This window comes from Pseudomonas sp. ICMP22404 (assembly GCF_006227205.1).
In the GTDB taxonomy this organism is placed as follows: Bacteria; Pseudomonadota; Gammaproteobacteria; order Pseudomonadales; family Pseudomonadaceae; genus Aquipseudomonas.
In genome coordinates this window covers 112,819-228,161 of the sequence record NZ_VCNG01000002.1, presented here as the reverse complement: position 1 = coordinate 228,161, position 115,343 = coordinate 112,819, and the positions used below count along the sequence as shown (strand labels likewise).

The window sequence follows — 115,343 nt, the reverse complement described above, 5'->3', positions numbered from 1 at the left end:
GTTCCCGCCGATCCCGTTCAGCGACGACACCCCCAACTACGACCTCAATCAACCGGCCCCGAGCCCGCCTACCTCGGTGAACTGGCTGGGCACCGACGACCAGTCCCGGGACGTGCTGGCCCGGGTGATCTTCGGTGCCCGGGTGTCGATCCTGTTCGCCCTGGCGCTGACGACCATCAGCGCGCTGATCGGTATCGCCGCCGGCGCGTTGCAGGGTTATTACGGCGGCTGGGTGGACCTGTTGGGGCAACGCCTGCTGGAAGTCTGGTCGGGGCTGCCGGTGCTCTATCTGCTGATCATCCTCTCCGGTTTCGTCGAACCGAATTTCTGGTGGCTGCTGGGGATCATGGCGTTGTTCTCCTGGCTGGCCCTGGTGGACGTGGTCCGCGCCGAGTTCCTGCGCGGGCGCAACCTCGAATACGTCAAGGCCGCCAGGGCCCTGGGCCTGACCGACCGCAAGGTGATCGTGCGGCACATCCTGCCCAACGCGATGAACGCGACCCTGAGTTATCTGCCATTCATCCTCACCGGGGCGATCTCCACCCTCACCGCCCTGGACTTCCTCGGCTTCGGCATGCCGGCCGGCAGCGCGTCCCTGGGCGAGCTGATTGCCCAAGGCAAACAGAACCTGCAAGCACCCTGGCTGGGGCTGACGGCATTCTTCACCCTGGCCCTGATTCTTTCCCTGTTGGTGTTCATTGGCGAGGCATTGCGTGATGCATTCGATCCCAGGTCCTGATCCGGACGTGCGTGACAACCTGATCGAAATCCGCGACTTGAGCGTGGCCTTCAACGACCACGCCGTCGTGCGCAACCTGTGCCTGGACATCCGTCCCGGCGAGTGCCTGGCCCTGGTGGGCGAATCGGGCTCCGGCAAATCGGTGACGGCCCATTCGATCCTGCAACTGCTGCCACCAACCGAGAGCCGTACCACCGGCAGCATTCGCTATCGCGGCCAGGAACTGGTCGGCGCCCAGGCCAAGACCCTGCGAGAGCTGCGCGGCAATCGCATCGCGATGATCTTCCAGGAACCGATGACCTCCCTGAACCCGCTGCACAGCGTCGAAAAGCAGATCGGTGAAACCCTGATGCTGCACAAGGGCCTGGGCGGCCAAGCGGCACGTCAGCGCATCCTGGAGCTGCTGGCCCTGGTCGGCATCCAGAAGCCCGTCGAACGGCTCAAGGCCTACCCGCATCAGCTCTCCGGCGGCCAGCGTCAACGGGTGATGATTGCCATGGCCCTGGCCTGCGAACCAGAACTGTTGATCGCCGACGAACCGACCACCGCGCTGGACGTCACCGTACAACGCAAGATCCTGTTGTTGCTCAAATCCCTCCAGCAACGGCTGGGCATGTCCCTGTTGCTGATCAGCCACGACCTGAACCTGGTGCGCAGCATCGCCCAGCGGGTGTGCGTGATGAAGGCCGGGGAAATCGTCGAGCAGGCGCCCTGCGAAACCCTGTTCAGCGCGCCGAAGCACCCCTACAGCTGTGAACTGCTGCACGCCGAACCGGAGGGTGAAGCCCTGCCCCGGGACGAGCGCGAAGACGTGCTGCAGGTCCAGGACCTGCGGGTCAGTTTCGCCCTGGGCGGTGGGTTGTTCCGGCGCAAGGAATACCTGCGCGCCGTCGACGGCATCAGCCTGAACATCCAGCGCGGCAAGACCCTGGGCATCGTCGGCGAATCCGGCTCCGGCAAGTCCACACTCGGCCAGGCGATCCTGCGGCTGATCGAATCCGAAGGCAGCATTCGCTTCCAGGGTGAAGCCCTCGACGCGCTGTCACAGAAAGCATTGCGGCCGTGGCGCAAGCAGATGCAGGTGGTGTTCCAGGACCCGTTCGGCAGCCTCAGCCCACGGATGTCGGTGCAGCAGATCATCAGTGAAGGCCTTGAGGTCCACAGTCCGTCCAGCGCCCAGGAGTGTGAAGCCCGGGTGATCCAGGCCCTCAAGGAAGTCGGTCTCGACCCGCAGAGTCGCCATCGCTACCCCCACGAATTTTCCGGCGGCCAACGCCAGCGCATCGCCATTGCCCGGGCCCTGGTGCTGAAACCGGCCCTGATCCTGCTGGACGAGCCCACGTCGGCGCTGGATCGCACTGTGCAGAAACAAGTGGTCGCCCTGCTCCGCCAGCTCCAGGAAAAGCACGGCCTGACCTACCTGTTCATCAGCCATGACCTGGCGGTGGTGCGCGCCCTGGCCCACGACATGATCGTGATCAAGGACGGTAAAGTGGTTGAACAAGGGGCGAGCCATGAGCTGTTCGAGTCGCCACGCCACCCCTATACCCGAGAGCTGCTGGCGGCGGCTCATCCCGCATAACTCGCGGGCCAGTCTTCTCCAGCGATTCAGGCGCCCCGTCGCTGGTCCAGGGTGTTGGCGAAATTGCCCATTACCGTCACAACCTGTTGCGCGCCCCGGTGGATATCCTGGATCACCGCGCCTGCTTCATTCACCAGTGTGACCCCCTGTTCAGCTTTGAGGGTGCTCGACTGCATGCTGGTGACCGCTTGCCTGGCGAGTTCGCGGTTCTTGCCGACCACCTCGGTGATGGCGACGGTGGCCTGGCTCGTACGTCGGGCCAAGTTGCGCACCTCATCGGCCACGACCGCGAAGCCGCGCCCCTGCTCTCCAGCGCGAGCAGCTTCGATGGCAGCATTAAGGGCCAGCAGGTTGGTCTGTTCAGCGATGCCCCGGATGGCATCGACGATACTGCCGATTTCCTCGGACTGTGCGCTCAGGGCCTCTATGCCCGTCGCCACAGCCTGGAGTTCATCAGCGATGCTTTGCACGACGGTCACGGTCTTTTGCACGACGGCGGTGCCAAGCCGGGTATGCTCATCGGTCTGCTGGGACGTCTCGAAGGCCAACTGCGCCGCCTTCGATTCGCTCTGGCGTTGTTCGATCTCAGCGGTGCAATCGGTGGCGAACTTGACCACCCCATATACATGGCCCTGGGCATCATAGAGCGGGTTGTAGGTGGCCTGCAGCCAGACGGTCGCGCCGCGCTTGTCGACCCGCTGGAACAATCCTGCCCTGTACTCGCCCCGGTTCAGTCCGGCCCAGAAGCCGCGATAGGCTTCGCTCTGCGCTTCGCCGGGCGTGCAGAAGATACGGTGATGCTGGCCGCGCACTTCTTCCAGGCCATAGCCCATCACCCTCAGGAAGTTCGCGTTGGCATTTACCACGTGCCCTTTCAGGTCAAATTCGATGACCGCCATCGAACGGTCAATCGCCTGCGTGAAGCTGGACTCGGCCTGGGAACGAAGCACCTCATCGGTCACATCGCGAACAACGCAAAGGATGCGCTGTACGCCCGCGCCCGCCTGGCGCACCGGAACATGGTCCGCTTCCACCCAGGCCCCTTGTCCGTCGCGGGCCAGCAGCAAAAACCGGTCGCTGGCACTTTCACCCTGCAGCAAGCGCCGCCACAACGTCGCGTACTGTGGACTGTGGGCGTACGCCGGGGCGCAAAATGTCTGGTGATGCTTGCCCAGAATCTCGTCGAGCGAGTATCCAACCATTCGTAGGAACAGGGGACTGGCGCTCAGCACTTCACCTGTCGCCGCGAGCTCAAGCACGGCCATGGAGGCATGCAAGGCATCGCGCTGCGCCTCAAGATAAGCCTCCCTGGCCTGGACTTCATGCAAGGCCTGCTGATGCTTGCGTGTACGAATGAACATGGGCCCCACTCCGGAACGTTGGATGCGTGGATCGAGCCGCCTGAAGACTCAGGGGGCCTTTCGCTGGAGAGATGCCATTAAGCCATGATCTCAAAAATAATTGTACAGCTTTTTATTTATGTACAAGTTTTATATGACCAGCGGCGTACCACCGGCCGCCCGTTTTTTTCATTTCCAGCCAATGCGCCACCGCTTGTCATCTCGCAACTCGCGCCAGTCCAGCAGTTCCGTGCGCCCGCTGAGCACCGCTTGCAACTCGACTTGCAGAGGTACGCCGACCTCGTCGCAGAGCAGCTTGATGACCAGGAAATGCTTCTCTCGATTGACCGGTGCACAGGCAGTCCATTTCGAAAGCGTGAGTTTGCGAGGATTGAATGGGTTCATGGGGGGCATCCAAAAATGTACAAAATAAAAGCAACTGTATAATTTTCGTCTCATTGAAACCACGACTTCAGGACGCTCGACCGAGGCGCAACACGTCAGCCGCGTCTTGATCAGTGGATCTACGGCATAATGCCGCTGGCAACAGACTCATCAGAGGCCGCCACACCCTCACCTCTTTCTGGGAATGCCCGATGCGCCCCACCGAAAACCTCAAGGACTACCAGCGCGTACGCACCCTGGCGATTCGCTCCTTGTTCGAGATCATCGAACAGTCCAGCGAAGGCACGGTGATTGTCGACCGTGACGCCAACATCGTCTGGATGAACGAGCGCTACGCCCGGCGCTTCGGTCTGAACTCGGCGCAGGAGGCCATCGGTCGTGCCTGCGAGAGCGTGATCCCCGGCAGCTTGCTCCGGGAAGTGGTGCGGACCGGGCGACCGATCCTGCTGGACATGCAGGAGATGCCCAAGGAGCCGCTGGTGGTCATGCGCCTGCCGATCCATGACAGCGCCGGCGCGGTTATCGGCGCCATCGGTTTTGCCTTGTTCGGTGAACTGCATAGTCTGTCGCCGATGCTCAAGCGCTACCAGAGCATGCAGGAAGAACTGGCCTCGACCCGTTCGCTGCTGCGGGCGCGGCAAACCAAGTACAACTTCGCCCATTTCATCGGCACCAGCAGCGCCGGCCTGGAGGTCAAGCGCCGCGCCCGGCGTAGCGCCAGCACCGATTCCCCGGTGTTGCTGCTCGGCGAAACCGGCACCGGCAAGGAACTGCTGGCCCAAGCGATCCACAGCGCCTCGCCACGGGCGCACAAAGCATTCGTCAGCATCAACAGCGCGGCGATTCCGGAATCGCTGCTGGAAGCCGAGTTCTTCGGCACGGCCCCCGGAGCGTTCACCGGGGCTGACCGCAAGGGCCGCGCCGGCAAGCTGCAGATCGCCCAGGGCGGCACGTTGTTCCTCGATGAGATCGGTGACATGCCCTTGCCACTGCAAAGCAAACTGCTGCGCGTGCTGCAGGAAAAGGAATATGAACCGGTGGGCTCCAACGAGGTGCTGCAAAGCGATGTCCGCGTGATCGCTGCCACGTCAACGGACCTGGAAGCGGCGATCAAGCGCGGCGAGTTCCGCGCCGACCTGTATTACCGCCTCAATGTACTGCCGATCCAGGTCCCACCCCTGCGCGAGCGCCTGGATGACCTGCCGGCCCTGAGCGAAGCAATCCTCGAAGACCTGCGCAGCCAGCACGAACTGAACCCCGACGCCCTCGACCTGCTGGGGCAGCACGCCTGGCCGGGCAACATCCGCGAGTTGCGCAACGTGCTGGAGCGGGCCGCGTTGCTCAGCGATAACCTGCAACTCACCGCCGTCGACATCCGCGCGGCCATCGGCACGTTCACGCCAGTGACCCGCCCGGCCAGCCCAAGCCTGGAACTGCTGCCCCAGGAAACCTTCAGCCAGGCCCGGGCGCGATTCGACCGGCAATTGATCGAAACCACCCTCGCGCAATGCGGCGGCAAGGTGATCGAGGCGGCTGAGCGGCTCGGGCTGGGGCGCTCGACGCTGTACAAGAAGATGGTGGCGTTGGGGATTGCCGAGTCTCAATAAAGAGAAATTAATTCTCTTTTTGTAGACATACATCTTGGAGCGCTTTGCGCTCATCGCGAGCAGGCTCGCTCCCACAGGATGATTGCATTCCCCTGTGGGAGCGAGCCTGCTCGCGATGAGGCCATCCGAATCAAAAAATCTCCAAAAAGAGACAGCACTCCCCCTATCTCCTCAAGCCAAACAACAAACCTTATATATTTCAACAAGTTACCAACCTGGCACAAAACTCGCTAAAGCTCCTCCCACCGCTTCACCACAAAAATAACAATCCAGGAGACACACCATGAGTGTGATCATTGCCTTGGCAGCCCTCGCGCTGCTGATGGTTGCCGCCTACCGTGGCTACAGCGTCATCCTCTTTGCCCCCATCGCCGCCCTCGGCGCCGTCCTGCTCACCGACCCCTCCGCCGTCGCCCCTGCCTTCACCGGGGTGTTCATGGAGAAAATGGTCGGGTTCATCAAACTGTATTTCCCGGTGTTCCTGCTCGGCGCGGTGTTCGGCAAGCTGATCGAGTTGTCGGGCTTCTCCCGCTCCATCGTGGCCGCGGCGATTCGCCTGCTGGGCACGCGCCAGGCGATGCTGGTGATCGTGCTGGTCTGCGCCCTGCTGACCTATGGCGGCGTGTCGCTGTTCGTCGTGGTGTTCGCGGTGTACCCGTTCGCCGCCGAGATGTTCCGCCAGAGCAATATTCCCAAGCGCCTGATCCCGGCCACCATCGCTCTCGGCGCGTTCTCTTTCACCATGGACGCCCTGCCCGGCACGCCGCAGATCCAGAACATCATCCCCAGCACCTTCTTCAACACCACCGCCTGGGCCGCGCCGTGGCTGGGTGTGATCGGCACGCTGTTCGTGTTCAGCATCGGCATGCTGTTCCTGCAACGCCAACGCAACAAGGCCCAGCGCGTGGGCGAAGGCTACGGCACCGAACTGCGCAACGAGCCGGAAACGGCCGAAGACATCAAGCTGCCCAACCCGTGGATCGCCGTTTCGCCACTGCTGGCGGTCGGCATCATGAACCTGCTGTTCACCCAGTGGATCCCCCAGTGGTACGGCAAGACCCACAGCCTGGCGCTGCCGGGCATGGCGGCACCGGTGACGAGCGACGTCGCCAAGCTCACCGCGATCTGGGCGGTGCAGGCCGCGCTGCTGGTGGGCATCATCATGGTCCTGCTGTTCGGCTTCCGGGCCATTCGCAGCAAGCTGGCCGAAGGCAGTAAAAGTGCGGTGGGCGGTGCGCTGCTCGCGGCGATGAATACCGCCTCGGAATACGGCTTCGGCGCGGTCATCGCCTCGCTGCCGGGCTTCCTGGTGTTGGCCGACTGGCTCAAGAGCATCCCCAATCCACTGGTCAACGAAGCCGTGACCGTGACGCTGCTGGCGGGCATCACCGGTTCCGCGTCGGGCGGCATGAGCATCGCCCTGGCGGCGATGTCCGAAACCTTCATCAACGCCGCCCACGCCGCCAATATTCCCCTGGAAGTGCTGCACCGGGTAGCGGCCATGGCCAGCGGCGGCATGGACACCCTGCCTCACAACGGCGCGGTGATCACCCTGCTGGCGGTCACCGGGCTCACCCACCGTGAAGCCTACAAAGACATTTTCTGCATTACGCTGATCAAGACCCTCGCGGTTTTCGTGGTGATCGGTGTGTTTTACGCCACTGGCATTGTATGAGGTTCTTATGACGACAACTCTTTCCGGCAAAACCGCCCTGGTCACCGGTTCTACCAGCGGCATCGGCCTGGGCATTGCCCTGAGCCTGGCCAAGGCCGGCGCCGACTTGATCCTCAACGGCTTTGGCGATGCATCGGCGGTGATCGCCGAAGTGCAGCAGTTCGGTGGCAAGGTGGGCCATCACCCGGCCGATGTCAGTGATCCGGCCCAGATCGCCGATATGCTCGCTTACGCCGAGCGCGAGTTCGGCGGCGTCGACATTCTGGTGAACAACGCCGGCATCCAGCATGTGGCCGCTGTCGAGGATTTCCCGGTGGAGCGCTGGGACTCGATCATCGCCATCAACCTGTCCTCGGTGTTCCATGCCACCCGCCTGAGCCTGCCAGGCATGCGCAGCAAGGGCTGGGGGCGGATCGTCAATATCGCCTCGGTACACGGCCAGGTCGGCTCGGTGGGCAAGGCCGCCTATGTCGCGGCCAAGCACGGGGTGATCGGCCTGACCAAAGTGGTCGGCCTGGAAACCGCCACCAGCAACGTCACCTGCAACGCCATCTGCCCCGGCTGGGTGCTGACCCCGCTGGTGCAGAAGCAGATCGACGACCGCATCGCCAGCGGCGTCGACCCGCAACAGGCCCAGCATGACCTGCTGGCCGAGAAACAGCCGTCCCTGGATTTCGTCACCCCGCCGCAACTGGGGGAACTGGTGCTGTTCCTCTGCAGCGAAGCCGGTAGCCAGGTGCGTGGCGCGGCATGGAATATCGATGGTGGGTGGTTGGCCCAGTAACCTGTGTGAACCCTATGGGAGCAAGGCTTGCCCGCGATGAGGTCGATGCGGTTCACCTTGGAATCGAGATACCTTCATCGCGGGCAAGCCTTGCTCCCACAGGAAGTTGATCCCGGAAGCTCCGGCTCGCTCTATAGTTTGCGTGTACATAAAGAATAAGAGATACGCCATGTCCGACACCCTCTGGCAACCCAGCCCTGAACGCATCGCGCGGTCGCGCATGAACGCCTTTCGCCGGTTCGTCAACGAACGGCATAACCTGCAACTCAGTGGCTATCCCGCCCTTCACGCCTGGAGCATCGACCAGCGCGAAGCCTTCTGGCAGGCCATCGTCGACTTCTTCGAGATTCGCTTTCACCAGGCGCCCAGCGAGGTACTGGTGGAAGGTGCGCAAATGCCCAGCGCTCGCTGGTTCCCCGGGGCGACCCTGAACTTTGCCGAGCATTTGTTGCGCCGTCGCGATACAGCGACGGCAGTGGTGGCCATCGACGAAAATGGCGGCCAGGAACACCTGACCTGGGCCGAACTCGCCGCCCACGTCGCCGGCCTGCAGAAAAGCCTGCAAGCGGCCGGTGTGACCCAAGGCGACCGCGTCGCCGCGTGCATGCCCAACACCTGGCAGACCCTGGTGGGCATGCTTGCCACCACCAGCCTGGGAGCGATCTGGTCCTGTTCGTCGCCGGATTTCGGCACCCAGGGAGTGATCGACCGCTTCGGCCAGATCGAACCCAAGGTGCTCATCACCTGCGCCGGTTACCGCTACGCCGGCAAGGTCATCGACCAACGGCCCAAGGTCAACGAGATCCTCGAACGACTGCCGTCGCTGCAGCAACTCATCGTGCTGCCCTATGCCCAGCCGGATGCCTGCGCCGAAGACTTCACGACCCCGGCCAGCGTCGCACTGTGGGACGGGTTCTACCAAGCCGGTGGCGAGCCGCAATTCGTCGCCGTGCCGTTCGATCATCCGCTGTACATCCTGTACTCCAGCGGCACCACCGGCGTACCGAAGTGCATCGTCCATGGCACCGGTGGCGTACTGCTGCAACACGTCAAGGAACATGGTCTGCACGTCGACCTCGGCCCCGAGGATCGGCTGTTCTACTACACCACTTGCGGCTGGATGATGTGGAACTGGCTGGTGTCCGCCCTCGCCGTCGGCAGCGCGGTGGTGCTCTACGACGGTTCACCGTTCCACCCCGGCCCCGAGCGCTTGCTGGACCTGATCGACCAACAGCGCATCAGCGTGTTCGGCACCAGCCCCAAGTTCCTGGCCGCCCTGGAGAGCCAGGGTTTGAAGCCTCGGCAGACCCACGACCTGGGCAGCCTCAGGACCTTGCTGTCCACCGGCTCGGCGCTGGCGCCCCACAGCTACGACTACGTCTACCGCGACTTCAAGCCCGACGTCTGCCTCGCCTCGATGTCCGGTGGCACCGACATCGTGTCCTGCTTCGTCAACGGCAACCCGCTGTCGGCAGTGCGGCGCGGCGAAATGCAGGGCAAGAGCCTGGGCATGGCGGTAGAGGTCTGGAACGAGGCCGGGCAGGCCGTCATCGGCGAGAAAGGTGAACTGGTGTGCACTCGGCATTTCCCGGCGATGCCCATTGGCCTGTGGAACGACCCCCAGCAGGAAAAACTGCGCGCCTCCTACTTCAGCCAGTTTCCCGGCGTATGGGCCCAAGGCGATTACGCCGAGGAGCTGCCCCATGGCGGTTTCCTGATCCATGGCCGCTCTGACGCGGTGCTCAACCCCGGTGGCGTGCGCATCGGCACGGCGGAAATCTATCGGCAGGTGGAAAAGGTCGAACAGGTGCTGGACAGTGTCGCCATCGGCCAGCAATGGCAGGGTGATGTGCGGGTGGTGCTGTTCGTGCGCCTGCAAGAGGGCGTAGTCCTCGATGACACCCTGGAGCAGCGGATTCGCCAGGTCATCCGGGCCAACACCACGCCGCGTCATGTACCGGCGAAGATCCTGGCGGTCAGCGACATTCCGCGGACCATCAGTGGCAAGGTGGTGGAGCTGGCGGTACGCAATGTGGTGCACGGCGAAGCGGTGAAAAATACCGACGCCCTGGCCAACCCGGAGGCGCTGGAGCAGTTTCGGGATCGGCCGGAGCTGGCCACCTAGGCACTACACAAAACCGCTTTCTGTGGCGAGGGGATTTAGCGAAACGTCGCACCGCCCCGCTGGGCTGCGTAGCAGCCCTAAATCCAGACACCTCGGTACATCAGATAGATTGTGTTGATTGCATTGGGGCTGCTCCGCAGCCCGGCGGGGATAAATCCCCTCGCCACAGGGCCGAGCGCCCGACTGGATCAATCCATCAACCCCCACTCCCCCGCCGCCGGATCGGCCGCAGACGCGGCGCCCGATTCGGCATGCAGTTTCAACCGCAAGCGCAGGTTGTTCGCCGAATCGGCGTTCTTCAGCGCTTCTTCCTCATCGAGCACCCCTTCGACCACGAGGCTGAACAGGGCCTGGTCAAAGGTCTGCATGCCCAGTTCTTCCGACTTTTCCATGATGCCCTTGAGTTCGCCCAGCTCGTTGCGCCGGATCAGGTCGGCCACTGTGGGCGAGCCGAGCATGACCTCCACCGCGGCCCGGCGCTGGCCGGTACGGGTGCGCACCAGGCGCTGGGAAACGAATGCCAGGAGGTTGTTGCCCAGGTCGCTCAACAACTGCGGCCGGCGTTCTTCCGGGAAGAAGTTGATCACCCGGTCCAAGGCCTGATTGGCGTTGTGGGCATGCAAGGTGGAAATCACCAGATGCCCGGTATCGGCAAAGGCCAGGGCGTGTTCCATGGTTTCACGGTCGCGAATCTCGCCGATCAGCACCACATCCGGTGCCTGGCGCAAGGTGTTCTTGAGGGCGGCATGGAAACTGCGGGTGTCGACACCGACCTCGCGCTGGTTGATGATCGACTTCTTGTGCCGGTGGATATACTCCACCGGGTCCTCGATGGTGATGATGTGGCCGCTGCTGTTGCGATTGCGATAATCGATCAACGCCGCCAGGGAGGTGGACTTGCCTGACCCCGTCGCGCCGACGAACAGCATCAATCCCTGCTTATGCATGATGGTGTCCAGCAGCACCTTGGGCAGCTTCAGGTCCTCGAAGCGCGGAATGTCCAGCTTGACGTTACGAATCACCATGGACACGTCGTTGCGCTGCTTGAAGATATTGACCCGGAATCGCCCGACACCGGACAGGGAAATGGCCAGGTTCATTTCCAATTCCCGATCGAACTCAAGGCGCTGTTCGGCGTCCATCAGAGACTCGGCGAGCCCGGCGATATCACCGACCTTGAACGCCTGGTTGCCCAGGGGCTTGAGCACACCCTCGAATTTTGCACAGGGCGGTGCCCCGGTGGACAGGTAAAGATCGGAGCCTTCCTGGCTGGCCAGGATGCGTAACAAGGGATCGATTTCCATGGACTGAAACTTCCGCGAGACTTCAATGAAACAAGCTGACCCGAACACGTACCTCTGCAGACCAACCCGCGCTTACCTCCTTCAGAGGATAGTCGACGTGACACGACACCCAGGGATTCCGTGATGAACGCAACACCCGCCAGCAGCGGCACACAGCGCCTGATCGAGCGACTGGACTGGAGCTCCAGCCAGCTGGGCCCTGCCGAAACCTGGCCCCAGAGCCTGCGCACCGCCGTGGACATCGTGCTGCACTCGCCGATGCCGATGGCCTTGCTGTGGGGGCCGCAACTGATCCATTTCTACAACGATGCCTTCTCCCGACTGGCCGGCGACAAGCATCCCCAGGCGTTTGGCCAGCCGACCCACCTGGCGTGGCCTGAACTCAAAAGCACGAATGCAGCGATTTATCACAACGTGTTTCAAGGCCGCACCCACACCAGCCGCGACCAGCAGTGGCGCCTGCCTTTCGCCGGCCGCCTCTGCGATCTCTGGCTGGATTTGACCTACAGCCCCGTGCGTGACGAAAGTGGCGCCGTGGCCGGCATCCTGGTCACGGCCATCGAGACCAGCGAGCGGCGGCGCCTGGCCCTGGAGTTCGAACGTCGTTCCGAGGCCAGCCTCAAGGCCCAGCATGAAAGCGAGGAGCGCCTGCAACTGGCCCTGGCGGCCGCCGATACGCTGGGCACCTGGGACTGGGACATCAGCGAAGACCGCTTCATCGCCGATGCACATTTCGCCCTGTTGCACGGTGTCGATCCGAAGCTGTCCCGGCAGTTGCCCATCAGCGCCTACCTCGAAGGGGTGCACCCCGAGGACCGGGCGATGGTCGCTCGCAGCATCAAGCATTGCATCACCCACGGCACCGAATATGCCGAGGAGTACCGCCTGCTGCAGCCCGACGGCGAACTGCGCTGGGTGTTCGTGCGCGGTCGCTGCTACAAGGATCGCCACGGTCGGCCCAAGCGCTTTCTCGGCGCGGCCCTGGACCTGACCGAGCGCAAGCGCACCGAACAGGCCCTGCGCCAGAGCCAGACCGAGCTGCAATTGATCATCAACGCCATGCCGATCCTCATCAGCTACGTGGACCGAGAAGAACGTTTCCGTCTGAACAACAGCGCCTATCTGGACTGGTTCGGCCTGACCCCGCAGGAACTCTATGGCAAGACCATTCGCGAAGTGATCGGCGAGGAAGGCTATGCAGCTCGCGCCGAACAGATTGCCGCGGCCCTGGCTGGCAAACCGTGCAGCTTCGCCGTCCAGTCGGACCACCGCGATGGCCGGCCGCGGCATGCGCTGACCAACTACCTGCCCCGCCATGGCGCGGACGGCGCCGTGAACGGTTTTTATATCTTTGTGATCGACGAAACCGAGCGCAAGAAAACCGAGGAAGCCCTGCGCAACCTCAACGAAACCTTGGAAGAACGGGTGATCGCCCGAACCCAGCAACTGGCCGAAGCCAACCACCGCTTGCAAAACGAGATGTTCGAACGCGAGCGCGCCGAGGAAGCGCTGCGCCATGCTCAGAAGATGGAAGCCGTGGGCCAGCTCACCGGAGGCATCGCCCATGACTTCAACAACATGCTCACCGGCATTCTCGGCAGCCTGGACCTGATGCAGCGCTACATCGCCAACGGCCGCGTCGACGAGATCGGACGCTTTACCGAAGCGGCGGTGTCATCGGCCAATCGCGCCGCGGCCCTGACTCATCGACTGTTGGCCTTTTCCCGGCGCCAGTCCCTGGACCGCAAACCGTTGGACGCCAACAGCCTGGTCCTGTCCCTGGAAGACCTGCTGAGTCGCACCACCGGTGATCACATCGCGCTGCGGCTGCAACTGGCCGACGAGCTGTGGCCCGTCAGCACCGATGCCAGCCAGCTGGAAAACGCCCTGCTCAACCTGGTGATCAACGCGCGGGACGCCATGCCCGACGGCGGCGAACTGACCGTCGAGACCGCCAATATCTACCTCGACGGCAGCGATATCAGCACCCTGGAACCGGTCAAGGCCGGGGATTACGTGATGATTGCCGTCAGCGACAATGGCAGCGGCATGACCCCGTCCGTGCTGGCAAAGGCCTTCGACCCGTTCTTCACCACCAAGCCCATCGGCCAGGGCACCGGCCTGGGCTTGTCGATGATCTACGGGTTTGCCCAACAGTCGGGTGGACTGCTGCACCTGGACAGCGTACCGGGCCAGGGCACACGGGTGCAGTTGTACCTGCCGCGGCTGCGGGTGGCCCCCGTCGAACAACCGACACAGGCCGCGACCGTAGAGGCTCCGGCCGCGATCGAAGGAGAAACCGTCTTGCTGGTGGAAGACGAGCCGGCGGTGCGGATGCTGGTGCTCGATCTGTTGCAGACGCTGGGGTACACCGCCCTTGAAGCCGAAGACGCCAAGACCGCCCTCCCGCTGCTGGAGTCAGACCAGCGCATCGACCTGCTGGTCACCGACGTCGGCCTGCCCGGCATGAATGGCCGGCAACTGGCGGAAATCGCCCGCCAGCATCGGCCCGATCTGAAGGTGCTGTTCATGACCGGTTATGCGCAGAAAGCCGCCGAACGCCAGGGCTTCCTGGAACAGGGCATGGACATGGTCGCCAAGCCTTTCACCCTCGACCTGCTGGCGAGCAAGATTCGGACGATGATCAACCATGTGTCCTGAGTTGAGGCATAATCGCCCCCTTTTGTTCAGGTCACCGCTGCGATGAAAGCCCAAGCTCGCCATATCCTGGTGAAAACCGCCGAAGAAGCCGAACAGCTCAAGCAACGCATTGCCAAGGGCGAAGCGTTCGATGTGCTGGCAAAGAAATACTCCACCTGCCCCTCCGGCAAACGCGGCGGCGACCTGGGTGAAGTGCGGCCGGGGCAGATGGTCGGCGTGATCGATGCGGTGATCTTCAAGAAGCCCCTGCGGGTGGTGCATGGGCCGATCAAGAGCAAATTCGGGTATCACCTGGTGCAGGTGTTTTATCGGGATTGATGTCGAGCCCAACGCAGATCACATGTGGGAGCGAGCCTGCTCGCGAAGCGGTGGATCAGTTCATATTGATGGCGACTGACACACTGCCATCGCGAGCAGGCTCGCTCCCACATAAGAGCTTGTTTCGGGTTCATGACCGGGGAATCAACGCCCCCGGCACCTGGATCACCCGACTCGCCAACAGATGCCCGGCCTCGGCGGCCTCCACCGGATTCCCGCCCATCAAACGGCGCGCCAGGTACGCGGCGCTGAACGAATCCCCCGCCGCCGTGGTGTCCACCACCCGTTCAACCCGCTGGCCCGGCACTTCATACGACTGGCCATCGCACCGGATCAGACAAGCCTCGGCACCGCGCTTGAGCACCACTTCCGGGGTGCCAAGCTGTTCGTAGGCGGCGAACACCGCTTCGCTGTCGGCATGACCGAACAACGCCTGCTCGTCGTCCACGGTCAGCAGGGCCAGTTCCACATAAGGCAATACACTGCGATAGGCTGCGCGGGCGGCATCGACCGAGGCCCAGAGTCTTGGCCGATAGTTATTGTCGAACACCACCTGGGCGCCTCGTCGACGCGCCTCGATCAGGGTTTCGATAAGCTTGCCGCGCCCCTGCTCACCCAGCACCGCCAGGGTGATGCCACTGAAATACAGCACATCGTAATCCGGCAACGCCGCCAGGATCGGCGCGGCGGCCGGCGTGGTGAAGCAATCACGCACCGCCGCTTCGTTGCGCCAGTACAAGAACCGGCGCTCACCGGCCGCATCGGTCTGGATGCAATACAATCCGGGCAAGCGGCCGGGCAAGCGCTGGACCCGTTCCAGACCGATGTTCTCCTCGGCCCAGCTCTGGCACATGGCATCACTGAAACTGTCATCGCCCAGGGCCGTGACGTAATCCACCGCCGCCCTGTCGCCCAAGGCGCGAGACAGGTAGACCGCCGTATTCAGGGTGTCGCCGCCGAAGCTCTGCTGCAGGCTACCGTCGGCGCGTTGTTGCAGTTCGATCATGCACTCGCCGATCAGGGCGATGCGGGGTTTCGGGTTGCTCATGGATAATCCTGATGATTCGGTGGTGTCTGGCAGACCGCCATCGCGGGCAAGCCTTGCTCCCACAGGTCTTGCTCCCACAAGCCTGTTGGAGCAAGACCTGTGGGAGCTGGACCTGTTGGAGCTGGACCTGTGGGAGCAAGACCTGTTGGAGCAGGACCTGTGGGAGCAAGGCTTGCCCGCGATAGGCGCAACTCGGTTTCAAGCCTAGAAACAAGTCTCCATGCTTTCGACCACCCGCAACTGCTCATCCACCAGGCATCCCACCCGCCACTTGTCGAAGGTCAGGCACGGATGGGAAGTGCCGAACGCAATGATGTCGCCGATCCGCAATTCAACCCCCGGCGCCACCGTCATGAACGCATGCTGGTCCATCACCGCCGTCACTTTACAGCCACTCACATCGTCGCCGGCTATCACGTCAGATCCGGGCTTGTAGCGCTTGAGCGGCACCGGCAGCCCTGCGTCGTAGGCCACGTCGCGCTTGCCCAGGGCGATGACCGCGAAGCCCGGCTCCGGCAGTGATTGCACATGAGCCCAGACCTCCAGTGCCGGCTGCAGACCTTCGTGCAGGTCGCTGCGCCGTTCCAGTACGCAGCACTGGGCCTCCTTGTAAATGCCATGGTCGTGGGCCACGTAACTGCCGGGACGCAGCACGCTGAGGAAACGCCCGTGGGCGTTGCGGGCCTCGAAGGATTCGGCGATCAAGTCATACCAGGCCGACCCCGAGGCCGTGATGATCGGTTTATCGAGGGCAAACGCGCCGCTGTCCTGCAACTGCACCGCCAACCCCACCAGGGATGCCGCGAATGCACGGATGCCGCTGACGGCGTGGTCACCATGGATCACCCCTTCGTAGCCTTCGATGCCGGTCAGGGCCAGCGCCGGTTGCGCCCGGATCGCCTCCGCCAGGGCCAACACTTCGGCCTCGCTCCGGCAACCGCAACGGCCACCGACTACGCCGTACTCGATCATCACATTCAGCCGCGCACCCCGGGATGCGAAGTACTCGCCCAGGTCGGCAACGTTGTCCGGATGATCGACCATGCAGTGGAAGTCGAACGTCGGGTCGGCCAGCAGATCGGCGATCAGCGCCATGTTCGGCGTGCCCACCAACTGGTTGGCCATCAGCACCCGCCGCACACCGTGGGCGTACGCGGCACGGGTTTGCACGGCAGTGGCCAGAGTCAGGCCCCAGGCGCCCGCATCGAGCTGCCGGCGGAACAGCGCCGGGGTCATGCTGGTCTTGCCATGGGGCGCCAGCTCGGCACCGCTGTTGCTGACGAACTGTTGCATCCAGCGAATGTTGTGTTCCAACGCGTCGCGATGCAGCACCAGCGCCGGCAGGCTGACGTCGCGCAACAGGTAGGCACCGACGGTGGCGGCGCCCTTCTCTACGGCTGCGTCCTGAATGGCAGAAGACATGGTCGAACTCCTCTCGCGGTCGTGGGTGACCGCTATTGTCTATTCATTGATGCGCCGGGCCAGGTTGTTGGCGCTGTCGATCAGCACCCGGCGGTAGTCGGCGTAATTGTTCTTGGCGTCGGCCCGGGGGGCGACGATGCACAGGGTCGCAATGGCCACGCCATCGGGGTCTTTGACCGGTGCGGCGAAGCAGTGGGTGAAGGTGTCGGCGACGCTGTCGAAGGAGAAGAATCCGTCGAGGCCGGCCTGGCGGATCTCCTTGAGAAACTGCTCCACCGGCAGACGCTCGCCGTCCGGCAGGATGAAGTCGTCGGGGTCGATCAGGTCGACGATCTGCTGGTCGCTCAGATGCGCCAGCAGCAGGCGGCCGGAGGCGGTCCAGGGAATGGGCGCGTTTTCACCGATGTCCGATGAAATGCGGAAATGCCGCTCGCCCTCCTTCATCAGCGCCACCGTGTACTTGCGTCCGTTGAGCAGGCACATCTGCGCGGTTTCCCGGGTCTGGCTGACGATCTCCTGCAAGGCATGATCGGCCTCGCGGCTCAAATCGAAATGCCGCAAGTGCGCCTGCCCGAGAAAATACAACTGGCGGCCCAGGTAGACGTGGCCATCCTTGCCCACCGGCTCGAGGATGCGCCGCTCCAGCAGCGACGCCACCAGCTCGTAGACCGTGGACTTGGGGCTGCCGATGCCGCTGGCTATGTCGTTCGGGCGTAGCGGCTGGCCGATCTCCTTGAGGAAATCGAGGATATCGAACGCCCGATCCAATCCCCGGGCCCGGCGTTTGATGGTGTCTTCGGTCATGTCTTGGGTTCCCATTCAGTTGGCCGCGAGTGTAACCAGACAGCGGTGGCGTCTGGTAGATCGCTATCGCGGGCAAGCCTTGCTCCCACAGGCACAGCTTGATCTTGTGGGAGCAAGGTTTGCCCGCGATGGCCTCACTTTTTCTTGTAGGCCACGCAATCGATCTCGACCTTGCAATCCACCATCATGCTCGCCTGCACACAGGCCCGAGCCGGCGCATGTTCGGGGCTGAAGTATTCGCCGAACACCTTGTTGAAACTCCAGAAGTCCCGTGGGTCATCCAGCCACACACCACAGCGCACCACATCCTTGAGTTCGTAACCGGCCTCTTCGAGGATGGCGATCACGTTCTTCATGGTCTGATGAGTCTGCTCGACGATCCCACCGGCGATGATCTCGCCGTTTACCGCAGGCACCTGTCCGGACACGTGCAGCCAGCCATCGGCCTCGACGGCGCGGGCAAAGGGTCGTGGCTGACCGCCACCCGCGGTGCTGCCGGTACCGTAGCGCTTGATGCTCATGGGTGGATCTCCTTGTTCAATGGATTAAAAACGAGTGTTCTTGAGAAATTCCGCCAGACGCGGTGACTGCGGCCGCTCGAACAGTTCCTTCGGCGGGCCTTGCTCTTCGATTCGGCCCTGGTTCATGAAGACGATCTTGTCGGAGACCTCGAAGGCAAAACGCATTTCGTGGGTCACCAGCAGCATGGTCATGCCGTCCTCTGCCAGGCCCTTGATCACGTTCAGTACTTCGCCCACCAGCTCCGGGTCGAGGGCCGAGGTGACTTCGTCGAACAGCATCAGACTGGGGTTCATGGCGATCGCCCGGGCAATCGCCACCCGCTGCTGCTGACCACCGGATAACTGACCGGGAAAGTGGTTGCGGCGTTCCAGCAGGCCGACCCGCTCCAGCCACTTCTCGGCCAGGGCCACCGCTTCGTCCTTGGGCAGTTTTTTCACCTTGAGCAGGCCCAGGGTGACGTTCTGCAACGCGCTCAGATGGGGAAACAGGTTGAATTGCTGAAACGCCATGCCGGTCATCGCGCGGTGCCGGGCGATGACTTTTTCGGGATGGCGCACACGCTTGCCGTCGACTTCGTCATAGCCGATGGACTCACCGTCGAGCATGATCCGCCCGCCCTGGAATTCTTCCAGCATGTTCACGCAGCGCAGCAGTGTGGTCTTGCCCGAACCGCTGGAGCCGATCAGCGTGACGACGTTGCCGCGCTGCATGCTCAGGTCGACGCCCTTGAGCACTTCCAGCGGGCCGTATTGTTTGCGCAGGCCGCGAATGTCGAGCAGCGGCTGGGCGTTGGAGGGGGTCGAAACGTCAGTCATGGCAAGGCCACCCGCTTTTCAATGTGCCGCCCGAGTAATTCGATGGCGTAATTGATGATGAAAAAGAGAAACCCGGCGAACAGGTAGAACTCCAGGGTCATGAAGGTCCGGGCGATGATCTGCTGGGTGCTGAGCAGCAGCTCGGCGACGCCGATCACCGACAGCAGGGTCGAGGCCTTGACGATCTCGGTGGAGGAATTGACCCAGGTCGGCAGGATCTGTCGCAATGCCTGGGGCAGCAGCACATAACCCAGGGCCTGGGAGAACGTCAGGCCGATGGCCTGGCTGGCTTCCATCTGCCCACGGGGCAACGCTTGCAAGGCACCGCGCACGATCTCGGCCACGTGGGAACCACAGAACAGCGTCAGGCCCAGGACACCGGCCTGGAACGCGCCTATCTGCCAGCCCAGCGCCGGGGCCATGTAGAAGCAGGCCAGCACCAGCACGAATACCGGCGTGCCGCGAATCAGGTCGACATAGAAGCGAAACGGCGCGCGCATCCAGGTGCGGCCGTAGGTCAGCACCAGCCCGGCAACCAGGCCAATCAAGGTGCCTAGCAAAATCGCCAGCACCGAACATTGCACGCTGGTCAGGAACCCGGCCCACAGCGTATCCCGGGCAACCCATAGCTCATGCAACCAACTGGGGGATTCGTACATGGGACGCTCCTAACGGCGGATCGCCAGGCGCTGCTCGAAATACCGCAGCAGCATGGCAATGAGATAACAGGCCGCGACATACAGGGCCGTGGTCACCAGCCAGGTTTCGATCACCCGGTAGCTCTCCACGTTGATCTTGCGGGCGTAATAGGTCAGCTCCGGCACGGCAATTGCCGCCGCCAGGGAGGTGTCCTTGAACAGCGAAATGAAGTTGTTCGACAAGGCCGGCAACACGTTACGCAGCATCACCGGCACGGTGACATAGGCTTTTACTTGCCACTCGCCCAGGCCAATCGCCAGGCCCGCTTCCCGCTGGCCCTTGTGGATGCTCATCAACCCACCGCGGAACACTTCGGTCAGGTAGGCCCCGGCGTACAACGACAGGGTAATGACGAACGACGGCAGTTTGTCCAGGCGAATGCCAAGGCTCGGCAAGGCGAAGTAGATCAACAGGATCAGCACCAGGATCGGCGTATTGCGGATCACCGTGACATACACCGACGCCAGCACGCGCAGGACACGGTGCTTGCTGAGCAGCGCGAATGCCATGGCCAGGCCGATCACGCAACCGATGGCGATCGACACCAGCGCCAGGGCAAGCCCCAGGCCAAGCCCCGCCAGCAAGGTGTCGAAATCGCGCCAGACGGCGGCAAAGTTCAACTGATAGTTCATGGTCGGCAGTACCTTCGACGGGGCGCCCACACAGGGCGCCCCGGGCTCACGGGGTCATTTGAACTCAACGGGGAAACCGATGGCCGGCGACGGCAGGTCGACGCCAAACCACTGCTTGAACGACGCGGCATAGGTGGGGAATTCGACGCCGGTCATGGCTTCATGCAAGGTGGTGTTGACGAAGTTCAGCCAATCCTGGTCGCCGCGCTTGACCGCGCAGGCATAGGTTTGCGGACTCCAGGCATACGCCGGGCTGCGATAGCGGCCAGGGTTCTGCACCATCAGGTACTTGACCGAGGACTGATCGGTGGCTGCCGCGTCGGCACGACCGGAGTTCACCGCCTGGTACATCAGGTCGACGCTGTCGTACTGGTCGACCTTGGCCTTGGGCAGCGCCTGGTGCACCAACTCTTCGGCGTAGACGTTCTGCAACACCGCGACGGTGACGCCGTCTCCAGCGGCCTTGAGGTCGTCGATTTCCTTGTACTTGCTGTTGGCCGGCAGCAACAGGCCCACGCCTTCGCGGTAGTACGGCAAGGTAAAGGCCACTTGCTGGGCACGGCTGGCGGTCACGGTGATGAACTGGCAGCTCATGTCCACCTTGTCGGTCAGCAGGTTGGGAATCCGCGCATCGGAAGACTGCACCACGAACTCGACTTTCGTCGGATCGTTGAACAGCCCCTTGGCGACCATCCGTGCGATGTCGATATCAAACCCTTGCAACTTGCCATCCGCTCCCTGGAAGTGCCACGGCGCGTTGGTGCTGCCCGTGCCCACGATCAATTTCCCCCGTTGCAGCACGCTGTCCAGCTTGCTGTCGGCCGCCTGAGCGACACCCATGGCAGCCGTCGTGGCCGCGAAGAGAAAAACACACGCTTTAAACAAGGAAGGTCGGCGATGCATGGCAAGCACTCCAGGATGGGTTTATTCCGCTATACCGGAACATAGTATGTAACAACGGAATAGACAGCAGAAAGTGTGCCACAGGCTTGAGACCCATGGGCGAGGAAAATGGAAAGTGAATGGAATCAGGGAGATGGAGAAATCGGCCGCGCGTGGACGACTTGGGACGTGAACCCGAGACTGCTACCGTTGGCTACGACGCACGGGTAGCAAGGCCCCAAACCGGTGCCGCATGCCCTCTGTGGGAGCGAGCCTGCTCGCGATAGCGGTGGGTCAGCTTGAGTTGATGGTGGATGTCATGCCGCCTTCGCGAGCAGGCTCGCTCCCACAGGGGGTTATTTGCGCTTCTAGCTTTTGCTGCCTCCAGGCGTGAGGCAATACACCCCACCTCGGGGGCCAACGCAGTAATTGCCGCTACCGCATTGGCAGCCATCGGCCTGTTTGAGCAACGATTGCGGCCGGGCCTCGTTGCGAAGTCCCAGCACAGCGGAGCAGGATTTTTTCGACGCGCTGATTGAGCCGTCGTTGCACAGGAACGTATCACCGTCACATCCAGCGATCCCGCCCTTGCGTCCGGAACACGGTGTATTGGCAGCAACAGTGGACCCACAGAAAATCAACAACAGAGCGGCGACACTGGCGCGAAGCAGACCGGGCATTCCGTAGCAAGGGTTCATGGCAGCTTCCAGGCTGATAGATGGCCCTATGCTAGCACCTCATACTTCCTGCACCTAGCGCCCGCAAAACCTCACCCTCGACAACATCCGCAGATCCCCGTCGCGGTAATAGTCATCGCTCCAGCTGTCATCCACCGCCAGCGGCTTGACCTGTTTGAGCGCGAGCTTCCTGGCGAAATAACGAAAGCGGTAATGCTCGTAGAAACGCAGCAGCTCCAACCCGTAGCGGTCGGCCAGGTCGGTGTCACCCTGGATGATCAGGTAGTTCTCATCGTTATCGCCGCTGGCGGCGTCACTGAGGTTATGGCTGCCACTGATGATGGTCGGCGTATCGCTGGTAAAGTCGGTAACGATGGCTTTGGTGTGCACCAGCAGGTTGCCTTTCTGGCCTTTCATGTTTTCCTTGAGCCAGCCTTCCAGCCCGGTATTGAGCAGCGCGGTGGCGGCGAATTCGGCGGTGCGGTCGGCATGGAACCCGGTGATGCGGCTGGTGGTGTTTTGCAGGCCGTAGCGCAGGACGTCGTCGTTGGGCTGGCCGAGCAAAGCGTCGAGGATCCGGTCGGGCAGGACGAAGGCGGTGACGAACAACAGGTCCTTGCGAGCGGCCTTGATGATGTCGACGAAGCGGTCCAGGTCGCCCTCTCCGGTCCGTGGCGAGAAGCCGACGAACAGCGGTTCGTCCGGGTTCATGGGGTTGTTGCGGTTCAGCCATTGGCGAGTGGCATCGACGTCCTGTGGCGCGGCCCAAATCTGCTCGAACACCTGGCGGTAGCTGTCACTTACCCGTAGGTCGTCCAGCACGTGAACGACGTTGGCCTGACGGTAGACGCCGTTGGCGGTGAAGTTGGTGCTGCCACATAGCACAGCCTCGGGATGCAATGAACCGTCGCCATCAACCTTGCTCAGTACGATGAACTTGTCGTGGAAAATATTCTTGGTCACCCGCCCACGCTTGTTGGCCACCGGTAATTTTTCCAGGCTGGCCTCGTTGCGCAGCGTGGTGTCGTCGCCCGGCTCGGCATGGTACAGCACCCGTACCTGCGCGCCGCGGGTGAAAGCGGCATTCACCGCATCGACGATCACCGGCAGTTCGTACTCGTAGATGGCGACATCCAGGGCCCAGGTGGCATCCAATGCCCGGTCGATGAAGCCGGTCAGGCGTCCCAGCAGGCCGTTCTCCAGCCAGCGCCGCGGCGCATCGGGCCAATCGTCGATGGACAGGTTCCGGTTGGCACTGATCAACGCATCCAGCTCGGGAAACTTGCGCTGGAACGCCTGGCTGGCGGCCACGGCACGATTGAAGATCACTCGCTGGTTGGCCGGTTGGCCGTTATCGCTGGTGACCGTGACCTCCAGGGACTCTCCCAATTGCGGCGCATCGGGACTGCCGTAGGCCAGATGCACCCGGTAGCGGATGGTCACACCGGGATTGACGGCGTAATCGGCCCAGCGAAATTTCTGCAGAGGCGCCTTGTCGCTGGGGGTGGCGTGGAACTGGGGGAAGGTGTGAGCCTTGTCGGGGAACGTCAGGCTGTTGAACAGGACCAGCCAGGGTTTGTCGCCCTGCTGCTTCTCGATGGCAAACCCCAGCAGGCCCTTGCGCCGCGGTTCGGCCAGGTCCATGGCGAGCAGCACGCCATTGGTGCCGGCATAGGCCTTGACCCGGAAGTCGTCCTGGGGGTTGGTGACGAGTATGCGCATGGTTCACTCCTGTGAAGTTGCCTCAGCATAGATCAGGGATTCGACTGGGGTAGATTGGGGACCGAGGTGATGCTATCGCGAGCAGGCTCGCTCCCACAGGGAGTTGTGGCGTAGATCAATCATGGATTCACAGCACATCCATGTGGGAGCGAGCCTGCTCGCGATGGGGCCCATCCAACCAACGGATATCAGTCAGATACCCCATCATCAATATGCCGATACTCCGCCCCCAACTGCTCCGCCAACTGCCGGGCCCGACCCAGGCGGATCGGGCCTCGCTCGATGTCGACCAACAGGCAGGGGCAGTCGAGCGACGGCAGCGGCAAGCCCTCCTTCACTCGCCCATCCGTCATCAGCAACACCCTCTGCTGCTCCGCCGGGTAGCGTTTGCGCCGGGCGACCAACCAATGACCGGCCTCCTGCAGCGCCGCCAGCAACGGCGTACCGCCACCGGCGCCCAGCCCGTCGAGCCAGTCGCGCAACCCGACCGAGGCCTTGAGTCCCTGCACTTGCCAGTTCGGGACACTGCCGCTGGCCGTCAGCAGCGCCAACCGGGCACGTTGCCGGTAGGCGTCGTCGAACAGCTGCGCCAGCAGGCCCTTGCCATCGCTCAAGGCCCGATGACGACGGGTCGAGGCCGACGCATCGACGATCACCAGCCAGAGCTCATGGGGCGAGCGATGACGTGCCTGCCAACGCAGGTCCTCACGCAAACGCGGACGACCGTTCAACAAGGTGCCCGGCCAATTCACCACGCCGCTGGCCGCCGCCTTGCTACGGCCTTGACGCCCCTGCTGCAACAGCCCGGCACGGGGTCTGGCATTCGCCCCCGCGGCCGAACGGGGGCGAATGCCTAGGGCTTTTTTGGCCAGCTCGGCACGTCACGCCGGGCGCCGGTCGGTAGCGCCTGGGCCGGCAGATCGCCCCACTGGCCCTGGCCTTCGCTCGGCTCGGCGGCTCGGTCGCCAGCCGAGGGCGCCTGGGACGGTGAAGGTGCCGGGGCTGAGTGCCCACGCCGACGGTGGCGCAAGGCAAACTCGGCGACCGCATCGATGTCTTCGGCGGCGATAACCGGCGCCCCGCGCCAGGCCGCATGGGCCCGTGCGGCCCGCAACCAGACCAGGTCCGCGCGCAAGCCATCGACGCCGGCGGCAAAGCAGCGCTCGGTGATCTGCGCCAAGGCCTGATCGTCCAGGGGAATCTGTGACAAGCACTCGCGAGCGTTCTGGCAACGCTCGCGCAGTTGGCCCTGGGCCGATGCCCATTGCGCGCAAAACGCCACGGGATCACTGTCGAAATCCAGCCGTCGCCGAATGATCTGTCCACGCTCGGCCGGTGCGGTGTGACCGTCGAGGGCCACGTTCAGGCCAAACCGGTCGAGCAGTTGCGGGCGCAACTCGCCTTCTTCCGGGTTCATGGTGCCGATCAGCACGAACCGCGCCGAATGCCGATGGGAGATGCCGTCGCGCTCGATCAGGTTGGTACCACTGGCGGCGACGTCCAGCAGCAAGTCCACCAGGTGATCGGGCAACAGGTTCACTTCATCGACGTACAACACGCCTCCGTCGGCCTTGGCCAGCACACCGAGAGAGAACTGCGCACGCCCTTGCCCCAGGGCGGCGTCCAGATCGAGGGTGCCCACCAGGCGCTCCTCGGTGGTGCCCAGGGGCAAGGTGACGAACTGCCCGCTGGCCAGCAGGTCCGCCAGGCCCCTGGCCAGGGTCGACTTGGCCATGCCCCGGGGGCCTTCGATCAACACGCCGCCGATTTTCGGATCGATGGCGGCCAGGCACAGCGCCAGTTTCAGGTCATCGGCGCCGACCACGGCGGAGAGCGGGAAATGGGGGGTGTCGGTCATCGTGAGTTCTCGGGAGTGGTCGGTAAGTTCAGTGTGAACACAGCTCTGTGCCAAGAGGATTTATCCCCGCACTGTGGGAGCAAAGCTTGCTCGCGAAAAGACGCCTCGATTTCTGAAGGACCGCACCGCCTGTATCGCGGGCAAGCCTTGCTCCTACAGACGACCTCGCCACAGGTTCTGCGCATGGCCAGCTGATTAGGCAATCAACCATCTTCTTCAATATCGAGCAACAGATTCTCCAGCGCCTCGCGATACGCCCCCGGCGCCTGCCACATTCCCCGCTGCTGCGCCTCAAGCATGCGCTCGGTCATGTCCCGCAAGGCATCGGGGTTGTGTTGGCGGACGAAGTCCCGGGTGTCCGGGTCGAGCAGGTAGGCATCGGCCAGCAAGGCGTACTGGTGATCGTCGATCAGTTGCGTCGTGGCGTCGAAAGCGAACAGGTTGTCCACCGTCGCCGCCAGTTCGAACGCGCCCTTGTAACCGTGACGCTTGACCCCGTCGATCCACTTCGGATTGGCCGCCCGGGAACGGATGACCCGGTTGAGCTCTTCCTTGAGGGTGCGGATCCGGGGCAAGTCCGGTTGGCTGTGATCGCCGTGGTAGCTGGCCGCGGTGGTTCCACCGAGGGTTTCCACCGCCGCCAGCATGCCGCCCTGGAACTGGTAGTAATCGTTGGAATCGAGCAGGTCATGCTCGCGGTTGTCCTGGTTCTGCAACACCGCCTGCACCTGGCTCAAGCGCCGGGAAAACTGATCCCGCGCAGCGGTGCCTTCATCTGCGCCACCGTAGGCGTAGCCGCCCCAGTTCAGGTACACCTCGGCCAAGTCCTCGCGGCGCTGCCACAGACGACCGTCGATGGCGCCCTGCACCCCCGCGCCATAAGCACCGGGCTTGGCGCCGAAGATCCGCCAGCCAGCCTGCCGGGCAGCCGCGTCCGGCTCGAGGCCCGACGCCAACAAGGCCTCCCGCTCGCTCCGCACCTTGGCCGCCAAGGGGTTCATGTCTTCCGGCTCATCGAGGGCGGCAACGGCCTGCACCGCCGCATCGAACAGCCGGATCAGGTTGGCAAAGGCGTCCCGGAAGAACCCCGATACCCGCAGCGTCACATCGACCCGGGGCCGATCCAGCAGGCTCAGCGGCAGGATCTCGAAATCATCCACCCGTTGGCTGCCCGTAGCCCACACCGGGCGTACACCCATCAGCGCCATGGCCTGGGCGATGTCATCGCCGCCGGTGCGCATGGTGGCGGTGCCCCACACCGACAGGCCGAGCTGGCGCAGGTGATCGCCGTGATCCTGCAAGTGCCGCTCCAGAATCAGATTCGCCGACTGGAAACCGATGCGCCACGCCGTGGTGGTGGGCAGGTTGCGTACGTCCACCGAGAAGAAGTTGCGTCCGGTGGGCAACACGTCCAGGCGCCCACGACTCGGCGCACCGCTGGGGCCCGCCGGCACGAAACGTCCGCTCAAGGCATCGAGCAGGCCGCGCATTTCCGCCGGGCCACAGGCATCCAGGCGCGGGGCCACGACGGACCGCAGGCTCTCGATGATGCTGCTCACGTCCTGCCAACCCGGCGCTTCCAATTGCTCGACCCTGCCTTCCAAGGCCTGCTCGATCAAGCTTGCCGCAAACAGCTCCAGGCGCTCGCGGGTATCGCCGGCGGTGCGCCAGGGCTCATCGCTGACCTGCCGCAACGCCTCGGGACAGTCGCCAGCCCACGGGTCGGCCAAGGCGCAATCCAACGGATCGAAGCCCAGCCCGAACGCCTTCGACAGTGCCCGCAACAGGCTCGACTGCGCGCCTTTGCCATCGCCCCGGGGAATGCGCAGCAACGCCAGCAAGGTGTCGATACGCAACCGTCCGCTGGGCGACTCGCCAAAAATATGCAGGCCATCACGGATCTGTGACTCCTTCAGATCGCACAGGTAGGTGTCCAGGCGCGGCAGCCAGATCGCCGCGTCCGCGTCGGCGTCCAATTGCAGCTCGCGATCGATATGGGTTTCGCGCACCAGGTTCAGGATGTCCCGCTGCAGTTCCCGGGCACGGCGCGGGTCGAGCAATTGCGCTTCGTAATACTCGTCGGCCAGCAACTCCAGGTTACGCAGCGGCCCGTAGGTTTCGGCGCGGGTCAGCGGCGGCATCAGGTGATCGATGATCACCGCCTGGGTACGCCGCTTGGCCTGGGCCCCCTCGCCTGGGTCGTTGACGATGAACGGATAGATATTCGGCAGCGGTCCCAGCAGCGCGTCCGGCCAGCAGCTTTCCGACAACCCGACGCCTTTGCCCGGCAGCCATTCGAGGTTGCCGTGCTTGCCGACGTGGATCACGCCATGGGCACCATAGGTATGGCGCAACCAGAAATAGAACGCCAGGTAGCCATGGGGCGGCACCAGGTCCGGGTCGTGGTAGACCGCACTCGGATCGACCTGATACCCCCGGGCCGGTTGGATGCCGACAAACGTCAGGCCCAGGCGCAGGCCGGCGATCATCAGGCGACCGGCGCGGAACATCGGGTCCGTCTCGGGCGCGCCCCAGCGCTCCAGCACCGCCTGGCGATTGGCCTCGGGCAGCGTGTCGAACATGGCCTGGTAAGCCTCCAGCGCCAGGCTCTGATGACACGGCCGCAGGTCGAGACTGTCCAGGTCGTTGCTGACTCCGCCCAGCAACTGCTGGATCAGCGCAGTGCCACTGGCAGGCAGTTCGGCGGGCAGCGGATAGCCCTCGTCCTGCATGGCCCGCAGGATGTTCAACGCCGCCGCCGGGGTATCCAGGCCGACGCCGTTGCCGATGCGTCCGTCCCGGGTCGGGTAGTTGGCGAGGATCAACGCCACGCGCTTCTGCCCATTGGGCAGGCGCGCCAGTTCGGTCCAGCGCCGGGCCAGTTGCGCAACGAAATCCATGCGCTCGGGCACGGCCCGGTAGCAGACCACATCGCTCTGACTGCGCTCGCTGCGCCAGGCCATGTCCTTGAAGCTGATGGGGCGGCTGATGATCCGCCCGTCCAGTTCCGGCAAGGCAATGTGCATCGCCAGGTCCCGCGGGCCGAGGCCCTGCTCGCTGGCCCGCCAACCGGGTTCATTGTCCTGGGCGCAGATCGCCTGGATCACCGGAATGTTGCGACGAAACGGCCGCAAGTACGGCGTCTCCGGACTCGACTGGGCGAACCCGGTGGTGTTGAGGATCACTCCGGCCGCCACCTCGTCCAGCCAGTCTTCGACCTGCGCCAGGCAACCAGGCTCCTTGAGGCTCGCCACCGCTATCGGTAACGGATTGAGCCCGGCCACTTGCAACCGCTGGCAGAACACATCGATGAACGCCGTGTTCGCCGCTTGCAGATGGGAACGATAGAACAGCACCGCCGCCACGGGTTGATCGGCCTGCCAGTCAGCTTGCCAGTCGTCGAGGCTGGCACCGGTTTTCTGCGGATGGTAGATGGCCGTGCGCGGCAGGGTCTGCGGTTCAGCCCAAGCGTAATCGCGCCCGAACCATTGACTACCGAGGTTGTGAAACAGGTCCAGGGCATTGCCCAACCCACCCTGGCGCAAAAACTGCCAGAGCCGGTCGCGGTCGGCAGCGGGCACGTTGCTCAAGTCGCTGAGTTCCGGGTCCGGACGGTCGTCCCCCGGCACCAGGATCAACGTCATCCCGCGTCCAGCCAGTTCCATCAAGCGCTCGATGCCGTAGCGCCAGTAGCCGATACCGCCGTGCAGCGACAACAGGATGACCTTGGCGTGACGCAGCACGTCCTCGACGTAAAGGTCCACCGAGGCGTGGTTCTGCACCTGCATCGGGTTGGCGAGGCGAAACTGCGGGTAGTCGTCCGGCAACTGGCGCGCCGCTTCGGCCAGCAGCGCCAGGCTGGAGTCGCCGCTGCACAGGATCACCAGCTCGGCGGGGGTTTGCCCCAGGTCGGCGATGTTGTCATCCGAGACGAAGCCGCCGGGCTGGGTCCTGAGCAGGTGCATGGCTTAGACGCTGAGGGCGGCGCGCAACTGCGCTTCAAGCAGCCCGGCATCCAGCGCCTGGCCGATCAACACCAAACGCGTCACCCGGGCTTCGTCGGCCCCCCATTGGCGGTCGAAATGCTTGTCGAAACGCGTGCCGACGCCTTGGATCAGCAAGCGCATCGGCTTGTTCGGGATCGCCGCGAACCCCTTGACCCGCAGCACGCCGTGCTGGACCACCAACTGGGTCAGCGCGTCCAGCAGCAAGCTTTCGTCAGCCTGGGGCAGTTCGATGGAAATGGAGTCGAAGGCGTCATGATCGTGATCATCCTCGTCGCCGTCATGATGGTGATCGTGATGACTATGGCGGCTATCGATGTGCTCTTCGGAACCGGCACCCAGGCCGATCAGCACTTCCAGCGGCAGGCGACCGTTGCTGGCTTCGATGACCTTGACTGCCGGTGGCAGTTCTTCGGCCACTTCAAGACGGACTTTCGCCAGGTCTTCCGGGCTGATCAGGTCGGCCTTGTTGAGGATCACCAGGTCGGCGCTCGCCAACTGATCGGCGAACAGTTCATGCAGCGGCGACTCGTGGTCCAGGTTCGGATCGAGCTTGCGCTGGGCATCGACCTGATCGGGGAAGGCGGCGAAGGTGCCAGCGGCCACGGCCGGGCTGTCGACCACGGTGATCACCGCATCGACGGTGCAGGCACTGCGGATTTCCGGCCACTGGAAGGCCTGGACCAACGGCTTGGGCAAGGCCAGGCCGGACGTTTCGATGAGGATATGGTCGAGGTCGCCGCGCCGGGCCACCAGCTCGCGCATCACCGGGAAGAACTCCTCCTGCACGGTGCAGCACAAGCAACCGTTGGCCAGTTCATAGACTCGGCCGCTGGCTTCTTCTTCGGTGCAACCGATGGAGCACTGCTTGAGGATCTCACCGTCGATGCCCAGCTCGCCGAACTCGTTGACGATGACCGCGATACGCCGGCCCTGGGCGTTGTCGAGCATGTGTCGCAGCAGCGTGGTCTTACCCGAGCCGAGGAAACCGGTAACGATAGTGACGGGAAGTTTGGCCAGTGTTTTCATCGGATGCCCTTTGGCAAGGTGGCGGGCAAACGGGACGACAACCGCAGGCACAGGCGTGCGCGGAAGATTTCGTCACCGGATCACCCCGCCCGGTTGTAGTGAGAATCTGTCTCGAGGCAGGTCTCCTGGCTGACGGCGGGCCGATCCCGGCTTTTCATAGAAAGCCCTGGCAATTCCTGCGCCTTCCCGTGCTGCATGCACAGTGGCCTGGCAGGAACGTCACCGTTCACAGTTGCGGGGGCAGCCGCGGCTTGGACCGCGTTCCCGTCTTAGCTTCGGCGCAAACCGAAGAACCTCGAAGGCGCAAGGCTACGCAGGGTGTGCGGGCGGGTCAATGTCTGCAAGCAGGCTCAAGGACAACTCATACCGTGGGAGCAAGGCTTGCCCGCGACAAACGATGACGCGGTTTGCTCCATAGCACCGCGTCGTCTGGATCGCGAGCAAGCCTTGCTCCCACGGTAGGGTGTTCCCACATCAGATCCAGTTGCTGACAATTGACGCCCCACCCCGCCCCATGCTCTCCTGTGCATGGTCTGTGTGGCTACACAGACCATTTGTTACGGGTGCCCTTCACAGGGTGAAACGGGAAACCGGTGAATCGTGTGCTTTACTTCAAGGCCACGTCAGTCCGGTGCTGCCCCCGCAACGGTAAGCGAGCGAAGCGTCAGATCCACTGTGCCCCATGGCATGGGAAGGTGACGCTTGCAGGCAAGGCCAAGGCCCTGCCCCTCGTGAGCCCGGAGACCGGCCCGCAATTCAAATATCAACAAACCCGCGGTGGGCGGGCGCTGTTCGAATCCTGACGGGCTTTGGCCCGAGGTTTCATTGCGCTCGATGTACCCACTGGCCAAGACAAGAACAGAGGGAAGCGCCATGTCGACCATCAGCACCACCGCCCGCACCGCCAGCAGCACCACGACCCTGAGCCAGCGCCTGAGCGCGGCAATCCTCGCCTCGATCCTGGGGGCTGGCCTGGTCTATTTCGCCGGTTTCTCCCACATCGAGGCGGTGCACAACGCGGCCCACGACACCCGCCACAGCGCCGCCTTCCCGTGCCATTGAGACCTGCCGACATGATCAAGCGTATCGCGCAAACCGCTGGGTTCAGTGGTTTGCTGGCCGCCCTGCTGCTGACCCTCCTGCAAAGCCTATGGGTTTCGCCGCTGATCCTGCAGGCCGAGACCTATGAAAAAGCCCCTGCGGCCGAAGCCCCTGTCGAGGCCCATCAGCATGCCGACGGCGCCGCTCACAACCATGATGCCGGAGCCTGGGAACCCGAAGATGGCTGGCAGCGCGTGCTGTCCACCACCGGTGGCAACCTGGTGGTCGCCGTGGGTTTCGCCCTGATGCTGGCGGGCCTGTACACCTTGCGTACACCTACCCGCACCTCCCAAGGCCTGCTCTGGGGCCTGGCCGGTTATGCCACCTTCGTCCTCGCGCCAACCCTTGGCCTGCCGCCGGAACTGCCCGGCACTGCCGCGGCCGACCTGGCTCAACGGCAAATGTGGTGGATCGGCACCGCGGCGTCCACGGCCGTGGGCATCGCCCTGATCGCGTTCGGCAGGCATTGGCTGCTCAAACTGCTGGGCGTGGCGACTTTGCTGGTGCCCCATGTCATCGGCGCACCGCAGCCGGAGGTCCACTCGATGCTGGCGCCCGAAGCCCTTGAAAGCCAATTCAAGATCGCCTCGCAATTGACCAACGTCGCGTTCTGGCTGGCCCTCGGCCTGATCAGCGCCTGGCTGTTCCGCCGTGACGGTCAAGCTCACCACGAGGCATGAATAGCGGGCAGGTGCTGGTGGTCGGCCTGGGCTGCCAGCGCGGTTGCCCGGCCAGCGTGTTGCGCGCATTACTGGATGAGGCATTGCTGACCCACGGCATCGCGCTTGAAGCGGTGGGGGCCCTAGCCAGTATCGATCTCAAGCGTGACGAACCAGGCCTGCTGGCATTGGCGGGGCAACTGGCCCTGCCGCTGACCTTCTTCAATGCTGGCCAGTTATCGGGCTATCGGGAACGCCTCAGCCACCGCTCGCAGATCGCTTTCGAGCGCACGGGTTGCTACGGCGTTGCCGAAAGCGCGGCACTGGCCCTTGCCGAACAACTGGGGCAGACCGCTGCCACCTTGCGTATTCCTCGCCAAAAGTGCGCCCAGGCCACACTGGCATTGGCGGTCGCGTCGTAAAACCCGATAATCGCCCTCCATGGATCATGAGCGATCTTCATTCAGGCATCGCTCTCCCTTCTTTTTTCAGGAACCGGTCATGACCGTCTACTTCATTGGCGCCGGCCCCGGCGATCCGGAATTGATCACCGTCAAGGGCCAGCGACTCGTGCGCAGCTGCGCGGTGATCATTTATGCCGGCTCCCTGGTGCCCGCCGCCGTGCTCGAGGGCCATTGCGCCGAACAGGTGATCAACAGCGCCGAACTGCATCTGGAACAGATCATCGCGCTGATGGAGGCAGCCCATCGCAACGGCCAGGACGTCGCCAGGGTGCATTCCGGCGACCCGAGCCTGTACGGCGCCATCGGCGAGCAGATTCGTTGCCTGCGGGAACTGGACATCCCCTTTGAAATCATTCCAGGCGTGACCGCGACCTCAGCCTGCGCCGCCCTGCTGGGCGCCGAACTGACCTTGCCGGACATCGCCCAGAGCGTGATCCTCACCCGCTACGCGGACAAGACCGCGATGCCCGCCGGAGAAGAGTTGGGTAGCCTGGCGCAACATGGAACGACCATGGCGATCCACCTGGGGGTCAATCATCTGGAAAAAATCGTCGGTGAGCTGCTGCCCCACTACGGCGCGGATTGCCCGATTGCCGTGATTCACCGGGCGACCTGGCCGGATCAGGATTGGGTGATGGGGACGCTGGCCGACATTGCCGCAAAAGTGCAGGCCAAGGGCTTTCGCCGCACGGCGCTGATTCTGGTGGGACGGGTGCTGGGCAACGACGTGTTCAGCGAATCATCGCTCTACCGCGCCGGGCATGCACATCTCTACAGACCCTGACCGCTCAATATCCATTGTCTGTGGGAGCGAGCCTGCTCGCGATAGCGGTGGATCAGACAGAAATGATGTTGAATGTACCGCCGCAATCGCGAGCAGGGCTCGCTCCCACAGAGTTCTGGGTGATCGCAAATTCAGCGTTCAGCCCAATCCTTGTGGGAGCGAGCCCTGCTCGCGATTGCGGTAGTCCAGGCTGCAACGATCAGTAGTAAGCGTTTTCTTTCTGCGTATGGTCGGTCACGTCGCGCACGCCCTTGAGTTCCGGGATACGCTCGAGCAGCGTGCGCTCGATACCTTCCTTCAGGGTCACGTCAGCCTGACCACAGCCCTGGCAGCCGCCGCCGAACTGGAGCACGGCGATGCCGTCTTCCACCACGTCGATCAGCGACACCTGGCCGCCGTGGCTGGCCAGCCCCGGGTTGATTTCGGTTTGCAGGTAATAGTTGATGCGCTCGTTGATCGGGCTGTCGGCGTTGACCATCGGCACTTTGGCATTCGGCGCCTTGATGGTCAGTTGGCCGCCCATCCGGTCGGTGGCGTAATCGACGACCGCATCGTCCAGGAACGCTTCGCTGAACGAATCGATGTAGGCGGTGAAGCTCTTGAGCCCCAACGCGGTGTCTTCGGGCTTTTCTTCCCCCGGCTTGCAGTAGGCAATGCACGTCTCTGCGTACTGGGTGCCGGGCTGGGTGATGAAGATGCGGATCCCGATACCCGGCGTGTTCTGCTTGGACAGCAGGTCGGCCAGGTAATCGTGGGCGGCATCGGTAATCGTAATGGCGGTCATGGAAACTCCTCGCAGGCTTGCCGGCAGTTTACGCCAAATCAGGGCGCCGGACAAAGTCCCAGTATTTTTGTCAGGAAAGCAGCCGGCGGCACGGGTTTCGCCGCCGGGACATGCCGGTCAGAGGTTCTGGTAGCGATTCATGTCCAGCACGCCGGCCTCCAGGGGCTCGGTTTCCTCGATGTAACGGCTCAAGTCATGGAAGTAGTGCCAGAACTGCGGGTGACTGCGACGAATCCCCCAACGCTCGACAATCCGCTCGAAAGCTTGCTCATCCTGGGCGTTTTCCATGGCGTCGACGAACGCCGGGACTTGTCCGGCCGGGATATTGAACATGAAGTTCGGGTAGCTGCTGAGCACGCCCGGATAAACCGTCAAGGTGTCCAGCCCCGGCTGATAGCGCCGCTCCTCGCCCAGCAGGAACGCCACATTACTATGGGCGCGGTTGCGCAGCAGGCTGTAGATCTCGCGATGACCGTTGGAAGTTTCGATGCGCAGCATCGTCGCTTCCGGCAACTGGTCGATGACCCGAAGCCCCGCCGCCGGGCGCGACACCAGGCGACTGAGGGCCTGCTCAGCGTTCTGCAAGGCCGGATCGATGTTTGGGCGCGAGCAATAGGCGCCGTCGCAGCGATTGATCGGATCGGGCCGCGCATTCAGCTCGCCATAGCGGACCAGCAATTGCCGGGCGAAATCGCCCTTGGGGTCGCGTTCGTCCAGCTTGAGAGCGGTCGACTTGTCATTGTCGATGCTCTCGTAATCCAGCCACATCTTGAATTTGCCGCCGGACTGATACCAGTCGTCGAGGTAGCCTTCACGGGAATCGGCCGGCATCAGGCGCAGGAAGTTCTGTTCCGCGCCATTGCGAATCAGGTCGAAGTACAGCCGCGTCTGGGCCTGATGGGAGACGTTGCCGAACACATCGAAATTCACCGCCAGTTGGTAATAGGTGCGCTCCAACAACGGGAAGTCGAACAGCCACATCGTCTGCGGTACTTCGCCGATCAGGCCCTTGGTGACCGAGGCGCTGTCGAAGTGCCGGAAAATACTCAGCAAGGCATTGTCGTTACCGGCCCACAGCGTCGACCAGCTCGGTGCCGGCAACTCGGCGTAATTGTCCCGGCGCAGGGCCTCGTAGGCGTTGCGCTTGTCCCGATAGTCGAGCCACAGGCTGACAACGCTGCCCACATCGTCGTTCTGCCCCGGCATCGCCAGCAATGGCGTGGCCTGGCCGCGATAGTTCGGATCGGTGATGTACAGGTCGTGCTCAGGGGCCTGGAACAGCGCCCAGAAATTGTCGCGGATCACATCCGTGGCGATCTGGCCCCGGCACACCGGGCCGCGGATAAAGGTGCGCACGAAATATTCGGCGTTATCGAGCATGAATTGATAACGGGCCTGGGCCGGGATCGCTTCAAAGGTGGAGAACGGATTCGAGCGGCGCTCCGGGCCGTAGCCGGGCAACGCCGTGACCTGCCAGTTGCCCTTGTAGAACAGGCTCTTGATCCGCGCCATCTTGGCCGCACTCAGCCCGTAGGTGATGTGGGTCTTGTGCACGATCACCCCTTGCACCGCCCAGAGCCGGTAATAGACGCGGGTGCCGGGATCGTCGTTCGGGCGACGGGTGTTGATCAGGTCGATCGGCTGGCCACTGGGCGTGCGCGAACGCACCCACTGGAAGAAATGCCCTGGCTCGCCGTCCTTGAAATAGATGTGCGCCAGGAACCAGTGCTCGAACAACCAGCGGGCCACCAGGCTCTCCCGGGCGCCGGGGGCGTTAAGCAGGTTTTCCCATTGCACCACCTGCAAGGCTTCAGCGGAACTTGGGGCCAGGGCTTGCTGGTCGATGGGCGCGCCGGCGGCCAGCCAGCGCTGCAAGGTCTGGTATTGCTGCTCGGTCAGGCCGGTGACCGCCATGGGCATACCCTCTCTGGGGTGCGCGGCGGCGTACCCATCGAATTGCCCCGGCATCGCGCAGCTGTTTTCACGCCCGAGACCCAGCACGATCTCTTCCGGCAGCTTGGCGTTGGGCTGCAGCGGCGCGCCGTGCCCCAGCGCCAGCATCTGCGCCATCAACGCAGCCTGGCTGCCCTGGGCATCGAGCACCGAATAAAAGCCCTTGCGCTGCCAGGCCTGCGGGCCGGAGGCGTCATAGAACAAGCGGGTCGGGACGGCGGCCTCGCGGCGCTCGCCGTCATACACCGACATTTTGCTCGCGCCCCGGGCCGCACCTTCGCCGCTGCCCAGGTTCAACTGGCAAGCGGAGTCGTAGCAAGCGTGGCAGGCCACGCACTTCTCGGTGAAGATCGGCTGGATGTCGCGGGTGTAGGACAACGCTGGCACGGGATCCTTGGCGGCTGCGGCAAAAGACAACAGCAGCAACAGACTGCCGAATAAGACGCGGTACGGCATGTCTCGGTCCCTAAGAGATAGAGCAGCGATTCTACCGGGCCAGCAGCCGGTTGCAAACATGAGCGAAATTCATGCAAAAGCCACCCACGATCAAATCCGGCACAGGTTTGCTATGATTCCTGGCTTCGTAATGGTCTTTTTTCCAGGTAGTCCTATGTCTGATCGCAGCGCTCGCCTTTATCTTCTCCAGCAAGCCCTCAAGGAACGCATCCTGATCCTCGACGGCGGCATGGGCACGATGATCCAGAGCTACAAGCTGGAGGAGCAGGACTATCGCGGCAAGCGCTTCGCCGACTGGCCGAGCGACGTCAAGGGCAACAACGATTTGCTGGTGCTGACCCGTCCCGACGTGATCGGCTCCATCGAGAAAGCCTACCTGGATGCCGGCGCCGACATCCTCGAAACCAACACCTTCAACGCCACCCAGGTGTCCCAGGCCGACTACGGCATGCAGGGCCTGGCCTATGAGCTGAACCTGGAAGGTGCGCGCCTGGCCCGCAAGGTGGCCGACGCCAAGACCCTCGAGACCCCGGACAAGCCGCGCTTCGTCGCCGGCGTGCTTGGCCCGACCAGCCGCACCTGCTCGCTGTCGCCAGACGTGAACAACCCCGGCTACCGCAACGTGACCTTCGACGAACTGGTGGAGAACTACACCGAGGCCACCAAGGGTCTGATCGAGGGCGGCGCCGACCTGATCCTGATCGAAACCATCTTCGACACCCTGAACGCCAAGGCGGCGATCTTCGCCGTGCAAGGGGTCTACGAAGAACTGGGCGTCGAGCTGCCGATCATGATTTCCGGCACCATCACCGACGCCTCCGGTCGCACCCTCTCCGGCCAGACCACCGAAGCCTTCTGGAACTCCGTGGCCCACGCCAAGCCGATTTCCGTCGGCCTGAACTGTGCCCTGGGTGCCAGCGAACTGCGCCCGTACCTGGAAGAGCTGTCGAACAAGGCCAGCACCCATGTCTCGGCGCACCCGAACGCCGGCCTGCCCAACGAATTCGGTGAATACGACGAACTGCCGGCGCAAACCGCCAAGGTCATCGAAGAGTTCGCCCAGAGCGGCTTCCTGAACATCGTCGGCGGCTGCTGCGGCACCACGCCAGCGCACATCGAAGCCATCGCCAAGGCAGTGGCCGGTTATGCGCCACGACCGATTCCGGAAATTCCCCGGGCTTGTCGCCTGTCGGGCCTGGAACCGTTCACCATCGATCGAAGCTCGCTGTTCGTCAACGTCGGCGAGCGGACCAACATCACCGGTTCCGCCAAGTTCGCCCGGCTGATCCGCGAAGACAACTACACCGAAGCCCTGGAGGTGGCCCTGCAGCAGGTCGAGGCCGGCGCCCAGGTGATCGACATCAACATGGACGAGGGCATGCTCGATTCGAAGAAGGCCATGGTGACCTTCCTCAATCTGATTGCCGGCGAACCGGACATCTCCCGCGTGCCGATCATGATCGACTCGTCGAAATGGGAAGTGATCGAAGCCGGCCTCAAGTGCATCCAGGGCAAGGGCATCGTCAACTCCATCAGCATGAAAGAAGGCGTCGAGCAATTCATCCATCACGCCAAATTGTGCAAGCGCTACGGCGCCGCCGTGGTGGTGATGGCGTTCGACGAAGCCGGCCAGGCCGACACCGAGGCGCGCAAGAAGGAAATCTGCAAGCGCTCCTACGACATCCTGGTCAATGAAGTGGGCTTCCCACCGGAAGACATCATCTTCGACCCGAACATCTTCGCTGTCGCCACCGGTATCGAAGAACACAACAACTATGCCGTGGACTTCATCAACGCCTGTGCCTATGTCCGCGACGAGCTGCCCTACGCGCTGACCTCCGGCGGGGTGTCCAACGTGTCGTTCTCATTCCGGGGCAACAACCCGGTGCGCGAGGCGATCCACTCGGTATTCCTGCTGTATGCGATCCGCGCGGGCCTGACCATGGGTATCGTCAACGCCGGCCAGCTGGAGATCTACGACCAGATCCCGGTGGAACTGCGCGACGCCGTGGAAGACGTGATCCTCAACCGCACCCCGGAAGGCACCGACGCCCTGCTAGCCATTGCCGACAAGTACAAGGGCGACGGCAGCACCAAGGAAGCGGAAACCGAGGAGTGGCGCAACTGGGACGTCAACAAGCGCCTGGAGCATGCACTGGTCAAGGGCATCACCACCCACATCGTCGAGGACACCGAGGAATCGCGCCTGTCGTTCGCCCGCCCTATCGAAGTCATCGAAGGTCCGTTGATGGCCGGCATGAACATCGTTGGCGACCTGTTCGGCGCCGGCAAGATGTTCCTGCCCCAGGTGGTCAAGTCCGCCCGCGTGATGAAGCAGGCCGTGGCCCACCTGATTCCGTTCATCGAGGCGGAAAAAGGCGACAAGCCGGAAGCCAAGGGCAAGATCCTGATGGCGACGGTCAAGGGCGACGTCCATGACATCGGCAAGAACATCGTCGGCGTGGTGCTCGGTTGCAACGGTTATGACATCGTCGACCTGGGCGTGATGGTGCCAGCGGAAAAAATCCTGCAGGTGGCCAAGGAGGAGAAATGCGACATCATCGGCCTGTCCGGCCTGATCACCCCGTCCCTGGATGAGATGGTGCACGTGGCTCGCGAGATGCAGCGCCAGGATTTCCATCTGCCGCTGATGATCGGTGGCGCGACGACGTCCAAGGCCCACACGGCGGTGAAGATCGAGCCCAAGTACAGCAATGACGCGGTGATCTATGTCACCGACGCCTCCCGCGCCGTCGGGGTGGCAACCCAATTGCTGTCCAAGGAACTGAAACCGGCGTTCGTCGAAAAAACCCGTCAGGACTACATCGAGGTTCGTGAGCGCACCGCCAACCGCAGCGCCCGTACCGAACGCCTGAGCTACCCCGCCGCTGTCGCCAAGAAGCCGCAGTTCGACTGGAGCAGCTACCAGCCGGTCAAGCCGACGTTCACCGGTGCCCGGGTGCTGGACGACATCGACTTGAACGTCCTGGCCGAATACATCGACTGGACGCCGTTCTTCATTTCCTGGGACCTGGCCGGCAAGTTCCCGCGCATCCTCACCGATGAAGTGGTCGGCGAAGCCGCCACCGCCCTGTACGCTGACGCCCAGGCCATGCTGCGCAAGCTGATCGATGAGAAACTCATCAGTGCCCGCGCAGTGTTCGGTTTCTGGCCGGCCAACCAGGTGCATGACGACGACCTGGAAGTCTACGGCGACGACGGCAAGCCACTGGCCCGCCTGCATCACCTGCGCCAGCAGATCATCAAGACCGACGGCAAGCCGAACTTCTCCCTGGCCGACTTCGTTGCGCCGAAGGACAGCGGCGTGACCGACTACGTCGGCGGCTTCATCACCACCGCAGGCATCGGTGCCGAAGAAGTGGCGAAGGCCTACCAGGAAGCTGGCGACGACTACAACTCGATCATGGTCAAGGCCCTGGCCGACCGCCTGGCCGAAGCCTGCGCCGAGTGGCTGCACCAGCAGGTGCGCAAGGAACATTGGGGTTATGCCAAAGACGAAAGCCTGGACAACGAGGCGCTGATCAAGGAGCAGTACACCGGCATCCGCCCTGCCCCCGGTTACCCTGCATGCCCGGATCACACCGAGAAAGCCACCCTGTTCCGCCTGCTTGATCCCGAGGCCAGCGAACTGAAGGCCGGCCGCAGCGGCGTGTTCCTCACCGAGCACTACGCCATGTTCCCGGCGGCGGCGGTCAGTGGCTGGTACTTCGCTCATCCCCAGGCGCAATACTTCGCCGTGGGCAAGATCGACAAGGACCAGGTCCAGAGCTACACCGGTCGCAAGGGCCAGGAGCTGAGCGTGACCGAGCGCTGGCTGGCGCCGAACCTGGGCTACGACAACTGAGTGAAGGATCACGGTCGGCAACGGCCGTGATCCTTTTTTTCACGGGTTGTCTATGCTTGTCCCATACCCATGGCAGACGAGGGATTTATGGACGATCCAGTCGACAACAAGCCGCCAACCCTGCTGCAGATGATGCACAGCGTACTGGCCGCCGCCTTCGGCGTGCAGAGCGGCAAGAACCGCGCCCGTGACTTCACCCACGGCAAACCAAGTCACTTCGTGATCCTGGGGATCGCGTTCACGGTGATCTTCGCCCTGACGCTGTTTGGCATCGTCAAGCTGGTGGTGCATCTGGCGGGGCTATAGCAAGGGTCTGCACATCAACCTCCTGTGGGAACTAGCCTGTGGGAGCAAAGCTTGCTCGCGACGCAAACGACACGGTCGAGACCGCGTCATCGTTCATCGCGAGCAAGCTTTGCTCCCACAGGCCTGCTCTCACAGGCCTGGTCCGGCAGGTTTTTATTGCGTTGGACGACCGATTACTGATGACTGACCCAGAACACCGCCGTGCCTACCACCAGGATTATCAGGAACAGAATGGCCCAGGCATCAACAGTGCTGTCGCTTTTCCTTGCTTTGGTCGGATTGCTCATTGCATCGCCTCTTGTCGGTTTTTTAGGTGATTGCATAGGGACTCGACCACAGTTAAGACGATGATTGCCCATACGACAAATGTGGGTTCCATGCCGATAGACCCCATTAGGTCATTTGGTTCTTTACATATACTCAAACATCACTTTTGCGCATAACTCAAAACAGGTATCGTGCACCGGCTCCTTTAGGAGTGCGCGGCCGTGCGCGCAGAATTGCCGAGGCAGAACCCGATTCCAGCGAGCCAATACGCAGCTGTTTCTGATCGGCCCAAGCCTGAGACCGAGACTTATATGTACGTATATGACGAGTACGATCAGCGGATCATCGAGGACCGCGTCAAGCAGTTCCGTGATCAGACCCGACGCTATCTGGCAGGCGAGCTGAGCGAAGAAGAATTCCGCCCTCTGCGCCTGCAGAACGGCCTGTACATCCAGCGTTTCGCCCCGATGCTGCGGGTGGCGGTGCCTTACGGCCAACTGACCGCACGCCAGGTGCGCAAGCTGGCCCAGATTGCCCGCGACTACGACAAGGGCTACGCCCACATCAGTACGCGGCAGAACGTCCAGTACAACTGGCCGGCCCTGGAAGATGTCCCCGAGATCCTGGCTGAGCTGGCCACCGTGCAAATGCACGCGATCCAGACCAGCGGCAACTGCCTGCGCAACGTCACCACCGACCAGTTCGCCGGTGTCGCGGCCGATGAGTTGATCGACCCACGTCCATGGTGCGAGATCGTCCGTCAGTGGACCACGTTCCACCCGGAATTCGCCTACCTGCCGCGCAAGTTCAAGATTGCCATCAACGGCTCGACCTCGGACCGCGCCGCCATCGAAGTCCACGACATCGGCCTGGAGGCGGTCTACAACGCTGCGGGCGAGCTGGGCTTCCGCGTGCTGGTGGGCGGTGGCCTCGGTCGCACGCCGGTGGTGGGTGCATTCATCAATGAGTTCCTGCCCTGGCAGGACCTGCTGAGCTACCTCGACGCCATCCTGCGGGTGTACAACCGCTATGGCCGTCGCGACAACAAGTACAAGGCGCGGATCAAGATCCTGGTCAAGGCCCTGACACCTGAAGTGTTCGCCGAGAAGGTCGAAGCCGAAATGGTTCACCTGCGTGGCGGTCAGACCACCCTGACCGAAGCTGAAGTCCACCGCGTGGCCAAACACTTCGTCGACCCGCAATACAAGGCCTTGGACAACCAGGACTTCGCAGCACTCGACAAGGAACATCCGGGCTTCGCCCGTTGGCGCAGCCGCAACACCCTGACCCACAAGAAGCCTGGCTACATCGCGGTCACCTTGTCCCTGAAGCCGACCGGCGTTGCGCCGGGCGACATCACCGACAAGCAGCTGGACGCCGTGGCCGATCTGGCCGACCGCTACAGCTTCGGTCAGCTGCGCACGTCCCACGAGCAGAACATCATCCTGGCCGACGTCGAACAGAGCCAGTTGTTCACCCTGTGGGGCGAGTTGCGCGAGCAGGGTTTCGCCACACCGAACATTGGCCTGCTGACCGACATGATCTGCTGCCCGGGCGGCGATTTCTGCTCCCTGGCCAACGCCAAGTCGATCCCGATCGCCGAATCGATCCAGCGCCGTTTCGACGATCTGGACTACCTGTTCGACATCGGCGAACTGGACCTGAACATTTCCGGTTGCATGAACGCCTGCGGTCACCACCACGTCGGCCACATCGGCATCCTGGGCGTGGACAAGAAAGGCGAAGAGTTCTACCAGGTCTCCCTGGGTGGCAGCGGCAGCCGCGACGCCAGCCTGGGCAAGATCCTCGGGCCTTCGTTTGCCCAGGACGATATGCCAGACGTGATCGAGAAGCTGATCGACGTGTACATCGAACAACGTACCGAAGACGAGCGTTTCATCGACACTTACCAACGTATCGGCATCGACCTCTTCAAGGAACGCGTCTATGCAGCGAATCATTAAGAACAACGAGGTCATCGACGAAACCTGGCACCTGCTGCCGAAGGACGCGACCCTCGATGGTATTTCCAACTGCGACGACCTGATCGTCCCCCTGGCCCTGTGGCGTGATCATTCCCGTGCCCTCAAGGCCCGCGATGGCGGCCTGGGCGTGTGGCTGGATGCCGACGAAGAAGCGGAAGAGATCGGCGACGACGCCAATCAGCTCCAGGTCATCGCCCTGAACTTCCCGGCCTTCACCGACGGCCGCAGCTACTCCAACGCCCGCCTGCTGCGTGATCGCTACGGCTTCAAGGGCGAACTGCGGGCCATTGGCGATGTGCTGCGCGACCAGCTGTTCTACATGCGCCGCTGCGGTTTCGACGCGTTCGCCCTGCGCGCCGACAAGGACCCCTACGAAGCCCTCGAAAGCCTCAAGGACTTCTCGGTGACCTACCAGGCCGCCACTGACGAACCGCTGCCGCTGTTTCGTCGCCGCTGAGCCCGTTGCATAAAAAAGCCCTGACCCGGATATTCCGGCTCAGGGCTTTTTCATTTTCCGGCAACCACCAAAGCCCCTGTGGGAGCGAGCCTGCTCGCGATGGCGGTGATTCAGTCGATGCTGCAGTGACTGACAGACTGCTATCGCGAGCAGGCTCGCTCCCACAGGGATTGAGAGCAGAGTTACCAGAACCGCTGCTGGGTCAACCGGCTCCACCAGCTCAACAGAACACGGTCCACTGAGCCGCTGGCAGCCATGCCGACGCGCTCCTGCAGGCTTTTGCGTTCGGCATAGTGCAGGTGGTACAGCTCGGCGCTCTTGGCGCGTTCGGCCAGGTATTCGTCGCTGGTCTTCAACTCGTCCACCAGATGTTTGCCGAGCGCGGCGACACCCAGCCAGACCTCGCCGGTCGCCACTTCATCAATGGCCAGTTGCGGGCGGTAGTTGGACACGAAGCTCTTGAACAAGTCGTGGGTGATGTCCAGGTCCTGCTGGAATTTCTCCCGGCCCTTCTCGGTATTTTCGCCGAACACCGTCAGCGTACGCTTGTACTCGCCGGCGGTCAGGACTTCGAAGTCGATGTCATGCTTCTTCAGCAGGCGGTTGACGTTCGGCAACTGGGCCACGACGCCGATGGAGCCGAGGATGGCGAAAGGTGCGCTGATGATCTTCTCGCCGATGCAGGCCATCATGTACCCGCCACTGGCCGCGACTTTGTCGATGCACACGGTCAGCGGTACGCCGGCCTGACGGATCCGCACCAGTTGCGACGAGGCCAGTCCATAGCTGTGCACCATGCCGCCACCGCTTTCCAGGCGCAGCACCACTTCGTCCTTCGGCGTTGCCAGGGTCAACAGCGCGGTGATTTCATGACGCAGGCTCTCGGTGGCCGATGCCTTGATGTCGCCGTCGAAGTCCAGCACGAACACCCGGGGCTTGGCCGTCGGTTTTTCCTTCTGTTTCTTCTGCGCTTTCTCAGCCTTGCCTTCGCGCTTGCGCAGGGCCTTGAGCTGATCCTTGTCCAGCAGTGTCTGTTCCAGGCGCTCGCGAAGCCCCTTGTAGAAATCGTTGAGTTTGCTCACCTGCAACTGGCCGGCCGACTTGCGCCGCCCCTTGCTGCGCAGGGCAGCAAAACTGGCCAGCACCACCAGGATGGCGATGACCAGCGTCACGGTCTTGGCCAGAAAGCCGGCGTATTCGATAAAGAACTCCACGATCACTCCTAATTGATTCTCGACTCGCCGCTCGAGGGCGGACATTAAACGCTCCCAGCATACCCATGCGCCTGCGTCGCTACCAGCCGGGAAACCTGTGGTTACCTTAAGCCCGGACCAGGCAGGACAAGGCTGTAACGGACATTTCAAACAAGCGTATGTTTTTTCATTGACAGCTCACCGCCATCCTCATAACCTCGCCAAACCTTCAACGTACCGGGATGACGCGGACGTGGGCAGTATCTATCTGATTCGACATGGCCAGGCCTCCTTTGGTGCGGACGACTACGATGTCCTTTCACCCAATGGCGTCCGCCAGGCACAGATGCTGGGTAACCACCTGGCGGAGCTGGGTGTCGTGTTCGATCGTTGCCTCTCGGGCGACCTGCGTCGGCAGCAGGATACCGCCACCGGCGCCCTGGGCCAGATGTCCGCCGCCGGGCTGCCGGTTCCCGAGGTGGAAACCGACTCCGCGTTCAACGAATTCGATGCCGACGCCGTGATCCGAGCCCTGCTGCCGGACATGCTGCCCCAGGAACCCGAGGCCCTGTACATCCTGCGCAATGCGGCGCAGAACCGCGCCGAATTCCAGCGCATCTTCGCGCTGGTGGTCGAGCGTTGGCTCAGCGGCCAGTACGACCCGCCCGGGCTGGAGAGCTGGCTGGGTTTCGTCGAGCGGGTCCAGGCCGGCCTGCAGCGCATCCTGGAACAGGCCGACAACAGCCACAAGATCGCCGTGTTCACGTCCGGCGGCACAATTACCGCCCTGCTCCACCTGATCACCCGGATACCGGCCCGACAGGCCTTCGAACTGAACTGGCAAATCGTCAACACCTCGCTCAACCACCTGAAATTCAGGGGGCGCGACGTGGCCCTGGCTTCCTTCAACAGCCATGCTCATCTGCAACTGCTGAAGACCCCGGACCTCATCACCTACCGTTGAGGCCGAATTAATCGTAGACCCTTGCTGTATCAACCCGATAAGGATCGAAACCATGACCTCCGTAGTCGACGCCGTACAAAAGATGAAAGAAAAATTCAACCCAGCTGCCGCTGCCGGCCTGGACCTGGTATTCGGTTTCAACATCACCGACGAAGACAAGCAGTACGCCCTGATCGTCAAGGACGGTACCTGTGAATTGCAGGAAGGCGAGAATGCCGACGCCAACTGCACGCTGGTGATGGACAGCGAAACCCTCAAGGGCATCGTCAGCGGTGAAACCGACGGCATGCAAGCGTTCATGGGCGGCAAACTGCGTGTCGAAGGCGACATGATGCTGTCGATGAAGCTCTCCGAGCTGTTCCCGGCCTGAGCCTGCGCACCTTCCCAGGGTGCCCTCGGCTGTAACGAATCCCGCCCCCGTGGCGGGATTCGCGTTTCTGCCTCCCCCGATTTCGCCCAGCACACGCAACCTTGATCCCGGTCAGTTGCCCCTCGCCTTCCAACCGCTAACTTAGCGCCTCCATCAGATGCCAAGGACGGCTCATCGGGAGCTGGCACTCGTTTATCTCAAGGAAGGGAATTTCATGCCCACATTGAAAATCATTTTGCTATCGACCGCATTCAACGGCCTGACCCAACGTGCATGGCTGGACCTGCGCGAGGCCGGTCATCGTCCCAGCGTGGTGCTGTTCACCGATCCGGATTCGGTGTGCCGGCAAATCGAACACAGCGGGGCCGACCTGGTGATCTGCCCCTTTCTCAAGGACCGGGTCCCCGAACAACTGTGGCGTAATCCCCGCCGGCCGGTGGTGATCATCCACCCGGGCATCGTCGGTGATCGCGGTGCCAGCGCGCTGGACTGGACCATCATGCGGCAACCCGAACGCTGGGGCGTCACGGCGTTGCAAGCAGTGGAGGAAATGGACGCCGGGCCGATCTGGGCCAGCTGCGAGTTCAACTTGCCCGAAGGTCTGCGCAAATCAGAGTTGTATAACGGCCCGGTCAGCGATGCGGCCATCCGCTGCATCCGCGAAGTCGTGGAAAAGTTTGCCGGCGGTTTCGTCCCGGTGCCGCTGGATTACAGCCGCCATGACGTGGTCGGGCGCCTGCGACCGAACATGACCCAGGACGACCGTACATTCAGCTGGCACGACAGCGCCGTGTTTATCAAGCGCTGCATCGACGCCGCCGATGGCCAGCCAGGCGTGCTGGCGAGCCTGGTCGGCGGCCAGTTCTATCTGTATGACGCTCATCTGGATAGCCGTCGTGGCCTGCCCGGCACACTGCTGGCCGTGCGTGATGATGCGGTGCTGGTGGCAACCGGTGACGCAAGCCTCTGGATCGGCGCCCTGCGCCAGAAACCGCGTCCCGGCGAACCGACCTTCAAGCGGCCGGCACGTCATGTCCTGTCGGAGCGACTCGACGGCGTGCCGGTGCTCGACAGCTCATTGGCCCGAGAGCCGTTCAGCGACGAGGCTTATCAACCCATTCGCTACCGGGAATGCGGCCAGGTGGGCGAACTGACGTTCGAGTTCTATAACGGCGCGATGAGCACCGAGCAATGCCGGCGCCTGGTGGACGCGCTGCGCTGGGCCAAGTCCAGGGATACTCGGGTGCTGTTGATCCGCGGCGGGCGTGGCAGTTTTTCCAACGGTGTGCATCTGAACGTGATCCAGGCCGCCGCCCAACCGGGCCTGGAGGCCTGGGCCAACATCCAGGCCATCGACGATGTCTGTCTTGAGTTGTTGAGCGCCCGGCAGTTGGTGGTCAGCGGCCTGACGGGCAATGCCGGTGCAGGCGGTGTGATGCTGGCCCTGGCCGCCGATGTCGTGCTGGCTCGCAGTGACATCGTGCTCAATCCCCACTACGCAACCATGGGCCTGTACGGCTCCGAATACTGGACCTACAGCCTGCCCCGCGCAGTCGGGCCGGACCGGGCCTGGACACTGACCCACGACTGCCTGCCCATCAGTGCCCGCCAGGCGTTGCGCTATGGGATGGTCCAGGAGATCGGTCCACGCTGCCCCGACGAGTTTGGCCTGTGGTTACTACAACGGGCCAACGGGGCCTGGCACGACCCCGCCTACGAAGCCATCCGGGCCCGCAAGGCCGAACGAAGCCTGTCGGCGATCCAGGCGTGTCGGGATGGCGAGCTGCAGCACATGCAGCGCGACATGGTGGAGAATCGCCACGGTTTCGCCGAAAAGTGCCGCAACTTCGTGTTCAAACGCAAGGCCTGTCGCACGCCGGAACGCCTGGTTGCGCCATGGGCGCGGATGACGGAGACCGAAGCCGTCCAGTGATTGTCGGTATCGGGGAGGCGTGCCAGCTCTTACAATGCCCGCTTCCCCCGCATCGGCCCGACCATGGACATCGATCTCGCCCGCACCTTCCTGGAAATTGTCCGCCACGGCAGTCTCGCCGCAGCGGCCGACAAGCTGCATGTCACCCAGACGGCGATTACCGCTCGGGTACAGAAACTGGAAAGTCAGCTCGGTTGCGCGCTGTTCGTGCGCAACCGAGCCGGTGCGCGACTGACCACCGACGGTGAAGCCTTCGTCGTCTACGCCAATCAGCTCGTGCAGACCTGGGAAGCGGCTCGTCGGGACCTGCCCCTGCCCGAGGGCTATCGCAATGTCCTGCACATCGGCGGCGAGGTCAGCCTGTGCAATCCCTTGATGCTCAGTTGGGCCCGTGAACTGCGCCAGGCGATTCCCGGCCATGCCTTGCGCATGGACATCCGCGACGGCGAGAAACTGCTGCAACAGCTGGAACTGGGCCTGCTGGATGCCGCGCTGGTGTATCAACCCGAATACTGGCCGAGACTGCAGGTTGAACAGCTGCTGGAAGAAAAACTGATCCTGGTGCGGCTGGCCAGTTGCCCGGAGCCCTACGTGTACATCGACTGGGGCATCGATTTCCGTCATCAGCACGACACCGCCCTGCCGGACAAGGCCAAGGCTGCCGTCACCTTCAACCTCGGCCCCCTGGCCTTGCAATACATCCTGGAAAACGGCGGCAGCGGCTACTTCCGCACGCGGGTCGTGCAGAGCTACCTGGACAGCGGCATCCTGGAACGAGTGCCCAAGGCACCGGAATTCAACTATCCGACTTACCTGGTCTATTCCCGGGACCGGGATTCGGCAGCGTTGCAACAGGCGTTCGAAGTGCTGCGTACAGTCGTCAAGAGCGGCAGCGATTGGTCCCAGCGCTGGGATCCGCTGAGTTGATGCATTGGGTTAAAGAGCGGGGGCCGCTTTGCAGTCCGCGGAGCGGTGCGACGTTTCGCTGAATCCCACCACGGAAACAGCCCCCGCGCCATCAGGTTACTTGCGCAAGTGTTCCATGATCTCGTCCTTGACCTGCAATCGTTTCTTCTTGAGCGTCTCCAGGGCAACGTCGGACAGTGCGGCGGACGTCGGTTTCTCGGCGTCTACCACCTCGGCATCAAGCTGGGAGTATTTTTGAAGCAGCGAGTCGAGTCTTGGATTCTCGCTGCGCTTTTGCTGGATGTGGTCTTTTTCGCACTTGAGATCCTGGCACAGATCATGGGACACCGGCATGGAACACCTCCTTCTGACGGTCAATGACAGGCGCCTTTGAGGGACGCCTCAACCATCAGGATGGCCTTGCCGACCGGGTTCTGTCGACCGCCAATCCGACCAGCGGTGACCGTTCGTCGTACCGTATCGCTTTGCGATCAAACCTTTGTCCACACGTCGCTCTCCATTGAACAGTGACATCAAGATCACTTGTACAACCTGTTTGGAGAATACCTATGGACGGATTTACCCTGCGTCAACTCGGTCTGGCAGTTGCCCTGAGTACCAGCATGGGCATGGCATGGGCCGCGAGTTCCAACGACTTCGTCGACAACGCGGCGGCCGGCGGCATTGCGGAAATCGAAACCAGCAAACTGGCATTGGAAAAAAGCGCATCGGCGGACGTCAAGGAGTTCGCCAACAAGATGATCGCCGACCACACCAAGGCCAACCAGGAGTTGATGACCCTGGCGAAAAAGCACGACATCGAAGTGCCGGACGAAACCACCCTGGTGAAGAAAGCGAAGGCCAAGATTCTTGACATGCGCGACGAATCCTTCGATGCCGCCTATGCCAACAATCAGGTCAAGGCCCACGAAGAAACCATCACCTTGTTCAAGAAAGAAGCCGAGACCGTGACGGACGACAAGAAGCCCGGCAACACCGAGCTCAAGGCGTTCGCCCAGAAGATGCTGCCGGATCTGCAGCACCACCTGGAACTGGCCAAGAAACTCCAGGCCGCGCACCCCAGCAAGTAATCTCTTCCTGACTGTACTCAAAGGCTCGTCCTCCCAGGAGGACGAGCCTTTTTTGCGCAGATCGGTCAACCGCCGTCGGTGTCGATATCGGCGTCAGTGTCATCGCCGGACTTCGGCCGGTCAGGATCGGGCTTGAAACCCGGGCTGAAGGTGTTGTCGTTTTCCTGGTGATGTCTTTTCTGATCGACCTCCTCGGCAGCGCTCTGGGCCTGGTCCGATCCAGCCGGGCTGACCGGCTTGGCATCGGGCAGTTGGGGATCGATGGCCGGGTCGTTGCGGGGTGACGGGTTCTGCGTCTGACCTTGTTGCGCCGTGTTTGCACGATCGTCGTTCATGGGCACCTCTTCATGACAGAGGCCGGTTGATGACCGGCCTTGATCATTCGAAGGGAACGCAACGGCTTCGGTTCCATTTGTTTGCGGTGGTGCGATCAGCCGCCAAGCACCGACCGGACCATACGGGTCAGCGCATCCGGCCCATAGGGCTTGCTCAGCAGATGGGTATCGGGACTCAGTTGATGGTTGCGGGAAATGATGTCCCGTGTGTGACCTGACGTGAACAGTACCGGCACCGGCGGCGTCTGCACCTTGGCCCAGGCCGCCAGGTCGGAACTCTTGATCAGGCCGGGCATGACCACGTCGGTGAAAATCAGGTCCACCTTGACGCCTTCGAGCAACAGCTTCATGGCCGCGTCGGCATTGGCGGCGGTGAGGGTTCGATAGCCGGACTGCTCGAGCAACTCCACCGATGCACTGCGCACCGCATCGTTGTCCTCCACCACCAGGATCGTCTCATGCCTGCCGGGTTGCGGCGTGTAGTCGTGGATCTGTTCACCGGCTTCAGGCTGATAGCTGCGAGGAAAGTACATCTGCGCCCGCGTGCCCTTGCCCATGTCGCTGGCGATCTCGATATGCCCGCCGCTCTGCTTGACGAACCCGAACACCATGCTCAGGCCCAACCCGGTGCCCTGGCCATCGGTCTTGGTGGTGAAGAACGGCTCGAATACCTGTTTGAGAATATCGGGCGGCATGCCTGTGCCACTGTCGATGACCGACAACCGCACATACTCGCCCGCCGGGATGCCTTTGCCGGCACAGGACGCTTCGTCGAGCACGATGTTCTCGCCCAGTATCTGGATGGTGCCATCGCCGCCCATGGCATCGCGGGCATTGATCGCCAGATTCAGCAGGGCATTTTCCAACTGGTTGCGATCCACATGGATGCACCAGGGCTCGTCGGGCAGGGTCACATCGATCCGGATGGTCTCGCCCAAGGCCCGTTGCAGCAATTCCTCCAGGTCGTCGTAGATGCGCCGGGGGTTGTAGACCGCCGGTGACAGCGGCTGGCGACGGGCGAAGGCCAGCAGTTGCGATGACAGCTTGGCGCCCCGCTCCACCGCCTCGATGGAGGCACTGATCCTGCGCTGCACATTGGCATTGTCCGGCTCGTGACGTGCCAGCAAGTGCAGGTTGCCAGCGATCACTTGCAGCAGGTTGTTGAAGTCATGGGCGACGCCGCCGGTGAGTCCGCCAATGGCCTCGAGCTTCTGCGACTGGCGCAACTGCTCTTCGGCCGCCAGCCGCGCCTGGACCTCATCGGCGACCCGCTGCTCCAGGTCACGGGTAAACCTGAGCAACGACGCTTCGGCGATCTTGCGTTCGTTGATGTCAATCAGCACACCGGGGAAACGCAGGGGCTTGCCCAACGCATCGAACTCGCATCGACCGCTGGCCTGCACCCACAGGTCATCGCCCTCGGGGCGTCGCACCCGGTATTCGGCATTGAAGGTCGAACCGGTGCGCAAGGTCAGGTCAATGCGCTGATTGACCTCGTCAAGGTCATCGGGATGAATACGCTGGCGGGCAATCTCGATGGGCAACGCCTCCAGCGGAGTGTCTGGCGGGTAGTCGAACGTGCGGGCGAAACGCTCGTCCCCGGACAGCGTGTCGGCCTGGACATCCCAGACAAAAGAGCCCAGCAGCGGCCCGGCCGAAAGGGCCAGCTGGATGCGTTCATTGACGGCGCGATAGCTGCGCTCCGCTGCCTGGCGAGCCCGCTCGGACAGGACCAGCTCGGTGGTTTCCACGACAATCGCCAGCACGCCGGCCGGTGCCTGGTCATCGTCGGGTACCGGGCTGTAGAAAAGGTCCATCCACACATCTTCGGGCTTGCCATCACGCAACAGGACCAGTTCCTTGCTGCGATAGGACAACGTGCCCCCGGCCAGGCATACGTCCAGCACGTGACGATTGAACTCGGCCACTTCCGGCCAACCCAGCTCCACCGCGCATCCCAGCAGATAGGGATGGCGCCCGCCGGCGAACTCGGCGTAGGCATCGTTGTAGATCATGAAGCCCTGGCGGCCCCATAACATGACCATCGGCAACGGCGAAGCCAACAATATTTGGACAGCGCTGCGCAGGCTGGCAGACCAATGTTCGATAGGGCCCAGTTCAGTCTGGCGCCAATCATATGCCCGGATACGCCGGGCCATTTCACCGTCCCACCCGGGACATCCGTGAGGCTGGGATAAGAACTGCATGGGCGACTCTGAACCTCGAATGGCTGCTGGGAATCGACAATCGCGAGCCCCTTGTGCTCAGACCTTCGAGCGCGAGGTTGGCATTTGGTTTCATGGGCAAGTCACGAAGCCGTCCACCGGTCCCGGCCCCAAACAAGGTCTGTGGCGAGGGGATTTAGCGAAACGTCGCACCGCCCCGCTGGGCTGCGCAGCAGCCCCCTCAACCGTCTGGCACACCGCATGCTCAGATTTGGGGCGCTTCGCGCCCCAGCGGGGATAAATCCCCTCGCCACAGGTTGCTGTGATGCGACAGCCGTGTCAGCGGAAATCGCGGCTTTGCACGTGAATGCCCGCCAGCAATTCAGTCAGGTCGCTCAGGCGTCCAGCGATCAGGTGGCGGACTTCGCCGACGCTTTCCCAGCGCCCGTCGACCCGCAGCAATTGGGAGCCCACCAGGACTTTGCGTTGGCGCTCCGCCAGGTCGCGCCAGACCACCACATTGAGATTGCCGAATTCATCTTCCAGGGTGACGAAGGTCACCCCACTGGCCGTGCCGGGGCGCTGGCGACCGGTGACCAGGCCGGCGACGCTGACGTTGCGGCCATGCTCCACCTCCTGCAACTCCCGGGAGCTGCGACAGCGTCGGGCGCGCAGTTCTGGGCGCAGCAAGGCCAGCGGATGCGGGCCCAGTGTTGTGCCGAGGGTGGCGTAGTCGGCGAACAGGTCCTCCCCCAGCGAAGGCTTGGGCAGGTGCACCGGCGGTTCTTCCTGACTGGGCAAACCGGCAAACAGACCCAATTGCTTTTGCACGCCCGCCACTTCCCAACGCGCACGATGGCGATCACCGACCAGGCCACGCAAGGCACCGGCGTCGGCCAATTGCGCCTGGGCCCGGGCATCGAGTTGCGCACGCTCGCCCAGGTCGGCCACGTCACTGAACGCCCGCTGCCGACGGGCCGCTTCGATACGCCGGGCATCGTCTTCACGAAAACCCTTGATCAGGCGCAAGCCCATGCGAATCGCCGGTTGCCGCCCCTCCAAGGGTTCGAGACTGCAATCCCAATCACTGGCGCGCACGTCCACCGGACGGATCTGCAATTGATGCCGGCGGGCATCCTGCAGAATCTGATCCGGACTGTAGAACCCCATGGGCCAACTGTTGATCAGGGCGCAGGCGAAGGCTGCCGGCTCGTGGCATTTGAGCCAACTGCTGGCGTAGGTCAGCAAGGCGAAACTGGCGGCGTGGGACTCCGGGAAACCGTAGTTGCCGAAGCCCTTGATCTGCTCGAAGATCTGCGCGGCGAATTCCGGGGTGTAGCCGTTGCGCTCCATCCCCTCTGCCAGGCGCTCGCGATGCGGCTCAAGCCCGCCGTGACGTTTCCAGGCGGCCATGGAACGGCGCAACTGGTCCGCTTCGCCGGGGGTATAGTCGGCCGCCACGATGGCGATCTGCATGACCTGCTCCTGGAACAATGGAATCCCCAGGGTACGCCCGAGCACTGTCTTCAATTTTTCCGAAGGATAGGTGACTTCCTCCTCGCCATTTCGCCGCTTCAGGTACGGATGCACCATGCCGCCCTGGATCGGCCCCGGCCGCACGATCGCCACTTCGATCACCAGGTCGTAGAAATCCTTGGGCCTGAGCCGGGGCAACATCGCCATCTGCGCCCGTGATTCAATCTGGAACACCCCGATGGTGTCCGCACGGCTGATCATCTCGAAGGTGGCGGCACCTTCACGGGGCAAACCTGCCAAGGTGTATCGCTGCCCGCGGTAGTGCGCGATCAGGTCGAAACATCGGCGGATCGCGCTGAGCATGCCCAGGGCGAGGATATCCACCTTGAGCAGCCCGACCGCATCCAGATCGTCCTTGTCCCACTGGATGATAGTGCGCTCGGCCATGGCGGCGTTTTCCACCGGCACCAGGGTGTCCAGGGGCTGCTGGGAAATCACGAAGCCGCCGGGGTGCTGGGACAGGTGTCGGGGAAAGCCGATCAGTTGCTGGGTCAGGCCCAGCACCCGGCGCAAGATCGGACTGTCCGGGTCGAAACCACCCTCGCGCAGACGCTCCACGGGGGGCGCCTCGTCGCTCCAGCGACCGCAACAGTCGGCCAATGCGTTGACCTGATCCGGCGGCAAGCCCAGGGCCTTGGCGACGTCCCGCACCGCCCCGGCACCGTGGTAACTGCTGACCACTGCCGTCAGCGCCGCGCGATGGCGACCGTAGCGCTGGAAGACATATTGCAGCACCTCTTCGCGGCGCTCATGTTCAAAATCCACGTCGATGTCCGGCGGCTCGTTGCGCTCTCGGGACAGGAACCGCTCGAACAACAAGTTGGTTCGGCTCGGGTCGATTTCGGTAATGCCCAGGGCATAACACACCGCCGAGTTGGCCGCCGACCCACGCCCCTGGCAAAGGATGTTGCGCTGGCGGGCAAAGCTGACGATGTCCTGCACAGTGAGGAAATAGCTGTCGTAGCCCAGCTCGGCAATCAGCTCCAACTCGGTGTCTATCTGTCGCCGAATCCGATCCTCCACACCGTTCTTCCAGCGCTCGCGCAGGCCCCGTTCGGTCAGTTCCCGCAACCACGACGTCGGATCATGCCCCTCGGGCACCAGCTCCCGAGGGTATTCATAGCGCAACTGATCCAGATCGAAGGTGCAACGCCGGGCGATCGCCAGGGTTTCATCGAGCAACCGGCGGGGATAGAGATCGGCCAGATCCTTACGGCTGCGCAGATGGCGCTCGCCGTTGGGATGCAGGCGCTGGCCGGCCTCGGCCACCGTGACGTGATGCCGGATGGCGGTCATGGTGTCCTGCAAGGCGCGGCGGCCGCGCACATGCATGTGTACATCGCCGGTGGCGACGGCAGGCAGTGCCAGGCGGTCCGCCAGTGCCAGCAAGTCGGCCAGGCGACGCCGGTCGTCCTGTCCGCAATGCAACTGGACCGACAGCCACAGGCGCCCGGCGAAGACCGACTGAAGCCAGCGGCCCTGCTCCTCGACGTCGTTGCCATCGGGTACCCACAGTGCCAACAACCCCGGCCAGGGATCGTCGAAGTCTTCCCGCACGATGCGATAACGGCCCTTCTCGCTGCGTCGGCGGGCGCGGGTGATCAAACGGCACAGAGCTTGATAGCCTTCGAGATTTTCCACCAGCAGCACCAGCTTCGGACCGTTCTCGATCCGGATCTCGCTGCCGACGATCAATGGCAGGCTCAATTCCTTGGCCGCTTGCCAGGCCCGAACAATACCGGCCAACGTGCACTCGTCGGTGATCGCCAGGGCCCGGTAGCCTTGCTGGCTGGCCCGGCGACACAGTTCCAATGCACTGGAAGCGCCACGCTGGAAACTGAAATTCGACAGGCAATGCAGCTCGGCGTAGTCGACGTTCATGCGAACCAACCCTGCAACCACAACGGACCGCCCTCGCCCACCGGTCGATAGGCCCAGCCCCGTTGCCCCCCACGGGTTTCGACCAGGTAGTAATCGCGGCGCACGTCGGCGCCGTCCCACCAGCCGGTCTCGATGCGTTCCGGGCCCATGAGAACGCGCGCCTGGCCTTCCGGCAACGCCTGGGGTTCGTCCAGCAGCCAGCCGGGACGCTGCACGCCACTGCGCACCGTACCTGCCTGAGGCCGGGGTTGAGGTGTCATCTGCCAGGCGCACTCAGGCCGATGGTCGTCGCGAAACCCCAGGCCCTGCACCGCCTCGTCCCCCAACCGTGCGCGCAACCGCTCCCGCAGTTGCTCCCAAGGCAAGGACTGCTGGGGACGCTCATCGAACAGCTCCAGGCGCTGGGGCACGAAGCTCGGCAGGTCCTCGGCGCACAAGCGAAAGCCACGCACTGGCGCCTCGACCTGCACCTGCTCCAAACGGCCACGGGCCAGTTCGAAGAGCATCGAGGGGTCCCGCTCGGCACTGAGCAGGCCGACCTTGATGATCGTGTCCGGCAACCCGGCGTGCTCCAGGTGCAGGTCAAAACGCTGCACGCCACTGTCCCGGCCGCACAGGAAGGCCGACAGGTCACCGGTCAACCGGCGTAACGGGAACAGCAGCGCCTGATGGGACTGGACGTCGTAGTTGAGTTCGATGCGCACATCGAAACGGTCCGGTGGCAGGTAGAACGACAGCGCCAGGGTGCGACTGCCAACCAATGCGTCGAGGTGCTTGAGGACCTGGGCTTCGAAGCGCCGTGCCAGCGTGTGCCGGGGCAAGGCCTGGACCTGTTCCAGGCAGCGCAGCCCCATGCGCGACAACGCCGTGGCGACGTCGGCGGGCAGGCCGATCCGATCCACCGGCATTTGCCCCAGGCGTTGTTGCAGGCTATCGGCATCCGGTACCACCAGGGCGTCATGAGCATTGGCGAGCACCCGCGCCGCCACCGGGTTCGGGGCCGCGACGATGCGATGACGGAAGCCCAATTCCGTCAGTTCGGCCCGCAGCCGCGTCTCGAAGACCGGCCATGGCCCGAACAGGCCCAGGCTCGACTCGATCTCGAACAGCAGCGTGCGCGGGTAATGCACGCTGACTTGGGAACTGAACCGGTAAGCCCAGGCCGCCAGGAACTGTTGCCAGTGCTCAATCTGCGCGGCGTCGTATTCGGCGGTGGCAAAGCCTTTGCTCAGGGCCTGGGCGGCGGTCATGGTCTGGCCGGGGCGCAGGCCCAGGGCCCGGGCGGACTCGTTGACCGCTTGCAGCACCCGACGCTGGGCCGGGCCGGTCAACAGCGCCAGGGGCTCCTCGGGATCGGGGCGCTGACGCAGCGCGGCGTCCAGCGCCAATTGCGGAAAGAGAATGCAGACCCAGCGCATCGCAACCTCAATGCCCTGTTGGCGCGGCGTGAGCAAAGGCAATCGGTGCCGAACGGACCAACCCGCCGCGGCATTTAAGCACCCGCAACTGCCCGGGCCCGGCATCGATGGCAATGCGCAGGGCCGCCGGCGACGGATTGATGGCTTCCTGGATCGGGCGCCAGGCGAATGCCAGGGTCTGGCCGGTTTCCGCGGCCACTTGCAGGCGGCGCAAGGCACGATCGTCCGCCTGGCGAGGCCAGCACAGGACCGCCCCGCAACTGCCCGAACGCAAGCATTGTTCAACGGCCCACAGGGCATCGCGCTCATCGGCCCGGATCACCGACAGTTGGCTCAGGTCCACCCCGGCGCTCTGCCAGGCCTGGGGATAGGGCACGAACGGCGGTGCCACCAGCACGATCCGCTCCCCCTGCGCAGACAGTCGCGCCAGGGTCGGCCACACCAGTTGCAACTCACCCAGGCCCGGCGCGGCAAGAAGGATTTCCGTCAGCGCCGCTTCCGGCCAGCCACCACTGGGCAACGCCGCGTCCAGTGCGGCATGGCCGGTGGGTTGCGGGCTGGCAGCCGGAGGTGCAGGCCGGCCTTTCCAGACCTGGCCGCCATTGAACAGCGTGTCCAGCGCTACGACCGCGCCCATCAGCCTTGCCTCAACAGGCCACAGAACACCCCTTCTATCGCCAGGTCCTGGTCGGCCTCGACGATGATCGGCTGATAGGCCGGATTGCGTGGCAGCAAGCGCACCCGCTCGCCGATTTGTTCGAAACGCTTGATGGTGACTTCACCATCGAGCCGCGCCACCACGATCTGTCCGTTCGCGGCCTGGGGCGTGCGCTGGACCCCCACCAGGTCACCGTCGAGGATGCCGTCGCCGATCATCGAGTCGCCCTGGACCCGCAACAGGTAATCCGGCGCCCTGGTGAAAATCGCCGGGTCCAGCATCAGACGATCGTGGACCTCGGCATCGGCGCCGATCGGCCGGCCGGCGGCCACACGTCCCAGCACCGGCACATCCAGCAGCTCGGGACGCGGCGGCTGATTCAGCAAGCGAATGCCCCGGGCCTGGTGCGGATTGACTTCGATAAAACCGGCTTCGGTCAACGCCAGCACATGCTTGCGCGCCACGCTGCGGGAGGCGAAACCGAACGCCTCGCTGATTTCAGCAAGGCTGGGAGGCTGACCCTGCTCGGCGATGCGTTCGCGGATGAAGGTCAGGATGGCGGTGCGGCGAGGGGTAAGAGTCGTCATGGAGTACATTTGTACTCCTGTCGGTTTTTTCTGACAAGCACCACCAGTCAGTTCACAGCCATGCACATCCCTGTGGGAGCGGGCTTGCTCGCGAAAGCGGTGGATCAGCTGATATTGATGATCTGGCGGCTAGCTCTCGGCCCCCTCGCTGCGAAACGCGCTAGGGCTCATCCCGGTCCAGCGCCGGAAGGCCCGGCGGAAACTGCGTACATCGCTGTAGCCGACCTCTTCGGTGATCCGCTCGATGGACAGCTCGGGGTTGGCCAGCAGGCTCAGCGTCCGGCCACGGCGCACCTGTTCGAGCAAGGCTTCGAACGTCAGGTTGTGCTCGGTCAGGCGCCGTCGCAGGGTCCGGCTGCTCATATTCAGATCACCGGCAACTTTCTCGATGTGGCTGCCCCGGGTCAGGTCCCGGGCAATCGCCCGCTCCACCGCCTGGATCAGGTCGATCTTCTGATGAACCTCGGCCGCTTCCTGGTCCAGCAAGGCCAATGCCTGACGCAGGGCCAGCGGGTGATGATTGGGCAAGCGCACGTCCAACCAGCGGATATCGATCAGCATGCGATTGTATCGGCAACCGAAGCGCACCTCCGGCCCGAGGATCCGCTGGTACTCCGGGGCATAGGACGGCGCCGCGTGCATGAACTCCACGGCCTGGGGCTTGAAATCCGGGCCCGCCAGCGCCCGGCCATACACCATCAGGCTGGCGAAGAACTCTTCGACCGCAAACACCTGGACCTCGGCGAAGGGCAGGCGGCAGGTTGCGTCGACCATGATCCGGTCGGCGGCCTCTTCGACACTGGTCACGGCGATGCCACCGGTGGTGTGCTGATAACGAATCCCCAGTGCGAAGGCATCGCGCAGGGTTTCGCACAGTGACAACACATGCCCCAGCAGGCCCAGGGTGCCGAGTACATTGCGATCGCCGACCCACAACCCCAGGCCCTGATCCGGCAACAGCTTGAGTGCCCGTTGGATCATGACCACGGCCTGGCGATGGGAAATGCGCTGGGCGGGATCCTGCAGGTCGTCGAGGCCGAACCCCAGGCCGCGACACAGGCTGGCAGCATCGAAACCCTTGTCCGCCACGACTTCAGCCAGAGTCTGCAGCAGGAATGGCGAGACCAGCGCCAGCTCATAGGTGGGGTCGATGACTTTCATCTGCATGGCGGGTTCCGGGACACGTTAGGTGGCGTTTTTGTAACCGGTTGTTTCATAAACGTTAGCATGCCCACATGGGAAGAGGGACGCTAAATCTGGCCGCTCAAGCCCCCCTGTATGGCCGCCAATACCCTGCCCTGCCAGCCGCGAACGGCTTATTTGTATGGCTCGGACCTTCGGTGTACCTCCAACAATAATAATGAGCGCCTCACATGAACCCGATCCGCACGACATTCGCCTTGCAAATGACCCTGGGCCTGGCCTGCAGCTGCGCGCTGCCCGCCCTGGCCACCGAAAACGGAGTCGACAACATCGGCCCCGGCACCGACGGCTTCTTCGTGTTGCCGCTGGAGGTCGACAGCCTTCCGGACAACATGGTCGCGTTCAACCTCTACTACAACCATTACAAAGCCCGGACATTCAACATCAGTTCGCTGGGCGGCAAGGTGCCGGGGGTCGAAATCGAGTCCACTGCCGTGATCCCGCGCATCGATTACCTGAGTCCGCTGCGGTTCGCCGGTGGGCGACTGGGGATCTATGTCGCCCAGCCCTGGATCAAGCAGGAGGTCGCGCTGTTCGGCATGAGCGACACCCGCGAAGGCATGGGCGATACCACCATTTCCCCCATCGTGCTCTGGGACATGGGCAAGAACCTGACCCTGGCCGCGGCCGTGGAAATCACCGTGCCCACCGGCGAATACAGTTCCGATCGACTGGCCAACACCAGCAATAATTTCTACACCTACAAACCGCTGTTTTCCTTCACCTGGCTGCCCACGGAAAACACCGAGGTGTCGATGAAAACCACCTACAGCTTCAACCAGAAGAACAAGGACACCGACTACCGCTCGGGGCAGATTTTTCATTTCGATTATTCCGCCAGCTACCGGCTGACCGACAACCTGAGGGTGGGGCTCAACGGCTACTACCTCAAGCAGACCACCGACGACAAACAGTTCGGTCGCACCGTGCAATTCGCCGGTCAGGATGTGGACGATGGCGTGCGCGGCCAGGTCTTCGCCATCGGCCCGGCGCTGTACCTGACCTTCCTCAAGTACGCCAGCGCCGAGGTTCGCTGGGCCAAGGAATTCGACGTGGAGAACCGCCCCGAAGGCGAAATGCTCTGGGCGAAGCTGAGTATTCCGTTTGAGCTATAAGCGCCTCTTCTGATTGTTCCCACGCTCTGCGTGGGAATACAGCCAGGGACGCTCCGCGTCCCGAAGAGCCGAACGCAGAGCGTCCGTTGAGGCATTCCCACGCAGAGCGCGGGAACGATCACTGCCACACTGGATCAACCATAGACCGGCCACGTCTCGACAATCCGCCCCCCGCGCACCGCCAGCAGATCACCGAACTGCAGCAGCACCGACTCGACCTGGGTCGGCCTCAGGAACACCTGGTCCTCCACCGCCAGCCCCACCGCCTCGGAGCCATTGGCCATTTCCTGGTTGGAACTGCGGCCATAGAGACTGTTGCTCTTCAGGCCGGGAGGGGATTCGAAATCGGCCATCCAGTTGCCACCGTAGAGGAAGAAGGTCTCGCGCTGGTTCACGTCCCACCAGGAAAAGATCCGCGACTTGTCGTCCAGCGCCGGAAGGTTCACCGCGCCGGTGCGCTTGAGCACCGGGGTCGCAATGTAGGCCGCCGGCACATGCTCGCTCAAGGAGGGCAGGTCGTAATGACTGGGTTTGAGCATGGCCGTGCCCACCGACACTTCGCTACTGAGGCGTTCCTGTTCATGCAGGCGATAGCTGGGGCTGCCCGCGGTATTGAGGGTCAGGCCCGGGTGCCACAGGTCGGGGTAGCGCAACCGGAGGAAATCCACCCGCGTGGTGTAGGTCGCCATGACCCGCGCCAACAGCGTTTCAGGGCTCGCCAACAGTTCCGGCACGCCCATGCCTACGAATGGGTCATAGCCCATGAACCCGGCGAACTCCAATTGCGCAGGATGGGCACGAATCAGCTTGAGCATCGCGTCCAGGCTCGCGTCATCGGCCACCCCGCCCCGGTGCAGGCCGACGTCCAGTTCGATATTGACCCGCATGCGCGTGCCCAGCCCTTGGGCCAGGGCCTGGTATTGCTGGACGCGCTCGGGCGTATCCAGCAGCCACTGCAACTGGCGGGACGGGTCGAACGGGCCTTTGTGAAGCTGATAGAACAGCTCGGCGGAACGCACCGGCAGCGGCTTGCCCAGCAAGATATCGGCATCGGGAAACTGCAGCGCATCGTGGTTGAGAAACGGCTGGTGAAACGACATCAACCGCCGGGTCTCGGCCCGCTCGCCGATGTACTTCAGCAATTGAGGCGAAGGCAGAGACTTCTCCACCAGCCGCAACTGCTTGCCCGCGCGCCGGACCGAAGCCTTCACCACATCGATATTGTGATCGAGGCGATCCAGGTCGATCAGCATCACCGGACGCATGGGGCCATGGGCCTTGAGCTCGCGGTTCAACTGACGGAAATAATCACTGTACGGCCCGCCCCGGTCATCCGGCCGCAGCCAGGCCCCGGCACCGGCCAGCAATATCCCGGCGCCCAACGTTCCCTTCAGCAAACCACGACGATTGAAAGCCATCAGCTCACCCCCAGGATCGTTGAAAGATGCCCATTTAGAAACTTCCCAGCGGGATCCAGGGCCTGGCGCACCTGGATGAATTCGTTCCAGCGCGGGTACAGCGCCTGGAGCGCCCTGGCGTTCAGGGAATGCAATTTCCCCCAGTGCGGTCGGCCCTGGTATTTCCAGAAAATCGGCTCGATGGCGGCGAAGAAATTGTGATGGTCCATCTGGTAATGCTGGTGGACGGAGATCGAACAACTGTCCCGTCCTTCGAACATGCTCAAGGGGATGTCGTCGGCCTTCACGTAGCGGTATTCGATGGGAAACCAGGTCCGCAGGTCCTTGTCGCGAATCAGCGCGAGGATCTCCCGCAGACACGCCGGCCCATGCTCGGCCGGCACTGAATACTCCATCTCATTGAAACGCACGGTACGGGCATTGGCGTAGATGTCATGGGAATCACCGACCCGGTCGTCGAAGTCGGCCACCAGTCGCAGGCTGTTGAGCAACGATCGTCGGATCGCCGGAAAGTCGCTGCCGTACTTGTCGAGCTTCTCGATCAGGGTGACGAATTCATTGCCGCCCTCCTCCTCGGGACTGATGGGCGGCGTGGCCGGATCGGTGGTTTCGTTCAGGGTGATCGACAGCGCATAGTCGGAGTGGGTAACCACCTGCATTTCCCAGTGCTGGTTATCCCGGGTATTGGCGTCCACCTCTTCCAGCAACTCTTCGGTTTTCGCCACCCATTGGCGCTCGCGCAACCGATAGGCAGCGCGGTTCTGCAAGCGCACACGGGTCACCAACCCCAGCGCTCCGAGCGACACACGTCCCGCCTTGAACACCTCGGGGTGACGCTTGGCATCGCAATCGAATACCTCGCCGCTGGCCGTCACCAGTTGCAGGCCGACGACCTGGGAGGCATACGAGCCGAAGGCCTTGCCGGTACCATGGGTCGAGGTAGCGATGGCGCCGGCCAGAGTCTGATAATCCACGTCGGCCATGTTCGGCAACGCCTGGCCGATGGCCTTGAGCGCCGGGCCCATGCGCGACATCGGTGTACCGCCGCCGAACTCGGCTTGCAGACTGGCTGCGTCATGCTCCAGCAGGCCGCTGAAAAAACTCAGGGACAACAGAGTTCCATCGGTGGGCACCAGGGCACTGAAGGAATGACCGGAGCCCACCGGACGGATCCGCCCATCGGCGCGGATCACCACTTGCACCAGTTCATCGAGGTCCTTGGGCGCCAGCCGCGCGGCAGGCAGGCAACTCTGTGCACCGGACCAGTTGCGCCATGGGATCAATCGTGGCGCGCGCATCAGGTCGGCCAGGGCGCCCTGGCTGCCCATCGCCGTGAAGGCGGCAACCACACCGGCCCGCTGCAGCCATTGGCGTCGTGAGTAGTCCATCGTCATGCCCCTGCTATTGGAATTGTTGGCCGGACATGAAGGCGATCAACGCCAGGAACTGCTCTTCGGAACAGTGCATGCACATGCCCATCGGCGGCATGCCGTTGTAGCCGTTGATCGCGTGGTCCAGCAGGGTATCGGCGCCCTGGGCCACCCGCGGCGCCCAGGCATTGACGTCGCCGGTCAGGGGCGCACCGGCGCCGGGGTTGGCATGGCAGAGCTTGCAACTGCTGTCGTAGACCTGGGCCAGCGCCGCATCGGCGGGCATGGCGTTGACGGCCGCGGGCGCAGGCGGCTTGGCCTCTTCGCCGCATCCGGCGAGCAGCGCGCCAAGCAGCGTGAGGGTCGCGGTTTGAAGCAGGACAGAAGGAAAAGTTGCCGACATAAAGCCCCTCTCGGCGGCGCATGGGTGCGCCTTTCTTGTTGTGGGTCTGGCAGTTCCCACGTTAAGGCACGCCGGCGTGTCGGCTTGAGGTCATTGGGGGCCAGAAAAGGGGGCTTGGGCGGCCAGGGCTGATATCTGTCCATGAGGACCTGTGGCGAGGGGATTTATCCCCTCGCCACAGATGAATGCCTTGCCACAGGGCCATGTCCACCTGATGCAGATCAGGGCAACAATGTCCCCTGCTCCCGCTCGCACAGCTGCACCACGTAATCCCACAGCACCCGCAGGCGCACGGATTTGTGCAGTTCGCGACGGGTGCTGATCCAGTAGCTGCGGCGCAGGGTTTCGTCGGGCAGCAAGGGCACCAGCGCCGGGTCGTTGCTGGCCATGTAGCACGGCAGCACGGCGATTCCGAGGCCCGAGCGTGCGGCCTGTTGCTGGGCGATGACGCTGGTGCTGTGGAACACCACTCGCGGGTTGCGGCAAAAGCTGTTGAGAAACATCAGTTCCTGGCTGAACAGCAGGTCATCGACGTAACCGATCCAGGCGTGACGGGCCAGGTCCTCGCGACTGCGCAGCGGTGGCGCGCGGTCCAGGTAAGCCTGGCTGGCGTACAGCGCCAGGCTGTAGTCGGTGAGCTTGCGGGTCACCAGCAGGTCGGCCGCCGGGCGTTCGAGGTGAATGCTGATCTCCGCCTCGCGGTTGAGGATGCTGACGAATCGCGGCACCGCCACCAGCTCCACCTCCAGCCCCGGATAGCGTTGGAACAAGCCGTCCATGCGACTGGCCAGGAACATGATGCCCAGCCCCTCGGTCACCCCCAGGCGAATCTTGCCCAGGGGTGCGCTGGACTGGGTAATGTCCTCCTGGGCCAGCAACGCCACGTTCTCCATGGCCTCGGCGTGCTTGAGCAGCGTCTCGCCAGCCGGGGTCAGTTCATAGCCTTGGGCGTGCTGGACAAACAACGCGGTCCCCAGGCTTTTCTCGATGGCTTCGATGTGCCGGGCCACGGTGGCGTGGGTCGTGTTCAGCCGCCGCGCCGCGGTCAGCAGGCGGCCGCTGCGTTGCAGCTCCAGAAAATAACGCAGGTCATTCCAATCGAACATGAACGCTCCTTGCCCATCGCTGTTTATAAACGCACAGCCGTTGCGCAAAAACTAACATTCTTTTAACGAAAACTAACAACTAGGATGGGTCAGACAAAAACAAAAAATGAGGTCGCGGATGCAACCTGTCGTCGATGAATACGATTACGTGATCGTGGGCGCCGGTCCTGCCGGATGCCTGCTGGCCAATCGGCTTTCGGCCAATCCCCAACATCGGGTGCTGCTGCTCGAAGCCGGCGGACGCGACAATTATCCATGGATTCACATCCCGGTCGGCTACCTGTTCTGCATCGGCAATCCACGTACCGATTGGTGCTTCAAGACCGAAGCACAACCCGGCCTGCAAGGGCGTGCCTTGAGTTATCCGCGCGGCAAGGTACTGGGCGGCTGCTCCTCCATCAACGGCATGATCTACATGCGCGGTCAGGCCGCGGACTACGACGGCTGGGCCGCCGATGGCAACTCCGGTTGGGCCTGGAAAGACGTTCTGCCGCTGTTCCGGCAAAGCGAAAATCACTTCGCCGGGGATTCCGAACTGCATGGCGCCAGCGGCGAATGGCGGGTCGAACGCCAGCGCCTGTCATGGCCGATCCTCGACGCCTTCCGCAGCGCCGCCGAACAGAGCGGCATTGCCAATGTCGACGACTTCAACGGTGGTGACAATGAAGGCTGCGGCTACTTCCAGGTCAATCAGAAAGCCGGCGTGCGTTGGAACGCGGCCAAGGCGTTCCTGAAACCGGCTCGACAGCGCGCCAACCTCACCGTCCTCACCGAAGTCGAAGTCGACCGCGTGCTGCTGCGCGATGACCGGGCCCACGCCGTCAGCGCCCGCTGGCAAGGCAAAGGCATGACCTTCAAGGCACGCAAGGAGATCGTCCTGTGCGCCGGCGCCATCGGCTCGCCGGGAATCCTGCAGCGCTCCGGGATCGGCCCGCGCAACCTGCTGCAGCGCTTGGGGATCGGCGTGGTGCATGAACTGCCGGGGGTGGGCGGCAACCTGCAGGACCACCTGCAACTGCGGCTCATCTACCAGCTGGAAAATGCCCGGACCCTGAACCAGGTCGCCGGCTCGCTGTGGGGCAAGATGGGCATGGGCCTGCGCTACCTTTATGACCGCAGCGGCCCCCTGTCCATGGCGCCCAGCCAGCTCGGTGCGTTTGCCCGCTCGGGACCGGAGCAGACCTCGGCCAACCTCGAATACCACGTGCAGCCATTGTCCCTGGAACGCTTCGGCGAGCCCCTGCACAGCTTCCCGGCGTTCACCGCGTCGGTCTGCGACCTGCGCCCGCAAAGCCGCGGCCGGGTAGACATTCGCTCGGCCGACCCGCACGAGGCGCCGTTGATCCAGCCCAATTACCTGAGCCATCCCGAAGACCTGCGGGTCGCCGCCGACGCCATCCGCTTGACCCGACGCATTGTGGCCGCGCCCGCCCTGCAAGCCTTCAAGCCAAAGGAATACCTGCCGGGCCCCAGCCTGCAGAGCGAAGAAGAACTGCATCGTGCCGCCGCCCGCATCGGCACGACGATTTTTCATCCGGTGGGCACCTGCCGTATGGGCCAGGACGCTGACGCGGTGGTGGACGCGCAACTACGGGTCCATGGCATCAAGGGCCTGCGCATCGCCGATGCCTCGATCATGCCGCGCATCACTTCGGGCAATACCTGCTCGCCGACGCTGATGATCGCAGAGAAGGCCGCGCGGATGATGCTTGAGCCGAACGCGACGAACAACGTCGTTGCAAAGGAGCCTGCCACAGCCTGAAGAACAACCAAATCCCTTGTGGGAGCGAGCCTGCTCGCGATAGCGGTATGCCTGTTAGCGAATAGGTTGACTGACACACCGCCATCGCGAGCAGGCTCGCTCCCACAGGGAACAGCAGTCACTCAAGGAATGCGTCAAAGCAGGAGATGCCAAACCGGCATCGACAGTGGAACAACAAAAACAATCACTGTGAGGGTTACCGCTATGTCCGAGCATGTTCAACCCCTGGAAGCCACGCGGAGCGTCGGCGCCAGTCGGGATATCCAGAAAGTCATCTTCGCCTCCTCCCTGGGGACGGTGTTCGAGTGGTACGACTTTTTTCTCTACGGCGCCCTGGCCGCGGTGATCAGCAAACAGTTCTTCGCCGGTGTCAACGACACCACGGCCTTCATCTTCGCCCTGATGGCGTTCGCCGCCGGCTTCGTCGTACGGCCGTTCGGCGCGCTGGTGTTCGGGCGGCTGGGGGACATGATCGGGCGCAAATACACGTTCCTGGCGACCATCATCCTCATGGGCCTGGCGACGTTCTGCGTCGGCCTGCTACCCAACTACGCCAGCATCGGCATCGCCGCGCCGATCATCCTGGTCGCGCTGCGCATGCTCCAAGGCCTGGCCCTGGGCGGTGAATATGGCGGCGCAGCGACCTACGTCGCCGAACACGCGCCCATCGGCAAGCGCGGCTTCCACACCAGCTGGATCCAGTCCACGGCCACCCTCGGACTGCTGCTCTCGCTGCTGGTGATACTGGGCTGCCGCTACTTCACGGGGGACCAGTTCGAAGTCTGGGGCTGGCGCATTCCGTTCCTGCTGTCGATCCTGCTGTTGGGCATCTCCACCTGGATCCGCATGAGCCTGCACGAATCGCCGGCCTTCGTGAAAATGAAAGAAGAAGGCAAGTGCTGCAAGGCGCCGATCCGTGAATCGTTCGGCAAGTGGGAAAACCTCAAGGTCGTGCTGATCGCGCTGTTCAGCATCAATGCCGGGCAAGCGGTGACCTTCTATGCCGCGCAGTTCTATGTGCTGTTTTTCCTCACCCAGTTCCTGAAAATGGACCCAGCCCTGGCCAACAGCCTGCTGATCGTCAGCGTGGTGATCGGCGCTCCGTTCTTCGTCTTCTTTGGCTGGCTCTCGGATAAAGTCGGGCGCAAACCGGTACTGATGATCGGCCTGCTGCTGGCGACGGCGTTGTACTTCCCGATCTTCAAGACCCTGGCCCACTACGCCAACCCGGCGATCGACCTGGCAAGCCGCCAGGCACCGATCAGCGTGGTCGCCGACCCGGCCACCTGCACCTTCCAGTTCGACCCGGTGGGCAAGGCGCGTTTTGATAGCCCTTGCGACAAGGTCAAGACGTTCCTGGTCAAGCAAGGCCTGCCCTACAGCAGCGTCGCGGCACCGGCGGGCAGCACGGTGCAGGTCAACGTCGGTGACGTGAAGATCGAGGGGTATGACGAAGCCGCCCTGCGCGGCGCGGTGACCCTGGCGGGCTATCCGCAAAAAGCCGACGCCCAGCAGATCAACCGGCCGATGATCGTCGCCTTGATCGTGGCGCTGATCATCATCTCGGCGATGTGCTACGGCCCGCTGGCGGCGTTGATGGTCGAACTGTTTCCGACCCGCATCCGCTACACCGCCATGTCCCTGCCCTACCATATCGGCAACGGCTGGTTCGGTGGCTTCCTGCCCACCGTGTCGTTCGCCCTGGTGGTCTACACCGGGGATATTTTCTACGGGCTGTGGTACCCGGTAGTGATCACCGGAGTGAGCCTGATGGTGGGCATGCTTTGCCTGCGCGAAACCAAGAACGTGGATCTGGAAAAGAACTGAGAAACAGCAGCATCACTCCTGTTTGTAGGAGCATAGCCTGCTCGCGATTGCGGTAAGTCGGCCAACCACAATGTTGACGGGTCTACCGCTATCGCAAGCAAACTATGCTCCCACAGGTTCGTGGTTCAACTGACTGGCATCAGGCTCCCACAGATACTCATCTGTATCCGTCAATGGAGCTGGTGATCCTTCACCGTGCTCTCCACCAGGTCCAGCATCTGCCCCAGCGCCCAGGGCTTGGCGATGAATGCAGCGTGGTGCTTGATCCCGGCGCTTTCCGGCGTTTCGAAACCGGACATGATCAGCAACGGTATCTGTGGCCAGCGATCTCCGGTCAGGTTTGCCAGGTCCGCACCGTCCAACGTGCCTGGCATGGTGATATCGGTCAGCAACAGGTCGACAAAATCCGCGCTCTGCTCAAGGAATGTCAGCGCCGAATCGGCGCTTTCCCGAGGCTCCACGACAAACCCTTCGTCCTCCAGGATTTCGCACAGGAATTCCAGTATCGTCGGGTCATCCTCAACAACGAGAATCAGACGCGTGGTGGCCTGTCCGTCGCCCTTCGGCATCGAATTCATAAAGTGACTCTCCTTGATCCCGCCAATGGTTTACGCGGTTTCAGCCGCTCTGAAAGTTATGAGCGACGCACTCGCGAGAAATTCATTCCAAGTACAGACCGACCGCCGAACGTCACCCCAGACGCTCCAAACGCCCCAAACGCTCCAAACGCAGCGCAACGCTTTGTCTGTATATCCATACAGATAAAGCTTGCTCTCGGGCCGATCCCTGACCATGCTATCGCCCCATGAAACCTGCTCAGGAAAAGGGCGTTATGCGGTTGTACCTGTGTGAGAAACCGTCCCAGGCCAAGGACATCGCTGCGGTGCTTGGCGCCACACGGCGCGGTGACGGCTGTTGGTTGGGCGCGAACGTCACGGTGACCTGGTGCATCGGCCATCTGCTGGAAACCGCCCCGCCCGATGCCTACGATGCCCGCTACAAGCGCTGGGTACTGGCGGACCTGCCCATCGTGCCGGCGCAATGGAAAATGACCGTCAAGCCAAAAACCGCCAGCCAGTACAAGGCGGTCAAGCGCCTGCTGGGGGAAGCCAAGGAACTGGTGATCGCCACCGACGCCGACCGGGAAGGCGAAATGATCGCCCGGGAGCTGGTGGAGCACTGCCGCTATCGCGGGCCGATCCAGCGGCTGTGGCTGTCGGCCCTCGACGAAGCCTCGATCCGCAAGGCCCTAGCCGCCCTCAAGCCGGGAGCCGAAACCTTCAACCTGTATCACTCGGCCCTGGGTCGCTCCCGGGCCGACTGGCTGATCGGCATGAACATGAGTCGCCTGTTCACGTTGCTGGGACGTCAGTCCGGTTACCAGGGCGTGCTGCCGGTGGGTCGGGTGCAGACGCCGACCCTGCGACTGGTGGTGGACCGCGACCGCAGCATCGCCGACTTCGTGCCGGTCGCCTATTGGGCCATCGATGTGCAACTGCGCCACGATGGCACGGCCTTCACTGCCCAGTGGCGCGCCGCCCCGGACGCCTGCGACGACCAGGAGCGCTGCCTGAACCAGGCCCTGGCCCGCGATGCCGCCCAGGCCATGAGCAACGCCCATACCGCCCTGGTGACCAAGGTGCGCACCGAACGCCTGCGTGAAGCGGCACCGCTGCCATTCGACCTGGGCACCCTGCAGGAAGTCTGCTCGAAGAAACTCGGCCTCGGCGCCCAGGAAACCCTGGACATCGCCCAGTCGCTCTATGAAACCTACAAAGTCATTACCTATCCCCGCAGCGATTGCGGCTACCTGCCCTTGAGCCAGCACAGCGAAGCCCCCGCCATCCTGGCCGCCCTCGCCCAGGCCGACCCGGGCCTCGCGCCGCTGCGTGAACACCTGCAACCGCAACGCAAATCCCGGGCCTGGAACGACGCCAAGGTCAGCGCCCACCACGGCATCATTCCCACCGCCGCGGCGAAGAACCTCGACAAGCTCGCTGGCAAGCAACGGGCCGTCTATACGCTGATTCGCGCACGCTACCTGGCGCAGTTCCTGCCCAACCATGAGTACGACCGGACCCAGGCCGACTTCGATTGCGCCGGCCAGGCGCTGCGGGCCGTGGGCAAGCAGATCGTCGAGCCCGGCTGGAAACGCGCCTTGCCCGAAGCCTTGGCCCCCGCCAAGGGGCGTGAAGCGGCGCAACCACAGACTTTGCCAGCACTGGTCGAAGGTCACGACTGTGACGTGGACAAAGTGACACTCAAGGACCTGTGGACCCAGCCTCCCAAGCCGTTCACCGAAGGCGACCTGATCAAGGCGATGAAGAACGTCGCCAAACTGGTGGAAGATCCACTGCTCAAGCAGAAGCTCAAGGACACCACCGGCATCGGCACCGAAGCGACCCGGGCTTCGATCATCCAGGGCTTGCTCGATCGCGGCTACCTGGTGAAAAACGGCAAAGCCTTGTCCGCCACCCCGGCGGCCTTCAGCCTGATCGACGCCGTCCCCCGCGCCATCGCCGACCCCGGCACCACCGCCATCTGGGAACAGGCGCTGGACATGGTGCAAAGCGGTGAGATGAGCCTGGAGGAATTCGTCACCCGGCAAGCCGCCTGGATGAGCAAGCACATTGCCCGTTGCCAGGGCATGAGCCTGACCATCAGCGGCCCGGCCAGCCGCGCCGCAGCGCCCTGGAAGAAAAAGCGCAAGCCGGCCAAGCGCAGACCCGCCAAAACCAAAACAACCTGAAGCACCTTGTGGCGAGGGGATTTATCCCCGCTGGGGCGCGAAGCGGCCCTAAACACCAACACCTCGTATATCAGATAGATTGAGGCGACTCACTTGGGGCCGCTTCGCAGCCCAGCGGGGATAAATCCCCTCGCCACAAATAATCCCAAACCTGACCTGCCCCCACTGCGCGCTCCAAGATTTTTCATACCCAAACCATTTTGTCCGACAATATGTAGTGAACAAAAATAATCACTACAAAACCGTTGACGACGCCGATTTGCCCTTGCATGATGCAGACGTCTCCCCGATCGGGAGTACAGGCAACCGTTTGAGCAAGCTCGTCTGACCGCCGAGCTGTTTTTTTGGATAAGGGACTGCCCACAAGGCAGATTGAAGGTGCTGACCTGGCATGACCGTCCGGTAACAAGGACGAGAAACGTCGGTGAAGGTCCTCATGACGCGAGTGGTCGACCCTCGAAAGTTGACACTGCCTTAAGGTTCTTCGCTGTTTCTCTTCGTTGTAGCGCATTTGCGTAGCAGCCCTTCGATAGCACTACACAACCGATGCACGGCTCCGTTGAAGTCTGACGGACGAACGCTGACGGCCTGGTTTCGGTCGCAGGCAGGCACTGACCGAGAAGCGAAATCTTTGCGAACCACCAGACAGATCAACCAAATGGTCAAGGGGCTTACACATGAATCTGAACAATCAACCATCTATTGATGAACTGGCTCGCATGTTCGCAGCACACAAGGACACACTCGACAGCCATATCCTGTGGATCAGCAAGACTGGCCAGGTCCACATGGATTGCCTGTCGCCCTACGCGCACGAAGGCGAGTTCGAACAGCACCAACAAGACCTGTGCGCCCGGCTGAAGATGTACCGCCGCGGCCAAGGTTACGTGGGCAAGAAGGCTGCGGCCGACAAGGACTTTATCGGTCGCGTGCTGCAAACGCTGACCCAGGCCTGGCAGTCGGTCCAAAACACTTCGCAAGTGCAGGTCATCGACCGCTTCTGCTGATCGCAGTTGAAAAAAAGGCCCGTTCCTGGTGGAGGAACGGGCCTTTTCTTTGCGGCCTGGTGGCCTGTACTCAAATGAGCCTCACTAGAACACCGACCAGCCGATTCGCTGGCTGAGCAATTCCAGCGCCGCCATGCCGGCAAGGGAATTTCCGGCGGCGTTGAGCTCTGGCGACCAGACGCACACCGTGAAGCGCCCCGGTACCACGGCGACAATCCCGCCGCCCACGCCGCTCTTGCCAGGCAGACCGACACGGTAGGCAAAATTACCCGCCTCGTCGTACAGCCCGCTGGTCGCCATGATGGAGTTGACCTGCTGGGTCTGGCGGGCACTCAGGATCTGTTCGCCGCTGTGTTTGCAGAAGCCGTCGTTGGCCAGGAAACAGAACGCTCGGGCCAGGTCGATACAGCTCATTCGCAGCGCACAGTGACTGAAATAACTGCGCAACACCGCTTCCACGTCGTTATGGAAGTTACCGAACGATTGCATCAAGTAAGCCATCGCCGCGTTCCGGGCGCGGTGCTGGTATTCCGACTCAGCGACCTTGCCATCCACCATCACCTGGGGATTGCCCGACAGCCGTCGCACGAAATCACGCATCGACAACGCCGGGGCGGCGAAACGCGACTGGTTGATATCGCAGATCACCAGGGCACCGGCGTTGATGAATGGGTTGCGTGGGCGACCGCGCTCGAACTCCAGCTGCACCAGGGAATTGAACGGCTGGCCGGACGGCTCATGGCCCAGGCGCTCCCAGATGGCTTCGCCGGAATGCTCGATAGCCTGCACCAGGCTGAAAACCTTGGAAATACTCTGTACCGAAAACGGCGTTTCAGCATCACCTGCGCAATACATCTCGCCGTCGTTGCCATACACGGCAATGCCCAACTGGTTGCCAGGCACGCTGCCCAGGGCCGGAATGTAGTTGGCCACCTTGCCCTGACCAATCAGGGGGCGGACCGCATCGAGGATCTCGTTCAACAGTGCTTGCATGTGCGGGGGTCCAGTCATTTCATTCCCCGTTCGAGTGCGGGGATACAGACCCTAGACGCTGGTGGACGGGATCAGAGCACACTCATGTATCAAGCCGCTCACCTTTCGCTGGGAAGGAGAGTAGCTGTGGGAGCGAGGCTTGCCCGCGATAAAGTCCATGCGGTCCCTCCTGGAACCGAGTCGCTGCCTCGCGGGCAAGCCTTGCTCCCACAGAGCACACAATCGAGCGGTCTATAGTGAAAGACCAACCGGCAGGAGGATACGATGCGCCAGATCATGCAGAAAGAACCCTGGTGGGCCTCGCCGCCCAGGCCAGGACAGGATGAAAGCGAGTTGGAATGGGGCTGGCTGGTGATTTACAGCGAAGGCGAGCCACGCTTCGAATTCGTCAGGGAACGCCCTTCGGACGAACAGATCCGTCACCGCAAGGGTTGTCGCGTCACGCTTGGTGCAGAATGAACCCGCCCGTCACGGCTTGATGTCGGGCAGCGCCACCGCCTGATTCGCCAGCTCCGCCTCCACCAGGTTGCCTTCGATTTCTTCGTCCAGGTAGTACACCGGTGCCAGCACGCCACTGAGGGGATGCTTGAGTGACTTGAACCAGGCTTCATCGAACGCGGCGCTCAGGCTTTTGCGAATCTGCGCCTCCATTTCCGGCCGCTCGCCTTCGTGGATGACCGCGCGAACACCTGCCACGCCCACCGAAATCAGTGCCCCTACCGCCTTCCCGGCCACGGCTGCGGCCGCACTGGCCGCCCCTCGCGTGGCGAATTGGGCTTCGATCTTTTCACTGGTGCGTTGCGCCACTGCGGCAATCACCGCATCCGAGGGGCCCGCCCCCGTGTCGGCGGCCTTGTTGACGTGGTCGATCAACGCGGCGTAGGCCGGCAGCGTATTCAGCGGCTCGGTGTGGACCATCTCATACAACGAAGCATTGCGCGCCGCCGGTGGTCCCAGGTTGATCGCGGTAATGCCGTGCAGGCGCCGGTTCATCAGCTCGTCTGGGATTTGATGCCTCTGTGCGATCACCTGGGCCTGCTGATTGAGCAGGCGCACGTAATAACTTGTCGCGGCGGCCCTGATCGCTTCAGGATCGATCTCCACGGCCACCGGTTCCAGCACCCGCTCGCGGTACTGCTCTTGAAGGTAGAGTGCCAGGCGGTTGGAGGCGGAATCCGCTTCGCCCTTGGCACTGGCGGCGTACCAGCTGACCTTCACCGCCATCCATTCCTGGGTCCAATAGCTGCTGAACCAGGGGATGAACTCAGCCTCGGTCCGTTCGTACACCAGCACCCGCCAATGCTCCATCGACCCACGGGCATAGACTTCAGCCTGCCCGATAGCGCTTTTGGAAGCCGCGATGAGCTGCTGGTCGACCTGCCGCCAGGTGTCCTGGGCAACCGCGCTCACCTGCTGGCCGCGCGGGGGCGTGGCGCACCCCGCCAGAGCGATCAAAACGGCCAGCATCAGCGAACGCAGCACGATCGCGCCACCCCGGATTCATGTCATCCATGGCATTGAGTATAGGTGGCAGGAAACAACAAAGCTGACCCACCGCTATCGCGAGCAGGCTCGCTCCCACAGGGGATTCGCGGTGGACGCTGTTGTCATGAACACCTCAGGACCACTGTGGGAGCGAGCCTGCTCGCGATGGCGGCGGTACAGTCGACATCAATAACGCAAGCTGACCCTCAGCCCAGCGCCGTGTCGAGGAACATCATTACCGCGAACCCCATCATCAAGCCCAGAGTAGCCGGGGTTTCATGGCCGTTGCGGTGGGTTTCGGGAATCACCTCGTGGGACACCACGAAAATCATCGCCCCGGCCGCCAGGCCCAGGCTGATGGGGTAGGCCACGGCCACGCCCGAGGACATGCCCAGGCCGATCACCGCCCCCAACGGCTCCATCAGCCCCGAGCCGACCGCAATCAACGCGGCCCGCAGGGTACTGATGCCGGTGACTCGCAGGGCCATGGCAATGGCGAGCCCTTCGGGAATGTCCTGGATAGCAATCGCCGTGGTCAGGGGCAGGCCGACCTTGAAGTCACCGTCGGCAAAACTGACGCCGATGGCCATGCCCTCCGGCAAGTTGTGCAAGGTAATCGCGAGCACGAACAGCCAGACGCGATTGATGCGTTCGGCTTGCGGCCCACGCCGGCCGCTCAATTCGTGTTCGTGGGGAATAAACCGGTCAAGGCCGATCATCAGCGCAACGCCCAACCCCAGGCCCAGCACCACGACAAACGCAGCGAGCAGCTGATTGCCGCAAATCACTCGGGCGGCTTCGATGCCGGGCAATATCAGCGAAAACGAACTGGCGGCCAGCATCATGCCGGCGGCAAAGCCCAACATGATGTCCTGGGTGCGAGAGGAGATATCCCGCAACACCACGGCCATGATTGCGCCCAAGGCCGTGGCGGCGAATCCGGAGGTTCCGCCCAGCACCGCATAGCCCAGGTGGTGACGGTCGGCACCTACCAATGCGTTATAACCGCTGTAGAGCAACAACGCAGCGACCACCGCCAGCCCGAGCCAGAAGCTCGCGCCCAGCAGCAGGTTGTCGTGCAGGGGATCCAGCCAGGTGCGCCAGGGCGATCGGATCCGGGAAGTCGGCTGGTCCATCAAATATCCTTACAGGCTTTAGCCAGGCCCTATGAAAGATTCAGCGAGGAGGCCAGGCCCCCTCGCCGCGTTGTACCTACAGTTTGTCACCTTGCATTCCCGAACCCAAGTCGGCACCTGTGGTGGGGTCGCTCTCGGGGTTGGACATCGTCCGCGCCTTCATGTCCATCAGCAGGGCTTCGTCTTTTTTACTCAGTTGTACGCTGGCCAGGCCATCGCCGCCGTCCACCGCCGGCGTGGGGTTTTCGACGAACTCCCAGTCGTCACCCTGGTTCCACGGGCCGCGAACAGCCGGCTCGCCCTGGGACATGTTGAAGTACACGTTGGTGAACTCCGGCATGCCTGGCAATTTACCTTGAGGAAAATTGGGCTGGATGGAATGCAGGGCTTTTTCAAATGACAACTGGTGTGCGATCTCCCGGGTCATCAGGAAACCCAATGCCTCTTTTACACCCGGATCGTCGGTGACGTTCATCAGCCGTTCATAGACAATTTTCGCCCGGGCCTCGGCCGCGATGTTGGAGCGCATGTCCGCGGTCGGCTCGCCGATGGTGTCGACGTAGGCTGCGGTCCAAGGCACACCCGCCGAGTTGGTCAGGGGCGAACCGGCGCCGTACAGCAGGCTGGTGATATGCGAATCGTTGCCAGCACCGTTGATGTCCCGGTACAGCTGCCCTTCCTTTTCCACGCCTTCGGCCATCTTGCCCTTGGCGCCCTTGTTCAGCATCACGATGATCGAACCGATGATCTCCAGATGGCTGAGTTCCTCGGTGGCGATATCCATGAGCAGATCCTTGCGACCCGGATCATCCTCGGAGAGCGCCTGGGTGAAATAACGAGAGGCCGCCGCCAACTCCCCCTGGGCCCCACCGAACTGTTCCAGCAGCAGGTTGGCAAGACCTGGATTCGGTTCTGCCACACGCACGGTGTACTGCAGTCGCTTATTATGTAGAAACATGTTTGAACTCCTCGATCAGGGCACAACTTATGGGCCTACCGACAAACGGCAGACTGACGAATATCTGAATAAATAAAGGAAATTAAATTTACTTTTTACTCAATAACGACAGCAGGCGGAAAACTCGATCACGCCAATCTTCAAATCATTGAATAACGCAGCCAATGGGTATTTTTATAGCTTGGCAGTACAAGCCCCCTGTCAGCGCCAAGGGGCCTGCCTGTCATGGCGTGTTACGACTTGCGCCCACCGCCGTGGCTACTTTCACCGCCCTTCTTGCCGGCTTCCGAAGCTTTTTCCCGGTCGTTGGCGAAATTGCCACCCGATGCCTGTCCGCCTTTGCGACCAGCTTCCGAAGCACGCTCAGGGTCGTTGGCAAAATTGCCACCGGACGCCTGCCCGCCCTTGCGCCCAGCCTCTGCGGCACGTTGAGGGTCATTGGCGAAATTGCCGCCGGACGCCTGGCCACCTTTGCGGCCGGCCTCCGAAGCGCGTGCAGGATCGTTGGCAAAATTGCCCCCGGACGCTTGCCCGCCTTTTTTCCCGGCTTCCGATGCCTTTTCACGATCGTTAGCGAAATTGCCAGGGTTTTTATTGCCTGTATTAGCCATTTCATTCACCTCGTTAGTTACTATCCGCGAACCTGTCGGCTCGTATTATTCGGAGAACACGAGGCCGATAAGGTTTGAACAGAGTTCGGCAACCGGCGACGAACGGTCAGCACTTGTGAGTTCATTAAAAACACACAATCCGATGCTATCGAACAAGCGGCAGCCGATAAATTCACTTAAATAATTAAAGGCTATCGACGGACCTGAAACAGGCCGGCAAAAAGCCCAATGAACAGTGCGTGTCTTTCCACGCCGTCCGCCAAAGGCCGGATGGCGCCGGCACCCCACTGCACCGGTCTCGTCACCCATACCTCGCGCCGTTCCAGGAAGCCAAAACTCGCGGGCTGCCGGCGTTATCTTGCACCGCCGCACTGTCCGGCTTGCGGCGTCCGGGCACCCTGTCGCCACTGCCCGGATATAGACGTGCCGTTAATCAGGGAGAAATCGGATCACTGGCCGGGAAGGTTTCCTCCAGCGCATCGTCCAGTTGCTCATTGGTCACGTCCCGCTCCCCGACCTTGCCACTGCGCTCGCAATGGCAGTCGGGCGCCGGACAGGGTTCGCCATTGGGGTGCTGCTCGGCGCAGGCCTGACTGCAATAGGCCTCGCCGTCATGGTTGAACATCCGCTGTGGGTCCACCTCACATTGGCAATCGGGGCAGCCGCATTTCATCTTCGATTCGCTCATGCTTTTTCTCCTAGGAGCCCACCAGCAACTGGACCTCGAGATTGGCTGCCGCGATACCGTGCTTGACCACGTACACCTCGGCGTCCCAGCCTTTGGTCAGGTTGCGGTAGGACTGGATGCCAAGGGCCGTGCCGCTGCTCCATTCCATGACGTCACCGACGTCGATGTCATTGGCCGAACGCAACTCAAGCACGGTGTGGCCTTCCTCCTGCGCCACGTACACACCCACCATTGCGCTCTGTCGATTGATGGCTCGTACCTCTCCGCTGGTCTGATTCATACACCTCCTCTATGCGCCGGTTGGCGAACGGCCGGCCCTGGGTCGGCCGCTCTTCACGTTCAGCGCTTGGCTTCGGTATGGGGATTGTCGGAGCGTTCCAGGAACGCCTGGGTGATCTCCGGCAAGTGGTCGCGCAGCCAATCGGCCATGGCGATCTCTTGTGGCAGGATCTGCTCGCAGGCCCGCTGGGTCTCGACGTCGCCGGCCACTTTCGCCGCCGCGATCAGCACGGTATAGGAAGCGATTTCCAGGTTCTCGAACACGTAGCCGCTCATCGCGCCCTTGACCACCTCATCGCTCATGGTCATGCCACCGACCGCCTGACCGAAAGCCATGAGCTTGCCGGCCATGTCCTTGATCATCGATGTGCTGCCGCCCAATCGCTGGATGCATTGCTCCACCAGCTTCTGTTGCCCGAGGGTTTCCTGCAGATGCTCTTCGATGCGGGCCTTGAGCACCGGGTAGTGCTTCAGCCGCTCGGCCTGGGCCTTGAGCATTTTTTCCGCTTGCTGCTCCATGGCATGGGCGTCGTTGAGCCAGTCCAGCAGGTTCTCTTTAGGCGTTGCCATTTCCTTCTCCTTTTCCGTGGTCGAGACTGCACCGCAGCGCGACGGTTCTGAAATACCGCACATAAAAGTGGATGTTCCAGGCAGCGGGAAAGTTTGAAGAAAGCGCGATGCAGGGCGACGAAAGGCACGGGTGGCGGTTCGGCTGCATTTGTGTTGAATGTTCTGCCCCTTCGCGAGCAGGCTCGCTCCCACAGGAGGTCGCCGCTGTCCCCTGTGGGAGCGAGCCTGCTCGCGAAGGCAATTTGTCAGCGACATCAATGTAAGCTGACGCCCGAAGGTCCGGGCTCAATGCATCCCCAATCGAGCACCCAGGTCCTGATCCTTGAGGGTATCGAACAGCGCCTGCGCCGCCGCCGAGAGTTCATGCCCCGGTTTGGTCAGCACACCAATGGCGCGCTCCACCACCGGATCGCCCAGGGTGATGCAGCGGGCACCGAGTTCATGCATTTGCCCGACGCACAACGCCGGCACCGCGCTCACCCCCAGGCCGCTGGCGACCATGCGTCCGACCGTCGCCAACTGATGGCTCTCGAACTCCACCGGCAGCTTCATGCCCCGGGCCTGGAGATGCTCTTCCAGCATCACCCGCACGGTGGAGGGCCGTTGCAGGGTGATGAACGGCTGTTCCAACAAGGTCTGCCACTGGATTTCGCTGCGTTGGGCCAACGGCGAATCCAACGGTACCACCGCGACGAAACGATCCAGGTACAACGGCGTGAACGCCAGGGATGAACCCGGCAGCGGCTCGAACGCAACGCCCAGTTCGACGTGACGGTCACGCACCATCTCCAGCACCTGTTCGTTGATCACATCGTTGACCGTGACGTTGACATTCGGATAGCGGACGCGGAAGGTCTTGAGGATCGGTGGCAGCAGGTTGCCGGCGAACGACGGCATGGCCGCCAGGGTCACCCGTCCGCGTTGCAAGGTAAAGCGCTGGCGCATCTCATCCTCGGCGTTGTCCCAGTCGGCAATCAGCCGTCGGGCCAGGGGCAACAGGGATTCCCCCTCAGGCGTCAGGGCCACGTTGCGGGTGTTGCGGCTGAACAGGCGCCCGCCCAAGCCTTCTTCCAGGGCCTTGATGGTCAGGCTCAGGGCCGACTGGGACAGATGCAGTCGCTCACACGCCACGGCGAAGCTCAGGCTTTGGGCCACGGCCAGAAAGGCACGGATCTGCTTGAGGGTCATGGTCACTTTGCTCCGAGCCGCAAGAGGTGGGCGGCGATTATTGAGATTTATCAATCAATCTAATCTAAAAATCAACTTAACAAATATATGACTTGGCGTAACACTGCATTCCATTGCGACCCCATCAAGAATAAAAGAGGTGTCTATGGCAGGTTTCGACAAACGCGTGAGCTCCTATGAAGAAGCGCTGGCGGGCTTGAAGGACGGCATGACCGTCATCGCCGGCGGCTTCGGCCTGTGCGGCATTCCGGAAAACCTGATCGCCGAGATCAAGCGCAAGGGCATCCGCGACCTCACCGTGGTGTCCAACAACTGCGGCGTCGATGGCTTCGGCCTCGGCGTGCTCCTGGAAGATCGGCAGATCCGCAAAGTGATTGCCTCCTACGTGGGCGAGAACGCCCTCTTCGAGCAGCAGTTGTTGAGCGGCGAGATCGAAGTCCAACTCACCCCCCAAGGCACCCTCGCGGAAAAAATGCGCGCCGGCGGTGCAGGCATCCCCGCGTTCTTTACCGCCACCGGCGTCGGTACTCCGGTGGCCGAAGGCAAGGAAGTGCGTGAGTTCCATGGTCGTCAGTACTTGATGGAAGAGTCCATCACCGGCGACTTCGCCATCGTCAAAGGCTGGAAAGCCGACCACTTCGGCAACGTGGTCTATCGCCACACCGCCCAGAACTTCAACCCACTGGCCGCCACGGCGGGCAAGATCACCGTGGTCGAAGTCGAAGAGATCGTCGAACCCGGCGAGCTGGACCCGACGCAGATCCATACCCCTGGCATCTACGTCGACCGGATCATCTGCGGCACGTTCGAGAAGCGCATCGAACAGCGCACCGTACGCAAGTGATCCCCAGCCTCCAGCCACAGAAGGAATAACGACATGGCACTTTCCCGCGAACAAATGGCTCAACGCGTCGCCCGCGAAATGCAGGACGGCTACTACGTGAACCTGGGCATCGGCATTCCCACCCTGGTCGCCAACTACATCCCCGAAGGCATGGAAGTCATGCTGCAATCGGAAAACGGCTTGCTCGGCATGGGCGCGTTCCCCACCGAGGCCGAGGTCGATGCCGACATGATCAATGCCGGCAAGCAGACCGTTACCGCGCGCATCGGCGCATCGATCTTTTCTTCGGCCGAATCGTTCGCCATGATCCGCGGCGGTCACATCGACCTGACCGTGCTCGGCGCGTTCGAGGTGGATGTCGAAGGCAACATCGCCTCGTGGATGATCCCCGGCAAGCTGGTCAAGGGCATGGGCGGGGCGATGGACCTGGTGGCCGGTGCCGAGAACATCATCGTCACCATGACCCATGCGTCGAAGGACGGCGAATCGAAACTGCTCCCCCGTTGCAGCCTGCCGCTGACTGGCGCCGGTTGCATCAAGCGCGTGCTGACCGACCTGGCCTACCTGGAAATCCAAGATGGCGCCTTCATCCTGAAAGAACGGGCCCCAGGCGTCAGCGTCGAGGAAATCGTCGCCAAGACCGCCGGCAAATTGATCGTGCCGGACCATGTGCCTGAAATGCAGTTCGCTGCCCAATGAGGAGAGATGCGATGCAAGAAGTCGTGATTGTCGCCGCCACCCGTACCGCCATCGGCAGCTTCCAGGGTTCGCTGGCGTCCATTGCCGCACCGGAACTCGGTGCAGCGGTGATCCGTCGCCTGCTGGAACAGACCGGCCTTTCCGGCGAGCAGGTCGATGAAGTGATTCTTGGCCAGGTGCTGACCGCAGGCTCCGGGCAGAACCCGGCGCGCCAGGCGTCGATCCTGGCCGGGCTGCCCCATGCCGTGCCCGCGATGACCCTGAACAAGGTCTGTGGTTCGGGGCTCAAGGCGTTACACCTCGGTGCCCAGGCTATCCGCTGTGGCGATGCCGACGTCATCATCGCCGGCGGCATGGAAAACATGAGCCTGGCCCCCTACGTACTGCCGGCTGCCCGCACAGGCCTGCGCATGGGCCATGCGCAGATGATCGACAGCATGATCACCGATGGCTTGTGGGATGCTTTCAACGATTACCACATGGGCATCACCGCCGAGAACCTGGTGGACAAGTACGGCATCAGTCGCGAGGAGCAGGACGCCTTTGCCGCCGCCTCCCAGCAGAAAGCCGTGGCCGCGATTGAGGGTGGCCGGTTCGCCGATGAGATCACGCCGATCCAGATTCCCCAGCGCAAGGGCGACCCGCTGACCTTTGCCACCGACGAACAACCACGGGCCGGCACCACCGCCGAATCCCTGGGCAAACTCAAGCCCGCCTTCAAGAAGGACGGCAGCGTCACCGCTGGCAACGCTTCGTCACTCAATGACGGTGCGGCGGCGGTGCTGCTGATGAGCGCCGACAAAGCCAAGGCGCTGGGCTTGCCGGTACTGGCGAAAATCAGTGCCTACGCCAACGCCGGCGTCGACCCGGCCATCATGGGCATCGGCCCGGTTTCAGCCACCCGCCGCTGCCTGGACAAGGCCGGCTGGTCCCTGGAGCAACTGGACCTGATCGAAGCCAACGAAGCCTTTGCCGCCCAGTCGTTGGCCGTGGCCAGGGAGCTGAAGTGGGACATGGACAAGGTCAACGTCAATGGCGGCGCCATCGCCCTGGGCCACCCGATCGGTGCTTCGGGCTGCCGGGTACTGGTGTCGTTGCTGCATGAGATGATCAAGCGCGACGCCAAGAAAGGCCTGGCGACGCTGTGCATCGGCGGCGGCCAGGGCGTGGCCCTGGCCCTGGAACGGCCATAACCGGCAACGGGCTCAACGGTGGCTGAGCGGACCCACGAATATCCGCACTGCCACCGGCACCACCACCGGCGCAACCTCGGTTGCGCCGGTTTTTTTGCCTGCTGACTGTCGGGGTGATGTTGGCTGTGATGGCGCTGTCGCGGGCAAGCCTTGCTCCCACGATGTCCGGTGGTGAATGGACTGTCGTGACCACGCAGCTTTCCGGTGGGAGCAAAGCTTGCTCGCAACCTCGGTTGCGCCGGTTTTTTTTGCCTGCTGACTGTCGGGGTGATGTTGGCTGTGATGGCGCTATCGCGAGCAGGCTCGCTCCCACAGGGGATCTGCGCCGGTCACAGAATGTGTGTCCACGGAAGACCCATTGTGGGAGCGAGCCTGCTCGCGATAGCGGTGGGTCAGCAAAGATGATGTTGAATCTAATGGCGCTGTCGCGGGCAAGCCTTGCTCCCACGGTGTCCGGTGGTGAATGGACTTCGTGACCACGCAGCTTTCCGGTGGGAGCAAAGCTTGCTCGCAACCTCGGTTGCGCCGGTTTTTTTGCCTGCTGACTGTCGGGGTGGTGTTGGCTGTGATGGCGCTATCGCGAGCAGGCTCGCTCCCACAGGGGATCTGCGCCGGTCACAGATGTGTGTCCACGGAAGACCCATTGTGGGAGCGAGCCTGCTCGCGATAGCGGTGGGTCAGCAACGATGATGTTGAATCTAATGGCGCTGTCGCGGGCAAGCCTTACTCCCACGATGTCCGGTGGTGAATGGACTGTCGTGACCACGCAGCTTTCCGGTGGGAGCAAAGCCTGCTCGCGATAGCGGTGGGTCAGCAACGATGATGTTGAATCTAATGGCGCTGTCGCGGGCAAGCCTTGCTCCCACGATGTCCGGTGGTGAATGGACTGTCGTGACCACGCAGCTTTCCGGTGGGAGCAAAGCTTGCTCGCAACCTCGGTTGCGCCGGTTTTTTTTGCCTGCTGACTGTCGGGGTGATGTTGGCTGTGATGGCGCTATCGCGAGCAGGCTCGCTCCCACAGGGGATCTGCGCCGGTCACAGAATGTGTGTCCACGGAAGACCCATTGTGGGAGCGAGCCTGCTCGCGATAGCGGTAGGTCAGCAACGATGATGTTGAATCTAATGGCGCTGTCGCGGGCAAGCCTTGCTCCCACGATGTTCAGTGGTGAATGGACTGTCGTGACCACGCAGCTTTCCGGTGGGAGCAAAGCCTGCTCGCGATAGCGGTGGGTCAGCAACGATGATGTTGAATCTAATGGCTCTGTCGCGGGCAAGCCTTGCTCCCACGGTGTCCGGTGGTGAATGGACTTCGTGACTACGCTGCGGTGGGAGCAAAGCTTGCTCGCGATAGCGACCGATCAGGCCCCTGCGCCAAACCGGTCACGGCTGTTGGTCAGATGCAGCCACATGGCGGCGCGGGCGGCGTCCGGGTCCTGGCGTTGGATGGCGTTGAAGATGGCCTCGTGTTCGAGGTTGGCCAACTGCGCCAGTTTCCCCAGGTCAACCTGACCCCTTTCGGCCACGTTCACCCGAGTCCTGGGGATCATTGCGCTGCCCAGGTGCTGCATGACTTCGACAAAACAGGTGTTGTCCGTGGCCTCGGCGATGAGCAGATGGAAACGCCGGTCGGCTTCGACGCAGCTGTCGTTGTTGCTGAGCAACCGCTGGTAGTCATCCAGCGCCTGGCGCATCTGCTGCAAATGCTGTTCGCTGCGGCGTTGGGCCGCCAAGGCAGCCGCCTGGGTTTCCAGGCCCAGGCGCAGTTCCAGGATGCCCCGCACCCCTGCCGCGGTATCGACATTGAGGCGCAGCCCCGGCTCGCCGGTTTGCTCCAGCACGAAGGTGCCGATGCCATGGCGCGTCTCCACCAGGCCCGAAGCCTGCAACTTGGAAATCGCCTCGCGCACCACCGTGCGGCTGACACCATGCTCCAGCACGATGGCGCCTTCGGAGGGCAGCTTCTGTCCCGGTTTCAATTGCCCCAGCAGGATGCTCTGGCTGAGCTTCGCCACCAGATCATGGGCCAGATTGTGGGTACGTTTGCGCTGGGGCGCGTCGGTGTCTTGCATCGCCGGGGTTCCTCGAATACAGGCTGACTGATCCTACCACCGGCGGGCTGGAGCATGTACACCGTGGCAAGGGCAAACTTGTATGACAACACACCAAATATCAAGATTTCCTTGGCTATCCATTCAGTTGAAAGACCTCCTTCATGCAACCACCCACACGGCACAAATTGCTCTAAAGCTCCTTATAAACCAATAAATACGGCATAAGCAGCGCCATCACCCTCTCCAAACATCATGAAAAACAACTTGTCACCGAAAAAAATCAAGTTGTATGATGTCTATCAACATCGACACCTGCTCGATGCCCGCATAAAAACAATGAGTGGGAGAGAAAAACCAGTGAACACATCCAGCCTCAAGGCGAATGCCGGCGCGGATCCAGTGCTGTCGTCGGCCATTTCCAAGGTCAAGCGCCATATCCTGCCGCTGTTCGTCATCATGTTTATCGTGAACTACATCGACCGTGTGAACATCGGCTTCGTGCGTGCCCACATGGAGCACGACCTGGGCATCGGTGCGGCAGCGTACGGCTTCGGCGCCGGGCTGTTCTTCATCGGCTACGCACTGTTCGAAGTCCCTTCCAACATCCTGCTGCAAAGAATCGGCGCGCGCATCTGGCTGACCCGCATCATGCTCACCTGGGGCCTGGTGGCAGCCGGCATGGCCTTCATCCAGAACGAAACCCACTTCTACATCCTGCGTTTCTTGCTGGGTGTGGCCGAGGCCGGTTTCTTTCCCGGAGTGATCTATTACTTCACCCGCTGGCTCCCCGCCGTCGAGCGCGGCAAAGCCATCGCCATCTTCCTCAGCGGTTCGGCGATCGCTTCGTTGATCTCCGGCCCATTGTCCGGATTGTTGCTGCAGATCAACGGCCTGGGCATGCACGGCTGGCAATGGATGTATTTCATCGAAGGGATGTTCTCTGTCGGCCTGTGCTTCTTCGTCTGGTTCTGGCTGGACTCCAAGCCCCACGACGCCAAGTGGCTGGACCGTGAAGAACAGGACGCACTGGTGAAAACCATCGATGACGAACAGCGGGCCCGCGAAGCGGCGACCCCGGTCAAGTTGTCCATCGGCCAGTTGCTCAAGGATCGCCAGATCATCCTGTTCTGCCTGATCTACTTCTTCATTCAGCTGACGATCTACGCCGCCACGTTCTGGCTGCCGAGCATCATCAAGAAGATGGGCGACCTCAGCGACTTCCAGGTCGGGCTGTTCAACTCGATTCCCTGGCTGCTGTCGATTGTCGGCATGTACGCCTTCGCCTCGCTGTCGGCCAAATGGAAGTTCCAGCAAGCCTGGGTCGCGGCTGCGCTGCTGATTGCAGCGGCGGGGATGTTCATGTCGACCGTCGGCGGACCGATCTTTGCCTTCGTCGCCATCTGCTTCGCGGCCCTGGGCTTCAAGTCGGCGTCTTCGCTGTTCTGGCCGATCCCCCAGGCGTACCTGGATGCACGGGTGGCTGCCGGGGTCATTGCGCTGATCAACTCGGTGGGCAACCTTGGCGGGTTCGTCGCCCCGACGACGTTCGGCCTGCTGGAGGAGCACACCGGTTCGATCCAGGGCGGTCTCTATGGCTTGGCGGGCACGTCCATCATCGCTGCAATCATCGTCTTTGCCGCGCGCAATGTGCCCAAGCCCAAAACCGCCACGACACCGGCCAATCCGGTGGCCAGCCACGTCTGATCATTCGATTCGTTCAAGGATAAAAACAATGAATTCCCAAGAAACCAGCAAAGCCCCGATCATCACCAGCATGCAGATCGTACCCGTGGCCGGCCATGACGGTATGTTGCTGAACCTCAGCGGCGCCCATGGCCCGTTCTTCACCCGCAACGTCGTCATTCTCAAGGACAATGCCGGCCGTACCGGCGTCGGCGAAGTGCCCGGCGGCGAGCGCATTCGCCAGACTCTCGAGGACGCCCGGGCGCTGGTGGTCGGCAACCCCATCGGCACCTACCAGAAGATCCTCAACAGCGTCCGCCAGGCGTTCGCCGACCGCGATGCCGGGGGCCGCGGCCTGCAGACCTTCGACCTGCGTATCACCATCCATGCGGTCACCGGCCTGGAAGCGGCCTTGTTGGATCTGCTCGGCCAGCACCTGGACGTACCGGTCGCCGCCCTGCTCGGCGAAGGCCAGCAGCGCGATGAAGTGAAGATGCTGGGTTATCTGTTCTACGTCGGTGATCGCCAGCAGACCGACCTGCCCTACCGCAGCGAGCCGGATGCCGACAACGACTGGTTCCGAGTACGCCATGAGAAGGCCCTGGACGCCGCCGCCGTGGTGCGCCTGGCCGAAGCGGCCCATACGCGCTACGGCTTCCAGGACTTCAAACTCAAGGGCGGCGTGCTCAGGGGCGACGAAGAGATCGAAGCGGTCACCGCCCTGGCCGAACGCTTCCCCCAGGCCCGCATAACCCTGGACCCGAACGGCGCCTGGTCGCTCAAGGAAGCCGTCCGCCTGTGCCGTGACCAGCACCGGGTACTGGCCTATGCCGAAGACCCTTGCGGTGCCGAGAACGGTTACTCGGGCCGCGAGGTCATGGCGGAGTTTCGCCGTGCCACCGGCCTGAAGACCGCCACCAACATGATCGCCACCGATTGGCGCGAGATGGGCCACGCCATCACCTTGCAGTCCGTGGACATCCCCTTGGCCGATCCGCATTTCTGGACCATGCAGGGTTCGGTGCGAGTGGCGCAGATGTGCAATGAGTGGGGATTGACCTGGGGCTCGCACTCCAACAATCACTTCGACATTTCCCTGGCGATGTTCACCCACGTGGCCGCCGCCGCGCCGGGTGACATCACGGCCATCGACACTCACTGGATCTGGCAGGACGGCCAACGGCTGACCAAGGCACCCTTGCAGATCCAGGGTGGCTGCGTGCAGGTGCCGAAGAAGCCGGGGCTGGGAATCGAGTTGGACATGGATCAGTTGGCCAAGGCCCATGAGCTGTACAAAGGCATGGGACTTGGGGCACGGGACGATGCGGTGGCGATGCAGTACCTGATTCCAGGCTGGACGTTCAACAACAAGCAGCCGTGTCTCGTGCGCTGATCTTCAGGAAGACCCTGCTCTTGTGGCGAGGGGATTTATCCCCGCTGGGCTGCGCAGCGGCCCCCTTTTTTGACGGTCGCTACGCAACCGAGCGGGGATAAATCCCCTCGCCACAGATAAATCCCCTCGCCACAGCCATCATTCGCCTCTGGTATTGATAACGGCTACCCCTCCGGCCGCAGGATCAACACCGCCAACGGCGGCAGGTTGAGTTCAAGGGACAAGGCCTGGCCATGGCTGGGCACTGGTTCGGTGGACGCACCGCCGCCGTTGCCGTAGTTGGAGCCGGCATAGGTGTCGGCATCGCTGTTGAGCAATTCCACCCAACGCCCGGCGAAAGGCACGCCAACGCGATAGGCCTCACGAGGCACCGGCGTGAAGTTGGCGACCACTAGCACCGGCCGGCCCTCCTTGCTCCAGCGTAGCCAGGCGTAGACGCTGTTCATTGCATCGTCGCCGATCAACCACTGGAACCCTTGGGGCGCGTCATCCTGATCGTGCAGCGCCGGCTCCTCGCGATAGAGTCGGTTCAGGTCGCCCACCAGCTTCTGCACCCCACGGTGTTCGGCGTATTGCGTCAGGTACCAGTCCAGTTGCTGGTCATGGTTCCACTCGCGCCACTGACCGAACTCGCAGCCCATGAACAACAGCTTCTTGCCCGGATGGCCCCACATGAAACTGAGGTAGGCACGCAGGTTGGCGAATTTCTGCCAGCGGTCGCCGGGCATCTTGTCGATCAGCGAGCGTTTGCCATGGACCACTTCGTCGTGGGAAATCGGCAGGACGAACCGCTCGGACCAGGCGTACACCAGGCCAAAACTCAGTTCGTTGTGATGATGGGCGCGATACACCGGATCCTGCTGGATGTAGTGCAGCGAATCGTGCATCCAGCCCATGTTCCATTTGTAGGCGAAGCCCAGGCCGCCCTGTTGCGTGCTCTGGCTGACACCGGGCCAGGCGGTGGACTCTTCGGCAATGACCAGCGCGCCCGGGGCTTCCAGGGCGACCACATCGTTGAGGTGGCGCAGAAAGTCGATGGCCTCCAGGTTCTCGCGCCCACCGTGGCGGTTAGGCACCCATTCCCCGGCCTTGCGCGAATAGTCGCGATACAACATCGACGCCACGGCATCCACACGTAGGCCATCGACGTGGAAATGCTTCAACCAGTGCAGGGCCGAAGCCAGCATGAAGCCGTGGACCTCGGTGCGTCCCAGGTTGTAGATCAGGGTATCCCAATCCTGGTGGAAGCCTTCCAGCGGGTTGCCGTACTCGTACAGCGCCGTACCGTCGAACTGGGCCAGGCCGTGGGTGTCGGTGGGGAAATGCGCCGGCACCCAGTCGAGGATCACGCCGATGTCAGCCTGGTGGCAGGCATTGACGAACGCGGCAAAATCATCCGGCGAGCCGAAGCGTGCCGTCGGCGCGAACTGCGACAGCGGCTGGTAGCCCCACGAGCCGCCGAACGGGTGCTCCATGATCGGCATCAGCTCGATGTGGGTGAAGCCCAGCTCCTTGACGTAGGGAATCAGCCGCTCGGCCAGCTCATGCCAGTTGTACTGCCGGGCCACCTCCCCGGCCTCGTCGATTTCGCATTGCCAGGAACCGGCGTGCAATTCGTAGATCGACAACGGTGCACTGGGGATCTGGCGTTCGCGACGGTGCTGCATCCATTCGCCGTCCTGCCACTCGATCTTCAACGGCGAGGCGACTTTCGACGCGGTGTCCGGGGGCATCTGGCTGGCCAGCGCCACCGGGTCGGCCTTGAGCGGCAGGATGCCGTGGGCACCGAGGACTTCATACTTGTAGGCTTCTCCAGCCCCCAGGCGCGGGATAAACAGCTCCCATACGCCCGACGGATAACGGATGCGCATCGGATGGCGGCGTCCGTCCCAGGCGTTGAAGTCACCGACCACCGACACCCGTCGGGCATTCGGCGCCCACACGGCGAACCGCACACCGTCGACGCCATCGACAGTGGTCAGTTGCGCCCCCAGGCAGGAACTGAGATCGCGATGATTGCCTTCGGCAAACAGGTAGAGATCCATTTCCCCCAGCAACGGCCCGAAGCTGTAGGGGTCTTCGGCCACCTGCTCGCCACCGGCCCAGCGGGTGCGCAGCAGATAAGGCTGGGCATGGTCGAAATGTCCGGCGAACAGGCCCGGCGTGTCGCCCAGCTGCAGCTCACCCAACTCCTCGCCGCCGTTGCGGGCGATCACGTGCACGCTCAGCGCACCGGGCAGGTACGCCCGGATGAACTGGCCGCCGTCACCGTCGCCATGGGGCCCCAGGATGGAAAACGGATCGTGATGTTCGGCACGCACCAGCGCGTCGATATCACGGGGGGACGGCAGCAAAGACTCTTTGGCCTGTCCCTGTGGTTCCTTGTTCGAGACACTCATGATGCTCTCCACTAAATCGGTCCGCCCAAGTCGGAAAAGGGTTCAAGCCCACTCAATAACCCGTACAGACCGTGCAACGGCACGGGCAGCCAGGCGGGGCGATTCTCGGCTTCATAGGCCACTTCATAGGCCGCCTTCTCCAGGCCGAACAACGCCAGCGCGGCGTCTTCGCCTTCAGCATCCTTCCACTCATGAGCAAGACTAGCTGCCGCCAGTCGATATGCCTGGACAAATGCCTGGCGAGCCTCGGTCAAATAGCGATCGGCAACCCGTTGGCGCGCCGCGTCGGCGTCGGCCGTGCTGTCGACGGTGTGCAAGTGAATCGCCATGGCCGCCGCGTAATCGAAGGAGCGCAGCACGCCGCTGACATCCTTGTACGGGCTGTGCTTGCCCCTGCGTTCGTGCAACGGCCGAGCCGGTTCGCCTTCGAAGTCGATCAGGTAGGCGTCGCCCTTGATCACCAGCACCTGCCCCAGATGCAAATCGCCATGAACCCGGATGCGCAAACCACCGGCGGCCTTGCCGGCCAATTCCTGGACATGGGCCAGGACGGCTTTTTTCTGCTCCAGCAAGCGTGCGACCATGGCTTGGTCCGCCGGGTTCAATTGGCTCTGGTGCTGCTTGAGCAGACGCAAGGCATTTTCCACTTGGGCAGCCACGTCCCGGCCGATGGCCTGGGCGTCCTTGGCGGTGGTTTTCTGCGGGGTGAAGTCCGGGTTGTCGGTGGCCTGGGCCAGCACCTGGTGCATTTCGCCCAGGCGCTGGCCGAGCATGCCGGCGAAATCCTTCAGTTCACCCAACGCGTTGTAATGCTGCTCCTGCTCGGACACCGCATCGGCCAGCTCATCACGCAACGCACGTTCGAGGTTGTTCTGGGTCCATTCCCAGGCATCGCCCTGGTTGCTCAGGTAGCCTTGGGCGATCATCAGCAGCGCATCCTCGCCCTCGCTGTCGCGGCGAATCACCGAACCCAGCAGCGGCGAAATATTGCTGAAGCCCGCGGCGGTCAGGTAGGCGCTCATCTCCAGTTCCGGATGTACGCCGGAAGCGACCTTGCGGATCAGCTTGAGCACCAGGCTGCCGCCCACCACCACCGAACTGTTGGACTGTTCCGCGGACAGGTAACGCACCTCCGGCTCGGAACCCAGATTCAGCGCCGCCAATCCCTCGGTGGGTTCGAAACGTAACTCGCCATCGGCGTACGGCAGCACCGTGGCCGCCTGCATGCTGTTCAGCACGGCCCGGATGAAGCTTTCCAGGCTGAACGCATCGGTGATCAACCCCACCTGACGTACCCGGCGGACCCGGGACAGTGCCAGTTGTTGCGGTAGCGCCGCGCCGACCTGATCTTCGGCCAACAGGCCGAAAGGCAGTTGGTAACGCAGCGTCTGGCCGCCACTGGTGACGTCGATTTCGCTGAGCAGCACCGGATGCTGCGGATCACCGAAACGCACGCCATAGACGATGTCGACCTTCTCGATGGCGCTGTCCTTGCCGGCGAACCAGCGCCGGTTCTGCAGCCAGCTCGGCAGGATGGTTTGCTCCAGGGTGGTGCGCGATGGCGCTTCGAGCAATTCTTCCAGGCGTTTTTTCAAGACCAGGGTGGTGAAATCCGGCAGGCTCTGGGCCGGCTCCACGTGCCAGCTCGGCATCTGGTTTTCCGCCGCCAGGGCGAACCAATAGAAGCCATAAGGCGCCAGGGTCAGCAGGAAATTCAGCTGGCCGATGGGTGGGAAGGCATTGCCCCCCAGCATCTCAACCGGAACCATGCCCGCGTAGGTCGACAGGTCCAGCTCGGCGGCCTGGGCGCTGCGGGACACGTTGGCCACGCAGAGAATGATTTCATGCTTGCCATCCGGCCCGGTGTATTCACGGGTATAGGCCAGGATCCGCCGGTTGCTCGGCGACAGCATTTTCAGGGTGCCACGACCGAAAGCCTTGGACTGCTTGCGCACCGCCAGCATCCGCCGGGTCCAGTTGAGCAGCGAATGCGGATCGCCCGCCTGGGTTTCGACGTTGACCGACTGATAGCCGTACTGCGGGTCCATGATCGGTGGCAGCACCAGGCTGGCCGGGTCGGCCCGGGAGAAGCCGCCATTGCGGTCGATGGACCACTGCATCGGCGTGCGCACACCGTCGCGGTCACCCAGGTAGATGTTGTCGCCCATGCCGATTTCGTCACCGTAGTACAAGGTCGGCGTGCCGGGCATCGACAGCAGCAGGCTGTTGAGCAATTCGACCCGACGACGGTCGCGCTCCACCAGCGGCGCCAGGCGTCGACGGATGCCCAGGTTGATGCGCGCCCGACGGTCGGACGCGTAGTAGTTCCACAGGTAATCGCGCTCCTTGTCGGTGACCATTTCCAGGGTCAACTCATCATGGTTGCGCAGGAAAATCGCCCATTGGCAATTGGCCGGGATCTCGGGCGTCTGGCGCAGGATGTCGGTGATGGGAAAGCGGTCTTCCTGGGCCAGCGCCATGTACATGCGCGGCATCAGCGGGAAGTGGAACGCCATGTGGCATTCGTCACCGTTCAGGCCCTGGGCATCGACATCGCCGAAGTACAGTTGGGTGTCCTCCGGCCATTGATTGGCTTCGGCCAGCAGCATGCGGTCGGGGTAGTTGGCGTCGATCTCGGCGCGGATCAGCTTGAGGACATCATGGGTCTCGGGCAGGTTTTCGTTATTGGTGCCATCGCGTTCGATCAGGTAAGGGATCGCGTCCAGGCGCAGGCCGTCGATGCCCATGTCCAGCCAATAGCGCATCACCGACAGCACGGCCTTGATGACCTGCGGATTATCGAAGTTGAGGTCGGGCTGGTGGGAATAGAAGCGGTGCCAGAAGTACTGGCCGGCCACCGGGTCCCAGGTCCAGTTGGACTTCTCGGTGTCGAGGAAAATGATCCGGGTGCCGTCGTACTTGTGGTCATCATCGGACCAGACGTAGAAATCCCGCGCCTTGGAACCGCGCTTGGCCTTGCGTGCCCGCTGGAACCACGGGTGCTGGTCGGAGGTGTGGTTGATGACCAGTTCGGTGATGACCCGCAGGTTGCGCTTGTGGGCTTCGGCGATGAAGCGCCGCGCATCGGCCATGGTGCCGTAGTCGGGACTGACGCCACGGTATTCGGCAATGTCATAACCGTCGTCGCGCCGGGGCGATGGGTAGAACGGCAACAGCCAGATGGTGTTGACGCCCAGGTCTGCGATGTAGTCGAGCTTGGCGATCAGGCCAGGGAAATCGCCGATACCGTCGTTGTTGGAATCAAAATAGGATTTGACGTGTACCTGATAGATCACCGCATCCTTGTACCAGAGCGGGTCCTTGATGAACGTGGCTGACCGCGGTTTCTTCGCCATGTGCAACTCCTGATGAATTCAATAAAGCCGCTGGGACGGGCTTGCGCTGTTCTTTAGGGCAAGAGGATCTGTCTGTGGGAGCAAAGCTTGCTCGCGATACAGACGCCTCGGTTTCTGGAAGATCGCGTCAGCTTCATCGCGGGCGAGCCTTGCTCCCACAGGTTGCCTCACCATTGCGCTCGCCATAGAACCTCTCAAGACGTGCTGATCCGCCAGATCCCGAACGGCTGGTATCCCGGGTCGATGCGCATGAACTGGTACTTGCCATACCAGGTCCAGCGGTGCCCGTTCATCAAGTCCTCGCCCTGGGTCTGGGCGTCGTCCGGCAAGCCCATTTCCCACAATGGCAACTCGAAATTGGCTTCCTGGGGGTTGTGCGGATCGAGGCTGACCGCCACCAGGACAAAGTTGCTGCCGTCAGGCGTGCGCTTGCCGAAAAACAGAATGTTGTCGTTCCAGGCGTTGTAGATTTTCAGGCCCAAGTGCGTTTGCAGCGCCGGGTTCTGGCGGCGGATGCGGTTGAGCTGGGCGATTTCGGCAATGATATTGCCCGGTGCGGTGAAGTCCCTCGGCCGGATTTCGTACTTCTCCGAATCGAGGTATTCCTCCTTGCCCGGCACCGGCGCCGACTCGCAGAGTTCGAAGCCCGAATACATCCCCCACAGGCCCGAGCCCATGGTCGCCAGTGCCGCACGGATCAGAAAACCCGCGCGCCCCGACTCATGGAGAAAGGCCGGGTTGATGTCGGGGGTATTGACGAAGAAATTCGGTCGATAACACTCACGCCACGGCGACTGGTTGAGTTCGCTGAAATAGGTCGCCAACTCGGCCTTGGTATTGCGCCAGGTGAAATAGGTGTAGCTCTGGGAATAACCGACCTTGCCCAGCCGGGCCATCATCGCCGGTGTGGTAAAGGCTTCGGCGAGGAAGATCACTTCGGGATGTCGGGCCCGCACATCGGCGATCAGCCACTGCCAGAACGGCAAGGGTTTGGTGTGGGGATTGTCGACGCGGAACATCTTCACGCCTTCGTTGACCCACCCCACCACAATGTCCCGCAGCTCTGTCCAGAGACTGGGAATCGCCTCCGCCGCGTAGAAGTCGACGTTGACGATGTCCTGGTATTTCTTCGGAGGGTTTTCCGCGTATTTGATCGTGCCGTCCGGCCGCCAACTGAACCAGCCCGGATGCTGCTTAAGCCAGGGGTGGTCCTGGGAACACTGGATGGCGAAATCGAGGGCGATTTCCAGGCCATGGGCCTGCGCCGCCGCCACCAGGCGCCGGAAGTCTTCCCGGGTGCCCAGTTGCGGATGGATCGCCTCATGGCCACCTTCTTCGCTGCCGATGGCATACGGGCTGCCCGGGTCGTCGGGACCGGCGGTGAGGGAATTGTTCGGCCCTTTGCGAAAACTGCGCCCGATGGGATGAATCGGTGGGAAGTAGAGGACGTCAAAGCCCATGTCCTGGATCATCGCCAGACGCGAATGCACATCGTTGAACGTGCCATGGCGGCGAGGATCGTCGGTGATCGAGCGGGGAAACAGTTCATACCAACTGGCGAACTCTGCCCGTTCGCGCTCCACATCCAGTGGATATTCGGGACTGATACTCAGGTAAGGCCGGTGATCGGCCAGGGACATCAGGTCGGCACTGTGCGGTGCAAGGAACAAAGCAACTTGCTCGGCCGGCAACAACCCCGAAAGCTCGTGGTGCAACGCGGCCAATTGTTCGCTCAACTCGCCATCGCTGCGCTCGGAGGCTTGTAGCACATGGTTGCGCCCTTCCTGCAATTCCAGGCTGATGGGGACGCCGGCGCCGTATTTCTTCTCCAGTTCGTAGCAGAAGCTGGCGTACTGGTCGAACCAGGCCTCGATGCAAAATACATAGCGGCCCTGGGCTGGCACATTGAACTGGCCCCGCCAGCCGTTATTGCCCAGGTCGGTCATGACCTCGCTGTTCCACACCTCATCGTCCAGTGCACGCCAGCGGATTCGCACGGCCAGCTTGTCATGACCATCGGTGAAGACCTTGCTGGTCACCGTGACGTTCTGCCCCGCTACGGCCTTGGCGGCGAACTGCCCGCCGTCGATCACCGGCATGGTGTTTTCAATCGCAATACGTGGCAACAACAAGGCGTGAGACAGCGGTAAGTTGGGGTTGTACGCCAAGTCGGTCGGGTGTTCGGCAGTCATCGAGCATCGCTCCTTTTACGCCCCATGGACGTTATGGCGGTGAAGGCCCACTGGTCTTTGAAAATTGGTCCCTGAAAGAACTCACTTAAACTCCGAACCGGACCGGCAGGGAAAAGTTCAGCGGGATTTGCCTGGCGGTGACCGGGATAAAACCCGGCCCAGGGTGGTCAACAGCAGTAAGCACAACTCAAGCCATGTGTGTCACGGAGACCCGTCCTGATGAATATTCCCATCCCGGCCGAAACCCCCGATCCCAATATCGACGACCCCACCCTGCCGCCTCCCGGTCCCGACCCGGAACCTATTCCGGAGAAAGACCCTCCACTCGCACCGCAGCAGCCGGTGGGCGATCCACCGAACGAGGCGCCGCCGGAACGGGTGTGAAGAACAAGCTTAGTGGAGAACCTGTGGGAGCGAGCCTGCTCGCGATGACGGAATGCCAGGCGCCCCATCTGTGACTGACATACCGCTTCGCGAGCAGGCTCGCTCCCACAGGTGTTGTATTGAGGCTTAACACCGGATCACGGCTTGTCATCCTTCTCCAGCGCCCGGACGATCACCGGCATCACACTGAAGACCGCCAACGCCAGCAGCGTGCTCAGCACTGCGGTCGCTTCCCGGCCCAACCCGGCGGCGACACCGATGGCCGCCGTCATCCACAGGCCGGCGGCGGTGGTCAGGCCTTTTACGTGACTTTCATCCCCCTGGTTGTTCTTCAGGATCGTGCCCGCCCCCAGGAAACCGATGCCGGCGATCACGCCCTGCACCACCCGGCTCATGGCGTCGGCCTGGGAACCGGACATCTGCGGCACCAGCACAAACAGCGCCGCGCCCAGCGCCACGAGCATGTGCGTGCGCACGCCGGCCGCCTTGCCCTTGTGCTCACGCTCGAACCCCAGGATGCCGCCGAGCAGCGCGGCCATCAGCAGGCGCACCGTGACCCGCGTCATCTGCTGGGCATCGCCGATGTCGGCGAACTCCGATTGCAAGGTCATCCAGACCTGATGCCACCACGCTTGCATACGTCCCTCCTCTTGCAGTCGATAACCGATGGACCGCAACGGACGCCAGAGGTGCGCCCGACCGCTGATCCGGCGCAACGAACCCTGGCAAGCGACAAGCGCCTAACGCTCAGTACATCAGGAAGGAGCAGCACCATGACCGTTGATATCAACCACCAGACCTGTAGTTTCGATACCCCCAATGGCCCGAAACACTATTCCGCCAGCGAGCTGACGATCATCACCGACGCGGACAAGGCCATGTCGGTGGTGGAGGTCGATGGCCAGCGTATCTACATCACCGAGGCCGAAGCCGAAGCCTTGACCGTGGCCGGCGCGACCGATGACCGCAAGCACCTCAAGGCGACCGATAGCGGCTCGGCGATCTGACCCCGCTTGGTCGTCGAGTGGGTACTTTGTGGCGAGGGGATTTATCCCCTCGCCACAGATGCCCCCTCACCATGGAGAAATACGGGGTGCTTCAACCTGTCGCAGGCCGCGGCCTCCAGGCCATCTGATCCGGTTTTTATCGAGTCACCTGAGTCTGTTATGCAAACAGTTCGATGGTCATAGTGCGCGGGCCAGATAAGGCTGATGAGCGACCGACCATGAGCGATAGAATCCCCGTCCAATTGATACAGACCTTCGAACCTGTGCCCACGAAGATCAAGGCCAGGACCACCGATAACCTGATCCACACCCGCAGCTTCAGCGGCTTGTTCCGCACCTTGCGCATGAGTGGCGCGGGCCTGCTGTTCCTGCTGTTCTTCGGCACGGTGTGGTTGAACTGGGGCGGACGCCAGGCGGTGCTCTGGGATCTGGCCGAAAGCAAATTCCACATTTTCGGCGCCACCTTCTGGCCCCAGGATTTCATCCTGCTGTCGGCGCTGCTGATCATCGCTGCCTTCGGCCTGTTTGCGATCACCGTGTTCGCCGGCCGGGTGTGGTGCGGCTACACCTGCCCGCAAAGCTCCTGGACCTGGATCTTCATGTGGTGCGAGAAGGTCACCGAGGGCGATCGCAACCAGCGGATCAAGCTGCACGCCGCGCCTTGGAGCCTGGGCAAGCTACTGCGCCGCTCGGCCAAGCACACGTTGTGGCTGGCCATCAGCCTGCTCACCGGCCTGACTTTCGTCGGTTACTTCACACCGATCCGCCCACTGGCCGAAGAGCTGCTGACTTTGCAGATGGGCGGCGTGAGCCTGTTCTGGGTACTGTTCTTCACCGGGGCCACCTACCTCAATGCCGGCTGGCTGCGTGAAGCGGTGTGCATGCACATGTGCCCCTATGCGCGGTTCCAGAGCGTGATGTTCGACAAGGACACCCTGACCATTTCCTACGACGCCGCCCGCGGCGAGATCCGTGGCCCACGCAAGCGCGACGCGAACCCGGCCAATCTCGGCCTGGGGGATTGCATTGACTGCCAGATGTGCGTGCAGGTCTGCCCGACCGGCATCGATATCCGCGACGGCCTGCAAATGGAATGCATCGGTTGCGCGGCCTGCATCGACGCCTGCGATTCGATCATGGACAAGATGGGTTATGCCCGTGGACTGGTCAAATACACCTCCGAACGTCAGTTGCAGGGTGGCAAGACCCACCTGCTGCGACCGCGGCTGATCGGTTATACCGCCGTGCTGCTGGTGATGATCGGCGCCCTGATGGTGGCGTTGGTGGAGCGGCCCATGGTATCCCTGGACGTCAGCAAGGACCGCGGCCTGTTCCGCGAGAACAGCCAGGGCCTGATCGAGAACATCTACAGCCTGAAGATCATCAACAAGACCCAGCAACGCCAGGACTATCAGTTGTCCCTGGTGGACGGCGACGACTTCGTCCTGCAGGGCAAGACCCGGCTGAGCCTGGCGCCGGGGGAAATCGTCGATGTGCCGGTGTCGGTGGCGATGCTCAGCGAACGCCCCCGCAGCGGCTCACAGGAAATTGCCTTCAAAGTGGCCGACAGCGACGAACCTGCCATCCATAGCGTGGCCAAAAGCCGTTTTGTCGCGCCGATGAATCGCTGACGCCTTAAGATGCAGAGCTGTTTTTTTGTGGGAGCGAGCCTGCTCGCGATGAGGCCCGCACAGTCAACCTTGATGTGCCTGACACTCCGCTATCGCGAGCAGGCTCGCTCCCACAGTTGATGCGCAACCTGAACCGTGGATGACTGGACCCGTAAATGAAACGCTACGAGAAATTCGCCGACGACATCGCGGAGCTGATCCGCTCCGGCATGCTGGGGCCGGGACAGCGCGTGCCGTCGGTGCGCTATGCCAGCCAGACCTACGGCGTCAGCCCGTCCACGGTGTTCCAGGCGTATTACCTGTTGGAACGCCGCGGTCTGATCCGGGCCCGGCCGCGTTCCGGCTACTTCGTCAACAACCATGCGCCAAGGCCATTTTCCGAGCCGGTCATCAGTAGTCAGGTGCACGAATCCACCGAGGTCGACGTCAGCGAACTGGTGTTCTCGGTGCTGAATTCAATGAAGGATCCGGGCACCGTGCCCTTCGGGTCGGCATTCCCCAGCCCGACGCTGTTCCCGCTGCAACGGCTGTCCCGCTCACTGTCCAGCGCCACGCGGGATATGGACCCGCGGGTGGTGGTCACTGATATGTCGCCGGGCAACCCGCAGTTGCGCCGACAGATCGCCCTTCGCTACATGGTCGGCGGTCTGATGCTGCCCATGGAGGAACTGCTGGTCACCAACGGCGCCCTGGAAGCCTTGAACCTGTGCCTGCAAGCCGTGACCGAGCCCGGCGACCTGGTGGCCATCGAAGCACCGGCCTTCTATGCCAGCCTGCAGGTGCTGGAACGGCTCAAGCTCAAGGCCGTGGAAATTCCCGTGCACCCGCGCGATGGCATCGACTTGGATGTACTGGAACAAACCCTGGAACGCCATCCGATCAAGGCATGCTGGTGCATGACCAGTTTCCAGAACCCCATGGGTGCGACCATGCCCGAGGAACGGAAGCAGGCGCTGGTGGCGTTGTTGCGCCGCCACCAGGTGCCACTGATCGAGGATGATGTGTACGCCGAACTCTATTACGGCCAGCAGGCTCCGAAGCCGGCCAAGGCGTTCGACACCGAAGGGTTGGTGATGCACTGTGGATCATTTGCCAAGAGCCTGGCACCGGGTTACCGCATCGGCTGGGTTGCCGCCGGCCGCTATGCGCAGAAAATCGAGCGCCTGAAACTCATGACGTCACTGTGCGCCTCGATGCCGGCCCAGGCCGCCATTGCCGACTACCTGCAGCACGGCGGCTACGACCGTCACCTGCGCAAATTGCGCTACGCCCTCGAAGAACAGCAAAGCGCCATGCTCGCCGCCATCGCCCGCTACTTCCCGGCCCAGACCCGCGTCAGCCACCCGGCCGGGGGGTATTTCCTGTGGCTGGAGCTGCCAGAAAAGATGGACTCGCTGAAACTGTTCCAGATGGCCCTGATCCAGGGCATCAGCATCGCCCCGGGGCCGATCTTTTCACCGACCCGTCGGTTCAGGAACTGTATTCGCTTGAACTACGGCAGCCCTTGGACCGACGCATCGGAAAAGGCCATGGAGACGTTGGGGCGGATTATCCGGCAAATCGGTTGAGCATCACCTGTCAACTATGACAGTAGCACCCTCCTCAGAAACGACTTAGCGTACAGATTGCTAACCGAATGAGCGCCACGAGTTAGCTAAATCTATCTAAGGAGATAATCATGGATTATGTTCAAGATTTCGAAAAAGGCCAAGACGACTGGAGATTTACCCAGGGTCCCGGAGAGATCGTAAAGGAACAGGACGGTAATCATTACATCACCGGTGGTGAATATGTGACTGATTACAACTTGTTCAAGGACTTCGACTTGCAATTCGCGCGTGATATTCCAGTGACGATTAAATTCAAAATCAAAATACCCAAGAACGTAGTCCTTATATATTTGAGTTGTGGCTTTAGTAATAACCTCATGCCACTGGAAATACCTGCAAGCGATGACAAATGGCATGAGTGCGAAACAACACTGCCACCTCCTCCACAATCCGAACCTGCTTCATTTCGTATATGGGCGTACAACCCCCCGGAAGCCCCTCCACGTGGAGTAGGGTTCGATGATATTGCAATCACTCAGCAATAATCGATGAAATTGGAAGGGACTGTTCGTCGTGCTACAGGAGATTTGTAGATTCGGGCATCATCACGAGCAAGCTCGTATTCATAGGTGGAGCGAGCTTGCTCGCAATGAGACCGGAACAAAAAACCAGAGCTCAACGCCCCCCACCCAAATCCACAAACGTCCCGGTCGCATACGAAGCCTTGTCCGACAACAGCCAGATAATCGCTTCGGCCACTTCGTCCGGGCGGCCGCCCCGGGCCATGGGGATTGCCGATTCCAGCTTGCTGACCCGCTCCGGGTCACCGCTGAGGGCATGGAAATCGGTGTAGATGTAGCCCGGGCGAACCGCATTGACGCGGATGCCCTCGCCAGCCACTTCCTTGGACAGGCCGATGGTGAAGGTGTCCAGCGCGCCCTTGGAGGCAGCATAGTCGACGTATTCGTTCGGCGACCCCAGGCGGGCGGCCACCGATGACACGTTGACGATACTGCCACCCTGCCCGCCATGCCGGGGCGACATGCGCAGCACCGCATGCTTGGCGCAGAGAATCGGCCCCAGCACGTTGGTCTTCAGGATCTTGAGAATGCGGAACTCGGACATCTCATCGAGCCGGGACTTGTGAGCGACCGTACCGGCGTTGTTCACCAGCGCCGTGACGCGCCCCAGCTCTGCATCCACCCGGTCGAACAGGCCGACCACCTCATCCTCGATGCTCACGTCGGCACGCACGGCAATGGCCTGTGCGCCTTTGGCACGGATCTGCGCCAGCACGTCCTGCGCGGCGTTTTCATCGGACTGGTAGTTGATGCAGATCCGATACCCCAGCTCGGCAGCCAATAATGCCGTGGCCGCGCCGATACCACGGCCACCACCAGTGATCACGATGACTTTATCCACGCTGCTTCCCCTGTTTTACGGTAGACGCCAGGGGCCAAGAATAGCGTTCACGTCACGCTTTTGCACAACCCTCGGCCAGGACCCGCAGGTCCAGGCGCCCGTCCAGCAACGGCGGGCACCAGTAGTAGCCGCCGGTAATCGGCCGACTCATGCGGTACAAGCCATCGGTGATGCCATCTTCAAGACCGCTCATGCGCCGCAGTTGCGCCTCGAAAGCGTCGAGGGAGAAACCGAACGCGAGGAACATCAGGCCGGCCCGATCCCCCTCGATCCACGGCATGGAGCGGCGCACGACGAAGGCTTCTGGCGCGAAGCTTTCCTGGGCGGTGCGTTTGACGTGGGCCGATTCCGGCGCATCGTCGAGCTCTTCGTTGTCGCTCAGCCGCCGGCCCATGATGTTGTCGCGCTCGTGGGGTTGCAGGGCCGCAAAGCCGTCCAGATCGTGCTGCCACTGCTGGATCGCCGCGAAACTGCCACCTCGCAGCCCGTCGGCGCCCTGTGCCAGGGCCGCGGCGATGGCGGCTTCGTCATGCGGGTTCTCGGTGCCGTCTTCGTAACCCGTCAGATCGTGGCCGGTCATGTGGCGGAAGGTTTCGTTCATTTGCACCAGGCGCAACGCCGGTGCCAGCGCCGCCTCGATGGCGCGGCTGCGGTGCAGCAGTTCGCCACGGTCTTCGCCGTGCAGCCAGCACCACAATGCGTGCTGGGTCGAAGGATTGTCCACGCCCACGCCCGCCAGGGCAGGAAACGCCCGCAAGCCTTCGATCTGCGCGCCCAGCGCCTGGACCAGCGACTCGCCAAGACCGATCACCTCACGACCGTCCAGTTGCAGCACCAACCTGTCGATCGCAGCCGGCAGCGCCTCGACCGATTCCAGGGCGAAAAACAAGTGACGAGCCTGAGGCGGAACAGGGGTGGCGAGAATGCCGGGCTGGTAGTAACTCATGTGAACTCCTTTAGAAAGAGCACAAGTCTACCCGGCGGCCATGGATTTGTGGTGGTTTGCCAATGGGTAACCCACCTGTGCGACCCAGGCTTTTTGTAGGATCCCTCTTTAGCCTCCGTCGGATCGCTCGGAACCTGCCCTGAAGCGCAAGACCTTGGGTTGCCTGGTGGCCGAAAACTTCCTAGAGTGCGCTCCAAAGCGTGCACCCCAACAGTGCACTGAGCCGTCAAGGCTGCCGGCCGCAGAGCGGCTGAACTCTCGCCATTTCATGGAGAACGGTCCACATGCGAATAACCCGATCGATACTCGCAGGCACCTTTTTGCTGGGGTATGGAATGATGCCGGGCTTTGCCCAGGATCGCCTCGAAGACACCGTCAATGCGGTTATCGAACCCTTGATGAAACGACAGGACATCGCCGGCATGGCCGTGGCGATCACGCTGGACGGCCAGCCTCGTTATTTCAATTACGGAGTGGCCTCCAGGGAGACAAAACAGCCTGTCACCGACCAGACGCTCTTTGAAATAGGCTCGATCAGCAAGACCTTCACCGCGACCCTCGGTGCCTATGCCCAGGCCCAGGGCAAGCTGTCGCTGTCGGATCCGGCCGGTCGCTATGCCCCCGAGTTGCACGGCGGCGCCCTGGAGCGCATCAGCCTGCTCAATCTCGCCACCTATACCGCCGGTGGATTGCCGTTGCAGTTTCCCGACACCGCGGACCACCCCGACCGGATGTTTGGCTACTACAAGACCTGGAAACCGCTTTACCCGGCCGGTACCCAACGGCTCTATTCGAACCCGAGCATCGGCCTGTTCGGCTATCTGGCCGCCCGCAGCCTGGACCGCCCCTTCGATGAGGCGATGGAACAGACGCTGATGCCGGGCCTGGGTCTCAAGCACAGTTACCTGCGGGTGCCGGCGTCAGAGTCAGGTCGGTATGCCCAAGGCTACGCGAAGGACGGCAAGCCAGTCCGAGTTGGTCCCGGGGCATTGGACTCCGAGGCCTACGGCGTGAAAACCAGCGCCTCGGACCTGATCCGTTTCGTCCAGGTCAACCTGCGCCCGAAAAAGCTGGCCCCCGACCTGCAACAAGCCATCGCCACCACCCATACCGGGTTCTATCAGGTCGGTGGCATGACCCAAGGGCTGGGCTGGGAGTTCTACCCTTATCCGGTGACGGTCAGCGAACTGCTGGCTGGCAATTCGGCGGACGTTGCCATGAAGCCGAACAAGGTCGAACCTCTCGATCCGCCCCAGCCTGCCCCGGACAACGCCTGGATCAACAAGACCGGATCCACCGGTGGCTTCGGCGCCTATGCGGCTTTCGTGCCTGGCAAGAACATCGGAATCGTGATGTTGGCGAACAAGAACTACCCCAACGAGGAACGGGTGAAGGCCGCGCACCGGATCCTGACGGCGTTGGAAGAGCGATAAGGCGGAGGTAGTTGCAGGGACACATTGTGGGAGCAAAGCTTGCTCGCGATAACAGGCACCGCGATTCCGCTGAAGAACGTATCGCCCTCATCGCGGGCAAGCCTTGCTCCCACAACTGCCGCCAGGGAAGTCATCCCCTTGAAAATCAATCATCCAACGGCTTCGGCGCAGCCGCAGGCTTGGCTGCTTTGCCGGGTTTCGCGCCCTTCGCATCCTTGGCCGGTGCAACTTCAGGCGCGGGAGGTGGCGCGGGCGGCGTTGCTTCTTTTTCTGCCGCGGGCAGCTTGTCGACGGTGTCGAAGAGTTCCTTCAGTTCGATTGCCCCGGAATGCTCAAGCTTCTTTTCCCCATCCTTGCCCACCAGAATGATCTTGGTCTGGGCACCGGCTCCCAACTTGAGTGAACGGATCAGCGCCATGGTGCTCTGAGGGTCCAGATCCTTGCCGTCGCGCTGCCCGATGGTATTGAGCACGGTGTAGAGCACCATGTTGCGCTCGGAAAAACCCTGCTTGCCCGCCGGCTCATCCAGGGCTTTTTTCAAGCTGACCCACGCAGGATCCACGGTGCTAGGCGCAATGACGACCAGGGAGCGGTATCTACCCGCCTCCGCCACGAGGGGCGAGTCACCATCAGCGGCGAACAGGGGGCCGGCGATGGCCAGCAAGGTTGCCAAGGTCAACGACCGAATGAGCATGCGCCTCTCCTTTTGATATTCACGCTGTACTGATTGCACAGGGCGGCAATTGTTCCGCGAGAGAGTCGCCCAATGCTGCGCCAGCCTGCCATGAAGCTTAGGTCAGCGGGGTCATTGCGCAACCGTGGTGCGGGAGGGAGTCAGTCGACGCAGAGGCAGACACGGACTACTGTGGGAGCGAGCCTGCTCGCGATGACGGTGTGTCAGTCGACATCAATGCTGATTGACCCACCGCTATCGCGAGCAGGCTCGCTCCCACAGGGTCTTGTGGAATTCCTGAGAGCTGTGTGCGGCCACAGCAATCAGAACGCCAATTTGAACCCGATCATCGCCAGCATCACCGCCAGGCACGGGCGCAGCAGTTCGTCGGAGATGCGTCCCGACAAGTGACTGCCCAGGTAGATACCCGGCAACGAGCCAACCAGCAAATAGCCGAGGATGTGCCAGTCCATGTTGCCCATGCTCGCATGGCCCAGGCCGGCAACGAGGGTCAGCGGTACGGCGTGGGCGATTTCGGTGCCAACCAGGCGCTTGGTGACCAGGAACGGGTAGAGAATGAACAAGGCAACGGTGCCCAGGGCGCCAGCGCCAATGGAGGTCAACGCGACCATTGTGCCCAGCACCAGGCCGGTAACGACCGTCAGCACATTGAGTCGCGTGCCGGAGGGATTGTAATGACCGCCAGCGCGATCATGGGCGAATTGCAGCAGGCGCTTCTTGAACAGGATTGCCAGGGCGGTGGCAAACAGCACAAAGCCCAGGGCCTGCTTGATGACGGCGTTCATGGCATCCGGCGAACTGTGCAGGCTGCTGAGAAACCACAGCGTCAGCCCGACCGCCGGCACACTGCCCAGGGTCAGCCAACCGGTGATTGCCCAATCGATATTGCGATTTCTGGCATGCACCAGCACGCCACCGGATTTGGTAATGGCCGCGTACAGCAGGTCCGTACCCACGGCAGTCGCAGGGTTGATACCAAACCACAACAGAATGGGAGTCATCAGCGAACCGCCGCCGACGCCGGTCATTCCGACGATGAAGCCGACCACCAGGCCCGCTACGACTAAACCGACATTACCGAAATCCATCAAACCCGTCTCAGCATAACCGCGTGGAAAATCTCGCCGCGAGCATAGCGATTTTTCTTATAACCGCCCTATAACGTTGTGATCTATCTTTATGCCTTTTCTTCCAAGACCTACTGAACTGGCAAGAAGTTGAGAAACAGCAGGCTCTGAGCGTAGTTCAGCCCGATCCGTCGGTAACGCTCATCCAGCATCTGCGTCAGCAGGTCCAGCCGTGCGACGATTTTCCCGAACTCCACAGCGAAACTCAGGTTGCTGCCCTCCTCCGAGATCTCGTTGGAAAACAGCAGCAGGTTGCCGTCCTTATCCTGTCGCTGGCTGAGTATCCAGGTGGCTTTTTCGATGTTGCGCGCCGCGTTACTGACAAAACGCGGGTCGATGGTGTCGGTCATGTAGAACTCGAGCCGGTTGCCATGGGCCGTCACTAGCATGCTGCCGATGGCATAGATGAAGGCACCGACCCGATCGCCAAGAAACTCCGGGCTCATGGCGTAGCTCAGGGCCGCCAGGTCCTTCTTGCCGCCCAAGGTCGGTAGGGGTTGCTGCTGTTCGATGGCCATGCGCACCTGTTTTTCCGCGATGCGGGCGTCGAGGAAGCCGGATTTGCGCAGTTCCTGGGGATTGCGCAGGTAAAGCTTGCTCATCAACAGGTAGAGGCTTTGCAGGTTGTCGTGCATCGATAACGTGGCCATGCGATCGACACTGGTCTGCAAGAACTCCTGGGGTCGGGCATTGCTGAACTGAGTGACCATGTCCTGACCCTGCTGGTGGCTGCAACCACTATTGAGCAGCATCAACACCCCTGCCAGCAGCGCTGGACAGCAACGTCGTAACACTTTCAGACAGTAGGAAACACCAGTCATTGAATCTCGATCAGGACATGGGGAAGCGGTGGGGAGTCGCCGCTTGCTGGCCATGGATAGAGCGGCAAAAAGCCCAAAAGTGCAGTGCTGCGTGTGGAACCTGACGTTTGGGTAAGACTCGCCTCGCTTAATTAGTATTACTTTTTAATTGAAAAATTTCGATTTATGGCTATAAATCCCTTCTCAACCCTTAAATAGATAGACTACTGAACAGAAAAACCTTCACCGCTGTCCGACCAAGTAACCGACTCGACCCGCGTTCAAAACAACAACAAACCACAGGAAGGAAGGTCTACCATGCTTGAATCCAGACATCTGCTCACGGCCCTCGGAGTGTCTCTGATGATCGCCACCTCTGCCTCCCAGGCCGCCGGCCTGACCAATGAACGCACTGCGTTCGGCAAGACCGACGACGGCACCGCGGTGGAAAAATATGTGCTGCGCAACAGTCACGGCATGGAGGCCACGGTCATCACTTACGGCGGGATTCTCCAGTCCTTGATCGTGCCGGACAAACACGGCAAGGCCGCCGACGTGGTGCTCGGTTTCGATGATGTCCAGGGCTACCAGAAGAACGGCAACGTGTACTTCGGCGCGACCATCGGCCGCTTCGGTAATCGCCTGGCCGACGGTGCATTCGAACTGGACGGCAAGCGCTACCAGGTTCCCCAGAATGACCACGGCAACTCCTTGCACGGCGGACCGCAAGGGTTCGACAAACGCGTCTGGAAAGCCGAGCCCCATAACGGCAAGGACTCGGTGGGCGTGACCCTGACCTACCTGTCGGCGGACGGTGAGATGGGCTTCCCGGGTGCATTGAAGACCGATGTCACCTACAGCCTCACCGAACAGAACGAGTTGCGCATCGACTACAAGGCCACCACCGACAAACCCACGGTGCTGAACCTGACCAACCACAGCTATTTCAACCTTGCAGGTGCCGGTAACGGCGATATCCTGAAACAGGTCGCCACCCTGTACGCCACTCACTACACCCCTGTGACCGCCAAGCTCATTCCCACCGGCGAACTGGCGCCCGTGGCCGGCACCCCCATGGATTTCACCAAACCCACCGCCTTCGGTACCCACATCAAGGCCGACCATCCACAACTCAAATTCGCCGAACCTAAGCAAGGTGGCTTCGATTTCAACTGGGTCCTGGACACCCAGGGTGACGTGAAGAAACCGGCCGCCGATGTCTACGATCCGCAGTCGGGGCGCCGCTTGCAGCTCTACACCACCGAACCCGGTGTGCAGCTCTACACCAGCAACTTCCTCGATGGCACCATCAAGGGCAAGCATGGCAAGGTCTATCCGCACTGGGGCGCGTTCACCCTGGAGACCCAGCATTTCCCCGACTCGCCAAACCAGCCGACATTCCCCTCCACCCGGCTTGATCCAGGCCAGACCTACACCCAGACCATGGTGTTGAAGTTCTCCGCGAAATAACCCTCTGATCGCTCCCACATTAGCCGCCAGGAGTGTGGGAGCGAGCCTGCTCGCGATGACGGTGTATCCGTCGACATCCATGCCGATTGCCCCACCGCTATCGCGAGCAGGCTCGCTCCCACAGGGAACGGCGCAGGCCTCCCGTCGATCGAGCTGAACACTTGGTCTATCCTGCTGCCACACGTCTGATGTTCAAGTACATAGGAGACAGGCATGAAGACTCTGGAGTTGGCCGGCGTGTCCGTACCCGTGATCGGTCAGGGCACCTGGCACATGGGTGAGGAACCGTCCGCCCACAAGAAAGAAGTAGCCGCCCTGCGTCTGGGCATCGAACTGGGCATGACCCTGATCGACACGGCGGAAATGTACGCCGAAGGCGGTGCCGAGGCCGTCGTGGGCGAAGCGATCACCGGCCTGCGGGACCAGGTGTTCCTGGTCAGCAAGGTCTACCCCCACAACGCCAGCCGCAAAGGCATCCCACTGGCATGCGAACGCAGCCTGCGGCGACTCGACACCGACTACATCGACCTGTACCTGCTGCACTGGCGCGGCCAATACCCGCTGGAAGAAACCGTCGAAGCCTTCGAACGACTGCGCGAAGAAGGCAAGATCGGCCGCTGGGGTGTATCGAACTTTGATGTGGAAGACCTGGAAGAACTGGCTTCGCCGGCCTGTGCCACCAACCAGGTGCTGTACAACCTGCAGGAGCGAGGCATCGAATTCGACCTGCTGCCCTGGTGCCAGCAACACGCCATGCCGCTCATGGCCTATTGTCCGGTCGGCCAGGGTGGGCGTCTGCTCAAGGACCACACCCTGCGGCAAATCGCCGAGCGCCACGGCGCGACGCCGGCGCAGATCGCACTGGCCTGGCTGTTGCGCCAGGACAAGGTCATCGCCATCCCCAAGGCCGTACAACCGGAACATGTGCGCTTGAACGCCGAAGCGGCGAACCTGCAATTGGCGCCCCAGGACCTGGCCGCCCTGGACCTGATCTTTCCGCAGCCCCAGGGCAAGCAGCGATTGGCAATGGTGTGACGACCACCCCGCCAGGCCGAAGCATCATGCCTGGCGGGAGGAAAGGATGAATCCGGTGACACCCAGTACCGGACCCGGTACCAGTAACCACAGCGCGTCGATACCGATGCGCTCGAACAGCCAGCTGGTGACGGCAATCGAGACAACGGTGATGGCAAAGCCGATGCTGTTCTGGATGGCCAGGGCGCTGCCGACCGCGTCGCGCGGGCAGGCCTGGGCCGCAAGCGCGGAGAACTGCGGCGAGTCGGCTACCACCGATGCGCCCCAGACCCCCAGCAACGCCAACAGGGCCCACACCGGCAAATAGCCCGCACAAAGGACAAACAACAGTCCGCAGGTCCCCGACAGGCTCAACGCTCCCAGCGCCACCTTGGCGCTGCCTGTGCGTTGGGACAATAGGCCACCCAGGATCGACCCCACCGCCCCCACCGCCATGATGCAGAACGACAGGCCCGCCACACCCAAGGCAGGGAAGGAAGACGCCAACCCGGTACGGCTCACGATCAACGGCACCAGCGTCCAGAACGCGTAGAGCTCCCACATGTGACCGAAGTAGCCCAGGGTTGCCGCCCGAAAGCGACTGATCCTGAAGGCACCGAGGATCGCTCCTGCTCGCTGGGTCTTGACGGCGCCAGGGACGGAGCCGGCACGGGCGTGAGGCCCCTCGCCCAATACGCCGATCAGGACCGCACCAGCGAGCGCCAGCACCGAGGAAGCGGTGATGATGGCCTGCCACGGCCAATCCGCACCCACCATCCGCAAGGCGTGGGGCAGCGCGGTGCCCAGGGTCAACATTGCCACCAGTTGAGCCAGGGCCAGGCCGGTGCGCTCCGGCGCCCACCCCACGATCAGCTTCATGCCCATGGGATAGATACCGGCCAACGTGATTCCCACACCGAAACGCAATATGCCACCGCTCAGCAACCCTTCCGCCAACCAGGCAAAACCGAGGTTGAACAGCGCGCCGGCGATGGCGCTGCAGACGAACAAGGTACTCGCGCGAAAGCGGTCGGCAACACCGCTGAGCGACAGGCTCAACGTGCCGAGAATGAAGCCCAGTTGCACAGCGTTGGTCAACCAGCCGATGTCGGTGGAGGTGGCGCTCCAGGCGCGCATCAGTTCTTCGGCGGTACTGTTGGCACTGAACCACAGCGAGGTGCCAAACAGCTGGGCGATGGCAATCGTCGCCACGGGCCCCATCGAACGGATGAGCAGACCACGCAAACCTGAAGACGTGATGGCTACGGAGAGATTCATGTTCAGGTCACCAGGCCGCAAAATGGATGAATGAAAGGTTCACACTGCATCCCTTGTGGGAGCGAGCCTGCTCGCGATGGCGGCTTCGCATTCAACATATCTTCACGCTGACCCACCGCTTTCGCGAGCAGGCTCGCTCCCACAGGGGAATGGTGCCGGCCGCGGGGGGTGTGCCCACTGAAGATCCAGTGTGGGAGCGAGCCTGCTCGCGATGGCGCTCTGTCAGTCACGTTTGTACCGACTGAATGACCGCCATCGCGAGCAGGCTCGCTCCCACAGGGATTGCACCGTTCAGGCTGCGGCAAGCCCGGCCAGCCAGCGGCTGTCCCGTGGCGATGGCCGGCGATGCAAGCGCCGGTTTAGCAGAACCCTGGCCTTCTTCACCTCGCCGGCTCGTATCAGCGCCACCAGCAACGTGTCCTGGACGATTTCCCGTTGGGCGCCACTGCCACCGATGCGCACGACATCCCGGCCCACTGGCTCGAGCAGCTTCGCACAATCAGCATAGCGTCCCTGGGCGAACGCCTGCACGGCGTGACAAAGGGTCGGGGCCACCGGCCCTGCCCGCAGGTGGCCGTGCCGGACCTGCTCACTCAGCACGTTGGCACGCTGTTCGAGGGCATGCTCGTCGCCCGTGACGGCCGCAAGAATAGCCATGTGGAAATCGGCGAAGGGAAAGCCGGGCTGCTGGAAGTGATTGGACGCATAGCGGGCCGCCTCGTCCCACAGGCCAGCCGGCACTTCGTGTCCGTAGGCCTGCAGACGCCACAGGAACGAAGCGCTGTCGCTGACCACATTGATCGGTACCCCGGCGGACACCGAGGGCGCCACCTGTTCGGTATAGAGGCCGAGTGCGGTTTCGGTATCGCCGCGCTCCAATGCCACCAGTGCGCCGTGCCAGGCGATATGACCGTGCAGGATGCCGCTGCGGTCGTAGCCGGGCAACCAGTCCCGGATGATCCCGGCCGCTTCGTCGTTGGCGCCGGACTCATGGAGCACATGGGCCACAGCATGCACCGCGTTGACGTTATTGCGCCGCAGTTCCAGCGCCCGTTGGGTCAGTTCACGGCCGAGGGCGACCTCACCGTTCTCGCCATGGGCCCAGCCGCGATAGGTGAGAAACCACCAGTCGTTTTCCGGAAAGTGACGGGCATGCCGTTCGCACAGCTCCACCCGGGCCTGGTCATGGTCAGCCATGCCGGAGAATGCGAACAGCCCGAACGCACCCAGCGGCAGGGACAGGATCACGGTATCCAGGGGCCAGCGGTCCGCGTGCTGCAAGGCACCGGCCAGGGCTTTGGTCGGCTGGCCATCGATGGCGAACCGGAGCACCTGCACATGGCTTCGCTCGCGCTCGGTGCCATTGGCCTGCGCCAGCTCCATCGCCCTGGCGATCCTGGCCTTGGCTTCGCGGGTTTCGGCGCGCACCGCGTGCAAGCGGGCACGGGCGGCATGGGCCAGGGCGAAATCCGGATCGACTGAGATGGCCGCCTCAAGGGTTTCAGCTGCGCCGGGCCATAGGGAAAGCAGCAGGTCCACACCACTGCGATAATATTCGGCGGCGACGTCAGACGTGGTCGAAAGGGGCAGGCTGTAACGGTCGAGGCAGGCCATTGGCTGCAAGGCTCCTGAGTGTTCCGGTTCAAACGAATGAGGAACATTAGACGTCAAACACGGCCGGCCGGCTTTCGACGAGCCGCCACGTGATGTAGAACAGAAGCCAGTCATGCCGCCAACCTGAATAAAAACCCAGGCCCCATGAAAATGCCTCGGGATGCTTGAACGGAGAGCTGGCTCGATCGCTATTTGGCGGCGGTCTCGAACAACCAATCGCGAAAAGCCTTCAACCTGGGCAGGCTCGAACACCCTGGTCGATAGACCACGTAATAGGCCAGGGGCGACTCGAACCTTATCTGCGGGAACAGCCTGACCAGTCGCCCCGCCGCCAGGTCATCGCGAGCCATGACACTGCGAGCCAGGGCCACTCCCTGCCCGTCAATAGCCGCCTGCAAGACTGCCGCCGAGTTATTGATCTTCATCCCACGTGAGGTCGCCACACCGGAAAGGCCCAATTTCTCGACCCACGCCGCCCACGTTGGGAAATCCATATGGCTGTCCATGGACAGGTCATGAATGAGGGTTTCCCGGGCAAGGTCGTCCGGCGCCTGCAGGCGCGCAGCACCCTCCAGCAGTTTGGGCGAACAGACGGGATAGACCTCCTCATCCATCAACTTTTCCGCGACCAGGCCAGGCCAGCTTCCCGGCCCGTACCGCACACCGATGTCGATCCGTTGGGCGAGGAAATCCACGGTCCGCAGATTCGTGTCCAGGCGCACATCCATGTCGGGCCAGGCGGCATGAAAACTTTCGATGCGCGGCAACAGCCATTTGGCGGCGAACGCGGGGCTGACCGTGACCGTGAGCACACCGCCATTCGATTCTTCCTTGAGCCTTTCCAGGCCTAGCGTGAGCCTGTCGAAACCGGCCCGAATATCAGGTAACGCATGTTCGGCTGCCTCCGTCGCCACGAGCCTGACCCGCCCGCTGGACGCCCGGTGAAAGAGCGGCGTGCCCAGCCAATCCTCCAGGGAGCGCACCAACTGACCGACAGCGGCAGGGGTGACGTTGAGTTCGGCGGCAGCAGCCGAAAAGCTCTGATGACGGGCACTGGCCTCGAAGGCACGCAAGGCATTGAGGTGGACGGGCATCTTCATGTCGATAAACTTTTTCTTTCTCGGAAGGACACTTTATGTGGTTTGTCGCCTGGAAGGGAAGCCTCGAATAATGGGCTCCAAGGCAGAACAGCGCCGCGTGGCGATCACTGCCAACCATGAAGTCCAGAGAGGTGCGGTATGAGCAATCAATTCAAGGGTAAAAAGCTGCTGGTCGTCGGTGGCACCAGTGGGATGGGCCTGGAAGTGGCCCGGATGGTACTCGCCGAAGGTGGCAGTGCAGTCATCGTGGGCAACCGCCCACAGAAAACCGAAGAAGCCCGCAAGGAGCTGTCCGCCCTGGGCGAGGTCGTCGCGCTGACCGCTGACCTGACCAGCGAAGAAGGCCTGGCCCAACTGACCCGAACCATCGATGAACACCACTGGAACATCGACCTGCTGGTCAATGCGGCCGGTGTGTTTTTCCCGAAACCGTTCCTGGAATACGAAGGTGCGGATTACGACCAGTACATGAAGCTGAACAAGGCTTTCTTCTTCATCACCCAGAAGGTCGCCGCCAACCTGGTGGCCAACGAACGTCCGGGCGCCATCGTCAACATCGGTTCGATGTGGGCCAAGCAGGCGATCGCCGCAACGCCCTCCTCGGCCTATTCCATGGCCAAGGCCGGCCTGCACTCGCTGACCCAGCATCTGGCCATGGAGCTGGCGCCGAAACACATCCGTGTCAACGCCGTTTCGCCAGCCGTTGTACAGACCCCGATCTACGAAGGCTTCATCCCCAAGGCCGACGTCCATAGCGCTCTGCAAGGCTTCAACAGCTTCCACCCGATCGGCCGTGTCGGCACCCCGCAGGACGTCGCCGAAGTCGTGACCTTCCTGCTGTCCGACAAAGCCAGCTGGGTCACCGGCGCCATCTGGGACGTGGACGGCGGCGTGATGGCCGGCCGCAACTGATTCACGACGCACGCTTTTGCGCCGGGTGTCATTGCGACACTCGACCTCAAATCTGAAAGGACCTATCCCCATGATGAATGACTGGAACACTTACCGCACCGCACTGTTGGAACGCGTCGGCGATCTCGCGACGCAAAGCCCCGATATTCTCCGTGGCTTGAACACGATTGACGGCGCGGCCGCCAAGACCGGCCACCTGGAGCCTAAGATCCATGAGTTGATCGCATTGGCCGTGGCCGTCACCACCCGCTGCGACGGTTGCATCACCGTGCACACCAAGAAGGCCGTCGAACTGGGCGCGACCAAGGCAGAGATCACCGAAGCACTGGGCGTCGCCATCGCCTTGAACGCAGGTGCGGCCCTGACTTATTCCGCACGCGTCCTCGAGGCGCACGCCCAACTCCCCAACGCTTGAGCCCTGACGAGGGGGCCGGCTCGCCGGTCTCCTTTCGCCGGCTCCTGGACATTCGCCCATGCTCGTCAATGCAGACTTTTCCCGTCCCGCCACCGT

At 62.4% G+C, this 115,343-nt stretch carries 99 protein-coding genes and 2 riboswitches (2 of these 101 only partly in view); of the genes, 43 read left to right on the top strand and 56 right to left on the bottom strand.

Going from position 1 to position 115,343, the window contains the following annotated elements; genetic code table 11:
• Positions 1–739 carry the 3' portion of an ABC transporter permease gene (locus FGE05_RS04800; RefSeq protein WP_139641994.1) on the top strand. The gene continues 284 nt to the left of window position 1, outside the view, so only the last 739 of its 1,023 coding nucleotides appear in the window; its start codon lies beyond the left edge, outside the window; the stop codon is at positions 737–739.
• A 7-nt stretch (positions 740–746) separates the two neighbouring features.
• Complete coding sequence (locus FGE05_RS04795) at positions 747–2,321, top strand: ABC transporter ATP-binding protein (RefSeq protein WP_139642509.1); 1,575 nt, start codon at positions 747–749, stop codon at positions 2,319–2,321.
• A gap of 26 nt (positions 2,322–2,347) precedes the next feature.
• Here the strand turns inward: FGE05_RS04795 and FGE05_RS04790 are convergent, their stop codons facing one another.
• Positions 2,348–3,682, bottom strand: a complete 1,335-nt coding sequence (locus tag FGE05_RS04790) for a PAS domain-containing methyl-accepting chemotaxis protein (protein ID WP_139641992.1) — start codon at positions 3,680–3,682, stop codon at positions 2,348–2,350.
• Between the two features lie 168 nt (positions 3,683–3,850).
• Positions 3,851–4,066 (bottom strand): TIGR02450 family Trp-rich protein, encoded by a 216-nt coding sequence (locus FGE05_RS04785; RefSeq protein WP_139641990.1) that lies wholly within the window; start codon positions 4,064–4,066, stop codon positions 3,851–3,853.
• Between the two features lie 191 nt (positions 4,067–4,257).
• Here FGE05_RS04785 and FGE05_RS04780 point away from each other — a divergent pair, with 191 nt between their 5' ends.
• From FGE05_RS04780 to FGE05_RS04765, 4 genes are all read left to right on the top strand, one after another.
• Positions 4,258–5,673 carry a sigma-54-dependent Fis family transcriptional regulator gene (locus FGE05_RS04780; RefSeq protein ID WP_139641987.1) on the top strand — a complete coding sequence of 472 codons (1,416 nt, stop codon included), beginning with the start codon at positions 4,258–4,260 and terminating at the stop codon, positions 5,671–5,673.
• A 283-nt stretch (positions 5,674–5,956) separates the two neighbouring features.
• Entirely contained in the window at positions 5,957–7,348 is a 1,392-nt protein-coding gene (locus tag FGE05_RS04775) for a GntP family permease (RefSeq protein ID WP_139641985.1), read from the top strand.
• Between the two features lie 7 nt (positions 7,349–7,355).
• Positions 7,356–8,132 carry a 3-hydroxybutyrate dehydrogenase gene (locus tag FGE05_RS04770; protein ID WP_139641984.1) on the top strand — a complete coding sequence of 259 codons (777 nt, stop codon included), beginning with the start codon at positions 7,356–7,358 and terminating at the stop codon, positions 8,130–8,132.
• A gap of 169 nt (positions 8,133–8,301) precedes the next feature.
• Positions 8,302–10,257 (top strand): acetoacetate--CoA ligase, encoded by a 1,956-nt coding sequence (locus FGE05_RS04765; RefSeq protein WP_139641982.1) that lies wholly within the window; start codon positions 8,302–8,304, stop codon positions 10,255–10,257.
• 188 nt (positions 10,258–10,445) lie between these two features.
• Here FGE05_RS04765 and FGE05_RS04760 read toward each other — a convergent pair whose 3' ends face one another.
• Entirely contained in the window at positions 10,446–11,561 is a 1,116-nt protein-coding gene (locus tag FGE05_RS04760) for a PilT/PilU family type 4a pilus ATPase (RefSeq protein ID WP_139641981.1), read from the bottom strand.
• A 123-nt stretch (positions 11,562–11,684) separates the two neighbouring features.
• Between FGE05_RS04760 and FGE05_RS04755 the strand changes: the two genes are divergently transcribed.
• Both FGE05_RS04755 and FGE05_RS04750 read left to right on the top strand, forming a co-directional pair.
• Complete coding sequence (locus FGE05_RS04755; protein WP_139641979.1) at positions 11,685–14,222, top strand: PAS domain-containing protein; 2,538 nt, start codon at positions 11,685–11,687, stop codon at positions 14,220–14,222.
• Between the two features lie 42 nt (positions 14,223–14,264).
• Positions 14,265–14,540 (top strand): peptidylprolyl isomerase, encoded by a 276-nt coding sequence (locus FGE05_RS04750; protein WP_003182808.1) that lies wholly within the window; start codon positions 14,265–14,267, stop codon positions 14,538–14,540.
• Between the two features lie 130 nt (positions 14,541–14,670).
• Here FGE05_RS04750 and FGE05_RS04745 read toward each other — a convergent pair whose 3' ends face one another.
• The 14 genes from FGE05_RS04745 to cobW form a co-directional block, all read right to left on the bottom strand.
• Entirely contained in the window at positions 14,671–15,588 is a 918-nt protein-coding gene (locus tag FGE05_RS04745; RefSeq protein WP_139641977.1) for a sugar kinase, read from the bottom strand.
• 204 nt (positions 15,589–15,792) lie between these two features.
• Positions 15,793–17,010, bottom strand: a complete 1,218-nt coding sequence (locus FGE05_RS04735; RefSeq protein ID WP_139641974.1) for an amino acid deaminase — start codon at positions 17,008–17,010, stop codon at positions 15,793–15,795.
• A 39-nt stretch (positions 17,011–17,049) separates the two neighbouring features.
• Positions 17,050–17,814 carry an IclR family transcriptional regulator gene (locus FGE05_RS04730; protein WP_139641972.1) on the bottom strand — a complete coding sequence of 255 codons (765 nt, stop codon included), beginning with the start codon at positions 17,812–17,814 and terminating at the stop codon, positions 17,050–17,052.
• Positions 17,815–17,948: 134 nt separating this feature from the next.
• Positions 17,949–18,335 (bottom strand): RidA family protein, encoded by a 387-nt coding sequence (locus tag FGE05_RS04725; protein ID WP_024781238.1) that lies wholly within the window; start codon positions 18,333–18,335, stop codon positions 17,949–17,951.
• 24 nt (positions 18,336–18,359) lie between these two features.
• Positions 18,360–19,151 (bottom strand): amino acid ABC transporter ATP-binding protein, encoded by a 792-nt coding sequence (locus tag FGE05_RS04720; protein WP_047703615.1) that lies wholly within the window; start codon positions 19,149–19,151, stop codon positions 18,360–18,362.
• Positions 19,148–19,810, bottom strand: coding sequence for an amino acid ABC transporter permease (locus FGE05_RS04715; protein WP_139641970.1), 663 nt, complete (start codon positions 19,808–19,810; stop codon positions 19,148–19,150). The genes FGE05_RS04720 and FGE05_RS04715 overlap by 4 nt, the downstream gene beginning before the upstream one ends.
• A 9-nt stretch (positions 19,811–19,819) precedes the next feature.
• Positions 19,820–20,482, bottom strand: coding sequence for an amino acid ABC transporter permease (locus FGE05_RS04710; RefSeq protein WP_053191591.1), 663 nt, complete (start codon positions 20,480–20,482; stop codon positions 19,820–19,822).
• Positions 20,483–20,536: 54 nt separating this feature from the next.
• Positions 20,537–21,385 (bottom strand): transporter substrate-binding domain-containing protein, encoded by an 849-nt coding sequence (locus FGE05_RS04705; RefSeq protein WP_024781241.1) that lies wholly within the window; start codon positions 21,383–21,385, stop codon positions 20,537–20,539.
• Between the two features lie 347 nt (positions 21,386–21,732).
• Positions 21,733–22,062: a hypothetical protein gene (locus FGE05_RS30030; RefSeq protein WP_139641966.1), complete on the bottom strand. Its 330-nt coding sequence runs from the start codon at positions 22,060–22,062 to the stop codon at positions 21,733–21,735.
• Positions 22,063–22,116: 54 nt separating this feature from the next.
• Complete coding sequence (locus FGE05_RS04690; protein WP_139641964.1) at positions 22,117–23,763, bottom strand: phospholipase D-like domain-containing protein; 1,647 nt, start codon at positions 23,761–23,763, stop codon at positions 22,117–22,119.
• 188 nt (positions 23,764–23,951) lie between these two features.
• The gene (locus FGE05_RS04685) at positions 23,952–24,563 is read right to left on the bottom strand and encodes a VWA domain-containing protein (RefSeq protein ID WP_176562976.1); all 612 of its coding nucleotides are present in this window, start codon (positions 24,561–24,563) and stop codon (positions 23,952–23,954) included.
• Between the two features lie 53 nt (positions 24,564–24,616).
• The gene (locus FGE05_RS04680; protein ID WP_139641962.1) at positions 24,617–25,621 is read right to left on the bottom strand and encodes an ATP-binding protein; all 1,005 of its coding nucleotides are present in this window, start codon (positions 25,619–25,621) and stop codon (positions 24,617–24,619) included.
• Between the two features lie 203 nt (positions 25,622–25,824).
• Positions 25,825–29,586 carry a cobaltochelatase subunit CobN gene (gene cobN / locus FGE05_RS04675; protein ID WP_139641960.1) on the bottom strand — a complete coding sequence of 1,254 codons (3,762 nt, stop codon included), beginning with the start codon at positions 29,584–29,586 and terminating at the stop codon, positions 25,825–25,827.
• A 3-nt stretch (positions 29,587–29,589) separates the two neighbouring features.
• Complete coding sequence (cobW, locus tag FGE05_RS04670) at positions 29,590–30,654, bottom strand: cobalamin biosynthesis protein CobW (protein ID WP_139641958.1); 1,065 nt, start codon at positions 30,652–30,654, stop codon at positions 29,590–29,592.
• Between the two features lie 97 nt (positions 30,655–30,751).
• Positions 30,752–30,967: riboswitch (cobalamin riboswitch) on the bottom strand.
• Positions 30,968–31,198: 231 nt separating this feature from the next.
• A riboswitch (cobalamin riboswitch) is annotated at positions 31,199–31,422 on the top strand.
• 105 nt (positions 31,423–31,527) lie between these two features.
• On the opposite strand from cobW, the gene FGE05_RS04665 reads away from it, so the two are divergent.
• The 4 genes from FGE05_RS04665 (at position 31,528) to cobM (ending at position 33,662) form a co-directional block, all read left to right on the top strand.
• Complete coding sequence (locus FGE05_RS04665; protein ID WP_041022746.1) at positions 31,528–31,716, top strand: CbtB-domain containing protein; 189 nt, start codon at positions 31,528–31,530, stop codon at positions 31,714–31,716.
• Positions 31,717–31,727: 11 nt separating this feature from the next.
• On the top strand, positions 31,728–32,435 hold the full coding sequence (locus FGE05_RS04660) for a CbtA family protein (protein ID WP_139641956.1): 708 nt from the start codon (positions 31,728–31,730) through the stop codon (positions 32,433–32,435).
• On the top strand, positions 32,432–32,836 hold the full coding sequence (locus tag FGE05_RS04655) for a cobalamin biosynthesis protein (protein ID WP_139641955.1): 405 nt from the start codon (positions 32,432–32,434) through the stop codon (positions 32,834–32,836). The genes FGE05_RS04660 and FGE05_RS04655 overlap by 4 nt, the downstream gene beginning before the upstream one ends.
• 79 nt (positions 32,837–32,915) lie before the next feature.
• Positions 32,916–33,662 (top strand): precorrin-4 C(11)-methyltransferase, encoded by a 747-nt coding sequence (cobM, locus tag FGE05_RS04650; RefSeq protein ID WP_139641954.1) that lies wholly within the window; start codon positions 32,916–32,918, stop codon positions 33,660–33,662.
• 199 nt (positions 33,663–33,861) lie between these two features.
• Here the strand turns inward: cobM and nfuA are convergent, their stop codons facing one another.
• Positions 33,862–34,446 carry a Fe-S biogenesis protein NfuA gene (gene nfuA, locus FGE05_RS04640; protein WP_024781251.1) on the bottom strand — a complete coding sequence of 195 codons (585 nt, stop codon included), beginning with the start codon at positions 34,444–34,446 and terminating at the stop codon, positions 33,862–33,864.
• Positions 34,447–34,563: 117 nt separating this feature from the next.
• Positions 34,564–36,855 carry a fatty acid cis/trans isomerase gene (locus tag FGE05_RS04635; RefSeq protein WP_139641950.1) on the bottom strand — a complete coding sequence of 764 codons (2,292 nt, stop codon included), beginning with the start codon at positions 36,853–36,855 and terminating at the stop codon, positions 34,564–34,566.
• A 154-nt stretch (positions 36,856–37,009) separates the two neighbouring features.
• On the opposite strand from FGE05_RS04635, the gene metH reads away from it, so the two are divergent.
• The 4 genes from metH (at position 37,010) to FGE05_RS04615 (ending at position 43,735) form a co-directional block, all read left to right on the top strand.
• Complete coding sequence (metH, locus tag FGE05_RS04630; protein WP_139641948.1) at positions 37,010–40,720, top strand: methionine synthase; 3,711 nt, start codon at positions 37,010–37,012, stop codon at positions 40,718–40,720.
• Positions 40,721–40,807: 87 nt separating this feature from the next.
• Positions 40,808–41,026 carry a DUF2970 domain-containing protein gene (locus FGE05_RS04625; protein ID WP_024781254.1) on the top strand — a complete coding sequence of 73 codons (219 nt, stop codon included), beginning with the start codon at positions 40,808–40,810 and terminating at the stop codon, positions 41,024–41,026.
• Between the two features lie 578 nt (positions 41,027–41,604).
• Positions 41,605–43,257: a nitrite/sulfite reductase gene (locus FGE05_RS04620; RefSeq protein WP_139641946.1), complete on the top strand. Its 1,653-nt coding sequence runs from the start codon at positions 41,605–41,607 to the stop codon at positions 43,255–43,257.
• A complete protein-coding gene (locus FGE05_RS04615) occupies positions 43,241–43,735 on the top strand; it encodes a DUF934 domain-containing protein (protein ID WP_139641944.1) in 495 nt (164 codons plus the stop codon). The genes FGE05_RS04620 and FGE05_RS04615 overlap by 17 nt, the downstream gene beginning before the upstream one ends.
• Before the next feature lie 182 nt (positions 43,736–43,917).
• On the opposite strand, the gene sohB is transcribed toward FGE05_RS04615, so the two are convergent.
• Complete coding sequence (gene sohB, locus FGE05_RS04610) at positions 43,918–44,949, bottom strand: protease SohB (RefSeq protein ID WP_139642504.1); 1,032 nt, start codon at positions 44,947–44,949, stop codon at positions 43,918–43,920.
• 232 nt (positions 44,950–45,181) lie between these two features.
• On the opposite strand from sohB, the gene FGE05_RS04605 reads away from it, so the two are divergent.
• The 4 genes from FGE05_RS04605 (at position 45,182) to FGE05_RS04590 (ending at position 49,122) form a co-directional block, all read left to right on the top strand.
• Positions 45,182–45,892, top strand: a complete 711-nt coding sequence (locus FGE05_RS04605) for a histidine phosphatase family protein (RefSeq protein ID WP_139641942.1) — start codon at positions 45,182–45,184, stop codon at positions 45,890–45,892.
• A gap of 52 nt (positions 45,893–45,944) precedes the next feature.
• Positions 45,945–46,262, top strand: coding sequence for an SCP2 sterol-binding domain-containing protein (locus FGE05_RS04600; RefSeq protein WP_139641940.1), 318 nt, complete (start codon positions 45,945–45,947; stop codon positions 46,260–46,262).
• A 214-nt stretch (positions 46,263–46,476) separates the two neighbouring features.
• Positions 46,477–48,195 (top strand): hydrogenase maturation protein, encoded by a 1,719-nt coding sequence (locus FGE05_RS04595; protein WP_139641938.1) that lies wholly within the window; start codon positions 46,477–46,479, stop codon positions 48,193–48,195.
• 63 nt (positions 48,196–48,258) lie between these two features.
• Complete coding sequence (locus FGE05_RS04590) at positions 48,259–49,122, top strand: LysR family transcriptional regulator (RefSeq protein WP_139641937.1); 864 nt, start codon at positions 48,259–48,261, stop codon at positions 49,120–49,122.
• 96 nt (positions 49,123–49,218) lie between these two features.
• Here the strand turns inward: FGE05_RS04590 and FGE05_RS04585 are convergent, their stop codons facing one another.
• Positions 49,219–49,455: a YdcH family protein gene (locus FGE05_RS04585; RefSeq protein WP_024781383.1), complete on the bottom strand. Its 237-nt coding sequence runs from the start codon at positions 49,453–49,455 to the stop codon at positions 49,219–49,221.
• 215 nt (positions 49,456–49,670) lie between these two features.
• Here FGE05_RS04585 and FGE05_RS04580 point away from each other — a divergent pair, with 215 nt between their 5' ends.
• Entirely contained in the window at positions 49,671–50,192 is a 522-nt protein-coding gene (locus tag FGE05_RS04580; RefSeq protein ID WP_139641935.1) for a DUF4142 domain-containing protein, read from the top strand.
• Between the two features lie 65 nt (positions 50,193–50,257).
• Here FGE05_RS04580 and FGE05_RS04575 read toward each other — a convergent pair whose 3' ends face one another.
• From FGE05_RS04575 to FGE05_RS04545, 7 genes are all read right to left on the bottom strand, one after another.
• A complete protein-coding gene (locus FGE05_RS04575; RefSeq protein WP_139641933.1) occupies positions 50,258–50,527 on the bottom strand; it encodes a hypothetical protein in 270 nt (89 codons plus the stop codon).
• A 95-nt stretch (positions 50,528–50,622) separates the two neighbouring features.
• Positions 50,623–52,734, bottom strand: coding sequence for an ATP-binding protein (locus FGE05_RS04570; RefSeq protein WP_139641931.1), 2,112 nt, complete (start codon positions 52,732–52,734; stop codon positions 50,623–50,625).
• A gap of 297 nt (positions 52,735–53,031) precedes the next feature.
• Positions 53,032–56,130: an error-prone DNA polymerase gene (locus FGE05_RS04565; RefSeq protein WP_218938863.1), complete on the bottom strand. Its 3,099-nt coding sequence runs from the start codon at positions 56,128–56,130 to the stop codon at positions 53,032–53,034.
• Positions 56,106–57,527 carry a DNA polymerase Y family protein gene (locus FGE05_RS04560; protein ID WP_139641926.1) on the bottom strand — a complete coding sequence of 474 codons (1,422 nt, stop codon included), beginning with the start codon at positions 57,525–57,527 and terminating at the stop codon, positions 56,106–56,108. The genes FGE05_RS04565 and FGE05_RS04560 overlap by 25 nt, the downstream gene beginning before the upstream one ends.
• 7 nt (positions 57,528–57,534) lie before the next feature.
• The gene (gene imuA, locus FGE05_RS04555; protein WP_139641924.1) at positions 57,535–58,164 is read right to left on the bottom strand and encodes a translesion DNA synthesis-associated protein ImuA; all 630 of its coding nucleotides are present in this window, start codon (positions 58,162–58,164) and stop codon (positions 57,535–57,537) included.
• Positions 58,164–58,781: a transcriptional repressor LexA gene (gene lexA / locus FGE05_RS04550; protein ID WP_139641922.1), complete on the bottom strand. Its 618-nt coding sequence runs from the start codon at positions 58,779–58,781 to the stop codon at positions 58,164–58,166. The genes imuA and lexA overlap by 1 nt, the downstream gene beginning before the upstream one ends.
• Positions 58,782–58,901: 120 nt before the next feature.
• Positions 58,902–59,939 carry an AraC family transcriptional regulator gene (locus FGE05_RS04545; protein WP_139641920.1) on the bottom strand — a complete coding sequence of 346 codons (1,038 nt, stop codon included), beginning with the start codon at positions 59,937–59,939 and terminating at the stop codon, positions 58,902–58,904.
• Between the two features lie 206 nt (positions 59,940–60,145).
• On the opposite strand from FGE05_RS04545, the gene FGE05_RS04540 reads away from it, so the two are divergent.
• Complete coding sequence (locus FGE05_RS04540) at positions 60,146–61,090, top strand: transporter (RefSeq protein ID WP_139641919.1); 945 nt, start codon at positions 60,146–60,148, stop codon at positions 61,088–61,090.
• Positions 61,091–61,224: 134 nt separating this feature from the next.
• Here FGE05_RS04540 and FGE05_RS04535 read toward each other — a convergent pair whose 3' ends face one another.
• The 4 genes from FGE05_RS04535 to FGE05_RS04520 form a co-directional block, all read right to left on the bottom strand.
• Positions 61,225–62,433 carry a DSD1 family PLP-dependent enzyme gene (locus FGE05_RS04535; RefSeq protein ID WP_176562979.1) on the bottom strand — a complete coding sequence of 403 codons (1,209 nt, stop codon included), beginning with the start codon at positions 62,431–62,433 and terminating at the stop codon, positions 61,225–61,227.
• Between the two features lie 74 nt (positions 62,434–62,507).
• Positions 62,508–63,836, bottom strand: coding sequence for a D-arabinono-1,4-lactone oxidase (locus FGE05_RS04530; protein WP_175361555.1), 1,329 nt, complete (start codon positions 63,834–63,836; stop codon positions 62,508–62,510).
• Between the two features lie 73 nt (positions 63,837–63,909).
• A complete protein-coding gene (locus FGE05_RS04525) occupies positions 63,910–64,281 on the bottom strand; it encodes a cytochrome c5 family protein (protein WP_139641913.1) in 372 nt (123 codons plus the stop codon).
• A 221-nt stretch (positions 64,282–64,502) separates the two neighbouring features.
• On the bottom strand, positions 64,503–65,387 hold the full coding sequence (locus FGE05_RS04520; protein WP_139641911.1) for a LysR family transcriptional regulator: 885 nt from the start codon (positions 65,385–65,387) through the stop codon (positions 64,503–64,505).
• 118 nt (positions 65,388–65,505) lie between these two features.
• Here FGE05_RS04520 and FGE05_RS04515 point away from each other — a divergent pair, with 118 nt between their 5' ends.
• Both FGE05_RS04515 and FGE05_RS04510 read left to right on the top strand, forming a co-directional pair.
• Positions 65,506–67,149 carry a GMC family oxidoreductase gene (locus FGE05_RS04515; RefSeq protein ID WP_139641909.1) on the top strand — a complete coding sequence of 548 codons (1,644 nt, stop codon included), beginning with the start codon at positions 65,506–65,508 and terminating at the stop codon, positions 67,147–67,149.
• 204 nt (positions 67,150–67,353) lie between these two features.
• The gene (locus FGE05_RS04510) at positions 67,354–68,976 is read left to right on the top strand and encodes an MFS transporter (protein WP_139641907.1); all 1,623 of its coding nucleotides are present in this window, start codon (positions 67,354–67,356) and stop codon (positions 68,974–68,976) included.
• Positions 68,977–69,146: 170 nt separating this feature from the next.
• Here FGE05_RS04510 and FGE05_RS04505 read toward each other — a convergent pair whose 3' ends face one another.
• Positions 69,147–69,554: a response regulator gene (locus FGE05_RS04505; protein ID WP_024781367.1), complete on the bottom strand. Its 408-nt coding sequence runs from the start codon at positions 69,552–69,554 to the stop codon at positions 69,147–69,149.
• Between the two features lie 254 nt (positions 69,555–69,808).
• Here FGE05_RS04505 and FGE05_RS04500 point away from each other — a divergent pair, with 254 nt between their 5' ends.
• Both FGE05_RS04500 and FGE05_RS04490 read left to right on the top strand, forming a co-directional pair.
• Positions 69,809–71,725, top strand: a complete 1,917-nt coding sequence (locus FGE05_RS04500; protein ID WP_139641906.1) for a DNA topoisomerase III — start codon at positions 69,809–69,811, stop codon at positions 71,723–71,725.
• A gap of 677 nt (positions 71,726–72,402) precedes the next feature.
• The gene (locus tag FGE05_RS04490) at positions 72,403–72,732 is read left to right on the top strand and encodes a hypothetical protein (RefSeq protein ID WP_139641901.1); all 330 of its coding nucleotides are present in this window, start codon (positions 72,403–72,405) and stop codon (positions 72,730–72,732) included.
• Positions 72,733–72,816: 84 nt separating this feature from the next.
• On the opposite strand, the gene glsB is transcribed toward FGE05_RS04490, so the two are convergent.
• Positions 72,817–73,725, bottom strand: coding sequence for a glutaminase B (gene glsB, locus FGE05_RS04485; RefSeq protein ID WP_041023651.1), 909 nt, complete (start codon positions 73,723–73,725; stop codon positions 72,817–72,819).
• 264 nt (positions 73,726–73,989) lie between these two features.
• Between glsB and FGE05_RS04480 the strand changes: the two genes are divergently transcribed.
• Positions 73,990–74,184: a hypothetical protein gene (locus FGE05_RS04480; protein ID WP_041023650.1), complete on the top strand. Its 195-nt coding sequence runs from the start codon at positions 73,990–73,992 to the stop codon at positions 74,182–74,184.
• Positions 74,185–74,193: 9 nt separating this feature from the next.
• On the opposite strand, the gene FGE05_RS04475 is transcribed toward FGE05_RS04480, so the two are convergent.
• The 9 genes from FGE05_RS04475 to FGE05_RS04435 form a co-directional block, all read right to left on the bottom strand.
• The gene (locus tag FGE05_RS04475) at positions 74,194–75,207 is read right to left on the bottom strand and encodes a hypothetical protein (protein ID WP_139641899.1); all 1,014 of its coding nucleotides are present in this window, start codon (positions 75,205–75,207) and stop codon (positions 74,194–74,196) included.
• A gap of 209 nt (positions 75,208–75,416) precedes the next feature.
• The gene (locus FGE05_RS04470; protein WP_139641897.1) at positions 75,417–76,346 is read right to left on the bottom strand and encodes a ZIP family metal transporter; all 930 of its coding nucleotides are present in this window, start codon (positions 76,344–76,346) and stop codon (positions 75,417–75,419) included.
• Between the two features lie 76 nt (positions 76,347–76,422).
• Positions 76,423–77,304, bottom strand: coding sequence for a manganese catalase family protein (locus FGE05_RS04465; RefSeq protein ID WP_139641895.1), 882 nt, complete (start codon positions 77,302–77,304; stop codon positions 76,423–76,425).
• Between the two features lie 233 nt (positions 77,305–77,537).
• Positions 77,538–77,915: a general stress protein gene (locus FGE05_RS04460; RefSeq protein WP_139642501.1), complete on the bottom strand. Its 378-nt coding sequence runs from the start codon at positions 77,913–77,915 to the stop codon at positions 77,538–77,540.
• A gap of 45 nt (positions 77,916–77,960) precedes the next feature.
• Entirely contained in the window at positions 77,961–78,224 is a 264-nt protein-coding gene (locus FGE05_RS04455; RefSeq protein WP_139641892.1) for a hypothetical protein, read from the bottom strand.
• Positions 78,225–78,348: 124 nt separating this feature from the next.
• Entirely contained in the window at positions 78,349–78,603 is a 255-nt protein-coding gene (locus tag FGE05_RS04450; protein ID WP_241802170.1) for a metallothionein, read from the bottom strand.
• A gap of 10 nt (positions 78,604–78,613) precedes the next feature.
• A complete protein-coding gene (locus FGE05_RS04445; RefSeq protein ID WP_139641890.1) occupies positions 78,614–78,883 on the bottom strand; it encodes a hypothetical protein in 270 nt (89 codons plus the stop codon).
• Between the two features lie 59 nt (positions 78,884–78,942).
• Positions 78,943–79,452 (bottom strand): ferritin-like domain-containing protein, encoded by a 510-nt coding sequence (locus FGE05_RS04440; RefSeq protein WP_139641888.1) that lies wholly within the window; start codon positions 79,450–79,452, stop codon positions 78,943–78,945.
• A 285-nt stretch (positions 79,453–79,737) separates the two neighbouring features.
• On the bottom strand, positions 79,738–80,640 hold the full coding sequence (locus tag FGE05_RS04435) for a LysR family transcriptional regulator (protein WP_041023643.1): 903 nt from the start codon (positions 80,638–80,640) through the stop codon (positions 79,738–79,740).
• 145 nt (positions 80,641–80,785) lie between these two features.
• On the opposite strand from FGE05_RS04435, the gene FGE05_RS04430 reads away from it, so the two are divergent.
• The 3 genes from FGE05_RS04430 to FGE05_RS04420 are packed head-to-tail and all read left to right on the top strand — an operon-like array spanning position 80,786 to position 83,376.
• Positions 80,786–81,484 (top strand): CoA transferase subunit A, encoded by a 699-nt coding sequence (locus tag FGE05_RS04430; RefSeq protein ID WP_047703666.1) that lies wholly within the window; start codon positions 80,786–80,788, stop codon positions 81,482–81,484.
• Between the two features lie 33 nt (positions 81,485–81,517).
• Positions 81,518–82,183 carry a CoA transferase subunit B gene (locus tag FGE05_RS04425; protein ID WP_003180355.1) on the top strand — a complete coding sequence of 222 codons (666 nt, stop codon included), beginning with the start codon at positions 81,518–81,520 and terminating at the stop codon, positions 82,181–82,183.
• Between the two features lie 11 nt (positions 82,184–82,194).
• Positions 82,195–83,376: an acetyl-CoA C-acetyltransferase gene (locus FGE05_RS04420; protein ID WP_139641886.1), complete on the top strand. Its 1,182-nt coding sequence runs from the start codon at positions 82,195–82,197 to the stop codon at positions 83,374–83,376.
• Between the two features lie 1,358 nt (positions 83,377–84,734).
• Here the strand turns inward: FGE05_RS04420 and FGE05_RS04415 are convergent.
• Entirely contained in the window at positions 84,735–85,445 is a 711-nt protein-coding gene (locus FGE05_RS04415; protein ID WP_139641884.1) for a FadR/GntR family transcriptional regulator, read from the bottom strand.
• 318 nt (positions 85,446–85,763) lie between these two features.
• Between FGE05_RS04415 and FGE05_RS04410 the strand changes: the two genes are divergently transcribed.
• Positions 85,764–87,131, top strand: a complete 1,368-nt coding sequence (locus FGE05_RS04410) for an MFS transporter (protein WP_139641882.1) — start codon at positions 85,764–85,766, stop codon at positions 87,129–87,131.
• A 28-nt stretch (positions 87,132–87,159) separates the two neighbouring features.
• Positions 87,160–88,503 carry a glucarate dehydratase gene (gene gudD, locus FGE05_RS04405; protein ID WP_139641880.1) on the top strand — a complete coding sequence of 448 codons (1,344 nt, stop codon included), beginning with the start codon at positions 87,160–87,162 and terminating at the stop codon, positions 88,501–88,503.
• 164 nt (positions 88,504–88,667) lie between these two features.
• Here the strand turns inward: gudD and glgB are convergent, their stop codons facing one another.
• The 3 genes from glgB to FGE05_RS04390 form a co-directional block, all read right to left on the bottom strand.
• Positions 88,668–90,902, bottom strand: coding sequence for a 1,4-alpha-glucan branching protein GlgB (gene glgB / locus FGE05_RS04400; RefSeq protein ID WP_139641878.1), 2,235 nt, complete (start codon positions 90,900–90,902; stop codon positions 88,668–88,670).
• Between the two features lie 11 nt (positions 90,903–90,913).
• Positions 90,914–94,258: a maltose alpha-D-glucosyltransferase gene (treS, locus tag FGE05_RS04395; RefSeq protein ID WP_139641876.1), complete on the bottom strand. Its 3,345-nt coding sequence runs from the start codon at positions 94,256–94,258 to the stop codon at positions 90,914–90,916.
• A 194-nt stretch (positions 94,259–94,452) separates the two neighbouring features.
• The gene (locus tag FGE05_RS04390; RefSeq protein ID WP_139641875.1) at positions 94,453–96,450 is read right to left on the bottom strand and encodes an alpha-1,4-glucan--maltose-1-phosphate maltosyltransferase; all 1,998 of its coding nucleotides are present in this window, start codon (positions 96,448–96,450) and stop codon (positions 94,453–94,455) included.
• A 219-nt stretch (positions 96,451–96,669) separates the two neighbouring features.
• On the opposite strand from FGE05_RS04390, the gene FGE05_RS29775 reads away from it, so the two are divergent.
• Positions 96,670–96,834, top strand: a complete 165-nt coding sequence (locus FGE05_RS29775) for a hypothetical protein (protein WP_167355733.1) — start codon at positions 96,670–96,672, stop codon at positions 96,832–96,834.
• Between the two features lie 137 nt (positions 96,835–96,971).
• On the opposite strand, the gene FGE05_RS04385 is transcribed toward FGE05_RS29775, so the two are convergent.
• Positions 96,972–97,472 carry an MgtC/SapB family protein gene (locus FGE05_RS04385; protein ID WP_139641873.1) on the bottom strand — a complete coding sequence of 167 codons (501 nt, stop codon included), beginning with the start codon at positions 97,470–97,472 and terminating at the stop codon, positions 96,972–96,974.
• Between the two features lie 135 nt (positions 97,473–97,607).
• Here FGE05_RS04385 and FGE05_RS04380 point away from each other — a divergent pair, with 135 nt between their 5' ends.
• The 4 genes from FGE05_RS04380 (at position 97,608) to FGE05_RS04365 (ending at position 101,567) form a co-directional block, all read left to right on the top strand.
• Positions 97,608–97,841 (top strand): DUF3203 family protein, encoded by a 234-nt coding sequence (locus tag FGE05_RS04380; RefSeq protein WP_139641871.1) that lies wholly within the window; start codon positions 97,608–97,610, stop codon positions 97,839–97,841.
• A gap of 218 nt (positions 97,842–98,059) precedes the next feature.
• Positions 98,060–99,472, top strand: a complete 1,413-nt coding sequence (ccoG, locus tag FGE05_RS04375) for a cytochrome c oxidase accessory protein CcoG (RefSeq protein ID WP_139641869.1) — start codon at positions 98,060–98,062, stop codon at positions 99,470–99,472.
• A gap of 155 nt (positions 99,473–99,627) precedes the next feature.
• Positions 99,628–101,040: a GntR family transcriptional regulator MpaR gene (gene mapR / locus FGE05_RS04370; protein ID WP_139641867.1), complete on the top strand. Its 1,413-nt coding sequence runs from the start codon at positions 99,628–99,630 to the stop codon at positions 101,038–101,040.
• 110 nt (positions 101,041–101,150) lie between these two features.
• A complete protein-coding gene (locus tag FGE05_RS04365) occupies positions 101,151–101,567 on the top strand; it encodes a hypothetical protein (RefSeq protein ID WP_139641866.1) in 417 nt (138 codons plus the stop codon).
• Between the two features lie 130 nt (positions 101,568–101,697).
• Here FGE05_RS04365 and FGE05_RS04360 read toward each other — a convergent pair whose 3' ends face one another.
• Complete coding sequence (locus FGE05_RS04360) at positions 101,698–102,444, bottom strand: SDR family oxidoreductase (RefSeq protein WP_139641864.1); 747 nt, start codon at positions 102,442–102,444, stop codon at positions 101,698–101,700.
• Positions 102,445–102,496: 52 nt separating this feature from the next.
• Complete coding sequence (locus FGE05_RS04355) at positions 102,497–103,390, bottom strand: Dyp-type peroxidase (protein WP_139641862.1); 894 nt, start codon at positions 103,388–103,390, stop codon at positions 102,497–102,499.
• Between the two features lie 284 nt (positions 103,391–103,674).
• Between FGE05_RS04355 and ampC the strand changes: the two genes are divergently transcribed.
• Entirely contained in the window at positions 103,675–104,823 is a 1,149-nt protein-coding gene (ampC, locus tag FGE05_RS04350; RefSeq protein ID WP_139641860.1) for a class C beta-lactamase, read from the top strand.
• Between the two features lie 145 nt (positions 104,824–104,968).
• Here the strand turns inward: ampC and FGE05_RS04345 are convergent, their stop codons facing one another.
• The 3 genes from FGE05_RS04345 to FGE05_RS04335 all read right to left on the bottom strand — a co-directional run bounded on the left by FGE05_RS04345 (position 104,969) and on the right by FGE05_RS04335 (position 107,396).
• Positions 104,969–105,517 (bottom strand): DUF4174 domain-containing protein, encoded by a 549-nt coding sequence (locus FGE05_RS04345; protein WP_139641858.1) that lies wholly within the window; start codon positions 105,515–105,517, stop codon positions 104,969–104,971.
• 302 nt (positions 105,518–105,819) lie between these two features.
• Positions 105,820–106,605, bottom strand: a complete 786-nt coding sequence (locus FGE05_RS04340) for a sulfite exporter TauE/SafE family protein (protein WP_139641857.1) — start codon at positions 106,603–106,605, stop codon at positions 105,820–105,822.
• Between the two features lie 110 nt (positions 106,606–106,715).
• The gene (locus FGE05_RS04335; RefSeq protein ID WP_241801798.1) at positions 106,716–107,396 is read right to left on the bottom strand and encodes a hypothetical protein; all 681 of its coding nucleotides are present in this window, start codon (positions 107,394–107,396) and stop codon (positions 106,716–106,718) included.
• A 366-nt stretch (positions 107,397–107,762) separates the two neighbouring features.
• Between FGE05_RS04335 and FGE05_RS04330 the strand changes: the two genes are divergently transcribed.
• Positions 107,763–108,914, top strand: a complete 1,152-nt coding sequence (locus FGE05_RS04330; protein WP_139641853.1) for an aldose epimerase family protein — start codon at positions 107,763–107,765, stop codon at positions 108,912–108,914.
• Between the two features lie 213 nt (positions 108,915–109,127).
• Positions 109,128–109,949: an aldo/keto reductase gene (locus FGE05_RS04320; protein WP_139641849.1), complete on the top strand. Its 822-nt coding sequence runs from the start codon at positions 109,128–109,130 to the stop codon at positions 109,947–109,949.
• A 24-nt stretch (positions 109,950–109,973) separates the two neighbouring features.
• On the opposite strand, the gene FGE05_RS04315 is transcribed toward FGE05_RS04320, so the two are convergent.
• The 3 genes from FGE05_RS04315 to gcvA form a co-directional block, all read right to left on the bottom strand.
• Positions 109,974–111,206 (bottom strand): MFS transporter, encoded by a 1,233-nt coding sequence (locus FGE05_RS04315; RefSeq protein WP_139641847.1) that lies wholly within the window; start codon positions 111,204–111,206, stop codon positions 109,974–109,976.
• Positions 111,207–111,497: 291 nt separating this feature from the next.
• Positions 111,498–112,820: a tetratricopeptide repeat protein gene (locus tag FGE05_RS04310; protein WP_139641845.1), complete on the bottom strand. Its 1,323-nt coding sequence runs from the start codon at positions 112,818–112,820 to the stop codon at positions 111,498–111,500.
• Between the two features lie 188 nt (positions 112,821–113,008).
• Entirely contained in the window at positions 113,009–113,920 is a 912-nt protein-coding gene (gene gcvA, locus FGE05_RS04305) for a transcriptional regulator GcvA (RefSeq protein ID WP_139641843.1), read from the bottom strand.
• Positions 113,921–114,058: 138 nt separating this feature from the next.
• Between gcvA and FGE05_RS04300 the strand changes: the two genes are divergently transcribed.
• The 3 genes from FGE05_RS04300 to FGE05_RS04290 form a co-directional block, all read left to right on the top strand.
• Complete coding sequence (locus FGE05_RS04300) at positions 114,059–114,832, top strand: SDR family NAD(P)-dependent oxidoreductase (protein WP_041023110.1); 774 nt, start codon at positions 114,059–114,061, stop codon at positions 114,830–114,832.
• A gap of 73 nt (positions 114,833–114,905) precedes the next feature.
• Positions 114,906–115,247 carry a carboxymuconolactone decarboxylase family protein gene (locus FGE05_RS04295; protein ID WP_217505292.1) on the top strand — a complete coding sequence of 114 codons (342 nt, stop codon included), beginning with the start codon at positions 114,906–114,908 and terminating at the stop codon, positions 115,245–115,247.
• Positions 115,248–115,305: 58 nt separating this feature from the next.
• Positions 115,306–115,343, top strand: partial view of a cupin domain-containing protein gene (locus FGE05_RS04290; protein ID WP_139641838.1) — the beginning only. It continues 631 nt past the right edge of the window; 38 of the gene's 669 nt are visible here — the first part of the coding sequence; it begins with the start codon at positions 115,306–115,308; its stop codon lies beyond the right edge, outside the window.

What these genes read in the sequence shown, in the direction of transcription:
- FGE05_RS04420 (WP_139641886.1), top strand. Translation starts at nt 82,195, where the DNA reads ATGCAAGAAGTCGTGATTGTCGCCGCCACCCGTACCGCCATCGGCAGC.
- FGE05_RS04725 (WP_024781238.1), bottom strand. Translation starts at nt 18,335, where the DNA reads ATGAGCATCAAGCGCTACGGTACCGGCAGCACCGCGGGTGGCGGTCAG.
- FGE05_RS04345 (WP_139641858.1), bottom strand. Translation starts at nt 105,517, where the DNA reads ATGCTCATTCGGTCGTTGACCTTGGCAACCTTGCTGGCCATCGCCGGC.
- FGE05_RS04580 (WP_139641935.1), top strand. Translation starts at nt 49,671, where the DNA reads ATGGACGGATTTACCCTGCGTCAACTCGGTCTGGCAGTTGCCCTGAGT.
- FGE05_RS04465 (WP_139641895.1), bottom strand. Translation starts at nt 77,304, where the DNA reads ATGTTTCTACATAATAAGCGACTGCAGTACACCGTGCGTGTGGCAGAA.
- glsB (WP_041023651.1), bottom strand. Translation starts at nt 73,725, where the DNA reads ATGCAAGCACTGTTGAACGAGATCCTCGATGCGGTCCGCCCCCTGATT.
- FGE05_RS04715 (WP_139641970.1), bottom strand. Translation starts at nt 19,810, where the DNA reads ATGTACGAATCCCCCAGTTGGTTGCATGAGCTATGGGTTGCCCGGGAT.
- FGE05_RS04390 (WP_139641875.1), bottom strand. Translation starts at nt 96,450, where the DNA reads ATGACTGCCGAACACCCGACCGACTTGGCGTACAACCCCAACTTACCG.
- treS (WP_139641876.1), bottom strand. Translation starts at nt 94,258, where the DNA reads ATGGCGAAGAAACCGCGGTCAGCCACGTTCATCAAGGACCCGCTCTGG.
- FGE05_RS04705 (WP_024781241.1), bottom strand. Translation starts at nt 21,385, where the DNA reads ATGCATCGCCGACCTTCCTTGTTTAAAGCGTGTGTTTTTCTCTTCGCG.
- FGE05_RS04540 (WP_139641919.1), top strand. Translation starts at nt 60,146, where the DNA reads ATGAACCCGATCCGCACGACATTCGCCTTGCAAATGACCCTGGGCCTG.
- FGE05_RS04480 (WP_041023650.1), top strand. Translation starts at nt 73,990, where the DNA reads ATGCGCCAGATCATGCAGAAAGAACCCTGGTGGGCCTCGCCGCCCAGG.
- FGE05_RS04585 (WP_024781383.1), bottom strand. Translation starts at nt 49,455, where the DNA reads ATGCCGGTGTCCCATGATCTGTGCCAGGATCTCAAGTGCGAAAAAGAC.
- FGE05_RS04750 (WP_003182808.1), top strand. Translation starts at nt 14,265, where the DNA reads ATGAAAGCCCAAGCTCGCCATATCCTGGTGAAAACCGCCGAAGAAGCC.
- FGE05_RS04620 (WP_139641946.1), top strand. Translation starts at nt 41,605, where the DNA reads ATGTACGTATATGACGAGTACGATCAGCGGATCATCGAGGACCGCGTC.
- FGE05_RS04575 (WP_139641933.1), bottom strand. Translation starts at nt 50,527, where the DNA reads ATGAACGACGATCGTGCAAACACGGCGCAACAAGGTCAGACGCAGAAC.
- FGE05_RS04440 (WP_139641888.1), bottom strand. Translation starts at nt 79,452, where the DNA reads ATGGCAACGCCTAAAGAGAACCTGCTGGACTGGCTCAACGACGCCCAT.
- gudD (WP_139641880.1), top strand. Translation starts at nt 87,160, where the DNA reads ATGAATTCCCAAGAAACCAGCAAAGCCCCGATCATCACCAGCATGCAG.
- FGE05_RS04785 (WP_139641990.1), bottom strand. Translation starts at nt 4,066, where the DNA reads ATGAACCCATTCAATCCTCGCAAACTCACGCTTTCGAAATGGACTGCC.
- FGE05_RS04710 (WP_053191591.1), bottom strand. Translation starts at nt 20,482, where the DNA reads ATGAACTATCAGTTGAACTTTGCCGCCGTCTGGCGCGATTTCGACACC.
- FGE05_RS04435 (WP_041023643.1), bottom strand. Translation starts at nt 80,640, where the DNA reads ATGACCCTCAAGCAGATCCGTGCCTTTCTGGCCGTGGCCCAAAGCCTG.
- FGE05_RS04425 (WP_003180355.1), top strand. Translation starts at nt 81,518, where the DNA reads ATGGCACTTTCCCGCGAACAAATGGCTCAACGCGTCGCCCGCGAAATG.
- FGE05_RS04690 (WP_139641964.1), bottom strand. Translation starts at nt 23,763, where the DNA reads ATGCGCATACTCGTCACCAACCCCCAGGACGACTTCCGGGTCAAGGCC.
- FGE05_RS04660 (WP_139641956.1), top strand. Translation starts at nt 31,728, where the DNA reads ATGATCAAGCGTATCGCGCAAACCGCTGGGTTCAGTGGTTTGCTGGCC.
- FGE05_RS04680 (WP_139641962.1), bottom strand. Translation starts at nt 25,621, where the DNA reads ATGACCGACACCCCCCATTTCCCGCTCTCCGCCGTGGTCGGCGCCGAT.
- FGE05_RS04365 (WP_139641866.1), top strand. Translation starts at nt 101,151, where the DNA reads ATGGATTATGTTCAAGATTTCGAAAAAGGCCAAGACGACTGGAGATTT.
- metH (WP_139641948.1), top strand. Translation starts at nt 37,010, where the DNA reads ATGTCTGATCGCAGCGCTCGCCTTTATCTTCTCCAGCAAGCCCTCAAG.
- FGE05_RS04735 (WP_139641974.1), bottom strand. Translation starts at nt 17,010, where the DNA reads ATGTCTTCTGCCATTCAGGACGCAGCCGTAGAGAAGGGCGCCGCCACC.
- FGE05_RS04730 (WP_139641972.1), bottom strand. Translation starts at nt 17,814, where the DNA reads ATGACCGAAGACACCATCAAACGCCGGGCCCGGGGATTGGATCGGGCG.
- FGE05_RS04460 (WP_139642501.1), bottom strand. Translation starts at nt 77,915, where the DNA reads ATGGCTAATACAGGCAATAAAAACCCTGGCAATTTCGCTAACGATCGT.
- FGE05_RS04545 (WP_139641920.1), bottom strand. Translation starts at nt 59,939, where the DNA reads ATGCAGATGAAAGTCATCGACCCCACCTATGAGCTGGCGCTGGTCTCG.
- glgB (WP_139641878.1), bottom strand. Translation starts at nt 90,902, where the DNA reads ATGAGTGTCTCGAACAAGGAACCACAGGGACAGGCCAAAGAGTCTTTG.
- FGE05_RS04525 (WP_139641913.1), bottom strand. Translation starts at nt 64,281, where the DNA reads ATGTCGGCAACTTTTCCTTCTGTCCTGCTTCAAACCGCGACCCTCACG.
- FGE05_RS04600 (WP_139641940.1), top strand. Translation starts at nt 45,945, where the DNA reads ATGACCTCCGTAGTCGACGCCGTACAAAAGATGAAAGAAAAATTCAAC.
- FGE05_RS04595 (WP_139641938.1), top strand. Translation starts at nt 46,477, where the DNA reads ATGCCCACATTGAAAATCATTTTGCTATCGACCGCATTCAACGGCCTG.
- FGE05_RS04760 (WP_139641981.1), bottom strand. Translation starts at nt 11,561, where the DNA reads ATGGAAATCGATCCCTTGTTACGCATCCTGGCCAGCCAGGAAGGCTCC.
- FGE05_RS04355 (WP_139641862.1), bottom strand. Translation starts at nt 103,390, where the DNA reads ATGAGTTACTACCAGCCCGGCATTCTCGCCACCCCTGTTCCGCCTCAG.
- FGE05_RS04340 (WP_139641857.1), bottom strand. Translation starts at nt 106,605, where the DNA reads ATGGATTTCGGTAATGTCGGTTTAGTCGTAGCGGGCCTGGTGGTCGGC.
- FGE05_RS04455 (WP_139641892.1), bottom strand. Translation starts at nt 78,224, where the DNA reads ATGGGTGACGAGACCGGTGCAGTGGGGTGCCGGCGCCATCCGGCCTTT.
- FGE05_RS04470 (WP_139641897.1), bottom strand. Translation starts at nt 76,346, where the DNA reads ATGGACCAGCCGACTTCCCGGATCCGATCGCCCTGGCGCACCTGGCTG.
- FGE05_RS04775 (WP_139641985.1), top strand. Translation starts at nt 5,957, where the DNA reads ATGAGTGTGATCATTGCCTTGGCAGCCCTCGCGCTGCTGATGGTTGCC.
- nfuA (WP_024781251.1), bottom strand. Translation starts at nt 34,446, where the DNA reads ATGACCGCCATTACGATTACCGATGCCGCCCACGATTACCTGGCCGAC.
- FGE05_RS04770 (WP_139641984.1), top strand. Translation starts at nt 7,356, where the DNA reads ATGACGACAACTCTTTCCGGCAAAACCGCCCTGGTCACCGGTTCTACC.
- FGE05_RS04295 (WP_217505292.1), top strand. Translation starts at nt 114,906, where the DNA reads ATGAATGACTGGAACACTTACCGCACCGCACTGTTGGAACGCGTCGGC.
- ampC (WP_139641860.1), top strand. Translation starts at nt 103,675, where the DNA reads ATGCGAATAACCCGATCGATACTCGCAGGCACCTTTTTGCTGGGGTAT.
- FGE05_RS04430 (WP_047703666.1), top strand. Translation starts at nt 80,786, where the DNA reads ATGGCAGGTTTCGACAAACGCGTGAGCTCCTATGAAGAAGCGCTGGCG.
- FGE05_RS04515 (WP_139641909.1), top strand. Translation starts at nt 65,506, where the DNA reads ATGCAACCTGTCGTCGATGAATACGATTACGTGATCGTGGGCGCCGGT.
- FGE05_RS04720 (WP_047703615.1), bottom strand. Translation starts at nt 19,151, where the DNA reads ATGACTGACGTTTCGACCCCCTCCAACGCCCAGCCGCTGCTCGACATT.
- FGE05_RS04755 (WP_139641979.1), top strand. Translation starts at nt 11,685, where the DNA reads ATGAACGCAACACCCGCCAGCAGCGGCACACAGCGCCTGATCGAGCGA.
- FGE05_RS04385 (WP_139641873.1), bottom strand. Translation starts at nt 97,472, where the DNA reads ATGCAAGCGTGGTGGCATCAGGTCTGGATGACCTTGCAATCGGAGTTC.
- FGE05_RS04625 (WP_024781254.1), top strand. Translation starts at nt 40,808, where the DNA reads ATGGACGATCCAGTCGACAACAAGCCGCCAACCCTGCTGCAGATGATG.
- FGE05_RS04590 (WP_139641937.1), top strand. Translation starts at nt 48,259, where the DNA reads ATGGACATCGATCTCGCCCGCACCTTCCTGGAAATTGTCCGCCACGGC.
- FGE05_RS30030 (WP_139641966.1), bottom strand. Translation starts at nt 22,062, where the DNA reads ATGAACCCTTGCTACGGAATGCCCGGTCTGCTTCGCGCCAGTGTCGCC.
- FGE05_RS04300 (WP_041023110.1), top strand. Translation starts at nt 114,059, where the DNA reads ATGAGCAATCAATTCAAGGGTAAAAAGCTGCTGGTCGTCGGTGGCACC.
- FGE05_RS04790 (WP_139641992.1), bottom strand. Translation starts at nt 3,682, where the DNA reads ATGTTCATTCGTACACGCAAGCATCAGCAGGCCTTGCATGAAGTCCAG.
- FGE05_RS04560 (WP_139641926.1), bottom strand. Translation starts at nt 57,527, where the DNA reads ATGCGCTGGGTCTGCATTCTCTTTCCGCAATTGGCGCTGGACGCCGCG.
- FGE05_RS04450 (WP_241802170.1), bottom strand. Translation starts at nt 78,603, where the DNA reads ATGAGCGAATCGAAGATGAAATGCGGCTGCCCCGATTGCCAATGTGAG.
- FGE05_RS29775 (WP_167355733.1), top strand. Translation starts at nt 96,670, where the DNA reads ATGAATATTCCCATCCCGGCCGAAACCCCCGATCCCAATATCGACGAC.
- FGE05_RS04380 (WP_139641871.1), top strand. Translation starts at nt 97,608, where the DNA reads ATGACCGTTGATATCAACCACCAGACCTGTAGTTTCGATACCCCCAAT.
- FGE05_RS04530 (WP_175361555.1), bottom strand. Translation starts at nt 63,836, where the DNA reads ATGGGCAGCCAGGGCGCCCTGGCCGACCTGATGCGCGCGCCACGATTG.
- FGE05_RS04665 (WP_041022746.1), top strand. Translation starts at nt 31,528, where the DNA reads ATGTCGACCATCAGCACCACCGCCCGCACCGCCAGCAGCACCACGACC.
- lexA (WP_139641922.1), bottom strand. Translation starts at nt 58,781, where the DNA reads ATGTACTCCATGACGACTCTTACCCCTCGCCGCACCGCCATCCTGACC.
- FGE05_RS04415 (WP_139641884.1), bottom strand. Translation starts at nt 85,445, where the DNA reads ATGCAAGACACCGACGCGCCCCAGCGCAAACGTACCCACAATCTGGCC.
- cobW (WP_139641958.1), bottom strand. Translation starts at nt 30,654, where the DNA reads ATGAAAACACTGGCCAAACTTCCCGTCACTATCGTTACCGGTTTCCTC.
- FGE05_RS04410 (WP_139641882.1), top strand. Translation starts at nt 85,764, where the DNA reads ATGAGTGGGAGAGAAAAACCAGTGAACACATCCAGCCTCAAGGCGAAT.
- gcvA (WP_139641843.1), bottom strand. Translation starts at nt 113,920, where the DNA reads ATGAAGATGCCCGTCCACCTCAATGCCTTGCGTGCCTTCGAGGCCAGT.
- FGE05_RS04745 (WP_139641977.1), bottom strand. Translation starts at nt 15,588, where the DNA reads ATGAGCAACCCGAAACCCCGCATCGCCCTGATCGGCGAGTGCATGATC.
- FGE05_RS04510 (WP_139641907.1), top strand. Translation starts at nt 67,354, where the DNA reads ATGTCCGAGCATGTTCAACCCCTGGAAGCCACGCGGAGCGTCGGCGCC.
- FGE05_RS04490 (WP_139641901.1), top strand. Translation starts at nt 72,403, where the DNA reads ATGAATCTGAACAATCAACCATCTATTGATGAACTGGCTCGCATGTTC.
- ccoG (WP_139641869.1), top strand. Translation starts at nt 98,060, where the DNA reads ATGAGCGATAGAATCCCCGTCCAATTGATACAGACCTTCGAACCTGTG.
- FGE05_RS04505 (WP_024781367.1), bottom strand. Translation starts at nt 69,554, where the DNA reads ATGAATTCGATGCCGAAGGGCGACGGACAGGCCACCACGCGTCTGATT.
- FGE05_RS04500 (WP_139641906.1), top strand. Translation starts at nt 69,809, where the DNA reads ATGCGGTTGTACCTGTGTGAGAAACCGTCCCAGGCCAAGGACATCGCT.
- FGE05_RS04570 (WP_139641931.1), bottom strand. Translation starts at nt 52,734, where the DNA reads ATGCAGTTCTTATCCCAGCCTCACGGATGTCCCGGGTGGGACGGTGAA.
- FGE05_RS04320 (WP_139641849.1), top strand. Translation starts at nt 109,128, where the DNA reads ATGAAGACTCTGGAGTTGGCCGGCGTGTCCGTACCCGTGATCGGTCAG.
- FGE05_RS04635 (WP_139641950.1), bottom strand. Translation starts at nt 36,855, where the DNA reads ATGCCGTACCGCGTCTTATTCGGCAGTCTGTTGCTGCTGTTGTCTTTT.
- mapR (WP_139641867.1), top strand. Translation starts at nt 99,628, where the DNA reads ATGAAACGCTACGAGAAATTCGCCGACGACATCGCGGAGCTGATCCGC.
- FGE05_RS04615 (WP_139641944.1), top strand. Translation starts at nt 43,241, where the DNA reads ATGCAGCGAATCATTAAGAACAACGAGGTCATCGACGAAACCTGGCAC.
- FGE05_RS04310 (WP_139641845.1), bottom strand. Translation starts at nt 112,820, where the DNA reads ATGGCCTGCCTCGACCGTTACAGCCTGCCCCTTTCGACCACGTCTGAC.
- cobN (WP_139641960.1), bottom strand. Translation starts at nt 29,586, where the DNA reads ATGCACCTGCTCAGGACCCAGCCCGGCGGCTTCGTCTCGGATGACAAC.
- FGE05_RS04765 (WP_139641982.1), top strand. Translation starts at nt 8,302, where the DNA reads ATGTCCGACACCCTCTGGCAACCCAGCCCTGAACGCATCGCGCGGTCG.
- imuA (WP_139641924.1), bottom strand. Translation starts at nt 58,164, where the DNA reads ATGGGCGCGGTCGTAGCGCTGGACACGCTGTTCAATGGCGGCCAGGTC.
- FGE05_RS04315 (WP_139641847.1), bottom strand. Translation starts at nt 111,206, where the DNA reads ATGAATCTCTCCGTAGCCATCACGTCTTCAGGTTTGCGTGGTCTGCTC.
- cobM (WP_139641954.1), top strand. Translation starts at nt 32,916, where the DNA reads ATGACCGTCTACTTCATTGGCGCCGGCCCCGGCGATCCGGAATTGATC.
- FGE05_RS04445 (WP_139641890.1), bottom strand. Translation starts at nt 78,883, where the DNA reads ATGAATCAGACCAGCGGAGAGGTACGAGCCATCAATCGACAGAGCGCA.
- FGE05_RS04520 (WP_139641911.1), bottom strand. Translation starts at nt 65,387, where the DNA reads ATGTTCGATTGGAATGACCTGCGTTATTTTCTGGAGCTGCAACGCAGC.
- FGE05_RS04330 (WP_139641853.1), top strand. Translation starts at nt 107,763, where the DNA reads ATGCTTGAATCCAGACATCTGCTCACGGCCCTCGGAGTGTCTCTGATG.
- FGE05_RS04780 (WP_139641987.1), top strand. Translation starts at nt 4,258, where the DNA reads ATGCGCCCCACCGAAAACCTCAAGGACTACCAGCGCGTACGCACCCTG.
- FGE05_RS04335 (WP_241801798.1), bottom strand. Translation starts at nt 107,396, where the DNA reads ATGCTGCTCAATAGTGGTTGCAGCCACCAGCAGGGTCAGGACATGGTC.
- FGE05_RS04655 (WP_139641955.1), top strand. Translation starts at nt 32,432, where the DNA reads ATGAATAGCGGGCAGGTGCTGGTGGTCGGCCTGGGCTGCCAGCGCGGT.